Here is a 104,946-nt window from a genome sequence, read left to right as displayed (position 1 = left end):
TTGGGTCCTTCCTCGGCCCCCAGCCCCATGCGGGTAATTCGGGCCCCGCGCGCCAAATATCTATGACCTTTTTCCCACGGTTGGTTGTTGTTTAATCATGGCCAAAAACGAAACAACCAAACAGCGCGGATGGTTGAACAAATCCGAGATGGCTTCGAGCCTCGGGATTTCCCCGCAAGCCTTTGACAAATGGGGAGTTGCGCCCGTCGCACGCATCGGTCGAGAGGCGTTCTACACCGTGCAGAACGTGGTGGAAAACCGCGTTGAACATGCGCAGCGGAAACAACAACCGACGGGGGATGGAACCGAAGGTCTCGATCCGCTGATCGAGTACAAGCTGCTCGAAGAGCGCCGCGGCCTCACCGCCGCTCAGCGCATCGCCCAGGAGAAGAAGAACCTGGTGCTCGACAAGCTGCTCGTACCTGTTCCATTCGCCACATTTGCCCTGGCAAAAATCGCCGCTCAGATCGGCTCGAAACTGGACACCGTCGGCAAGACCGTCACTCGACGCCACCCGGAGGTTGACCCTCGCATCATCGAGTCGGTCGAGCGGGAGATTGCGCTTGCTCGAAATATTGCCGCCAGCTTTGGCGAGCAACTTCCGGAATTATTAGATGAGTACGCTGAGTCCGTGGCTGAATGATCTGCGCAAGTCGATCAAGCTAGGACTCCAGGCGCTCTACAAAGAACCACCGCAAACCGCCGTCGAGTGGGCGGACAAGAATTTCTACATGTCGGCTGAGTCCTCCTACAACGAGGGCAAGTGGACGACCGAGCCGTTCCAGGTTGCGATCCTGAACAGCATGGGCAATGACCTGATCAACGTCGTCAACTTCATCAAGTCGGCGCGGATCGGTTACACCAAGTTGTTGATGGCGAACATCGGCTACAAGATTCAGCACAAGCGCCGCAACGTGATGATGTGGAGTCCGACGGACCCAGACGCCGAGGACATCAGCAAGAGCCATGTCAACGGCATGATCCGCGACGTCCCGGCGGTGGGCGACCTGGCCCCGTGGTTCGGGCGCAAGCACAGCGATAACACCCTCGACCAGAAGATTTTCGCCAACCGCCGCACGCTCTGGATTCGCGGCGGCAAGGCTTCGCGCAACTACCGCGAGAAGTCAGCCGACGAGGTGATCTACGACGAGTTGTCCAACTTCGACGAGAGCGTCGAAGGTGAGGGCTCGCCGATCACCCTGGGTGACAAGCGCCTCAATGGTGCGATCTACCCTAAGTCGATTCGTGGCTCAACGCCAAAGCGTGTCGGCTCCTGCCAGATCACCAAGGCGGTCGAGGAGTCGCCATACCTGCTGAAGTTTCACATCGACTGCCCGCACTGCCACCAAGAGCAGACGCTCAAGTGGGGCGGCAAGGATTGCGAATTCGGCCTGAAGTGGGAAAAGAACGCACTCGGCGAGGCGGAAAAAGCTTGGTACTTGTGCGAGCACGCAGCCTGCGTGATCTGGCACAACGAGATGGTAGAGGCGTCGAAGACCGGTCGCTGGATCTGCGAGCACACGGGCATCTGGACCCGTGACGGGATGGACTGGTTTGGGGTTGACGGCGAAATTATGCGCACCCCGCGTTCTGTCAGCTTCAGCATCTGGGCGATTTACAGCACCTGGAGTACCTGGCTCAGTCTGGCGGAAGAGTGGCTGAAGGTGAAAGGCGATGTCTCAAAGCTGATCACCTTCATGAACACCACGCGCGGCGAAACGTGGGACGACGACCAGGGCGAGAAGCTCGACTCCGAAGTTCTGTACGGGCGCCGCGAAGTCTATCCGCAGGTCCCGGCCCTTGGCCTTGTTCTTGTTGGTGGCATCGATACCCAGGACGACCGTTTCGAGGGGCGTGTCTGGGCGTTCGGCCCAGGCGAGGAGGCATGGCTGGTCCATCGCTTCATTCTGATGGGCGACCCGGCCAGCGAAGAGCTTCGCCGCAAGGTGGGGCTGGAGTTGCACCGGCAATTCACCCGGGTTGACGGCACCGTCATGAAGGTTGAGCGCTGGACGTGGGACGCCGGCGGCCACTATGCCGACGAGGTGTACGCCGAAAGCCGTAAGCATGGCGTGCACTGGGTCGTGCCAATCCGTGGTGCGACCATCTACGGCAAGCCGATCGCGAACTTCCCGCGCACGAAGAACAAGGTGCACAAGGTCTTCCTCACCGAGGTGGGTACCGACAACGCCAAAGAGTTGCTCTACAGCCGTATGGGTTTGCCGGTCGATACCGCTGCCTCTCAGGCTGGCGTGTCTCAGCCTGGGGTGGTTCACCTGCCGGCCAACGATGTGATCTGCGACGAGTCGGAGGTCAAGCAGCTCACCTCCGAAAAGAAAAAAGCGGCCATCTCCAAAGGCAAGCGTGTGATGCGCTGGGACAGCGGCGGACGCCGAAACGAGGCGCTTGATTGCTTCGTGTATGCGCTCGCCGCCCTGCGCATCTGCCAGCAACGGTTCGGGCTTGACCTGGATCTGCTGGTTGCTGCTGTCACCGGCGGCAACGAGCCAAATGCGGAAGAACGACCGCGGAAGAAATCCTCTCACTGGAATAAAAACTGATGGCCTACACGATCGAGCAATACAACGCCCTGCAGGCGGCAATCGCTGAAGGGGCGTTGTCGGTCCGGTACGCCGACAAGAGCGTCACCTATCGGTCACTCGACGAGATGATGCGGATCCTCAAGCACATGTCCACCGAACTGGGGCTGAACGCCTGCAACGACGGCGGGCGCCGTTACACCTCATTCTCCAAAGGATATTGCCCATGAGCATGCTCGACAGCTTGTTCCCTGGGTATGCGGCAAAGCGCTCCGAGATGCGGCTGAAGAAGGCGCGCACGGACATGGCGCTGAAGATGATCGAACGGCGGTTTGAGGGTGCAGCAGGTGGCCGGCGCAATGATGGATGGCGGGCCACCGGTGCCGATGCGAACGTTGAGAACGCTCCAGCCCTGGCCAAGCTGCGCAACCGCGCTCGGGACCAGCGGCGCAACAATCCGTTCGGCGAGCGCGGCATCACCGGGATAGCTGACAACGCTGTGGGCGCCGGCATTGTGCCGTTGCCGTTGGCGAAGCGGGATCGCGATGGCCTGCGGCTTATGGATCTGTGGAAGGCATGGGCCGAAACGACTGAATGCGATGCCGACGGTTTGGACAACTTCTACGGACTGCAGCACATGATCATGGAGGCTGTCGCCGAAAGCGGCGAATGCTTGATTCGTCGCCGGCGGCGCTTCAGCTCTGACGGCTTGCCGGTTCCCGTTCAACTGCAGGTGCTTGAGGCTGACTTCCTCGACGAGTCGAAGGCGGACATTGTCGGGCTGAACCGGATTATCCAGGGCGTCGAGTTCGACGCGCTCGGCCGCCGGGTTGCGTATTGGCTGTTCGATGAGCACCCGGGTGCCAATGCAGTTTGGGGATCCCTACAATCGCGCCGGGTGCCCGCCGAGGATGTGATTCATGTCTTTCTGCGTAAACGGCCCGGCCAAGCCCGCGGCTATAGCTGGCTGGCTCCTGTCATCCAGCGCATGCGCAACTTCGACGAAATGGAAGACGCGGTGATGGAGCAGGCGAAGATCGCCTCCTGCTTCGCCGCATTCGTCACCAAGGACGAAAACAGCGGCACCTCTACCGGCAAGACGCCGCCACTGATTGACCGAGTAGAGCCGGGAATTGTCCAGGAGCTCGGATTCGGAGAAAGCGTCAGTTTCGGCACTCCCCCGACCTTCAATGGTTACACGGCCTACTCCTGGCAGCAGCTGCACGCCATGGCGGTCGGCCTGGGTGTTCCTTATGAGTTGCTCACCGGCGACTTAAAGGGCGTCAACTTTTCAAGCGGGCGGATGGGTTGGTTGAACTTCGCACGCCGGGTCGACGTTTGGCAGTGGCGGATGTTGATCCCACAGCTGTGCGATCAGGTATGGCGCTGGTTCATGGAGGCACAGGTGCTTCTCCCTGGTGGGGTCACGGACGACGTGAAGGCCTATTGGGTTCCGCCCCGTCGCGACATGGTCGACCCAAAGGCGGAAACAGAGAACGTCATCACTCGCGTGCGCAACGGCCTGACTACCTGGCCCGACGCGCTCCGCGAACTTGGCATCACTGACCCAAAGCGGCACGCCGAACAAATCAAGAAAGCAAACGACATGATCGACGAGTACGGGCTGGTGCTGGACTGCGACCCGCGCCGAGTAGCGGCCGCAGGTTCGCCGAGTCAGCCACCATCAAACGAAGAGAAACCAGACGATGCCAACTCCGAATCAGGTGATGACACGCAAGACACATGAGACGCCGATGCTCAGCCTGCGTGCTGCCGTGCGGCCTGGCTCGGTCGATATTGACGCGCGAACCGTCGAGCTGACCTGGACGACCGGCGCTAAAGGCCGGCGCTGGTCATGGGATGTCGGCAGCTACATGGAAGAGCTTGATGTCAGCGAAGGTGCGGTTCGCCTTGATCGGCTCAACAACGGCGCGCCACTGCTCGACACCCACAACCAGTACCAACTGAGTGCGGTACTCGCCGTGGTAGAGCGCGCCTGGCTCGATGGTGGCGAAGGCCATGCTTTGGTCAGGTTCAGCAAGCGTGAAGACGCTGACGTGGTCTTCAAGGACGTTGTTGACGGCATCCTTCGAAACATCAGCGTCGGCTATGCGGTGCACCGGTACGAAGTCGTGGAGGAGGAAGACGACAAGCTCCCCACTTACCGCGCTGTCGATTGGGAGCCTTTGGAGCTGTCTCTCGTCCCGATCGGTTTCGATGACGGCGCAAAAGTGCGCAGCGCCAAAACCCCGGCCGAGTACGAAGGCCAACGATTCCACACAATTTTTGAAGTTCGGTCGGCAGTTGAGCCGATCGTAGAACCGGCCGCCGTGCCTATTATCCAAGAGGAAGTTGCAATGACCGAAGAAGAGAAGCGCGCGGCCGACGAGAAGCTTCGCCGTGAATCGGCTGAAGAAGAGCGTAAGCGCAGCCTGACGATTCGCACCATGGCCCGCAAGGTTGGTCTCGATGACGAAGCCGTCGTCGAAGACTTGATCGCCCGCGGGGTTTCCGTGAGCGATGCGAGCGCCGCGCTGATCGATGCCGTGGCCGAGCGCCAGAATAAAGATCAGCCGAACACCCGCAACAGCCAGCCTACGAACGTGAATGGCGGCCAAGATGTCACCGTCCTGAACGCCAAACGCTCTGCCATGCAGAACGCGTTGCTGCACCGCTGCGACGCCACCGTCAAGCTGGAAGACGCTGGCCGTGAGTTCCGTGGCATGCGCCTGGTGGACATGGCTCGTGAGTTCGTCGAGATGGCTGGCGGTAACGCGCGGGGCATGACGCCGCAGGAGCTGGCCCGCGCAGCATTGGGCTGTGATCGCCAAGCAGTGCGCGCCGCAGGCATGCACAGCACCAGCGACTTCCCGCTGCTGCTCGGCAGCACTGTTAACCGCACACTGCGTGATGCGTACACCAACGCCCCTCAAACCTGGCGCCCGCTGGGCCGTCCGACCACTGTGCCAGACTTCCGCGCTGTAACTCGCGCAGCCCTGGGCGACATTGCGGCGCTCGAGCAGGTCAAGGAACACGGCGAATACAAGTACGGCACGCTGTCCGAAGACGGTGCCCCGATCAAAGTCGCCAAGTTCGGCAAGATCATCGCCATCACCTGGGAAACCATCGTGAACGATGACCTGGGTGCGCTGACCCGTATCCCGGCAGCGCTCGGTAATGCTGCTGCGGCGACCGAGTCCAACGTGGTCTGGGCCCTGCTGCTGGGCAACCCGACCTTCACCGATGGTGTTCCGTTCTACGATGCGGGCCACGCTAACCTCGCGGCCAGCGGCGGGGCAATCAATACCACAACCTTGGCGGCTGCCCGCGCAGCTATGCGTAAGCAGAAGAGCAAGGCTGGCGAGTTCCTCAACCTGGCTCCCGAGTACCTGGTGGTCGGTCCTGACAAGGAGCTGGAGGCTTACCAGTTCACCAGCTCCAACTATGTGCCAGCGAAGAACGCCGACATCAACGATGTGCGCAACGCCTCGCTGACTGTAATCGTCGATGCCCGCATCACCGGCAACCAGTGGTACCTGTTCGCAGCACCTGGTTCCATCGACACCTTTGAATACGCTTACCTCGAAGGTGAGCAGGGTGTGTTCACCGAAACCCGCGAGGGCTTCGAGGTCGACGGCATGGAAATCAAAGCCCGCCTGGTGTTCGGCGCAGCCTGGATCGATTACCGCGGCGCTTACAAGAACCCGGGCGCGTAAGCCAGGCGTTCGATCCAAACCCAAAAGGGCGCCGTGTGGCGCCCTTTTTGTTTTTCAGTTCTTGTCTCTAAAGGGGACCTTGCATGAAGACTTTCATCCAGCACGGCGACTGCCTGACTGTTCCAGCACCAGCCGGCGGCACTGTTTCGGGCGAGCTCTACAAAGTCGGTTCGATTGTCGGCGTGGCTGCTACTACTGAAGCTGCCGCTGCCCCGGTGGTGCTCAAGCTCGACGGCGTGTTCGGCCTGAACAAGATCAGCGCTCAGGCCTGGGCGATCGGTGACCCGATCTACATGAACACCACCAGCCGCGCCCTGACGAACGTGTCGGCCACCGGCCTGGTGTTGGTGGGTATGGCGACTGAGGTTGCTACTAACCCATCCGCCACGGGTGCCTGCCGCCTGAACGGCGTATCCGCGCCGGCGGCGGTGGCGTAAATGGGCTGGGCCTCAATGGCCCAGCGCATGCTCGGCGTTTCGATCCGCGCCTTCAGTGAGCCGACAGCAGCGCTTGATCCATTGGGCGCTGTTTACTGGCTGACCGATGGTGTTGCGCCTGGTGTGCCGCTGGCACAGGCGGTGTTCGATAGTGCCCACGTTACCGTCGATCCTGAGACTGGCGCGCCGGTGTCCTCTAACAACCCCGTCCTCGGGGTTCGGGTGATTGACTTGCCGAACGAGCCTACGAACCGTGATCGCGTCCAGGCGCGGGGCGTTTTATACAAAATCCATGACGTGCAGGCCGATGGAGTGGCGGGTGTGACGCTGTTCCTTCGCAAGGTTTGAATATGGCTCACCCACGAGAACTGATCCGCAAGCAGGCCGTCGCGGTGCTGCTGGGTGCCACCAATGCGGGGGCAAGCGTTTATGCCAGCCGGGTGGCGCCGCTCATTTCCAACGGCTGGCAGAGCGAGTTGCCGGCGATCATCGTTTACACGATGGACGAAACGGCAGAGATCTTTAACCAGGCTCCCAAGGAATACAGGCGCCGCGTGGAGCTGGTGGTGGAAATACACGCCGAAGGCAACGAAGCGTTGGATGACACCCTCGACACGCTGGCTCGCCAGGTAGAGCGCCTCTTGCTCATGGACGACACGCTCGGCGATACGGTGAATGACCTGCAGTACGTGCGCTCGCGCATGGTTCTGCTGGATCAGTCGGAGCACCTTACGGGCGCGTGCCGCCTCATCTTCGACGCTGAATATTTTGATCGTCACCCTGACGACCTGTTCAACCAAAGCCTGCCACACCTGAAGTCGGTTAAGACCGAATACAGCCTGGGCAACGCGCAGCCGAATCCGGCTGATCGCGCAGAAACCATCATCGAGGACCTGAATCCATGACCACGCGCGTGCTCGTGAAACCGGCCGAGGGCCGTCTGGTGCGTCACCCCGACACCTATGAGCAGATCAAGCCAGAAGGCTTGTCTGTGGAACTCAACAGTTACTGGATCCGCAAGGGAAAGGCCGGTGACGTCGTTATCAAAGAGGCTGTAGTACCGGCCGAAACCAAGGGTGAAAAACAATGACCATCGGAATGGATACGATTCCTGGTGCCGGCGCGCTTCGCAAGCCTGGTGTCTACAGCGAGATCGACAACAGCAAGGCGGTGCGCGGCCCTCAGCCGGTCAGCTACCGTCGCCTGCTGATTGGTCAGAAGCTGGCCGCCGGCGCTGCCGCTGCCAACACCCTGATCCGCATCACCAGCCCGGCCCAGGCAGACGTTCAGTTCGGGAAGGGCTCGATGCTGGCTGGCATGGTTCGCGCGGCGATGGCGATCGATACCTACACCGAGCTACAAGTGATGCCGGTGGTTGATAATCCAGCAGGCGTAGCAGCCGCCGCCACGCTGGCGTTCACCGGCCCCGCCACAGCATCCGGCACCATTGAGCTGATGATCGCCGGGCGTCGCGTTTCTGTCGGCGTGATCAGTGCCGACACCGCAACCGTCATCGCGGCATCTGTGGTCGCGGCAATCACGGCCGCAGATGACATGCCAGTAACGGCCACCGCCGCGACAGGTACCGTTACGCTGACCAGCCGCCATAAAGGCGAGGCCGGAAACAGCTTGAACGCCCGTGTGAACTACTACACCGGCCAGGTACTGCCTAGCGGTGTCGCGGTCACCATCAGCGCTTTCACCGGCGGCTCTGGAAACCCAGACCTTGGTTCGGCGTTGGCGGCTCTGGGTGATGAGTGGTTCCAGGTCTGGGGGCTGGCATATACCGATGCGGCAACCCTTGCGACGGTGAAGACTGAGCTGAACAGCCGCTTTGCCTGGGATCGTGAAATCGAGGCCCACGCCTTCACAGCGGCGCGCGGCACTCAAGGCTCCCTTGGAACCCTCGGCGACAGCCACAATAGTCAGCACCTGGTCGTCATGATGGCCAACGACGAGCCGATGCCGACCTACGAGAAGGCCGCCGAGACCATGGCGATCGCTGCTCTCTACGCCGCCATCGATCCGGCCCGGCCAATCCAAAATCTTCAGTACGCCTGGTGCTTGGCGCCCGCCACCGCGGACAAGTTCACTAACCAGGAACGGAACCTGTTGTTGTTCGACGGTATCGCGACCAGCAAGGTCAACAACGACGGAACCATGGTTGTTGAGCGCCTGATCACCACCTACAAAACCAACACCGCCGGTGGCGCTGACATCAGCTACCTGGACAGCGAAACGCTGTTCACCTTGATGTATATCCGCCATGACTGGCGCGACTACATCCTGCGCAAGTACCCGCGGCACAAGCTTGCCAATGATGGCACGCGCTACGGCGTCGGGCAGCCAGTGGTAACGCCGGTGGTGATGAAGGCCGAGGCGGTCTCGAAGTTCCGTGAGTGGGAGCGTCTGGGTCTGGTGGAGAACATGGAAGACTTCAAGGCCAACCTGATCGCCGAGCGTAACGAGAGCGACCCAAATCGCCTGGATCTGCTGATCCCGCCTGACCTGGTCAACCAGCTGCGAATCGTCGCCAACAAAATTCAGTTCCGCCTGTAACGGCGATTGCCAGGAGAAAGAACATGGCAGGAAAAAACCGTATTGGCGGACTCATCGCCTTGAAGGTCAACGGCGACATTTACTTCGCCAAGGGCGCTTTCACTTACAACCTCGGCAAGCCAAAGCGCGAAGGCGTGGTGGGCTCCGACGTTGTCCACGGCTACAAGGAAACCCCTCAGATTCCATTTATTGAGGGTGAGATCACCGATCGCAACGAGCTGAGCCTTGAAGATCTGGTCACGCTCGATGACGCAACCATCACGCTGGAACTTGCCAACGGCAAGGTCATCACCCTGAGTGAGGCCTGGTACGCAGGTGAGGGCACCGGCAACACCGAAGAAGGCAACATCGCTTGCCGCTTCGAAGGCATCTCTGCCGAGGAAATCTCGTAATGGCAAAGGAAAAAACGATTCAACTCGCCGAGCAAATCACGTTCGGCAAGGACACGTTCACTGAGTTGACCGTGACCCGCAAGCTGAAATACCTGCGCGGCCATGCGTTGCGCATCACTTCGGATGGCAAGGGCAACGGCGGCGCGGACATGGACTTTGCCACGCTGATTGACCTCGGGGCCAAGATGGTTGGCCACCCCCCTGCGTTGCTCGACGAGCTGAGCGAGGACGATCAAGCCGCCGTCATCGGCGAGGCCCGGGATTTTTTGCTGAAGCACCTCGGGGGTGGGAAGGAGGCGTAACCGTCGTCGTCAAAGTTATGAGCGTTCAGCCGTCGGAAGTCATGGAAATGGATTTCGACGAGCTGAACTGGTGGCTTGAGCGCACCGAGGAGTGGGTTGGATGGCAGACAAAGGATACTCCCTAAACGTCATCATCGCGGCCGTGGACAAGATCACGGCGCCGTTGCGTGGGATCTTCGGCAAGGTCAAAGCGGCGAGCGCTGGAATTGCCGGTGCGCTTGATCGTACCGGCCTGCCGATTTTCGCGAACAGCCTGAAGAACGTAGGCGGTGCGATCGGCGGCGTGGGTAGTGCGGTTGCTTCAAGCACCCGGAGGCTGCTGGGGCTCGGGGCCACGCTGGGAATCACAGGCGCTGCGCTGAACATGTTTTTTCAGGGTTTCGCTGATGCAACGGGCGCAATTGGTGATACTGCCGAGCGTACCGGCATCAGCCGCGAGCGATTCCAGGAGCTTAGCTTTGCAGCGAAGCTCAGCGGATCGTCAGCGGAAACACTTGGCGGTGCGCTGCAGAAGATGCAAATCAACATCGGCGCAGCAACGGCGGGCTCGAAAGAGCTTTCGCAAATGTTCAAAGGCCTGGGCATCAACATCAAGGATTCATCCGGCAAGCTGAAGAGCTCCGATGCTCTGTTCGACACCTTCGTTGATCGAATCTCGAAGATCAAAGACCCGTCCCTGCAGGCTCAGGCGGCCGTGAAGATCTTCGGCAAGAGCGCTACAGAGCTTCTGCCGTTGATTCGCGGTGGTAGTGCGGGGCTCAAGGAAATGTCAGACGAGGCGCGTCGTCTGGGCGTGGTCATCTCGGATGATGCTGTCCGTGAGGGCGAGGTATTCGGCGATACCCTAGACACGATACATGCGGCACTGAGTGGCGTCGGTAATACGATTGGTAGCAGCTTGGTACCGCAACTGAACAAGTTGGGCGGCAGGTTGATCGAGACCATCGTCAAATACAGGCCACAGATTGAGGCTTTCGCCACAGCATTTGCCGAAAACCTGCCTGGCAACATCGAACGTGTCACCGGCTTTCTTGGCGACCTGTACGACGGTGTTCAGCCGGTGATCGAGATATTCGGTTCGCTTTCCGACACCTTCGGCACGGCCAACCTGATATTCACGGCACTGGGCTTGTACATCGGTGGCGGCTTCCTGATGGCGGTGCTGAACCTGGCGCTGGCCCTGAAGGGGCTCGGGTTGGCTATCACTCTCACGCCAGTCGGCTGGTTCCTGGCGGCGATCGTGGCAATTGGCGCCGCGGCCTACGTCATCTACAAGAACTGGAACAACATCGTCGGGTTCTTCGAAGAGAAATGGGCGGGCGTTAAGGCGGCCTTCAGTGACGGAATAATCAACGGCATCTGGAAGCTGTGGAAGGAATACAACCCCATCACTTTGATGATGGAGGGCTTCAACGGCCTGATCAAGTACCTGACAGGCTGGGACCTGGGCGCCATCCTCGGCAGCAAGATCACCGAGGCTGTTGCCGCCATCAAGAACGGCTTACCCGATTGGGCCAAGAAATTACTTGGCATTGATGGCGCCGGTGTCGGCGGTGGTACTGAAGGCGGATCGCCCTCTGCATCCACCGGCGGTGCAGATACCGACCTTGGTCGGCGCGCTGCGCAGATCGGCCGGGACGCTGTTCAGCAGATGGCCCCTCCTGAGCAGGCAGTAAGGGTGCAGGTCGACCTGAACAACGTCCCAGCAGGGTCCAAGGTGAAAACCGAGGGCAGCCAGGGAGCGACATTCGATACCGACATCGGTTACTCGATGATGGCCCCGTAACCGGAGTTCCCTATGGCTTGGCGAGACAACTACCGCGCCGCGACCTTTCGCGGCGTGGGCTTTTTTGTGGCTACGGCAGACAGCAGTCACGGCCGGCGCCAGGCAGTACACGAGGCGGCCGAGCGCGATATTCCCTATACAGAAGACCTTGGCCGTAAGTCGCGAGAGTTCAGTATCACCGGCTACCTGCTGGGCAAAGAATACGATGTCGCCCGGGAAGAGCTGATCAAAGTCTGCGAGCAAGCAGGCCCTGGAGTGTTGGTTCACCCGTACCGGGGTGAGTTGACGGTGGTCTGTCGGGGGCTCAATGTCGGCGAATCCTCGGACGAGGGCGGTAAATGCACGATCTCGATGACTTTCCTCGAGGCGGGCGAGGCGTCTTACCCCTCTGCCAAGGTCGACAGCGTAAATGCGATCAGCGCGAAAGCCGGCGAAGTCACCGAGTCGGCTAAAGAAAATTTCGTGGCCGACTTTCTCACGAAGGGCTATCCGGCCTTCGTCGCCGACGCCGCCACTACACAGATAAAGGGCCTGAGCGACTTTCTTAGCTCGCCTGAGTTCATCGTTTCAAGCGACATACAGGCAGTATCCGACTACTACGACAAGGTCAAAGGCATCGGCTCTGATGCGTTCAATCTTATCCAGGCCCCGCTCGAGTTCGCTGGCCAGGTCGTTGACGCTATCAGCAGCATCCGGTCAGCGTTTGGCAGCAGCGCGTTTGGAATGCTGATGAGTCTGTACAGCCAGTATTTCCCAAGCTCCGATGATGCATCATCTTCTGCTACGCCGAGCCGTCAGCAGGTCGTGAGGAACACCAGCGCCGTTTCCGCGCTCGTTCGTCAGGCTGCAATTTCTGAGGCTGCTGTCGCCGCAGTGGTCACGCAGGCAACTGAGGATGTTTCCAACGGCGGCACAAAAACAACCTCCGAACCAACTAAATACGATAGCTACGAGGCGGCCATTGCGGCGCGTACTGAGCTTTCCGACAGGTTGGATGAGGAGAGCGAGTCGACCAGTAACGACCTCGTATATGTCGCGGTTACCGACTTAAGGACCGCGGTGGTTCAGGCCGTTCCGGATCCTGAGCAGGATTTGCCCCGACTCGCGACATTCTCGCCCAGGCAGACGCTGCCGTCTCTCGTTGTTGCTTATCAGCTCTACGGTGACGCCAGCAGGGCCGAGGATATCGTGTTGCGCAACGACCCGCGCCGCCCAGGCTTCCTGATCGGTGGTCAACAGCTTGAGGTTCTTGCAAATGGATGACCTTGAGCTGCTGGTCAACGGCATGAATTACGCGGGATGGACCCAGGTTGGAGTAACGCGCGCGGTTGATGCTTCCTCTGGCGCGTTCACTGTGACCCTTACGGAGCGCTGGGAAGGGCAGGAGGGCAGAGGTGCTCAAGTTGAGCCCTGGCCCATCCTCCCTGGCGATAAGTGCGAAGTCCGTCTCGGCGGAATAACGATGGTGGTTGGCTATGCCGACATCTTCAAGCCTTCGTTCAGTGCGAATGACCACACCATCAATATCCAAGGGCGCGACCGGACATCGGACCTGATCGACTGTAGTGCCGTGCACACGCCGGACGAGTGGAAGAACATTGACCTATTGCGCTTCGCCCAGGTCTTGGCCCAGCCATTCGGCGTCGGCGTTTCGGCTGATGTACCGGTGGGCGCTCCATTCACGGTCTGCAAACTGCAGCAGGGCGAAACAGCGTTCGAAGCAATTGAGCGTTACGCCAAGCAGAGACGCCTATTGCTGACGACGGATGGCGCCGGCGGCCTACTGATCACCAGGGCGGGTAACAAGCGGGCCGCCGTCGGACTGGTTCAGGGTGAAAACATCCTCAGTGCCACCGGCAGCATCGACCATAGCCAGCGGTTCCGTAATTACCTGGTAAAGGGGCAGGCCGCATACAGTCCCAACAGCGAGGGAGGAACAGAGGCACATATCGAGGGCGGCGCCAGTGACAGTGGGATCAGCCGTTATCGGCCCATGCTGATCGTTGCTGAGTCTGGAGGATCGAATGCCAGCGCACAGGAGAGAGCCACGTGGGAGGCCAATAGTCGGCTGGGAAAATCGGCATCAGCTTCTATAACCGTCCAGGGCTGGCGCCAAACACCGGGCGGCCCTATCTGGGAGCCTGGAATGTTGGTCCAGGTCAAGTCGCCATGGTTGCGCATGGACGGGCAAATGATTATCCGCCAGGCCACCTACGAGCGGGGCGAGGGCGGTACCACTACCAAGCTCGACATCGTCAGCCCACAAGCCTTTTCGCCAGAGCCTCCCGATTCGAAGAAAGGCAAATCAGGGAAAAAGGGCGGTCGGAATATTTGGGCGGAAGCAATCGGGGAAGAGGACAAGAAAGATGGGTAACCCAATTCGCGATCTCAGCAACCGCGTAATGATGATGTTTGGCCGTGGCGTCCTGCGCGGCGTCAACGATTCGAATGGCCGGCAACAGCTGCAGATTGAACTGTTGAAGGGCGAGCTGCGCGATGGCGTCGAACATATGCAGAACTACGGCTTCACCAGCCATCCCACCGGCGGTGATGTGGCGGCGGCTTCGGTTGGCGGGAACCGAGAGCAGATCATCGTACTTGTGGTAGATGACCGCCGCTATCGCATCACCCTGAAGGCTGGCGAGGTCGCGATGTACGACGACCTCGGCAACAAAGTTGAGTTGCTGCGCGAAATGGTCAAGGTCACGGCTGTTCAGCATGCAGAGGTTGAGGCCCCGACCATCAAGCTGATCGGCGAGATTGAAATGGTCGGCAACGTGAAGATCCAGGGGAACATTGAATCCACCGGCACAGTTACAAACAACGGGAAAAACATCGGCAGCACCCACCAACATAACGGGGTGTTGGTCGGATCCGCAAACACGGGAGCGCCCATTTAATGGCTGACGCCGCAATGGTAATGACCGAGTTCGGCGGAGACCTGGTGCTGTTTGGTTTCGACCTTGAGCGCGATGACGGCCTTGAAACTGCGGTGATCATCAGCCTATTTACTGATCGCCGCGCCAGTGCTGAGCAGATCCCGCCCGAATATGATCAGGACGATTTACGCGGCTACTGGGGAGATCTTACAAACGCCTCGGCGACCGACCAGACGGGCTCGCTGCTCTGGCTGCTGGCCAGGGAAAAAGAACTGCCGCAAACGTTGAGCCGCGCCGAGCAATATTGCCGAGACGCCCTGGCCTGGATGATTGATGACGTGGTGGCCACGACGATCGAGGTCGCCGCTTCATATCACTCGCGTGGCGTGATGCTGCTCGTTATCGATATCTATCGCCCGACCGGCCCGGCCGTTCGCTACCGATACAACTATGAATGGTCGGCGCAGGCCGGCAAGAGGGCTGCCTGATGCCATTTGCTAGACCAACCTTGCCTGAGCTCATTGACCGGGTTACTACCGACATCAGCGGCCGCGTAACCGGCGTGCAAAGCGCAGTGCTACGCCGCTCGCTGTTGGGGATCCTCGCCCGGTCTGAGGCTGGCGCAGTGCACATGCTCTACGGCTTCCTTGAGTGGGCTGCCAAGCAGGCGATCATCGACACTGCCGAGAAGGAATACCTCGAGCGCTGGGCAGCAATCTGGAAAGTCTTTCGCAAGGCCGCTGATTACTCGACGGGTGCCGGGCTGCTTTCCGGCGCAATCGGGTCGACGCTTCCGGCCGGGACAATCCTACAGCGGCAAGATGGCGTGCAGTACCGCGTCCTGGCTGATGCGGTGTTCACTGATGTCACGCTCCAGCCTACTGTTGTCGCCGTAGAGGCGGGCGCTGACGGCGACGCGCAGGCAGGAACGCCACTGTTTCTGTTATCTCCAGTAGCCGGCGTTCAATCGACCGGGTCTGCGGCCACGGACATAGATGGCGGTCTTGATGTTGAGACGGACGCCCAGCTGCTCAGTCGGCTACTGAAGCGTATCAGGCAGCCGCCGCACGGCGGCGCAGCCTCAGACTATGAGCTTTGGGCTCTTGAGGTGCCAGGCGTCACCCGGGTTTGGGTTTACCCACTTCAGATGGGCGCCGGGACTGTGACGGTCTTGTTCGTATGTGATGGCGAAGACGACATCATCCCGGAAGCGGCAAAGGTCGCAGAGGTTCAGGCCTACATTGATGCACGACGCCCGGTGACCGCAGAGGTGTTTGTCGCAGCTCCTGTGGCGGATCCGCTCAATATGGCGGTGAAGTTGTCGCCGAACACGGCGGCTGTCCAGGCTGCAGTCCGAGCAGAAGTCGCTGACCTGATCGTCCGCGACTCGAAACCGGGCAGTCCGACATTAATCAGCCGCCTGCGCGAGGCCGTTTCTATCGCGGCTGGCGAAGCGGACAACCAGATTACGGCCCCGACTGCGGACGTGGCGCACGCCACCGGACACATGGCAGTGCCCGGCACCATAACCTTCTCCAGCTTTTAAGGAGGCGTAATGCCGACAGCTGCCGACTACCTGGAGCAGCTGAAAACGCTGCTGCCTCCTGGACAAGCTTTCCCGCGAGAATCTGGTACCACGCTTCACGGCCTGCTTGATGGTATGTCGATTGAACTGGCCCGGGTAGATGGCCGGGGTGAAGCGCTTCCAATGGAGGCCAACCCTGCCACCACCAGCGAGATGTTGAGCGACTGGGAGAGGGTTGCAGGGCTCCCCGACAAATGCGCTGGAGTGCTGGAAGAGACACTTCAGGGCCGAAAGAACGCTCTGCTAGCGAAATTATCCAGCACAGGCGGCCAGTCTGCGGGCTACTTCATAGAACTGGCTGGCGTGCTCGGTTACACGGTAACCATCGAGGAGTATCGCCCCTTCCGGGCCGGTCTCTCTCGCGCAGGTGATGCGCTTACGAACGGCGACTGGGTTTTCACCTGGTTGATCCGCGCTCCTGAAACATCAGTTATTTCGTTCCGCGCTGGCGTTTCCGCTGCCGGCGAGAGGCTTCGCACCTGGGGCAACGACACACTGGAATGCAAAATAAATCAATTGAAGCCAGCGCACACGATCGCGCTCTTCGCGTACGGAGATTGACGCATGCACAGAATTGACGGGCCTGGCGCCACGGTCGACGGTAAATTCACCGAGGGGGATCCTGTCGGCGGAGTCCAGGCGACGGTGGTTACGGACGATTTTCTTAACGACGTTCAGGAAGAGCTCATAAGCTTGCTCACTGCTGCGGGTGTATCTCCTGTGAAGGGAACGCAGGACCAGGTGCTTCAAGCAATTTACAAGCTGGCACAAGGTCAGAAGGCTACCGCTTTCACCACTTCTGGTACCTCGACGGCCCTGACGTTGACGCCAACACCCGCAATCCCCTCATACGCGGCCCCTCAGCGTTTTAACGTGAAGTTCAGCGTATCGTCCGGCTTGAATCCAACGCTCAACGTATCTGCCAAAGGGCCCAAGCCTCTCAAGCAGTACGATGCTGCCGGCGCGAAGGTAGCCGCGGTGTTTTTTGCCGATCAGGTCTCAGATGTCATGTATGACGGTGTGGACTTCGTATTGCTAGATCCAATCGCCTCAGTTGGTCAGGCGAGCGAAACGGTAAGCGGCGGCCTGAAGATTGCCACCCTAGCTCTAGTGAACGCCCTAGCCAACGACCTTACTGCAGTAACCCCGCTCAAGTTGGGCAGCGGTTTTTCCACCACCAAAGCAGTTAACGGTTACATCAAATTGCCAGAGTGGCTGGGTAGCCTGATCATTCAGTGGGGTTGGGCGAACGTCGGAGACGACCAGATATTGGATGTGACGCTGCCTATCGCATTTCCCAATACGTTCTATTCGGCCATCGCGACGGCTCAGAGCAGTACCGCTACCTCGGGCACTGGAACCTGGAGTGGTACTGCATTCAGGAAGAGTAATAGCGTGATATCTGTCGGCGCGAACAGTTCATCCGGCACCGGCGTGACCGCCGCCGGTGTTTGCTGGCTTGCCGTTGGCGCCTAATTAATCTGGAGAAGACGATGTTTTATTCGAAAATTGAAGTCTGTTTTTATCCAGCCGAATATCCTGCAGATGATTTACCGGCAGACGCCGTGGAACTGTCTGATAGTGAGTATCTGTCGCTGCTGAGTGCTAAATTTTATGCCACGAGCACCTCAGGCTTTTACTCGATCGAAATGCACGGAAAAAGCATTCCAGGTGATGCTGTCGAAATAACCGATGCAGAGTACCTTTCTCTGCTCGACGGGCAATCTACGGGGCTTTTGATTTCGGCCGATCCTGAGGGTCGCCCAATTTTAGTTGAGCGGCCGCCGAAATCCAAAGAAGAGTTGTCAGCGGCCGCACTATCAAAACGTGACAGCCTCTTGGCCACTGCAGCGGTTCGGATCGCTCCACTCCAGGACGCAGCTGACCTTGGAAGGTCGACTCCTGAGAAGGCCGCGTTGTTGAAGAAATGGAAGGAGTATCGCGTTGACGTCGATGACGTTCCAAGTCAGTCAGGCTTTCCACATAATATTGCTTGGCCTGACCAACCGATTTAGATGACAGTGGCTCAGAGGTCCGAATTTGCGGGCTTCTGAGTGGGTAATTATTTCTGTTTATCGACCTCTGTTACTAGTTTAGCTAATAGGTGCTCTGCGACGTAGTTTGATGCCACTGGCGTAAAGTGTGATTTGTCCCAGGAAGTTAAGCCTTCTTTTTTGTCATTGCCTATGTAGGTCAGGCAGCCGGCGTTGTCGCACATCAAGTTAATGATGTCAGCATAGTTCGCGCCGTAGATGTTAAATCGTTTCCTGAGGTCATCATTTTTTTCGATGAAGTCTTTATTCAGGCCGGTCATTGTTCGGCTAGGAGTATCTTCCCACAGGGACTTAAGGACTATCTTGTGAAGATCTGAACTCCAGTGGGGAACGGGTCCGGTGAAGATAATTCCCTTGACGCCAATTGATTTAAGTTTTTCAGTAATCTCTTGCATTTTTCCAATGTCATGCCCCCAGTCCTGACCGATTAACACAACGTCTGGCTTTGCTTTGCTGATTGCCTGGATTGCAAACCAATTAGATTGCTCGCAGTAGTCGGTGGCGGAAGGCGCCGTCGCGTGAGGATTAGCTGGGCAGGAAGAACTAGCTACCTGAAGTATTTGCCAGTCGCTAGGGAGATTTTTGCTCAGGCCGTAGTATAAGTGCTGAGCGTGGGAATCACCCCAAATGAAAAGCGTCTTAGTGCTAGAACTATTTTTTTCGTAACACGTACTGGGGATGCTGCTAACAGGAATAGTTGTCGCTTTTCCTTCACGAAATCGCGGAATATTGAAAAAGTTGCATTGGTCATTATATTTGCTCAGTAGGTCCGTTCGCTCCATATACGGCCATTCTGGAGAATCGTTTTTGAAATACGCTGAAAACTGGGCGCGGTCATCAAGTCGAGAGACGTAACCTTCGTTCTTAAATATGCTGAATCCAGCCAGTCCTGTTAGTATCATGAAACTGACCAATACTAAAACTATTTTTCTGCTGTTTTCATGTTTTCTAATCGGTTTTTCAATTATCCGGTATGTGGCGTAGGCAAGAGTGATCGCTACTAGCACAGCGATTATGCGAATATTTCTTGAAGGCAAAGCCCCTTCAACAATGTGAGCAAAGGATAATATTGGCCAGTGCCACAGGTATAAAGGGAAGCTGATCAAACCAATCCACACCATCAAACGGTTTGATAAGATTTTTTTGTTCAGCCAGGCTTTTGGCCCGGCCGCGATGATCAATGCGGTGCCTAGCGTTGGGAGCAAGGCCCAGGTACCAGGGAAAGGTCTGCTTTCGCTGATCCGCAAGAAACCAACCGTAAGCATTATAAAGCCAAGCGCAGACAAAACTTCCGTGCCTTTTTCGCGGATCATAGCAGGCATTCTAAGCGTTGTTAGAGCCGCCTCTTTGTTCAAGGTTATATATGCTAGTGCTGATCCAATTAACAGTTCCCAAAATCTAGTTTGTGGTGAGTAGAAAGTGAAAGATCCGCTGGTCCGAACATTGGAAATGTTTAAAGCAAAAGATATTGCGGCCGCAATCACTATGACGGCCAAAGGATTTAGTCTTGCCCTCCAAGCGGTGTACAGTAGTAGTGGCCAAATAATGTAAAATTGCTCTTCGATGCCAAGCGACCAAAGATGTAGTAGTGGTTTTGTTTCAGCCGAGTTGTCGAAATAACCGCTTTCCTGTCTAAGTGCAAAATTAGAAATGAACACTGATCCAGCCGCAAGGTGCTTGCCGAGTTGTTTATATTCATCAGCCAGTAACAGGAACCAGCCTGCGGCGCAGCAAGATATTAAAATAATTAGCAGGGCTGGAAATATTCGTTTTATTCGTCTGGCGTAAAACTCAATAAAGTTGAAGCTTCCTTTGTTGAGGCTGCCAAGAATGATAGTTGTAATTAAAAATCCTGAGATTACAAAAAAGATATCTACGCCAATGAAGCCGCCCTTGAGGTGTGCAGGGAATGCATGGAATATTACTACCGCTAATACCGCTACGGCCCGAAGGCCATCAATGTCCGGCCTATATTTGGGATGGCTTAAATGATGTTCTGTTTTTAGTTCTTTCATCTAACCGCGCTAGCCCCAAAGTAAATAGTGAGTCTCATAAGTAATTCGTTTTTTTCATAAAAATCGAGCGGCGGGATTGTATCCGACTGCGCACCTTACGGTAAGGGCGCTGATACATGGAGTAGCCAGGCCTTGCTGCATTGGTGTTGAGCAGCCTGACGATTTGATCATCCGTACAACCATCAGGCCCGCGGTAAGCGGGCTATCGCAGCCAGGAGAGAAGCATGACCGTATCTGAGAGAGATCGAGACGTCCTAGCTCGAACTTTGTGGGGGGAGGCGCGCGGCGAAGGCCTCGGGGGGCAAATAGCAGTAGCTTGGACAATCCGAAATCGTGTTTTCGATGGGAAGTCGAAGTCTTGGTGGGGAGAGGGTTACGCCGGCGTTTGCCTGAAGCCTTGGCAGTTCAGCTGTTGGAACCAGAATGACCCTAATTACGCGTATCTCAGCGGCGACAAAGCAATCCCTGTTGCACAGTTTGCCCAGGCGCAGTCGGCTGCCGATCAGGTAATGTCCGGCGCAGTGCCGGATCCAACCGGCGGGGCCACGCATTACTACGCGACAACGATGCTGAAGCCACCGATTTGGGCGGGTAAGGCAAAGCAGACACTGACCCTGGGGCGTCATGTTTTTTTCAAGGATGTTCCTTGACATCCATAAACAATGATAAGGCAAGCTGTATGGCCTTTGCATGGGTAGGCATGTAGAATGAAAATCTTCTACGAGGGATTGATTTTACTAATGAAGTATCCAGTTGGTTTCGCAAGAGCAATTTGTTCTATATCTTTGTTATCGGTTTTATTTTGCATTTCTGCATGTCAGCCTAAGAAGGAATTTCAGGCAGTAGAAGCACCTAAAGAACCAGCTCAAACAGATATTGTATTTGTTGGAAATAGCCTAACGTTTCATCCTGCCAGCGCCGCATTAGGCTGGTACGGTTCCCACGGAATGGCCTCTAAGTACGAGTCTACCGACTACGTGCACGTGACGTTAGGAGAGCTTGGTATAAGTACTGATAACGCATATGCGAGGAACTTTTATCCTTTTGAGTCAGACGACGGCGTCACTCAAAGTCATATCGAATCGCTAGCCTCTGTTCTTTCCAAGAATCCGAAATCAGTGATCGTTCAACTCGGCGACAATGTAGATCTGAACAAAAAACAAAAGTTTCAGTCCGTTATTAACCTTTATCACTTCTGGTCTGCTTACGGAGACCTGTTGAGTGACATTAAGAAGAGTCCTGCGCAGATCTACTGCGTATCGACGTGGTGGCAATCGAACTGGAAAGACCGAGTAATTAAGCGGCGCTGTGAATCTGCCGGAGGTACCTACGTGTACATCGGCGACATTTACACAGACCCTAATAATACCGACCGCAAAACAGTTGATTTCGAGCATACCGGCGTTGACTCCCATCCAAAGGATTACGGGATGAAAGCAATCGCGGATCGACTCGTAGCGGCCATCAAGGCCAAATAAATTATTTGCTGTACTTCCTCTCCATGACGCCGACTCAGTCGGCGTTCGCTTTCACCTCCATCAGCAACCGCTGATTCTCCCTGAACAGGTGGTCGCGTTGTTCGGCCACACTCAGCAGGCCGTTTATGCGCCTGTCCATTTCTGAGTTTTCCCGATTCAGCGCGCCGACTTCGGCCAAGGCTTTCTTGAGCGATGCTTCGGCAGCCGATTTTCCGGTGGCCAGGTCATCGCTGAGCCGGACTAATCCTGCAATATTCGCTCGAGCCTTGCGCAGATGGACCTGTGTCTGAGTGAGTTCGTCCTCCAGCAGGGCGCATTGGTGCTTGTACATTTCCAGAGGCGTAGGGCAGCCAAGCCACGCCGCTGTGTCTTCGTCGATGTTCATGGTGGGTTAACTCAAATTCTGTATGCACATACAGTAGTTGAGGTGTATCAGTTTTGGGAGTGGTGTTCGTCGGCAGGACGCCGGAGAGGGGTACTACTGTAGGAATATCCAACGCTAAGTTATTGATTCTTATAGAGCTTATTGTCTGTTTTAGAAGCGCAGAAAAAGGGTATATTTACCTTATAGATCAGATGCTTGAGTCCGTTTCGTGGTCACCTTGACATGGTGGGGGTCGTTGGTTCGAGTCCAATCGCGCCTACCAAACAAAATCCGCTCTGCTGGGCGGTCTAGAAGGGCTCACCGAAAGGTGGGCCCTTTTTTGTTATCTGGGATTTATCCTACGGAAAACCCGACACCCCTCTCAAGTTTCCGCCACCCCGGCCGATGCAAGGAGCACTTCCTTGTTTTCGGACATTTGGCATGCTTATCAACATTGGCGGTCCCGCCGCAGTCGCAAGTACTCAAGGTGTCGCCACTTCCAGCGCGACGTCCACTGATACAGACGCTACCAAAGGCACCGGCAGCACCGGCGGCCTGACCGTCAGTACGAAGGATAATGCCAAAGGCGCTGCCGGCGTCAGTGGCGGCGCTGATGCGTCTTCCAGCTCGCAGGAATCCGATACGATCAAGCAGTTGAAGAAGCAGATCGAGCAGTTGCAGAAGCAGTTGCAACAGCAGCAGCAAGCCTTGCAGAAGGCGCAGTCCAGCAATCAGAGCGAGGACGCCAAGGCCGCAGCGGTTGCCGCGGCGCAATCCCAGATTGCGGCCACTACGGCGGCCCTGCAGACCGTGACGTCGGCGCTGTTGCAGGCTGTCGTGGCCGAGGGTAGGAAGACGGCCGGTTCGATGGTCAGCACCACCGCTTGAGCCCTGGAGGTGTGTTGAGCGGGCTCAGTCGCGCTTCAGCACACGTTCTCCTGCCGTCATCGGCAATCGGTACACGTCTCCCAGCGCGAGCGCGCCCAACAGCGCCACCCCGACAAACGCCACCCGAAAATCCGCGACCTGTGCCTGGGCGTCATGCCCTTGCAGGGTCATGGATGCCCGCAGGAGCAGCGCCGCCACCGTCACACCCAAGCCCATCGCCAGTTGGAAAGACATGCTGAACAGCGCCGAGGCCTCGCTCATGCGCGCCTTGGCGACATCAGCAAAGCCGATGGCGTTGTAGCAGGTGAATTGCATCGAGCGCGACAGCCCGCCCACGAACAGCACCGCTGCAATCACGGCAAATGGCGTCTGTGCGCTGAAGAGCGCGCACGCCATGATGGACGCGACGCCAATCACCCCATTCACCAGCAGCACTTTGCGAAACCCATGGCGCTGCATGATGGCGGTGGTAAACGGTTTCATTGCCAGGTTGCCGGCAAACACCGCGAGCACCAGCAAGCCCGCGTCCACGGGCGAAAGGCTAAAGGCGATCTGGAACAGCAAGGGCAGCAGGAACGGCAAGGCGCTGATGGCCAGGCGAAACAACGAGCCGCCAAAGACGCTCACGCGAAACGTGTTGATAGACAGGGTTTCCAGCGGCAGCAATGGGTCGCTGTGGCGCCGGCAATGCCGCACGGCCCACGCCGCCAGCAGCACCCCTGCGGCCACCACGGCGAAGCCGGCGATAAGGCTCTCGCCCGACTGGCTGCCCAGCCACTCCAGCCCGCCCAACAGCGCAACGCAGGCGCCTGCCAGCAACACAAAACCCTTGGCGTCGAACGTGCGTATGGTCGCCTCGCGACCTTCCGGCACCAGCCACAGTGCAGCGATCAGGGCCAGGGCGCCGAGCGGGAGGTTCACGTAGAAAATCCATGGCCATGAGGCGTGCGTCACGATCAGGCCTCCCGCCAATGGCCCGAGAATCGGCGCCACCAGGCCGGGCCAGGTGATGATCGCGATCATGCTCACCAAGTCTTTTTTATCGGTATTGCGCAGTACCGCCAGTCGCCCGACGGGCACCATCAGCGCGCCGCCGATACCTTGCAGGACCCGGGCAAACACGAACATTTCAAGACTTTGGCTCAGCCCGCACAATAACGAGGCGAGGGTGAACGCAATGATCGCGCCCGCGAATACACGCCGCGCACCAAAGCGATCGGCCACCCAACTGGACAGCGGGATGAAAATCGCCACGGCCAGGATGTAGGCGGTGATGCCGATGTTCATGTCCACCGGCGTCACCCCGAACGCAGCGGCCATGGTGGGCAGCGCGGTGGCGATCACCGTGGCGTCGAGGTTCTCCATGAAGAAGGTCACGGCCACCACCAATGCGATCAGGCGAGTCTGCAGGCTGAGGCCGGATTCGGTGTCGGGTTGTGGAGTGGTCACCGGCGCAGCCCCTGTTTCAGTGTGCAGTCGTCAGCGGACGCTGCTTGAGGTAGTCAACGAACGGCTCGAGATCCGCACTGCACAGCAGGTGCGCCACGCTGCGCACCTCGGCCTCTGGCCAGTCCCACCAGGCGGATTGGTCGAGGAGTTGGCGGGTCGGCTCATCAAAGCGCCAACGGATATGCTTGGCCGGATTGCCGCCGACGATGGAGTAGGGCTCGACGTTTTTTGTCACCACCGACCCGGCCGCCACGACGGCGCCATTACCGATGATGATGCCCGACAGAATGATCGCGTGGGAGGCGATCCAGCAGTCGTTGCCGATGCTGACGTCGCCGTTGCTGCCGCCAAAATCGCTGATGTGGGCCAGTGCCTTGACCTTGGCCGGGAAGGGGTAGCAACTCAGCCAGTCGGTGCGATGATGGCCGCCCAGGTAGATCTCCACGTCCCCCGCAATGGACGTGTAGGCACCGACGCGCAGCGTGGTGCCCTCGTTCCAATCGTGAACTTTTGGCTCCCCATAGGTGCCCAGGCCAAAGCTGTACTGGGGGTAACGGTTTCGCAGTTTCTGGGTAGAGCGTTCCAGCGGGCTCAGCGCTCTCAGCGCCTTGCGTTGCTGATGTTCGCGCCATTTACGCAATAGCTTCATGCCTTGGCCTTTGCAGATCTTCAAATCAGTGCGCCATCCTGAGCAAAGCGGGGGGTTGATGCAAGATCAAAGTGGCCTGATTGCCTGCTGTGTCACCGGTGCGCGCGGTCAACGAATCTGACGGCTGATGCCGACAAAATTTATTGGTGTGCAGCAACAGTTTTTCTTGTTGGACACCTCCTGTCCCAGGCAGCAAAGTTGCCGCCACTGACGCTCGACCTTCCGGGTCAACAATAAAAAAACCGAGCCGATTGCACGCCACTCCTTGCTGTGAACCCTTTGTTCACATCCTGCTCTCATGGCGCCGCATCGCGCATTCCAAGGACCTCTCCGTCATGCAAACTGTTGTGAACCTATGGCCGTTGATCGGCGTACTCGTGATCGTGGTTGGCTTCGTCTTGCGCTTCAATCCGCTGTTGGTGGTCACTGCCGCCGCCATCGCTACCGGGCTTGCCGCCCAGTTTCCGCTGGAGAAAATCCTCGCCACCATGGGCGACGGTTTCCTTCAGACCCGTGCCCTGCAATTGATCCTGTTGTTGCCCCTGGCCGTCATCGGCCTGTTGGAGCGGCATGGGCTGCGCCTGCATGCGCAGAACTGGATCGCACGCTTCGAGCGCGCCACCGTCGGGCGTCTGTTGATCATGTACCTGTTTGTGCGCGAGTCCACGGCAGCGATGGGCTTGACCAGCCTGGGCGGACATCCGCAGATGGTGCGCCCGTTGCTGGCCCCCATGGCGGAAGGCGCGGCGGAAAAACGCTACGGCAAACTCCCGGATAAAGTTCGTCACAAGGTGCTGGCGATGTGCGCGGCGACCGATAATGTCGGGCTGTTTTTCGGCGAGGACATCTTCGTCGCCTTTGGCGCAATTGCACTGATGCACACCTTCCTGCTCGGCTCTGGCATCGATGTTGAACCGTTGCACATCGCGGTCTGGGGCATTCCCACGGCGATCTGTGCGTTCATTGTCCACGCCATCCGGCTGCATCGATTCGACCGCCGCCTCACCCGTGAGCTGACCGCTGCCGCCGCGCCAGTGGAGGCCGTGCAATGATCATTTCCATCCAATACCTGTACTGGCTGGCCGGTGTGTTGCTGGTGATCACCGCCGGCATGATCGTGCTCGACAAGACCCATCCCAAGCGCTGGTCAAGTGCAATGTTCTGGTTGCTGTTTGCGGTGCCGTTCCTGGTAGGCGAGCGTCTGCCGTCGGTGGTGATCGGTTGCGGCGTGGTGGTGATGGCGTTGATTGCCGGCCTGGGCGGCGTGGGTCGCGGCAAGCATGTCGAGTTGCATGACAAGGCGTCTCGCGCCAGCGCCGGGCGCCTGGGGCACAAACTATTTATTCCCGCGCTGGCCATTCCCCTGACCACGGTGATCGGCTCGGTGTTGCTCAAGCACACCGAGATCGGTGGGGTGCCCCTGTTGGACCCCAAGAACACCACCTTCGTCTCCCTTGGCATCGGCTGCCTGATCGCCCTCGGCCTGGCCTGCTGGCTGACCCGCGATACGCCGGTACAAGCCCTGCGCGAATCCCGTCGCCTCACCGAAGCCCTCGGCTGGGCCATGGTGTTGCCGCAGATGCTGGCCATGCTCGGGCTGCTGTTCAATGAAGCAGGCGTCGGCACCGCCGTGGCCCATGTCACGACCACCTATATCAACCTGGACTTCAAGTTGGTCGCCGTGATGGTCTATGTGCTTGGCATGGCCTTGTTCACAGTGATCATGGGTAACGGCTTTGCCGCGTTCCCGGTCATGACCGGCGGTGTCGGCGTACCCGTGCTGGTGGGGATCTACGGCGGCAACCCGGCAGTCATGGCGGCCATCGGCATGTTCTCCGGCTACTGCGGTACGCTGATGACCCCGATGGCGGCCAACTTCAACATCGTGCCGGCGGCGTTATTGGAATTGCCGGACAAGAACGCAGTGATCAAGGCCCAACTGCCGACGGCGCTGATGATGCTGCTGGTCAATATCGTGCTGCTTTACCTGCTGATGTGAGGCGAACATGCAAACCCTGCTGCTGACAGGCTTCGAGCCTTTTGATCAGGACGCGGTCAATCCGTCATGGGAGGCCGTGCGCCAGTTGGACGGCGAGCGATTGGCGGCCGACGTACAGATCGTTGCGCGTTGCTTGCCCTGCGCCTTCGCAACGGCGCCCGACTGCCTGGCCCGGTTGATTGCCGAACTGCGCCCCTCGATGGTCATTGCCACCGGGCTAGGGCCCGGGCGCAGCGATATTTCCATCGAACGGGTGGCGATCAATATCAACGACGCGCGCATCCCCGACAACCTGGGCGAGCAGCCGGTCGATACCCCCGTCGTCCCCGATGGCCCGGCAGCTTACTTCACCACGCTGCCGGCCAAGGCGATGGTCAGGACGATACGCGAGGCCGGCATTGCGGCGTCGGTGTCACAGACGGCGGGCACCTTCGTCTGCAACCAGGTGTTCTATCGATTGCAGCACCTGTTGGCGGGTTCCGGGGTGCGCAGCGGCTTTATCCATGTGCCCAGGCTTCCGGGTACGCGCGAGCCGTCGATGGCACTGGCGAGCCAGGTCGAGGGCTTGCGCGTTGCGGTGGCCGTGGCCTGGCGCACGTCAGTGGATATCCTGGACGTTGGCGGTCAGGTGAGTTGACGGGGGCTTGCGCCGACGATGGCAGCCTGAATCATTTACGAAGTGCTCAACAGTGCGTTCGATTGAGCCGGTGATTCACACCCCGCGTGCCGGGAAAAACAACGCAAAGCGGGTGACGCCCTCGTCGCTGCTGACGCTGTAATGCCCGTTGTGCAATTGCATGATGGTCGCGACAATCGAGAGGCCCAGTCCGTTGGAGTGGGCCGAGCGCTCCCGCGATTGATCCACGCGGTAAAACCGTTCGAACAGGCGTGGCAGATGCTCGGCGGCAATGGTGTCGCCTCGGTTGGTGACCGTCAGGTGAGTACCCTCAGCCGTTGCAACGGCCTCGAGCAGCAACTCGCTATCCGGCGCACCGTACTTGATGGCATTCGCGCACAGGTTCGCCAGTGCCCGGCGCAGTAGAATCGGCTCGGCCCAGATCACGCCTTCTCCCTGGGCCTGAATGCGCATGTCTGCATCGCCCGCCGGGCCTTCGAAGTAATCGGCAATACGTTCCAGTTCATCGGCGGCGCTCAACGCCTGACGCTGGCTCAGGGCGCTGGCCGGGTCGGTGCGCGCGAGGAACAGCATGTTGTCGAGCATGCGCGCCAGGCGTTCCAGTTCCTCGACATTGGACGCCAACAGGTGCTGGTAGGCTTCAGGGCTGCGGTCCTGCTGCAGGGCGACCTGGGTTTCTCCCAGCAGGTTGTTGATAGGGGTACGCAGCTCGTGGGCCATGTCGGTGGACACCTGGCTCAATTGTGTAAAGCCCTTGCCCAGGCGCTCGAGCATGGTGTTGAACGCGTCGATCATTGGCAGCAGTTCCTTGGGCGCCCTGTCGCTGTCGAGCCGTTCGGTGAGGTTGCTGACGCCAATACCCTGCGCATGGCGCGCCAGGCGTCGCAAGGGCAGCAGCCCGCGGTGCACCAGCAGATAGCCCGCCAGTGCCAGCACTACCGCGGCGACCCCTGCGAGGAGGTAGACGCTCAACCGGTAATTGGCGAGCACGGCGGTGCGCTCGGTCATCAGGCGCCCGGAGGTCACTTGCAGGCTGCCCAAATCGCCCGAGTCGATGGAGGCGGCGACGATGGCGAACGGGACACCGTTCACCCCCGGCAAATGCTGTACGTCACTCAGGCTGAGGATGTGGCCTTTGCGCACCGGCTGTACCGACGGCAAGTCGATGCCCGTGGGGTTCACCAGCAACAGCGGTGTTTGCCCGGGCGTGGCGATGCTCAGTATCGACTCGCGATTGCCCAGCATGTTCTGGAACAGCTCGGGCTTGGTCTTGATCAGGTCCAGGGTGTTGCTGTCGTTGAGCAGGTTGCGCAGTTGATCGACGCGGGAGATCAGCGCGGCATCGTCACGCATGATCAGCTCGCGCTCAAGCTCGCGATACAGCGCTACCCCCAGGGTTGCCATGAGCACGAAGGCGAGCAGCGCGAAGATCAGCGCCAGCTTCAGGGTCAGGGAATGGTGAATCGGCTTGCTCATGGCTGGGTATCAAAGCGGTAGCCGATGCCACGCACGCTGTGGATCAGCTTGAGCTGGAACGGGTCATCGATTTTCAGGCGCAGTCGCCTGACTGCGACGTCGACCACGTTGGTGTCGCTGTCGAAGTTCATGTCCCATACCCGCGAGGCGATCAACGAGCGGGAGAGCACCTGGTCCTGGTGGCTGGCGAACAGGTGCAGCAGCGCGAATTCTTTGTTGGTCAGTGTGATGCGCGTCCCTGCGCGGGTGACGCGACGTTTCAATACATCGATGTGCAGGTCGGCGATCTGCAGTTGCTCTTCTTCCCGGGTCGGCCCGCGACGCGTCAGGGTGCGCAGCCGCGCCACCAGTTCGGCGAACGAGAACGGCTTGATCAGGTAATCATCGGCGCCCAGTTCCAGGCCTTTGATGCGGTCGGCGATGTCATCGCGGGCGGTCAGGAACAGGACTGGCGTGTCCACTTCCTTGCGCAGGCGACGCAGCACTTCCCAGCCGTCCATCCTGGGCATCATTACATCCAGCACGATGACGTCGAACGGCATTTCCAGGGCCAGGTGCAGGCCGTCCACACCGTCACGGGCGAGGCTCACGGAATAGCCCTGTTCCTGAAGGCCATTGAGCAAGTAATTGCCGGCCTTGGGTTCGTCTTCGACTACGAGAATGTTCATGGGAAATGCCTTGGTCCAATTCGTCGCGCAAGTGTAGTCCGATCAGTTGCCACCGGGGCAGCCCGTGGCATAGACCTTGTAGTCCAACACGTGCTCTCGGCCCTGGTGGTCAAGGTAGTCGAAGCGCACGGGGACGAGGCCGCACTGGCCGAAGGTGTCGGTGCTCGACAGCACTTTGGCGACATCCATGTGTACGAAAAATCCCGTCTGGTCGTGGATGACGGGCTCGGCTGCGAGCACGGGGCCCGCGCTGAGAAGCGCGGCAAGGGCGATGATCAAGGCTTTCATGAGGATTACTCGGGTTGTGGGGTGGGTGCCACGTCATGGCAGTCATTTCACGGTAACCAAGCGTCCCGGACAGCCCGCCAACAGAAGGATGACAAGTTTGTAATCAAAGGCCCGTCGTGCTGGCAGCGTTTACAAGCGCGCAGGCGGTCCGTAGATTGCTCCGGCCCTTTGCATCGTTCCCACTCACAAGGAATTCACGCCGTGTCGATCCCTGGTCCAGCCGTAATCGCCCGCCCTTACCGCGCTTTTCTGTTTGATATGGACGGTACTCTGCTCAACTCCATCGCTGCCGCCGAGCGTGTGTGGAGCACCTGGGCCGAGCGGCATGGCCTGGATGTGCCGCGCTTCCTGACCACCATCCACGGCGCTCGCGCGATCGACACGATCACGCGCCAGTCATTGCCCGGTGTTGATCCTGAAGTCGAGGCGCAGTGGATTACCCAGGCCGAGATCGACGATGTCGAGGGGGTCGTGGCGATTGCCGGTGCTATCGAGTTTTTGAACAGCCTGCCGGGTGATCAATGGGCCTTGGTGACCTCCGCTCCTCGGGCACTGGCGTTGCGTCGCTTGCAAGCCGCAGGCATTGCGCCGCCGGCTGCGCTGGTAACGGCAGAAGATGTGGCCCTCGGCAAGCCGAATCCCGCGTGTTATGTGCTGGGGGCCCAACGCCTGGGTGTTCCCGTGCAGGACTGCCTAGTGTTCGAGGATGCGACGGTGGGCATTCGTGCGGGGGAAGCGGCGGGGGCGGATGTGATGGTGGTGACGGCGACACACCACACACCCATGGTGACGCAGCACGCCTCGATTGACGGTTACGAACAGCTCCGGGTGCAGCGCGACGCTGATGGCCTGTTGCACTTGCACAGTCATGCGGGCTGATGCAGATGTGCCGTGGCCTGTGAGTCTTCGCCAGCCGTTACAGTGAACGAAAGGGCTGGCTACTGGGTGCACTTCAAGGCGTCTGGTTTTTGTCCGGAGCAGTCAGGCCGGCCTGGATGCGCTGGTAGATTTCCTCACGATGTACGGCAACGTCTTTCGGAGCATTGATGCCGATTCGTACTTGCTGGCCGCTTACGCCCAGGATGGTGATCGTGATGTCATCACCGATGTTTATGCTTTCACCGACTTTGCGGGTGAGTATAAGCATGGACTTCTCCTTGATTACTTTTAAGGACACATGTTTCAGACAGGGCAGGTGTCGGATGTGTGTAGCTTACTGCTAAGCGCTTCCCTGTGACTGCCTCTTTTAGGACGCATAGAGGCGACATTAATTCCCATGGCGGCATCATACAGGTCTGCGATACATCATTCGCATTGTTTAAGCCAACGTTTATGACGGCCAGAATAGACAGTGAATGATAAAGTCGCCTCTTTATCCTTAAAGGAGCAGGGCAGTGCGTAAAGTAGCGATGGCAATTGCGGTGTTGGCATTGGCCGGTTGCGGTGAAGGCAAGCGCGTAGACGCCCCCAAGGCCAAGCCTGCCGTGGTCGAAAGCCAGCCTCAGGCCGGTGCGATTGCCGCTCAGGAATGGGACGTGCGGGTAGGTCCGCCCGACCATAAGTTGCAGGCGATTACCGACCTGACCGCCTGGTTGCTGGAACATGGTTTCAATTTTTATATCGTCAAAGTCGACGGCAAGGACGAAGTGCTGCTGGGCCCGTTCGCGACCAGGGCCGAAGCCGAGGCCAAGCAAACCCTGCTCAACGAGAAAATGGCCCGCGCCAAGAAAACCGATACCGTGTCCGAAATCATCGAACACACCCCCGCACAGTAACGCTTAGGCTGGGCGGAGTTCCCGCCCGCCTTCAGCCACGGGCCTTGAGATTCACCGGGCCGACAAATTCATTGCCACGCCCCATCACGCAGGCCACCGTCTGGTTGCGCTGGCGCTCCCAGGCTTGCACCGGGTAGGTCCTGTTCCAGGCTTCGTAGAGCTGGCGGTCCTGTTTTGACAGGCGCAGCCCTTATTGCTTGCTCATGTAGAAATAGGTTCGGGCAATCATTCCGCGAATGGACGGACGCGGCATGACCTTCTTGGCCTTGAAATCCACCTGGGTCAGGCATGAGCCGTACTGCCCGCGTTGCACCGGCAGCCAGCCAAAACTGAAGTTGTTTCGACCGCGGTTTACATTCTTATCCGATTGGGCTTCGCATTGAAATTTTAAGATTTTTGCAAAAAATCGTTTAAATTCAATATCTTGATTGATATTTTGCTTGTCGAAGACTCCTATAGAATCGTGTCAATGTTGACATTTTAGGGTGTCGGCAAGGTCGGATCCTTCCCGACGAACGGTATGTTATGAGGCGGGTTTTTGTAACCCCTATTCTCAGGCGCCTCACGTTAATCATTTTCAAATCACCTCAGTTGCTCCTGAAGCTGAACCTTTGGAAAGCTTTCGCATTTCTCTGCGCTTGTTTACCGCGCAGCTTGCTCACACCCCATCTAGGCAGTGAGTGACACGTGATCCAAATACGGGCCTCTTGCCATCTTTTCCTTATATGCTCCGATCACTGCATCTCCCCCAATCCTAGGTTTTCGGGAAAGGTGTCGGCCTCTGCAAGGCTGCAACTGATGCGTAATTGCCGCCTGTATATCCACCGAGGCGAGCCACTCCTGTGCGGGAGGTGGCTACGTGTCTTACCGTATTCCCGTGGGCACGCTGTAGTTGTGCGGTAGCAGTGAGGTTTTGTGCTTGGATAGTGATGTTGAAACGCTTGATACCTTCGCCATGGTGGCCTCAGTGGTGTATTGAACAGGTGTCCCATCCTCGCCAATCACAGATTTGCCGTCATGGAGCAACCCAACAGATATGGTTGAGCCTGCGAGGCCCCTCAAAAAATCGCTGGTGCCATCCTTAGGGTCGACCACCCAACAGAATGGATATCCAGTGAGAACATGGCCTGTTTCCTCGCCCCATCAACCAGTTATGTCACTCAGCCTGGAGCGCATGAGATAGCCGGCAGCAGCCCATCAAACGTTCGAGAGGCTTTCACAGTGCCTCCTACGTCGTTCAGAAACGTGGCGCTGAACTCGCTAGACGAATGGTGTTGAATGACCAATGTATCTATGTATACTAAGATACATTGCGGTTGAGTCCTGTCAAACCGTCCACAGGTGAGAGTGATGGCGATTTCGAAATTTCCGGTTGTAGCCAATGAGCGCTCCCGCACTCTGGGAGACCAGGTGGCTGATTCTATCGTGAGCGCTGCGATTCACGGGCATCTTGCACCTGGTGCTCGCCTTATTGAGGTTGAACTGGCTGAGGCGTTTGGCGTTAGTCGAGTACCTGTCCGTGAAGCCCTCAAGACCCTTGAGAGCCAGGGTATCGTCGTCACCACCAACCGTGAGATATGTCTAATAGATGTAGATCGGGAGTCGCTGGAGCAGATGTTGTCTGTACGAGTGATACTGGAGACTCACGCAGTGGAGTTGGCAATGAGTGCGATTGCTAAAGACAAGAGGCTGTTAGAGCCTTTTGAAGATGCTCTACACAATCTTCAAGGTGCAATACGTAAAGGTTCGGCATTTCTCGCCGCCCAAGCGGATATGGACTTTCATCGTGCCATTTACCTGGCAAGTGGTAACCGTACACTGGTGGATATTTGGGATCGGATGTCTCGCAAGATTCTGATTGCCGTGGGGTTGAGGGTTCCAAACATCAAAGTATATGAAGATCACGAGCGCTTACTGGAAATTTTAAAGACCTACGACCTTGTTCAATTCAAGAAGGCTCTCGTGCCGCATGTGTTGGAAGGTGTGAACGCCGACTCTTCCCTCAAACTTGAGGAAATCACCGCGTAGGTGGTTTTTTTAAGGTAGCAATGTATACATGAGTACAAACCGACAAAAGTACATCTATTAAGGGTTGTGCGAGTTAGGTCATAGTGGTTTGTATGACCGAGCATTCGACTTACGGCTACACCTGTCAGGGATGAGGGGTTGCTGGAAGAGTGGATGAGCTTTTCCTGTCTGATGTTATGCGAATAAGAGATTCGAATGGAAAAACCGGTTTGCAGAGCTGTGCTTTATGAGCCCTGTATCCTTCGGTGCTTCACCTTTGTAACTGCCACCCAACGGTTCCAACAATTTCAATTAATCACGTTAGGTAGGAATTTAGTCATGAACGCTCGCGAACGTGTTTTGACGGCTGTATGTTTCGCCGTGGTCGCAAACTTCTCTATGCCCGCGCTGGCTTACGAGGTATCCCCAACCTACGAAAAGTGTGGTGATAATTCTTTCAGTCAGTACCTCAAGGACGGCGTCACTGTTGGAATTGTTTCAGCGCCTCCTCACTCCTATCTCAATACCACGACCGGCAAGGCCGAGGGTATAGACGTAGAGATCAACGAGGCCGCGTTCAAGTGGATGGGCATCACGTCCGTAAAATATGAAGTTACGCCGGTCGGTCAGTTGGTACCTGGGCTTATCTCCAAAAGAATAGACGTAATCGGCACCAATATCCATGTCACGCCTGATCGCATAAAAGCCATCAGCTTTACCGGCCCATCTTGGTGGTACGGCCCGATAATCGTATTGCCAGCCAATTCCGAACTGCAAATCAGCTCTTATGCCGATCTTAAGGGCAAGAAAGTCGGTGCCGTTGTGGGATCTGCCGCTGATGAGTACCTGCGCAAAATTGGTGCTGAATCAGTTGCCTTCCCTGGTGCCGAGCAGGAGATTGGTGCACTCAGCACCGCACGCGTCGATGCGGTATTGGAAGATGACGTAACCGTTGCCGATTGGGTCAAATCCAATCCGAAACTTCCAATCAAGCAACTCAAAGACGTCCCGGTTCCCGAAGAAATGATTACACGGTACGGGTATGGCTATGCCCGCTATGGTTTGCGCAAAGATGACTGCACATTCCGTGCGGCGTACACCCAGGCGCTGGCTGAGGTGCGAGGAACGGGCGAAGTCGCTGCGATTCTGAAAAAGTACGGCCTTAGCAATCGCAACCTGTTTCTTCACCCGCTTGATAAAGACTGAGAACGCTCGGGGTGACGTATGGACTTATTTAATTTTTCAGTCGTACTCGACTACTGGCCTATGTTTCTCAAGGGCCTTGGACTTACAGTCCTCTTGACGGTAATCGTTTTTAGTTTGAGTGCGGTGCTGGCGATACCGGTCGCACTAGCACAGTTGTCCCGATTCAGGCTCGTGCGTGCTCTGGCCCATGTCTATGTTGAAGTGATGCGGGGCACACCTGTCATCCTGCAACTGATTTATGTGTACTACGTTTTCCCTCTAATGGGTATCAAAGTTGCGCCATTCAGTGCTGCTGTAATCGGCCTCTCAATGAGCATGATTGCTTACCTGAGTGAAGTTTATCGCGGTGGGATCAATGGCATAGCGCAAGGACAGCGAGAGGCGGCAGCGGCTATGGGAATGAGTGAATTCCAAGCCTTTCGCCGAGTTATTCTTCCACAGGCAATACGCTTAACACTTCCATCGCTCGGTAATTATTTGATTGCGCTCTTCAAAGATAGCGCTCTTGCATCGGTTGTTACGTTGCAAGAGTTGATGTTTGCGGGTCAAATTATCGCGGTGCGCAATTATGAATACTTTACTGTTTATACCATCTGTGGCGTGCTCTATCTCGCAGTAAGCTATCCCTGCGCGTTGCTGGTTCGGCGCTTGGAAAAACGCACGCAGGGTGGTTACCGGCGCAAAGTCACGCGTGCTGCACCTGATGCACAAGGATCAGCCGTGGGAGAGATCAATGATTGAGCTCAAGAGTTTGAACAAGGCTTACGGTGATCACGAGGTGTTACGGGGAATCAATCTAAAGATTGAGACCGGTAAGGTAGTGGTCATTATTGGGCCGTCCGGCAGCGGCAAGTCCACGTTACTCAGGTGCATTAACTACCTCGAGCACCCTGACTCCGGACTGATACTTCTAGATGGTCAGCGTATTTTCTTTGATTCAGAATCTGGTATCGCTAAGCCGCATAGCCGTAAGCAAATATCCGCAGTGCGTGCCCGTCTGGGAATGGTGTTTCAGGACTTTAATCTGTTTCCTCATATGAGCGTGCTGCAAAACGTGATGGAAGGCCCTGTAACCGTTAAAGGGTACCGACCCAAAGAGGCCAAAAAATTGGCCCAGGAATTATTGGCCCGAGTGGGGTTGGCGCAGCGGGCTGATTACTTTCCGGATGAAATTTCAGGCGGGCAGAAGCAACGAGTCGCGATTGCGAGAGCATTGGCGATGCGGCCGCATGCAATGCTGTTTGACGAACCGACTAGCGCACTTGATCCTGAACTTGTGGGCGAAGTGTTAAATGTCATGCGTGATCTGGCCAAACAGGGCATGACGATGATTGTGGTCACCCATGAAATGGCTTTCGCCCGTGAAGTGGCCGATGAAGTAGTGTTCATGGATGGGGGCAAAATTATAGAGCAAGGGCCTCCCGAGCAATTGTTTGATCATCCCAAAAACGAACGAACGATTAGGTTTTTGCAGCGTGCTTCTACGGGGTAAAAGCGGGATTTAGTTCGGCATCTGTCGGAATTTCATAGTCCGTATATCGAGCTTGTGGCGTCGCTAACATGGCATGTTTGTCGGTAAGATTTGGTTGCGCTTCTTATTTAAGATTCGTCAAGTTCTGATGTGCTTAAACGTGTTTGATTGACGCTGGTTTAGATGGCGGAAGGTGGCTGTTGTGTTCAATAAATTGGTTGTCGACTTATGAGTTGACGGCGTACTCATACCCAAAAAGAGGGTTTGGTCATGGCTTTGCGATACCAGCATTTCATTACTCCAACCGGTGCTGCGGAATTTCCAAAAGTTGTACGCGGCGAAGGTGTTTACATTTGGGATCATACCGGTAGGCGTTTGTTGGATGGCTCTTCAGGCGCTGTCTCGGTCAACATTGGGCATGGACACCCCAGGGTTCTCGAAGCGATGCGCGAACAGATGAATAAAATCATCTACGCACATAGTATGCGTTGGGATAACGATCCAAGCCAGGCATTGGCCGAGCGTCTGGCTCGATTGAGTGGTTGGAACTTCGAGGCCGCGTTCTTCGTTTCGGGTGGTTCCGAGGCCAATGAATCCGCTATCAAGTTCGCACGCCAGGTCGCCGTCTCTCGGGATCAGGCTAGTCGCTACAAAATCATCAGTAGGGTGCCGTCCTATCACGGTGCCACTACCGCTTTGCTTGGCATCACCGGTGATGCCGATTATGCCCGGGCCTACAAGCCCATGTTTGTCGAAATGCCGAAAGTCGATGCTCCACTGCTGTATCGCAGGGCAGCTCATGAAACTGTTGATGATGTGGTTAATCGCTGCGTCCAACAACTCGAAGACACCATCATCGCCCAGGGCCCAGAGACAGTGCTGGCATTCATGATTGAGCCGGTAGGTGGTGTTTCAACAGGCGCCTTGGTTTCGCCCACGAGCTATTACAACCGGTGCCGCGAGATCTGCGACCGCTACGGCGTCTTGATGATCTACGACGAGATCATGAGTGGCGCCGGCCGTACAGGGAAATTTCTTGCCGGTCATCACTGGCCAGATTGCCGCCCTGACATTGTCACGCTGGCCAAAGGCGTCAGTGGTTCCTACGCACCCCTAGGTGCGGTCATCGCCTCGTCCTCAATGGTTGAAGACGTCCGCCGATCCGGTGGGTTCAAGCACGGTCACACCTACTCTGCCAACCCGCTGGGATGTGCTGCATCAAACATGGTGCTGCAAGTGCTGGAGGATGAAGAGCTGATGCCACGGGCAGCTGTGCTCGGTGAGCGAATCCGTGCCCGCCTGGAGGAGCTCAAGCAAAGAACAAGGGTCATTGGCGACATTCGCGGTATCGGCTTGCACATGGCGATTGAAATCGTAGTGGATAAGGACACCAAAGAAATTTTCCCCGATGAAATGCGTGCCAGTGAGCAAATCGGATTGATCTGCCGAGAGTACGGCTTGCTGCTGTTTTCGCGCCGAACTGCAGGTGCGACCTACGGTGAGTGGCTGATGTTCTGCCCTCCGCTGACCATTTCCGATGTTGAAGTAGAAGAAATGCTCGCGGCTTTCGAACAGGGTGTCATCGCTTTCCAAAACCGGTTGTAAAGCGGGACACGCAGGTCAGAAGGCTATCGCCTCGGTAACGGCGATGGTTCATCGATGTTATGGGCGCGGGTAGAAAAGTTCGCGCCCTGGAGGGGTTCACATGTCTAGGCAGGCGGCGATTGTAGGTTGGGCACATACACCCTTCGGCAAGCTCGATGATCTTGATATCGAGTCTCTGATGTCGCGGGTTTCACGGGCTGCTCTGGAGCATGCGCAAGTGGCTCCCAGTGATGTAGATATGATCTCTGTAGGCGTCTACAACAACGGCCTCACTCCACAAGGATTTGAAGCGGCACTTGTCGCGCTCGGCGAGCCGGCCTTGCGCTTTACTCCGGCTGTTCATGTTGAAAACGCTTGCGCGACGGGCACGGCTGCCATTCATGCGGCCATGGATTACATCGAAAGTGGTCGCGGCCGCATTGCGTTGGTAATCGGCGCGGAAAAGATGACCGCAGTGGACTCCAGTAGCATCCCTGGCATCTTGCTCAGTGGCTGTTACCGTCGTGAAGAAGAAAGCCCAGAGGGCTTTGCTGGAATATTCGGTCGGATCGCCACTGCATACTTCGACCGCTACGGTGATCATCGCGAAGAGCTAGCACTCATCGCGGCGAAGAATCACGCCAATGGGGTTCACAACCCCTATGCACACATCCGCAAGGATCTTGGTTTCCAGTTCTGCAATGAAGTTTCGGAAAGGAACCCTATTGTCGCTGGGCCGCTTCGTCGCACCGACTGCTCGCTTGTTTCGGACGGTGCAGCAGCGATTGTGCTTGCAGATCAAGCAACAGCTGCCCGATTGAAACGGTCTATCCGATTCCGCGCGCGTATTCATGTTAATGATTTCCTGCCGCTTTCGAGACGTGATCCGCTCGTGTTCGAGGGCGCAAGGCACGCATGGGACACAGCGCGAAATACCGCAGGAGTTTCACTGGGAGATATCAGCCTCGTGGAGACCCACGACTGTTTCACCATCGCGGAGATGCTGCAATACGAGGCTATGGGGCTCGCGAAACAAGGTGAGGGCTGGAAGATTGTACGTGAGGGTATTACCCACAAGAAAGGTCGGCTGCCAATCAACGTGTCCGGTGGCTTAAAGGCGAGAGGTCATCCCTTGGGCGCCACTGGCGTGTCGATGCATGTGATGGCAGCTATGCAATTGATGAATGAGGCCGGTGACATGCAAGTTCCAAACACCCAATTGGCGGGCGTATTCAATATGGGGGGGGCGGCAGTGACCAACTATGTCTCTATCTTGGAGCGTACGAAATGACGATGGTTGCGCAGATTTCGGCGGTTTCTGAACGGGTCATGAACCTATCTAACTGGGTCACCCAAAATGCGCGACGCCTTCCCGATCACCCGGCGATTATCTTTGGCGATAGGACATTGACCTGGGCTCAGTTTGACAGTCGTGTCAGCGCATTGGCAGCTTCTCTCGCCGCGCGCGGGGTAGGGCACGGCGATAAAGTGCTGGTGCATTCGAAGAACAGCAGTGAGATGTTTGAGTCGCTGTTCGCCACGCTCCGGCTCGGGGCAATATGGGTGCCCACTAACTTCCGCATAACGCCCGACGAAGTGATCTACATGGCATCAGTCACACAGAGCCGTGTTTTTCTCTGTCAGAGCGACTTTCCTGAGCATGCCGCAGCTGTTTGCAAAACTGAGCCGCAGATGGACTTAATCTGGCTACAAGGGGCGAATCCGGTAGTCGTAGATCAGCGTCCGTTTGCCAACGATCTAATCCTCAAGCACTTGGGTGAGTCCGTACCGAACGCAGCAGTGGGACGGGACAGCCCGTGCTGGTTTCTATTCACATCAGGCACGACAGGCAAGCCTAAGGCGGCAGTGTTGACTCATGGCCAGCTCGCCTTTGTGGTCAATAATCATCTGGCTGATCTCCTGCCGGGTACTACTCATGAAGATGGCTCACTGGTCGTTGCCCCGTTGTCTCATGGCGCCGGCATTCATCAACTGAATATCGTTGCGCGGGGAGCGCCGACGGTGGTCTTGTCTTCTGACCGATTCGATATTGACCTGGCCTTCGAGCTGATCGAAAGACACCGTCTCACGAATATTTTCACAGTGCCTACAGTGCTGAAAATGATGGTCGAACATCCCAGTGTGGACAAATGGAACCATCAGAGTCTGCGCCATGTAATTTATGCCGGCGCTCCCATGTATGAAGCCGACAAAAAACTTGCACTCGAGAAGCTCGGCCCCGTCTTAGTCCAGTATTACGGCCTCGGTGAAGTGACTGGCAATATCACGGTACTGCCTCCTTACGAGCATGAAAACGCTAAACGCCCGTCAACCTGCGGCTATGAACGAACTGGCATGCAGGTATCGATTCAGGACGAAGCTGGTAACGAGTTAGCGGCCGGAGTGACAGGAGAGGTCTGTGTTGTGGGCCCGGCGGTATTCGTCGGCTATTACAACAATCCCGAAGCAAACGCGAAATCGTTCCGCAATGGCTGGTTCTGCACAGGTGATATGGGACACATGGATGCCGAAGGCTACATCTACCTCACCGGACGATCATCAGACATGTACATCTCCGGCGGCTCCAACATCTACCCGCGCGAAATCGAAGAAAAGATCCTCACTCACGAAGACATCAGTGAGGTTGCGGTTCTGGGATTGCCTGACGCTCACTGGGGTGAAATCGGAGTTGCCGTCTGTGTGCGCAGGCAGGGTGTGGTCTTAAGGGAAGAGGAGCTGCTGGAGTGGATGACTGCGCGCATAGCCCGCTACAAGGTGCCCAAACATGTATTTTTTTGGGAGGCTCTTCCGAAGTCGGGTTACGGAAAGGTCACCAAGTTATTGATAAAGGAAGAGCTGAAGAGGCGAGGTGTACCCGTTGAGCTCTAAGCTAGGGTGCTCGTTAACGAGGCAAGCTAAATGCCTTCCTTTGCGTACTGCCTGCGCGCGGTGATAGGCGATAAACCCAGAAAATGACTTGTAAACCTCAATGCTTAACAGGTCATTTTTTTGGTTTACACCCTATCCAGGCTGGAGTGTGGCAAGCCCCATTCGTGGCGTCGTCAACAATGATCAAAGCGCTGACGAAGGTGTTGCTCGGAATCTACCAACGAGACAGGGCGTGTTTACCGGACCCACATCAAATGCCAGCTGTGGGTAACCTGAACGACCGCGCAATGGCCTTGCCACCTCTGAAGGTTCGCTACTCCCCCAAGGTGGCCGTTATTCAGCCGGTCACACACCCAAGTGGTGTTTTCCCGGCAAAACTGTCAACCAGGCTCGCCACCACCATCTCGCCCATTCGCGTTCGGGTCTGCAGAGTCGCGCTGGCGCGGTGTGGCTGCAGCACCACTTGCTCGTTGCCGAACAGCGCCTCGGGAACGTTCGGCTCGTCGACAAACACATCCAGCGCCGCACCTGCGATCTCACCTGCTTCAAGCGCAGACACCAGATCAGCCTCGTTGACGAGTTTGCCGCGAGCCACGTTGATCAAATACCCGCCCTTGCCCAAGGCTTGCAGCACCTGGGCATTGATGATGGCTTCAGCCTTGTCGGCGGCGGCCGCGAGAATCAACGCATCGCTGTTGCTGGCCAGTTGCTGCAGATCGGCGATGAAGGTGTAGTTCACATCGCTCATCGGCTGCAGATCGGTGTAACTGATCGGGCAGCCGAACGCCGCTGCGCGGGTCGCCACTGCCCGCCCGACGCGGCCCATGCCGACGATACCGATGCGCATGCCGGAGACCTGGCGGGCCAACGGCAACGGTGCCAACGGTGTCGCGCTGTGGGGCCATTGGCCCGAGCGCACGTAACGATCACTGGTGCATAACCCACGACATACAGCAATCAACAATCCGATCGCCAGATCGGCGACATCTTCGGTCAGCGCGCCGATCGTCGCGGTCACGCGGATCCCGCGATCCCGGGCGTAGGCCAGATCCACCGCATCGGTGCCCACGCCGTTGACCGCCACCACTTCCAGGTTGGGCAGTTGCGCCATCAGCGCCTGGCTGATGCCGGTATGCCCGCCGGTGATCACGCCGCGAATGCTCACGCCATGCTCCTGCAAATAGGCTGGTTTGTCGGCCTGCTCGAAATAGCGTCTGACCGTAAACAGTTCATTGAGCCGGCTGTTTATTTCAGGGATCAGGATCGGGCTGAGCTGCAAGACTTCTGGCTTCATGTAAACCTCAAATAACGAAATGGAATGGCGGGTTCAACCGCGACCGGCAAACGGCATGGCGGTGGCCATGACCGTCATGTTCAGGACGTTCGCCTCCAGCGGCAGACCGGCGATGTAGCGCACGGCATCGGCCACATGCTTGACGTCCACCATCGGTTCTACCGCGATGGTGCCGTTGGCCTGGCGTACGCCTTTGGTCATGCGCACCGACATTTCAGTCAGGGCGTTGCCGATGTCGATCTGACTGCAGGCAATGTTGAATTCTCGCCCGTCAAGGGCGAGGGATTTGGTCAGTCCCAGCACCGCATGTTTGCTGGCGGTATAAGCGCTGCTCAAAGGTCGTGGAGTATGGGCTGAAATCGAACCGTTGTTGATGATGCGACCGCCTTGTGGCTGTTGCCGGCGCATCAGTGCGAAGGCGCCGCGAGCACAGAGGAAAACGCCGTTGAGGTTGGTGTCGATCACGTTTCGCCACTGCTCGAACGTTAGTTCATCTAGTGGTACGGCGGGGGCATTGACCCCGGCGTTGTTGAATACGACGTCCAGGCGCCCGTACACCTCTGCGATGGTTGCAAACAGCGCGTCGACACTGGCCGGATCGCGCACATCGGTGGGCACTGCTAACGCTTCGTGTCCTTCGTTGACTGCCAAATCGACCAATTCCTGCAAAGGCTCGGGCCGGCGTCCAGCCAATACCAGTTTGAATCCATCGGCCAGCAGGCCGAGGGCCACGGCGCGGCCGATTCCGCTGCCGGCGCCGGTCACCAGGGCTACTTTCAAAGAACTGTTCATGGTGTTTTCTCCTTATTCAATTCGAGGGTGCGAATGCCGGGGTCAAGGACGCTGACTGACGCGCATTTCCAGTTGGCCGATGCCATCGATTCCGGCATTGATAATGTCGCCGGGTTGCAGCACATCGACGCCTGCCGGGCTGCCGGTCATGATCAGGTCGCCGGCTCTGAGAGCGACGTATTGTGAAATACGGCTGATGATTTCACTGACAGACCAGATCTGGCTGTCGAGGCTGTCGCGCTGGCGTTCCTCGCCATTGACGTTCAACCACAACTCCCCATCGGGATGCCCTGTGCGAGTGACCGGCACAATGGCGGTCATCGGTGCGGCGCCGTCGAACACCTTGGCACCTTCCCAAGGCAAACCATTGCATTTGGCCAGACGCTGGACATCACGACGAGTCAGGTCAAGTCCGGCGGCGTAGCCCCAAACATATGCCAAGGCCTGGCTTTCCGGAATGTTCGCGCCACCTTCACCAATCGCCACGACAAGTTCGATTTCGTGGGCGAATTCTTCGGTCAACGACGGGAACGCCACCTCACCCACGGCATCCACCACGTTGTTCGCCGGTTTCATGAAGAACACGGGCGGCTGGCGGGATTGCCCTTGAGTATCTGGCCAGGGGTAATTGCGTCCGACGCAAAATACCCGGCCAACGGGAAAGCGCTGCTGGCTGCCGGCAACCGGCAAGGTCACGGGCAAATCCGGAGTGAAAACGTATTCGGTCATAGTCATTTTTGTCGTTGTCCTGTTGGAAGCATCAGCCTACGGCGGCATCATTTTGCGAAGTTGGACGAAAGCCGCTTCGTGTTGGAGAAAAACGCTTTTCTGAGCTCAGCGCGCCTTGAGTTCAATGCGATACAAGCGGCCGAGCAGCAACGAATAAGACAAGGTGCCAATCAGCGCCACGCCGCCAATGAACCAGAAGGCGTAGGCAAACGTGCCGGTTGCGTGGACGATGCCGCCAATCACGATCGGGGTGACAATTCCGCCGATATTGGCGGCCAGGCTGGTGACCCCGCCGGTCAGGCCGATCAGTTCCTTGGGCGCCACCTCCGATACCGCCGCCCACGAGGACGAGGCGATGCCCTGGGCGAAGAAGGCGATGGTCAGCACGGCAATGCAGATTACGTTCGAGTCGGTGAAGTTCACCAGAACGATAGACATCCCCAGCATCGATCCGACTACCAAGGGCAGCTTGCGAGCGAAAGACATTGAGTAGCCGCGGCGGATAAGTAGGTCGGAGACAATGCCGGCGAGCAAAATTCCTACTGTCGCGCCTACGAACGGCAATACCGCGAAGATCCCGGCCTTGATCATGGTCAGCTTGCGCTCTTCGATCAGGTACGTCGGGAACCAGGTCAGGAAGAAGTACAACGCCGAGGTGCTGGCGAACTTGCCGATGCAAATCGCCCAGATCTGCCGATAGCTGAAAAGCTCTGCGATCTGCCGCCAGTTGAATTTAGTTCGTTCCTGGCTGCTCTTTACCAGGCCACCGCCGGACTCGATGTACCTCAGTTCTTCCTTGCTGACTTTTTTGCAGTTCAATGGATCGCGGTATAGGTATAGCCAGGCCACACCGAAGACAATGCCGAGTGCGCCGGTGCTGTAAAACACATGTCGCCAGTCATAGGTTGTCGCCAGCCATAACAGCACACCGGTAAACAGTGCCGTGCCCAGATACTGGCCGCATACGTAAATGCTGCTGGCCATGCCCCGTTCCCGGGCTGGGAACCACACCGTCACCGCGCGGCTATTGGCCGGAAAGGCTGGAGCCTCCATGGCACCGACCGCCAGGCGCAGCCCGAACAGAGACGCGAAGCCCGTGGCGAAGCCTTGGCACACGGTGACGGTCGACCAACTGATCAGTGATACGCCGTAGGTGAATCGGGATCCGAAGCGATCCGCCACAAACCCAGCGGGCACTAGGGCGAGGGCGTACGTCCATGCAAATGCAGAAAAAATCAGGCCCATTTCGATCTTGTCCAGGCCCAGATCCTTGGCAAGGAACGGTGCCGCAATCGAAATGTTCACCCGGTCGATGTAGTTGATGATGGTTGCGATCAGCAGTAGCGACAGCATTAACCAGCGCCGACGCGTTGGCAGTCGTTGTGGCTGCACGGCGTCCCGGGCACCGACACCCAGCGACGGCGCGGTGGACGAGGTGGTTTGCGAGTTCGACATGAGTAGACCTTTTTATTGTTAGAAGAATCGAGATGTTCGCGCGCAGCCGAAGCCGATGCCTTCGGGGTCGGGGCATAGCAATCGCTACTTGAATAAAAGGCGCGAACAGCTGCTGTCAGGCGATCAGATACGCCTTCGGACAGGGGCATTCGGGGGAGGAGTCGAGAGGGTGAAATGCTGGGTCATGGGTGCGCACCTTTTGATTGTTTTTAGAAGGGTCGGGCTGCATTGGCCATTAAGGTGATCGTACAACCATCTGAAATCAACGGAGGCGTTAGACCGTTTTTTCTCTTGAAAACAGCCGTTAACGCAGGTGTCCAAGAAAAAGCTAATCAGAAGTTTTCTATTTTTCTGTTAGGTTTGATTGTTAACTATATGTTTTATAAGCAATTAAAATTTATATTTGGACGTTGATTTTTTGGACGCTCGACCTGGCACTCGCTCATGCAATTATTTTTATGCGACCCGGTATCATCCTATGACCGGTTGATATTCAACCGTTTACGCCTACACAATCACCCTCGTCGCCGTCGGCATCCCGGCGCGACGACAACCTGTCCATGTACCTATCGAGGATCCTCAGGCGATGTCGTCAACGAGCCGAGTACCCACCTATGTCATGCAGCAGCGCAGCGAACTGACGGACTTCTACATCCGCGACAAGAAAGGACGGCACGCCGAAACCAGCCCGCATCGACATGAGTACTTTCAGATCCAGGTCAACCTGGGTGGCGATACCGTGCAGCACATCGGCAACGTCGTGCGTCCTTTCCCGCGCAACACGCTCGCCTTCATACTGCCGCATCGCGTGCACGTGATTCCGCATCCAGCCGACAGCAATTTCATGGTCATCAATTTTTCCCAGACCTTTCTGCTGCCGCACTTGCAGTGCGATCCGATGGATCTGGAGGAAGTCTCGATTCTCCTGGCGCCCGAGTTGTCGCCGTTCCGCTTTCAGGAGCACCTGGATTTCATTCTTGGTGATGAGGATTTCATCCGCGTTTGTGCCTTGATCGAACAGATGCGAGTGCTGGATGGAAACCGTCAGTTCGGTACTCGCGAGATGCTCAAGGGGCTGCTGCTGCAAATGGTGGGCAGCGTCTGTGCCTTGTACGCCGAGCCGCTTAAACGGTTGGCTGAAGAAAATGCCGCTGAAGCCAGCCGACGCGACGCACTGAGCAGGATGTCCGAATATTTGCGCAAGAATATCGCTGACCCCGATCTCAACCTGATCAAGGTTGCTGCCGCGACGTACCTTTCACCGACGTACCTGACGCACTGGTTACGCAAGGAAATCGGCAAGACGTTCACCGAGCTGGTTCTTGAGCGCAGGATGCACGCGGCGCGCAATTTTTTGCTCAATGGAACACGGCCCGTGGGGGAGGTGGCGAGACTCTGCGGTTTCGCTGATGAAGCTTATTTCTCCCGACGTTTTCGCCAAATACATGGCCAGCCCCCGGGGCAATTCAGACGTCAGCAACTCAATCCTGATACGCCGCAATCGCCGTCCAGTACGTGAAGCGCCATTCGCTTCATAAGGCAAAGCTAATCAGCAGGTTATCTTGCTGTAAATGCGCCAGGGGAAAGAATGTCGACGCGTCTTAAAAACGGGACTCTCTCGGATAAACCTCGCAAATGCTCGGCACCAGGTTGTGCAGGTCTGCTTCTGCACGTTTGAAAACGTCGTCGCGGCGTGTGCAGTCCTTTCGCCCGTCGTCCTGCCAGCACTGGCGCTGATGGCCGACCTACCAGGCGGGAACGATATGCTCCCCCTCGATACGGGCCGCACGGCCAGCGTTCTTGCGCGGGACGTAGCCGCAGGCTTCGAGGTCGACGCGATTGCCGGTGTATTTGCAGCCGCAATAAAACTCGGTGGATTGTGATGCTTAAAGTTTCCAGGCGACTTTCTTGGCTTCGCTGAAGGGTCGGGGCGCCTGGGCATGGACGGTCGCGGCAAACAACAGGCAACACACCGCAATAAAACGGACACTCATTGAATCAATCTTCCTTCGGCACAACCCAGAAAATCTGCACGCCGCCGTCGTCTCGATAAGCGAGGGTCACGTTGTCGTTCTCCGCAATTTCCTCCAGCAAGCGCTGCCATTCATCCTCCGGCTCGTCCGGCAAACGGAAGATCAAGGCGGCCTTGGACTTCTGGGCATTGGTCGAGTTAATGATCTTTTGTACCCGGATGGCCAGGCGTTGGTAGGCATCAGGTGGGGAGGGTGCTGCGGAAGAGGACTTTGCCACGGAGAAATCCTTAATTAGCTGTACGTGCATACAGTATTTAACTGTGAGCGTTTTCGCAACTGTTTAAGGTTCAACGTGTACGTCTGACAGTCGATCAGGCAATTTCCTGCAGGCCGCAAAGGATAAAAATGTAGGAGCGATCTGTTTGCAGTGAGCGGGCTTGCCCCGCTCACCCCACAAGCCAGTTTCAGGTCATGCAGCGGGAATCAATATTCCCAGAAAATGCGTTGCAGCTCTTTGCTGTCCTGGGTCTTGGTCAGGGCGACCATCGCCAGGATGCGGGCTTTCTGCGGGTTCAGGTCGAGCGCGGCGACCCAGTCGTACTTGTCGTCAGGCTGTTCAGCGTTGCGCAGCACCATGCCACCGGCATTCACGTGGGAAGAACGAATGATCTGCACGCCTTGTTTACGCAGTTCGACCAGCGCAGGTACCACTTTGGACGACACGGAGCCGTTACCGGTACCGGCGTGGATGATGGCTTTGGCGCCACCTTGGGCCAAGGCCTTGTAGGCGGTGTCACTCACGTTGCCGTAGCCGTAGGCGATTTCCACGTCAGGCAGGCTCTTGATGGTCTTGATGTCGAATTCCGACCCCGAGGTGTGGCGCTTGGCAGGCAAGCGGAACCAGTAGGATTTGCCTTCAACCACCATGCCCATCGGGCCCCATGGGCTCTTGAACGCTTCGGTCTTGATGTTGATCATCTTGCTGACGTCGCGACCCGACTGGATCTCGTCGTTCATGGTCACCAGCACGCCCTTGCCGCGTGCGTCCTTGCTGCCCGCCACGGCCACGGCGTTGTAGAGGTTGAGCATGCCGTCCGCCGACATGGCGGTGCCTGGGCGCATGGAGCCGACGACCACGATCGGCTTGTCGGTTTTTTCCACGAGGTTCAAGAAGTAGGCGGTTTCTTCCAGGGTGTCGGTACCGTGGGTGATCACGATGCCGTCCACATCCTTGCTGTCGGCCAGTTCGGCGACGCGACGGCCCAGTTGCAGCAGGTTTTCGTTGTTGATGCTCTCGGAAGCAATTTGCATCACTTGCTCGCCGCGCACATTGGCGATCTGGCTAAGCTCAGGAACACCGGCGATCAATTGCTCGATACCGACTTTGGCGGCCTGGTAGGTGGCACTGTTGGCCGCGCTGGCGCCTGCGCCGGCAATGGTGCCGCCCGTGGCGAGGATCACCACATTGGACAGTTTGGTCTTGGTTTCGACGTCCTTTGCCTGGGCGGCAACGGGGAACAGCAGCAGCAGGGCCAATGCGCCCGGTACAAAGTTCTTCAATGCAGATTTCATTATTTTTCTCTCTGGTTTTTGACGAGTGCTGTAGCAGGTTCATCCAGACACCCGGGCGGTGATGTGCGCCGCGAGCCGCTGTGTAGGAGCAGGATTTGTACCAGAGAAGGAGGTAGTAGATAAAACAGGGTAATTTGTTGATATATATGTATTTATGTCTAAATATCGCCAGCTTCTCCCAGGTTTGTGTCCGGCTTTCCGAACAACGGAGGGATTCCCGTTCGGTTGTCCGAAAGCATGACGATCGAGTCGAGCCTGATAAACAAAGACGAAATCCGCGGCAATTTTCTCCCGTTGACAAATTTCGACAAGGTTCTCATAGTTTGAGCAACGCAAACGTTTGCGAGATGTGTCGCTAGGCCCCTGCAACCGCAGCCTGGCGACGCGAACGTTGCTCAAAATAATCATAAGATCGGAGTGAACCCATGAAGCTGCCATTTGCTGGACGTCTTCTTGCTGTCGCTGTGCTTGCTGCCGCATCCGCTGCTTTGCCGCTTTCCTCTGCCTTTGCCGACGCCGCCAAACCCAAGGTCGGCCTGGTCATGAAATCCCTTGCCAATGAATTCTTCGTCACCATGCAAGACGGTGCCAAGACTTATCAAAAAGAACATGCCGCCGACTTCGACATGATCACCAACGGGATCAAGAACGAAACCGACACCAGTGCGCAGATCGATATCGTCAAGCAGATGATCCTGTCCAAGGTCGATGCGATCGTCATTGCGCCCGCAGACTCCAAGGCACTGGTGAAAGTGCTGGAGGATGCTTCCAAGGCCGGCATCAAGATCGTCAATATCGACAACCGCCTCGATCCGGGCGTGCTGAAAGGCAAAAACCTCGACATCCCGTTCGTGGGTCCGGACAACCGCAAGGGCGCCAAGCTGGTGGGCGACTACCTGGCCAAGCAACTGGCCTCGGGTGACAAGGTCGGCATCATCGAAGGCGTGCCGACCACGACCAACGCCCAGCAGCGCACCGCCGGTTTCAAGGATGCAATGGACGCTGCCGGCCTGAAGATCGTGTCCACCCAATCCGGTAACTGGGAAATTGACGAAGGTCGCAAAGTGGCTTCCGCCATGCTGAGCGAGTACCCGGACCTCAAGGCCCTGCTGGCCGGTAACGACAACATGGCGCTGGGCGCGGTCTCCGCCGTGCGTGCGGCAGGCAAGGCTGGCAAAGTGCTGGTCGTAGGCTACGACAACATCGAAGCCATCAAGCCGATGTTGCAGGATGGCCGCGTGCTCGCGACGGCTGACCAGGCTGCTGCCCAGCAAGCCGTATTCGGTATCCAGAACGCGTTGAAGCTGGTCAAGGGTGAAAAAGTCGATGCCAACGACGGCGTGATCGAAACCCCGGTCGAACTCGTCCTCAAGAAGTAATCCTGGCAGCACCCAACAGCGTCCGCTCGTCCTGAGCGGGCGCCTGGAGATTTTCCTATGTCATCTTCCGCCCCGAACGCTGTCCTCTCGGTCAGCGGTATCGGTAAGACCTATGCCCAACCGGTGCTGTCCGACATCACCCTGACCCTCAATCGCGGGGAAGTGCTGGCGCTGACCGGTGAGAACGGCGCTGGCAAAAGTACCCTGTCGAAGATCATCGGCGGGCTGGTCACACCGACCACCGGGCACATGCAATTCAATGGTCAGGACTACCAGCCCGCCAGCCGTACCCAAGCTGAAGCGCTGGGCGTGCGCATGGTCATGCAGGAACTGAACCTGCTGCCGACCCTGACCGTGGCCGAAAACCTGTTTTTGCACAATCTGCCCAGCCGCGGTGGCTGGATCAGCCGCAAGCAGTTGCGCAAGGACGCCATTGAAGCCATGGCCCAGGTCGGCCTGGACGCCATCGACCCGGATACCCTGGTCGGCAGCCTGGGCATCGGCCATCAGCAAATGGTCGAGATCGCCCGCAACCTGATTGGCGACTGTCATGTGCTGATTCTCGACGAACCCACGGCCATGCTGACTGCCCGTGAAGTCGAGATGCTCTTTGAGCAAATCACCCGCCTGCAGGCCCGGGGCGTGGCGATCATTTATATTTCGCACCGGCTCGAAGAACTGGCCCGCGTCGCCCAGCGCATTGCGGTGCTGCGTGACGGCAAGCTGGTGTGTGTCGAACCGATGGCCAACTACAACAGTGAGCAACTGGTGACCCTGATGGTCGGTCGCGAACTGGGTGAACAGATCGATCTGGGCCCGCGCACCATTGGCGGTCCTGCCCTGACGGTCAAAGGACTGAGCCGCTCGGACAAGGTTCGCGATGTGTCCTTTGAAGTGCGTGCCGGCGAGATTTACGGTATCTCCGGCCTGATCGGCGCCGGTCGAACTGAACTGCTGCGGCTGATCTTCGGGGCCGACCTGGCCGACAGCGGCACCGTTGCCCTCGGTTCGCCCGCCCAAGTGGTGAGCATTCGCTCGCCGGTGGATGCGGTGGGCCACGGCATTGCACTGATCACCGAGGATCGCAAGGGCGAAGGCTTGCTGCTGACCCAATCCATCAGCGCCAATATCGCCTTGGGCAATATGCCGGAAATTTCCGGCGGCGGGGTGGTCAATGGCCGCAATGAAACGGCATTGGCCAAGCGTCAGATCGATGCCATGCGCATCCGCAGTTCCGGTCCGGCGCAGTTGGTGTCGGAGCTGTCCGGCGGCAACCAGCAGAAAGTCGTTATTGGCCGCTGGCTGGAGCGCGACTGCTCGGTGATGCTGTTCGATGAGCCCACGCGTGGCATTGACGTCGGCGCCAAGTTCGACATTTATGCCTTGCTCGGCGAATTGACGCGCCAGGGCAAAGCGCTGGTCGTGGTGTCCAGTGACCTGCGTGAACTCATGCTGATCTGCGATCGCATCGGCGTGCTGTCCGCCGGGCGCCTGATCGAGACCTTCGAGCGTGACAGCTGGACCCAGGACGACTTGCTTGCCGCCGCCTTTGCCGGCTACCAGAAACGTGATGCGTTGCTCAACGAAGCAGCGCTTAGGGATACCCCATGAAAACCACCGCTTCCCCCGCTAAAACCGGCGGCAACTTCTATGGCCTGGGCACTTACCTGGGACTGGCAGGCGCGTTGCTGGCAATGATCGCGCTGTTCTCGGTGCTCAGCGATCACTTCCTGTCCTACGACACGTTCAGCACCCTGGCCAACCAGATTCCCGACCTGATGGTGCTGGCGGTCGGCATGACCTTCATTCTGATCATCGGCGGCATCGACTTGTCGGTCGGCTCGGTGCTGGCGTTGGCAGCGTCGGCGGTCAGCGTGGCAATCCTGGGCTGGGGCTGGAGTGTATTGCCGGCCGCATTGCTGGGCATGGGCTGCGCGGCATTGGCCGGCACCCTCACCGGCTCGATCACCGTGGCCTGGCGCATTCCCTCGTTTATCGTGTCCCTCGGTGTGCTCGAAATGGCCCGCGGCGTGGCGTACCAGATGACGGGTTCGCGTACCGCGTATATCGGTGATTCGTTCGCCTGGCTGTCAAACCCGATTGCCTTCGGTATTTCGCCGTCGTTCATCATTGCCTTGCTGGTGATCATTGCTGCGCAGTTGGTGCTCACGCGTACGGTTTTCGGTCGCTACCTCATTGGCATCGGCACCAACGAAGAGGCCGTGCGCCTGGCCGGGATCAATCCCAAGCCCTACAAGATCCTGGTATTCAGCCTCATGGGCCTGTTGGCGGGCGTGGCGGCGTTGTTCCAGATTTCCCGTCTGGAAGCCGCCGACCCGAACGCCGGTTCTGGCCTGGAGCTGCAAGTGATCGCGGCCGTGGTCATCGGTGGTACCAGCCTGATGGGCGGGCGCGGCTCGGTCATCAGCACGTTTTTTGGTGTGCTGATTATTTCGGTGCTGGCCGCCGGGTTGGCGCAGATTGGGGCCACGGAGCCGACCAAGCGCATCATCACCGGTGCGGTGATCGTCATCGCAGTGGTCCTGGATACCTACCGCAGCCAGCGCGCCAGTCGGCGGGCTTGAGTCATGGCTACGATCAAGGATGTGGCGGCGCTCGCGGGTATTTCCTATACCACGGTGTCCCACGTGGTGAATAAATCACGCCCGGTCAGCGAGCCGGTCCGGCTCAAGGTCGAAGCGGCGATCAAGCAGCTCGACTACGTGCCCAGCGCGGTGGCGCGTTCGCTCAAGGCCAAGACCACGGCCACCATCGGCTTGTTGGTGCCCAATAGCCTCAACCCGTACTTTGCGGAGCTGGCCCGGGGCATCGAGGATTATTGCGAGCGTAATGGCTACTGCGTGATCCTCTGCAACTCCGACGACAATGCCGAAAAGCAGCGCAATTATTTACGCGTGTTGCTGGAAAAACGTATCGACGGTCTCATCGTCACGTCAGTGGGCGGCGACGACAGTGGCCTGGCCGCAGGCCTGAGCGCCGTTCGCACGCCCATGGTGATTGTCGACCGGGCGCTGGACGGCATTGATGTCGACCTGGTGCGTATCGATCACGAGGAGGGCGCCTACCTGGCGACCCGGCACCTGCTGGAGTTGGGTCACCGCGACATCGCCTGCATCGGCGGCCCCGCGCGCACCCGCGTTGCGCAGATGCGCCTGGCCGGTTATCAGCGGGCATTGCACGAGGCGGGCGTGTCGGTGGCGCTCAATCGAACCGTCGAAAGCGATTTCACCAGCATCGGCGGTTATGCCGCCGCCGTGCAATTGCTGGCAGACAACCCGCCCAGCGCAATTTTTGCCAGTAACGACATGATCGGCTTTGGCGTCTTGCGCGCGGCAGCGGAGCGCAATATCCGCGTGCCCGGCGAGCTGTCGGTGATCGGTTTCGATGATATTCAGATGAGCCGCTACGTCTACCCGGCGCTGACCACGGTGGGGCAGTCGATCGTGCAACTGGGCGAGACTGCCGCCGAACTTCTGCTGAAACGAATTGCGACACCCCAACTGGCGGTCGATCAACGTATCGTGACGCCGAGCATCGTCTTGCGTGAATCGACGGCGCCCGTCGCCGGCGTCTTCGCCCAATACCGCTGAACCGAATTGATGAGTATTGATGTATGCCAGCAAAAGTAGTGGTAGTAGGCAGCTTGAACATGGACCTGGTCACGCGCGCCAGCCGTTTGCCGCGCGCCGGTGAAACCCTGGTCGGCCAGACGTTTTCCACCGTCTCCGGTGGCAAGGGCGCCAACCAGGCGGTGGCGGCAGCGCGTCTCGGCGCTGACGTGGCGATGGTCGGCTGTGTCGGTACCGACGCCTACGGCACCCAGTTGCGTGAGGCGTTGCGGGTGGAAGGCATTGACTGCCAGGCGGTCGGTACCGTGGAAGGTTCCAGTGGCGTGGCGTTGATCGTGGTGGACGACAGCAGCCAGAACGCGATCGTGATCGTCGCAGGCAGCAACGCCGAGCTGACGCCCACTTCAATGCAGGCCGTTGATGCTGTATTGCAGGGCGCCGATGTGATCATCTGCCAACTGGAAGTGCCGATGGACACGGTGGGCTACACCCTCAAGCGTGGGCGCGAGCTGGGCAAGACGGTGATTCTCAATCCAGCGCCCGCCAGCGCGCCGTTGCCGGCCGAGTGGTATGCCTCGATTGACTACCTGATCCCCAACGAAAGCGAGGCCAGCGCCCTGAGTGGCGTGACGGTCGATTGCCTCGACAGCGCCAGGCTGGCCGCGACGCAACTGATCAAGGCCGGTGCCGGTAAAGTTATCATTACCCTGGGTTCGCAAGGCGCCTTGTTTGCAGACGGCAGCGGTTTCGAGCACCTGCTGGCGCCCAAGGTCAAGGCGGTGGATACCACGGCGGCTGGCGATACTTTTGTAGGTGGCTTTGCAGCGGCCCTGGCCAGCGGCAAAAGTGAAGCCGAGGCCATCCGTTTTGGCCAGGCCGCGGCTGCGCTGTCGGTCACGCGGGCCGGCGCACAACCCTCCATTCCTACGCTTAACGACGTACAAGGTTTTGCACCATGAAAAAGACCCCCTTGCTCAACATCGCGCTGTCGCGGCTCATCGCCTCCCTGGGGCATGGCGACGTGCTGGTGATCGGCGATGCTGGCCTGCCGGTGCCGCCGGGTGTCGAATTGATCGATCTGGCATTGACCCAAGGCATTCCGGATTTCATCAGCACCCTGCGCATCGTGCTCAGCGAGATGCAGGTGGAAAGCCATGTATTGGCCGAAGAAATCCTGCTCAAGCAGCCGCCGGCATTGGCCGAGCTCAACAGCCTGGCCGAACAGGCTGCGCTGGGTGAGCGACGGTTGCTGAGTCATGAACAATTCAAGGCGCTCAGCCGCACCGCACGCGCCGTTGTGCGGACTGGAGAGTGCCAACCGTATTGCAATATCGCGCTGGTGTCCGGCGTAACCTTCTAGAGTGTCCCAACGACAAGGAGTGTTTTATGCAACGTGGTCTCCCAACCTTGAGAAATCTGTTTCGGAGTGTCCTGCTTTTGTCCGCGCTCACCGCTGCAAGCGCCCATGCGGCGGAAAAAATCGACCTGATCATCGACACTGATCCCGGCGCCGATGACGTAGTGGCCTTGCTGTTTGCCATGGCCTCGCCAGACGAGCTCAACATCCGTGCGCTGACCACGGTCGCCGGCAACGTGCGCCTGGACAAGACCTCGCGTAACGCGCGCCTGGCACGAGAATGGGCCGCGCGCGAGGACATTCCGGTCTATGCCGGTGCGCCGGCGCCGCTGCTGCGCAAGCCGATCTATGCCGAGAATATCCACGGCAAGGAGGGCATTTCCGGTGTCACGGTGCACGAGCCCAAGAAGGGCCTTGCGGACGGCAACGCGGTTGACTACCTGATCAAGACCCTGAGCACTGCCAAGCCCCACAGCATCACCATCGCGATGCTCGGCCCGCAGACCAACCTCGCGTTGGCGCTCACCCAGGCGCCGGAAATCACCCAGGGCATCAAGGAAGTGGTGGTGATGGGCGGCGCGCACTTCAACGGCGGCAATATCACGCCGGTGGCCGAGTTCAACCTGTTCGCCGACCCGGTGGCGGCGGAGATCGTGCTCAAGAGTGGGGTCAAGCTCACCTACCTGCCGTTGGATGTGACCCACAAGGTGCTGACCAGCGAGGCGCGCCTGAAAAAGATCGCCGGCCTGAACAACAACGCCAGCCACGTCGTGAGCAGTATTCTCAACGAATACGTGAAGGGCGACATGGAGCACTACGGCATCCCGGGTGGTCCGGTGCATGACGCCACAGTCATCGCGTACCTGCTCAAGCCTTCGCTGTTTACCGGGCGCCAGGCCAATATGGTGGTGGACAGCCGCGAAGGCTCGACCTTCGGCCAGACCATCGTCGATTGGTATGACGGCCTCAAGCAGGACAAGAATGTGTTCTGGGTGGAAAACGGCGACGCTCAGGGCTTCTTCGATCTGTTGACCGAGCGCCTGGCGCGATTGAAGTAGTGCGCGTGCCGGTGGGCATTCGCCGACCGGCCCTTACTCGCGCTCGGGGTTGAACGCGCCCATGTGATCGGCCGGGTATTTCTCGAATATCTGGCCGATGAACGCTTGAGCCGCCTGGGTGCCGAGTTCCTTGACCAGCAGGTCGATACCGATGATCGCCAATTCTTCCGGGCTGCCGGGGCTGTAGGAGCTCTGGCCCTGTGGCCACTTGGCTTTGATGTCGGCTTGGAGCGTTACGGTGGTCATGACTGTCTCGTGGGGCTGAATAAGGCTTGGGGCGTGCGCGGGTGCGCAATCATTGCGCGGGCAGTTAACCATTTTGCAGGCCGCTTGGCACTCCTACTTAGGCATGAGGGGAGGGCTATGCGACACTGTGCGCCTGTTTAATTGCCGGGAACAACCGCGTGCAGATCGATTTGAGCAACCCCGAGAACCTCACGCTGGCCGCCGTGCGCCAACTCCTCGCCAGCGCCAGTGATGATGAACATGCCCAATTGCGGGTCACCCAGGCCGGAATCGCTTACATCTCCAGCGGGAAGATTGTGGGCGGTGTCGACATTGATGGGCTGCTGTTTCGCCTGGAGACCTGGGCCAAGGGTTCAGGTTATGTCGGTAACGTCGCGGCAAGCGATGAAGTGTGGGTGACGCAGATTTTCAATGCATTGCAGCAGAACTGGCCGACGCCCGCGTTTGACTACATTGACGTCTATTGATTACGTTCATATCCGGTCACGATTCACCGGGCGAATGCCAGTCGAGAGTCAGGCAGACTTGCGACGCGACGGTTTACGTCTTGAAACCTATCCTTGTGTTCGCTGTCGCACGAACTCTGTCCATTTTTTATCATAGGAGGCTTCATGCCTTGGAAGCTCGCATCATTCGGTACTTTGTTGGCAGCACTCGCATTGGCGGGTTGCAGCACCCCGGGTGCCTCTGAGCCAGCCAAAGACGCCACCGTGGCCGCCACCGGTCATAGCCGCTGTGAGTCGAAAGCCGCCGAATTCACCATCGGCCAGAAAGCCTCGCCTCAGTTGCTGGAGCAGGCCCGCACTCGCGCCGGTGCGCAGAATGCACGGATCCTCAAGCCCAACGACATGATCACGCTGGAATACCGCTCCGACCGCTTGAACCTGAACACCGATGACAATCTGGTGATCACGCGGGTCAATTGCGGCTAAGTCATTCCTGGCTTTTGCAGCGCCCATAAAAAACCCCGTCACATGGACGGGGTTTTTTTAGCTCAGCGGAGAATTACTCGCCGCGAACCTGTGCAGCTTGCATACCCTTTTGGCCTTTCTCAGCCACGAAGGAAACGGTTTGGCCTTCTTTCAGGCTTTTGAAACCGTCGCTTTCGATAGCTTTGAAGTGTACGAACAGGTCGTCACCGCCACCTTGAGGAGTGATGAAGCCGAAGCCTTTTTCATCGTTGAACCATTTAACGGTGCCGGTTTGGCGATTAGACATGGTGTATCTCCAAGAAACATATATTTTCAGTAGTACTGTGCTGCTCAGGCCAACTGGGCACACCGGGCTATCATAGTCGAAATGTTCGACTTGGGAGCCCCCCCAAGGCACTGTTTGCTAATCAATAGCGTTGCGTTTAGTGCCGTGATCGGCTGAAAGCCCCGATTTACGGGGCTTTGGCGCGAAATGTAAGGCTGTAAAAAAAGCCGTTAAAGCTGCGTAATTTGTGAGAAAAGGCAGTTTTGAGGCGGTTTTTCTGGCAAAACGCGCGCCTGATCAGTGGCCTTTATTACTTTTTCTTCACGACTTTGCAGGACGAAATCGCCGCGACAGCCTTGTTTTTAAGCTCCGGCTTGGCGTTCTGGTTAGTCATGAGTTCCTTGATTTCTGCGGTGGTCAACTCGGCGTTGATTTTGTCGGCGCCACATTCACAGTGGGCTTTGGCAGTTTTGACGTCCACGTTCTGGCTGGCGGCTGCGCTGCAGTCGCTGACGAAGCTGTCGCGGGCGCCCGCTGGCCAGTTCGACGGGGCGGCTGCCTGAGCGCCGAGAGAAAGGAGGGTCAGGGAAGCGGCGAGGGCGAGGGTAGAGGTAAAACGCATCATGAAGTGCTCCTTTGATTCGAGGACGAACAGCGATTCTCAGTGGGTTTGAGGGCCGGCGTACAGCCCAAGTTCACTTTTGCGGCTATAAAGGATGGAATTTCCTGTTACACAGGTGGGGGCGGGCGCGATGACCGTTCATCTGTGCTAGCATCGTTGCCCTGGCTATTTCCAGGCGCGCCCATTGCCGCCTTGCCATGTTCTTTTTAGCTCACTCCAGTCACTCTGGTTCGATTATCGGTTGGCCGAAAGGCTCCTGCCGCTGTAAGGCAGGCGTTCATCATTGGACGGCCTGGTATTGGATCTTGTACTGGCTCATCCCAACCCACGTGACCTTTGGTAGGGGTCACCACTAGGAGAGGAGGCGCCATGCCAACTATTACTCTTCCCGACGGCAGTCAACGTTCATTCGATCATCCGGTTTCCGTAGCCGAGGTCGCCGCATCCATTGGTGCAGGCCTGGCCAAGGCCACCGTGGCCGGCAAGGTCGACGGCAAGCTGGTTGACGCCAGCGACCTGATCACCTCGGACGCCAGCCTGCAAATCATCACGCCCAAGGATCAAGAGGGGCTGGAGATCATTCGCCACTCTTGCGCCCACCTGATTGGCCACGCGGTCAAGCAGCTGTACCCAACGGCGAAAATGGTGATCGGCCCGGTCATCGAAGAAGGTTTCTATTACGACATCGCCTACGAGCGTCCTTTTACACCGGACGACCTGGCCGCCATCGAACAGCGCATGCACCAGCTGATCGAGAAAGATTACGACGTGATCAAGAAAGTCACGCCGCGCGCCGACGTGATCGACGTGTTCACCGCCCGTGGCGAAGACTACAAGCTGCGCCTGGTAGAAGACATGCCGGACGAGCAGGCCATGGGCCTGTACTACCACGAAGAATATGTCGACATGTGCCGTGGCCCGCACGTACCGAACACGCGCTTCCTCAAGTCGTTCAAGCTGACCAAGTTGTCTGGCGCCTACTGGCGGGGTGACGCGAAGAACGAGCAACTGCAACGGATCTACGGCACCGCCTGGGCTGACAAGAAGCAGCTGGCGGCCTACATCCAGCGCATCGAAGAAGCCGAGAAGCGCGACCACCGCAAGATCGGCAAGCGCCTGAACCTGTTTCACCTCCAGGAAGAAGCGCCGGGCATGGTGTTCTGGCACCCGAACGGCTGGACCCTGTACCAGGTGCTCGAGCAGTACATGCGCAAGGTTCAGCGCGACAACGGCTACCTGGAGATCAAGACGCCTCAAGTCGTTGACCGCAGCCTGTGGGAGAAATCCGGGCACTGGGCCAACTACGCCGACAACATGTTCACCACCCAGTCGGAAAACCGCGACTACGCCATCAAGCCGATGAACTGCCCTTGCCACGTGCAGGTGTTCAACCAGGGTCTGAAAAGCTACCGCGAATTGCCGATGCGCCTGGCCGAGTTCGGTGCCTGCCACCGTAACGAGCCATCGGGTGCGCTGCACGGCATCATGCGTGTGCGTGGCTTTACCCAGGACGACGCCCACATTTTCTGCACTGAAGAGCAGATGCAGGCTGAATCCGCCGCGTTCATCAAACTGACCATGGACGTCTATCGCGATTTCGGCTTCACCGATGTCGAGATGAAACTGTCCACTCGTCCGGAAAAACGCGTCGGTTCCGACGAACTGTGGGATCGCGCCGAAGCCGCATTGGCTGCAGCGCTCGACAGCGCGGGCCTTGCGTACGATCTGCAGCCGGGCGAGGGTGCTTTCTACGGTCCGAAGATCGAGTTCTCGCTGAAAGATTGCCTTGGCCGCGTCTGGCAGTGTGGTACCCTGCAGCTCGATTTTAACCTGCCGATCCGTCTGGGAGCCGAATACGTCTCCGAAGACAACAGCCGTAAACACCCGGTTATGCTGCACCGGGCGATCCTCGGCTCGTTCGAACGGTTCGTCGGGATCCTGATCGAGCACTACGAGGGTGCGTTCCCTGCGTGGCTGGCGCCGACCCAGGCAGTGATCATGAATATCACTGATAAACAGGCAGATTTTGCCGCCGAAGTTGAAAAAACTCTCAACGAAAGCGGGTTTCGTGCCAAGTCCGACTTGAGAAATGAAAAGATCGGCTTTAAAATCCGCGAGCATACTTTGCTCAAGGTTCCCTATCTTTTGGTTATCGGAGATCGGGAAGTCGAGATGCAGACTGTCGCTGTGCGTACTCGTGAAGGTGCTGACCTGGGCTCGATTCCCGTCGCCCAGTTCGCTGAGTTCCTCGCGCAAGCGGTTTCCCGGCGTGGTCGCCCAGATTCGGAGTAATTATTATTAAGCGTGAAATGAGACAAGATAAACGAGCTGCACCGAAAGCCCCGATCAACGAGAATATCTCGGCACGCGAGGTTCGGTTAATTGGCGCTGACGGCGAGCAGATTGGCATCGTCTCGATTGATGAAGCGCTTCGTATCGCTGAAGAGTCCAAATTGGACCTGGTGGAAATCTCCGCCGACGCAGTCCCGCCTGTTTGCCGGGTGATGGACTACGGCAAATCGATCTTCGAAAAGAAGAAACAGGTTGCTGCAGCGAAGAAGAATCAGAAGCAGATTCAAGTAAAAGAAATCAAGTTTCGTCCAGGGACGGAGGAAGGGGATTACCAGGTAAAACTGCGCAACCTGGTACGTTTCCTGAGTGATGGGGACAGGGCCAAGGTATCCTTGCGATTCCGCGGCCGTGAGATGGCCCACCAGGAGCTGGGGATGGAACTCCTCAAGCGGGTTGAAGCTGACCTGCTCGAGTACGGTTCGGTCGAACAGCATCCTAAGATGGAAGGACGCCAGCTTATTATGGTCATCGCCCCGAAAAAGAAGAAGTAATCAACAGGGCACGGCAGGCCTTCTGATTATGTTTATCAACTGAATGCGGAGTATCCGAACATGCCAAAGATGAAGACTAAAAGTGGTGCTGCTAAGCGGTTTCTGAAAACTGCTAACGGTATCAAGCACAAGCACGCTTTCAAGAGCCACATCCTGACCAAAATGTCGACCAAGCGTAAGCGTCAACTGCGCGGTAGCAGCTTGCTGCATCCGTCTGACGTGGCAAAAGTCGAGCGCATGCTGCGCCTTCGTTAATTTTTGGATCAAGACTAGAGGAAGTAACTCATGGCTCGTGTAAAGCGTGGCGTCATTGCCCGTAAACGTCACAAAAAAATTCTGAAACTTGCTAAAGGCTACTACGGCGCGCGTTCACGCGTATTCCGTGTTGCCAAGCAAGCGGTAATCAAGGCAGGCCAATACGCTTACCGTGACCGTCGTCAGAAAAAACGTCAGTTCCGCGCTCTGTGGATCGCTCGTATCAACGCTGGTGCTCGTGTTAACGGTCTGTCCTACAGCCGTTTCATTGCTGGCCTGAAAAAAGCTTCCATCGAGATCGACCGTAAGGTTCTGGCCGAACTGGCAGTGAACGAAAAAGCGGTGTTTGCTGCGATTGTCGAGAAAGCTAAAGCCACTCTGGCTTAAGTACCCCCGACAATCACCTTGGGCTGCTCCTGCAGCCCAAGGTGGTAAACGTCTTAAATAGGGGAAGAGCCTTCAAGCTCTTCCCCTATTTTGTATCTGGAGTCTGTACATGGAAAACCTGGACGCGCTCGTCGCCCAAGCTCTTGAGGCTGTGCAAAGCGCTGAAGATATCAATGCCCTGGAGCAAATCCGGGTTCACTACCTTGGCAAAAAAGGTGAATTGACTCAGGTGATGAAGACCCTGGGGAATTTGCCGGCTGAAGAGCGTCCGCAAGTCGGTGCGCTGATCAACGTGGCCAAGGAGCGTGTTACAGAGGTGCTCAATGCGCGCAAGGCGACGATGGAGGAGGCCGATCTTGCGGCCAAACTCGCCGCCGAATCCATTGACGTCACCTTGCCTGGTCGTGGCCAGGCCTCGGGCGGCCTGCATCCGATTACCCGGACTCTGGAACGTATCGAGCAGTTCTTCACCCATATCGGCTACGGCATTGCCGAAGGCCCTGAGGTCGAAGACGACTATCACAACTTCGAGGCGCTCAACATCCCAGGCCACCACCCGGCCCGGTCGATGCACGACACCTTCTATTTCAACGCGAACATGCTGTTGCGCACCCATACCTCGCCGGTACAGGTCCGCACCATGGAAGCGAACAAGCCGCCGATCCGCATCGTCTGCCCAGGCCGTGTGTACCGTAGCGACTCCGATATCACTCACTCGCCGATGTTCCACCAGGTCGAAGGCCTGCTGGTTGATCGCGATATCAACTTCGCCGACCTCAAAGGCACCATCGAAGAATTTCTTCGGGTGTTCTTCGAGAAAGAACTGGCAGTGCGTTTCCGTCCATCGTTCTTCCCGTTCACCGAGCCTTCCGCTGAAGTCGACATGGAATGCGTGATGTGCAGTGGCAAAGGCTGCCGCGTCTGCAAGCAGACCGGCTGGCTGGAAGTGATGGGCTGCGGCATGGTTCACCCTAACGTGCTGCGCATGTCCGGGATCGACCCGGAAGAGTTCTCGGGCTTTGCCTTCGGCATGGGCGTCGAGCGTCTGGCCATGCTGCGTTACGGCGTGAACGACCTGCGTCTGTTCTTCGACAACGACTTGCGGTTCCTCGCGCAATTTCGCTAGTCGTAACGAATCTTTAGGAGAGCAGGATGAAATTCAGTGAACAATGGCTGCGTGGCTGGGTAAGCCCGCAGGTAGGTCGCGACGAGCTGGTTGCTCGTCTGTCGATGGCCGGTCTTGAGGTCGATAGCGTCACCCCGGCCGCCGGTGTCTTCAGCGGTGTGGTGGTGGGCGAGGTGCTGAGCACCGAGCAACATCCCGACGCTGACAAGTTGCGTGTTTGCCAAGTCAGCAATGGCGCGGAAACCTTCCAGGTCGTGTGCGGAGCGCCCAACGTGCGCCCGGGCCTGAAGATCCCGTTCGCCATGCTCGGTGCCGAACTGCCGGGCGACTTCAAGATCAAGAAAGCCAAGCTGCGCGGCGCCGAGTCCAACGGCATGCTGTGCTCCCAAGCCGAGCTGCAAGTGGGTGAAGGCAACGATGGCCTGATGGAACTGCCGGCCGACGCGCCAGTGGGCCAGGACATCCGCGTTTACCTGGAGCTGGAAGACGCGAGCATCGAGGTCGACCTGACCCCGAACCGCGGCGACTGCCTCTCCCTGGCCGGCCTGGCCCGTGAAGTGGGCGCGCTGTACAACGCTCCGGTCACACGCCCGGTCGTGGCAGCTGTGCCTGCGGTGCATGACGAAACCCGTCCTGTCGACGTCGTGGCAGCCAGTGCCTGCCCGCGCTACCTGGGTCGTGTGATCCGCAACGTCGACCTGTCCAAGCCAACCCCGCTGTGGATGGTTGAACGCCTGCGCCGCGCCGACGTGCGCAGCATCGATGCTGCCGTCGACATCACCAACTACGTGATGCTGGAGCTGGGTCAGCCCCTGCACGCCTTCGATCTCGCCGAAATCAACGGCGGCATCCGTGTGCGCATGGCCGAAGAAGGCGAGAAACTGGTGCTGCTCGACGGCCAGGAAGTCAGCCTGCGTGCCGACACCCTGGTCATCGCCGACCACTCCCGCGCCCTGGCCATCGCCGGCGTGATGGGTGGCGAGCACAGCGGTGTATCCGCCACCACCCGTGACGTATTCCTTGAAAGCGCGTTTTTCGACCAGATCGCCATCGCTGGCAAGGCGCGTTCCTACGGCCTGCACACCGATGCCTCGCACCGCTACGAGCGTGGCGTGGACTGGAAGCTCGCCCGTGAAGCCATGGAGCGCGCCACTGGCCTGCTGCTGGAAATCACCGGTGGCGAAGCCGGTCCGATCATTGAAACGGTCAACGAGCAGTTCCTGCCGTCCATTGCGCCGATCACCCTGCGCGCCAAAAGCGTTGAGCAGATGCTTGGCCTTGTGATCGCGCCTGCCGAAATCGAGCAACTGTTGTCCGCACTCGGCCTGGCCATTTCCACCAGTGGGGAAGGGCAGTGGCAGGTTGAAGTACCAAGCCATCGTTTCGATATCAGCCTGGAAGTTGACCTGATCGAAGAGCTGGCCCGCTTGTACGGCTACAACCGCCTGCCGGTTCGTTACCCGCAAGCGCGCCTGGCGCCACAGCCCAAGGCCGAAGCGCGTGCGCACCTGCCTGAGCTGCGTCGCCTGCTGGTTGCCCGTGGTTATCAGGAAGCGGTGACCTACAGCTTCATCGACCCACGACAGTTCGAACTGTTCAACCCGGGCGTCGAGCCACTGTTGCTGGCCAACCCGATCTCCAACGACATGGCCGCCATGCGTTCGTCTCTGTGGCCAGGCCTGGTGAAAGCACTTTCCCACAACCTGAACCGTCAGCAAGACCGCGTGCGGATGTTCGAAAGCGGCCTGCGTTTTGTCGGTCAACTCGACGACCTGAAGCAAGAGCCAATGCTGGCGGGTGTGGTCTGCGGTAGTCGTCTGCCGGAAGGCTGGGCGCAAGGTCGCGACGCCGTGGACTTCTTTGACGTCAAGGCTGACGTGGAAGCGGTGCTGGGCTTTGCCGGTGCGTTGGATGCGTTCAGCTTTGTACCGGGCAAGCATCCTGCGTTGCACCCTGGCCAGACGGCGCGCATCGAGCGCGAAGGTCGTCTGGTGGGCTACGTCGGCGCTATTCACCCTGAGCTGTCGAAAACCCTGGGGCTCGACCGCCCGGTATTCGTTTTTGAGCTAGTCTTGGCTGAAGTGGCCTCGGGCAAGATGCCGAAATTCAGCGAGCTGTCGCGCTTCCCCGAGGTACGTCGTGACCTGGCGTTGATCGCTGATCGTGACGTGGCCGCCACTGCTGTTCTGGAGGTAATCCGTGAAAATGCAGGGGAATGGCTGACAGACCTCAGGCTATTTGACGTCTATCAGGGTAAAGGTATTGATCCGCATAGAAAAAGCCTTGCAGTTGGCTTGACCTGGCAGCATCCATCGCGCACTCTTAATGATGATGAGGTGAATACCACGACACAAAATATCCTCACCTCGCTCGAACAAAGGTTGAACGCCACGTTAAGGAAGTGACGTATGGGGGCTTTGACGAAAGCTGAGATGGCGGAACGTCTGTACGAAGAGCTGGGTCTGAACAAACGCGAGGCCAAGGAATTGGTCGAGCTGTTTTTTGAAGAAATCAGACACGCTCTGGAAGACAACGAACAGGTCAAATTGTCCGGTTTCGGCAATTTTGACCTGCGGGACAAACGCCAGCGGCCTGGCCGCAATCCAAAAACGGGAGAAGAAATCCCGATCACGGCTCGCCGTGTGGTCACCTTTCGTCCAGGGCAGAAGTTGAAGGCCCGAGTTGAGGCTTATGCTGGAACCAAGTCATAACGACGAGCTACCCGTCATCCCAGGCAAACGCTACTTCACCATTGGTGAAGTCAGCGAGCTTTGTGCGGTAAAACCGCACGTGCTGCGCTATTGGGAGCAGGAGTTTCCTCAACTCAACCCCGTCAAACGCACCGGGAACCGTCGGTATTATCAGCGCCAGGATGTGCTGATGATCCGACAGATCCGTGCGTTGCTGTACGACCAGGGGTTCACCATCAGCGGCGCGCGCCAGCGTATGTCCGGTGATGAAGCCAAAGACGACACCACCCAATACAAGCAACTGATCCGCCAGATGATCTCCGAACTCGAAGATGTGCTGGTGGTTTTGAAGAAATAAATCCGGCTTTTAAAATACTTCCACATTTCAAAAGCTTGCGGTATATTCTTGATCGCTTCGTTGCGAAGCAAACCCAGTAACACGCCTAGTCGGGGCGTAGCGCAGTCCGGTAGCGCACTAGCATGGGGTGCTAGGGGTCGAGTGTTCGAATCACTCCGTCCCGACCATATTTTTCAGTGACTTAGCCCAATCTGAAAAGGTTGGGCTTTTTCATGCCTTAAAAAATACTCCCACGAATATCCTGGATCTGGGTGGCTGCGAGCTAGCGATAGCGTCGGCTCTGGCACCCCATCAATGCCAGGCAGCGTCAGGTGGGTAGTAAGGGCATCGAATCGCTCGATACAAGATTGGGTAGAGAAGTATTCGCTGCAAGCAAGCAATAGGCTTCTTCGCGGCTCAAAGCCCGGCCCAGCGCCGGGCTTCCTGTGTCTGCGATCAGGCGTGCGTAGCCCGTTCAAACACCTCGTCGGCCCATTGGTTCAGGCTCTTGCCAGCGCTTTGGGCTGCAATCGTTGCAGCAGCATGCACTTCGGGGCGAATTCGCAGCATCACCTTCCCAGACGCAGGCTTCTCGGGGTTGACACCTTGCTCGGCGCAATCCACCAAGTAGTCGTCGATCGCGCTAGCAAGCTCGGCACGCAGTTTAGCCACGGAGTCAGCGTGAAAGCTGATGATGTCACGCACGCCCAGCACTCGACCGACAAAGATGTCGTCACGCTCATCAAATTCAACTCGGGCGGTATAGCCCTTATAAGTCATGGTGTTCATAGTTCAACTCCCGCCCGCTGTAGAAATTCGCGAGCCTCTTCCATTTGATATTTCTTGGCCTCCTTTCCTGGATGGGGCCGATGGCAACGCCAGTGCGCGTCTCCCAATACGAGCTTGACCCGCGAGCCTTCGCGCTCCAGTACCTGGCCGCCCAGGTGGATGATCAATGCCAGCGAACACCACCGACGCGCTTGTTGGCGTACGGTAGATTGCTTCTAAGGTTTTTCGATGCCTGTTCTTCATGGCGGCGATGCTATCAATAAATGATAGCATAATTCGACCTAACGAAATCTGCTGAAATACGATGGGGCCGTTGATGATGGTCAATACATGCTCGGGCATTTGTAGAGGCTGATCGATGAGCTACGAGAGTCCGCACGACACATTCGCAGCGAAGCAGATGTTCTGCATGCTGAATTTGTAGAGGTCGTGCGGCCAGGTCAGGCAATCGTATTTGCCGCCGACGGGGTAGTGAAAAAGGGGGGCACGAGATTTATCTCGCGCCCCCCTTTTTTTGTTCGCACGTTGACAGACTTGTCCAGCGAACTCTTCGTCAGCATCGTAAATGCTGCCGCGCTACGCCCAAACCCTCCTCTATTTTGCTCCCCCCGCTGCGCCCATATAACTCAAGGTCATCCGGCTCAATGCGCGAATTCCCACCGCCAGGCTCGGGTCATCCACCAGGAATCCCGGCGAGTGCGTCGGCCACACGGCCTTGCCCTCCAGCGCCGGCGGCGTCACTCCCATGCGCATGAAGATCCCCGGAATCTGCCGTGCGTACTCGGCAAAATCGTCGGCACCGTAGGTGCCGTTGTCGATGCGCACCGGTGTGGTCGACACCTGTTGCAGCACCGGTATCAATTGGTCCACCAGGGCAGTGTTGTTATAGCCGGCGCGGTAGTTTCCCGGCAGGTATTCGACCTTGGCAGATGCCCCCCGAGGCCTTCGCGATGTTTTCGGCGGTGCGGGTCATGCGCTGCAACACATCGTCGCGCTGTTCATCGCTGACGGTACGGATCGAACCCTCCAGGCGCACCTCGGCGGGAATGATGTTATGCCGGTCGCCGGCTTCGATACGGCCCACGGAAATCACTGGCGCCGGCAGCAGGCTCAGGTTTGACTGGCGGCTGGGAATGGTCTGCCACGCCAGGATCACCTGGGCCGCCACGGGTACCGGGTCGATGCCGGTCCAAGGGAAGGCTGCATGGGTCTGGCGTCCGACGATGTGCGCCACGAAGGTATCCGCCGCCGCGGTGGTGCGTTGGCGGCTGAGGGTGAAGGTACCCGCCGTGCCGGCGGTCACATGAATGCCGAAGATCACCGCCGGCGCCGGGTTTTGCAGGGCGCCTTGCTTGATCATCAAGTGCGCGCCGCCTTGCTCACCCAGCGGCGGGCCTTCCTCGGCGGGCTGGAAAATCAATTTGAGCGTGCCCGGCAACTGCTCGCGATGGCCCGCCAACACCTCGGCCACCCCCAACGCCATCACCATATGCGCATCGTGGCCACAGGCGTGCATCACGCCGACGTCCTTGCCGCGACTGCGAAAATCTCCGCCTTCATCGTTGGCGCGCACGGTGGAGGCATACGGCAGGCCGGTCTGTTCGGTGAGGGGCAGCGCGTCCAGTTCGGCGCGGATCGCCACCACCGGGCCAGGTTTGCCGCCGCGCAAAATACCGATCACTCCGGTGTGGGCAATGCCGCTCTGCACCTCCAGGCCCAACTCGCGCAAGCGTCGAGCGATGCGTTCGCTGGTGTGGAATTCCCGATTGCCCAACTCGGGGTGTTGATGAATGGCGTGGCGCAACTCGATCACACCGGGCAGCACCCGGCTGATCTGCGCGTCGAGGTCCGCCCAAGGCTCGGCGGCCGACGCGGTGCCGGACAGCAGCAAGAAGATCCCTAGCTTGGACATATCCACGGCTCAGTAGGTGAACGCAATCGGTGGTGCTTTGGCATTCAGCAGGTAGTCGCCGATCGCCTTGTACTTGTAGGCCAGCGCGTCATGGGTGGTGTGGGTGCGCGCGTTGCGCCAGTGGCGGTCGAAGTTGTAGCGCGACTGGGTGGTTGCCGCGCCGCCGATTTCATACAGCCGCTCGCACACAAACAGCGCGGCGCGGGTCGAGGCGATCTTGGCTTCGGCCACCGCAATCGAGGATTTCACCAGAATCGCTTCCAGTTCCTCGCCCTCGGCCAAGCCCTGCAACTGCGTGCGTGCCGCCAGGTCCACGGCCCCGGCGGCCTTTTCTACCAACGCCTCGGCGCCGTGAATCCGTGCAGCGAGGTCGCCAAGCGTGTGCAGGATGTAAGGGTCCTGACGCGCGGAATCCACACCGCTCTCGCGCACCGGCCGGGTGCCCGTGCGTGCCCACTCCACCGCGTCGTCCAGCGCCGCCAGGCCGATGCCCACATCCAGCGCGCAATGGATCAACTGCGCGCTGGCGCCGATATAGTTGCGGCGCTGATACCACTGCGCCAACGGAATCACCTGCTCCGCACGCACACTCACGTTCTCCAGCAACGTGCTGCCGCTGGCGGTAACGCGCTGGCCCATGCCATCCCAGTCATCCAGCAAGGTAATGCCGGGCGTATCCTTGGGCAGCATCACGTACACGGCATGACCGTCCTCATCCACTGCCTGGATCTTCAGCAGGTCGGCAAACAGGCAACCGGTGCTGTAGAACTTGCTGCCGTTGAGCACCCGTTGTTCACCACGTCGCTCCAGGCACGTGTGGATTTCACCGCGAAAGGTGCCGCTGCGCTCGGCAATCGCGCCCGATGACAACTGGCGTTCGGCAAAGGCCCCCAGGTACTCGCGTTGCTGCTCGGGATTGGCGATCAGGCGCAGATGCTCGACGGTGGCGAAGTGCGGAAACAGCGCCTGCGCCACGCTTGGATCAGCCTTGGCCAAGGTGATGAAAATCTGCGCCACTTGCAGTTGGCTGACGTCGCCGCCACCCAGCTCGATGGGCACTCGCGCGGCGCCCAGGCCAGACTGGCGGATCAGGTCGAGTTGGGCAAACGGCAAGATTCGGCCCGCGTCACGCTCGGCGGCGCCGGGTTGGATCTGTGCGGCCAGTTGGTGGGCGAGGGCGAGGTAGTCGGTCATGGAAATGTCCATCCAAAAAGGTCAGGAAGCGTCGCGCAGGGCGCTGCGTGGAACGCCAAACAACAGGATCAGGGTGCCAGCCGCCACCAGCGCCGCGACGATATACAGCGCAAGGCTGATACTGCCAGTGGAGGTCTTGATGGCGCCGATCATGATCGGCGTGAGCAGGCTGCTGATTTGCCCGCAGCAATTGACCAGCGCCAGGCCGGCCGCCTTGGCGTGGTCCGACAAGTAGTAAGTAGGGATGGTCCAGAAAATCGCCGTGGCGACCAGGTACCCGCTGGTCATCAGGGTCAGCACGGCAATCGCCGAATACGGGCTGAACAGGAAGTTGGGCAGCACCAGCATCGCCAGCGCTGCGGTCAGCCCACCGAGGGAAAAATGCCAGCGGCGCTCCTGGTTCACATCCGAATGCCGGCACGCCCAAAGCATCACGCACACGCCCACCACGTAGGGCAGGGCGGAGAGCAACCCAAGTTGCCCGAGGTTGCTCACGCCGGACTCGCGGATGATCGACGGCGCCCAGATATTGGTGACGTTGCCGGTGCACATGATGGTCAGGCAGTACGCCAGGGTGATGAACCAGACCTTGCGGTCCTTCAGCGCTTCGACGAAACGCGTGTGCCCCCCCGGTTTGCGCTGCTGGCGTTCATCGGCCAGGGCCTGTTCGATGGCGGCTTTTTCATCTGTGCTCAACCAGTTGGCCAACGCAGGTTTGTCGTCCAGCCAGTACCACGCGAACAAGCCGGCGAGCACCGGCGGAATACCGGTGATCACGAACAGCCATTGCCAGCCGGTAAAGCCGCCGACCCCAGCGAAGTGGCTCATGATACTGGTCGACAACGGCCCGCCGATGATCCCGCACACCGCAATCGCCATGATGAAACGCGAGGTAATGCGCGCCCGGTGGCTGGCCGGGAACCAGTACGTGAGGTAGAGGATCACCCCAGGAAAGAACCCGGCCTCGGCCGCCCCCAACAGCACCCGCAGCACATAGAACTGTGCCGGGGTCTGGGCGAACGCGGTGGCGATGGTCACCAAGCCCCAGAGCACCATGATGCGCATCATGGTTTTTTTCGCGCCGATCTTCTCCAGCAGCAGATTGCTTGGGATCTCGAACAACAGGTAACCGATGGAAAACACCCCGACGATGATGCCGAACGTGGCATCGCTGATGTTCAGGTCGGTCTTGAACTGCAAGTGCGCGAAGCTGATGTTGACCCGGTCCAGCCAGTTGAGCACAAAGCACAGGAACAGGAATGGCATGATCCGCCACGCCAGTTTGCGGTACAGGCGCTGGTCGAAGACGACCACCGGGCGTTCGAAGTTAGTCATCACCAGCTCACGTCGACTTTGGCGAAGTAGTACGCGCCTTCCAGGCCATAGGGCGAATACCAGCTGTACGTCGGGTTGTCGGTGGGGAAGAAGTAGAAGCGCTTGGCTTCGTCATTCAACTGCTCGGGGCGTTTGTCGAAGATGTTCTCGCCGCCCACGGTGATCTTCACCGCATCGCTCAGCCAGTAGCCCACGCTCAGGTCGGTGATGAACGCCGGCTTGATGACCTCATCGCGGCTGGCAGCAATCTGATTGCGGCCGGTGACCTTGGAGTAGCGGGTTTCCTTGAGATTCACCTCGAAGTCTCCCAGTTGCCAGGCGGCATTGAGCGAGGTGGTGTTCTTCGGATACGCCGACGTCAGGTTGCCTTGGCGATCACGGCCCACCGCGCTGACGCCGGTGCCGGCGAGTGCCGACGGCTCCTTGATCTTCTCGATGGTCTGCAGGCTCTGGTTGCTGAGCAGGGTCCACTTGGTCTTGCCGTAGCGGCCCAGGTCATAGCGGTAGTCGGCCACCAGGTCGATGCCGCGGGTGCGGGTGTCGGCCAGGTTGCCGAAGTACGAAACGATCTGGTTCGGGTTCAGGCCGTTGGCTGCCAGCACGTTGGATACGGCGGTGCCCTGCAGGTTACTGGTTTGCAGGATGCGGTCCTTAATGTCGATCTGGTACAGGTCGACGGTCACGTCCAGGTTCTCGGTGGGCGTAGCGACAAAACCGAGGCTGTAGTTCATCGAGCGTTCAGGCTTGAGCTGCTTGGCGCCCAAGGCCTGGCCTGCGGCATCGTTGACGGTGACGTAGCGGGTGGTGGCCTGCTCCAGTTGACCGTTGAGCGGGCTGGTACGCCAGGCGGTCAGCGACGACGAATAGAACTGCTGTTGCAGCGACGGCGCACGGAAACCGTTGCTCACTGTGCCGCGCACGGCGAACTGCGGCGTGAAGGCATAACGGGTGGAGAATTTACCGCTGCCGGTGTCGCCAAAGTCGCTGTAATGCTCGAAACGCCCGGCGAGGCTCACGTCCCATTTGTCGGTGAGGCTCTGGCTGAAGTCCACGTAGCCAGCGGTGTTGGTGCGCGAATAGTTATGCGCATCCGCCGGGGTGAAACCCACCAGCCCAGGCGCACCAGGGTTGGGGCGCTGGCCGGCCAATGGGCTGCCGGCAGGAAACACGTAGCCGCCGTCGGCGTAGGACGCGTATTCGCCGGCCTGGATCTCGAAACCGTCGCGGCGAAACTCAAGGCCGGTGGACACGTTCAGCGGCTTGGCGAACAGGCCGGTGTCGAACGAGCGGGTTAGGTCGAGGTTGTTGGTCCACTGGCTGGCGATCAGATTGCCGCCGTCCATGTCGTGGGGGCTGGTGGGGCCGAGGGACGGGTTCAACGAGCGCTCGTTGCGGGTGTTGGCATTGTTGTAGCCGTAGCTGGTGCTGAGGTCCCAGGCCCAGCCGAGCAGGTCGTCGTTGCGCACGCCGAACACGCTCTGGAAGTCATCTTCTTCCACCACGAAGCGCGGCGAGAAGCCGTCCGGGTACACCGACACAATGTTCTGCGGCGAGTTGGCCGTGCGGTAGGTGCCCCAACTGGTGGAGTTGCGGTGGCTGAGGGTCGAGAACGAGTACAGCGTGTAGTCCTCGTTCAGCGGCAGCTCGGCGTTGTAGCCAAAGTTGTAGGTTTGCGAGCGCGGCTGGCCGAGTTGCTGGCGGTAGCGGCTTTCGCTGGTCTCGCGCGGATCGGGCTGGCCGTTCTGGCGGAAATAGATGCTGGTGCGATCCGGCACCGCGCCGGCCACGTTGGAGCTTTCCTGGATACCGATGTCGGCGCTCAGGCTGAAGAACCCGTCGTTCGGCAACTCGAAGCCCTGGTTGACCTGGCCCTGGCCGCGCGCGCCGTAGTTGCCCTTGCCACCCACCCGGTTGGCGTACTGTCCATATAAAGCGCTGCCACTGCCGCCCGTCGAGTTGCGCTTGAGGATGATGTTGATCACCCCGGCAATCGCGTCCGAACCGTATTGCGCCGCCGCGCCATCGCGCAGCACTTCGACGTGGTCCACGGCCGCGATGGGGATCAAATCGAGGTCGGCCGGCGACTGGCCGCTGGAGGTGGCGGCGGTCTGCACAAAGATCAGCGAGGTGTTGTGACGACGCTTGCCGTTGACCAGCACCAGCACATGGTTGCCGCCCAGGCCGCGCAACGTCGCGGATTTCACCGACAAACCGGTGCCGCCGGTAAAGCCCGCTGCGTTGGTATAGGACGGCACGCTGGCGGCCAGGGCATCCCGCAGGTTCTGCTTGCCGGAACGGGCGAGGTCGTCAGCGCTGATCACATCGATCGGCGCCAGGCTCTTGGCCACGGTGCGGCCGCTGTCCCGGGCGCCGGTGACCACCACGGTTTGCAGCGCGGTGTCGCCGCTCAGGGATTTTTCTTCTGCCTGGGCAACGTGCTGGGCGCACAGCCCGAGGATGCCGACTGTCAGCAGGCTGAGCCTGGGACGCAAGCGGGTGTAAGGGCGAGACATGGTGAGGCTCCAATGTTTAGGTGCCGCTTTCCATTCCTGTGGTGGGAGTTCCTGACAGTACTGGGGAGGCTTATGTGTTGGCTGTTTCTAGTTATGGAAGGGATCAACGTCCCAGCATTACATCCTGTCGGGCCTGGTCGACCAGTGCCATCTGCCGTGCGAGGCGCGCCTTGCGTTCGGCCAGCAGCAGGGTCTTGGTCCACTGCACCGCGTTGCCGGAGTGACTGGCCAGGCGCGCGGCCAATTCCAGTGAGCTGGCGTAGGCGTCATCCACCACCTGGTTGACCAGGCCGAGGGCTAGCGCCTCTTGAGCGCCGAACGTGCGCGCGCTGAGCATGATGTCCAGCGCGGCGGCTTCGCCGATCAGACTCGGAAGGGTGATTGCACTGAAACCCGAGAGCATGCCGTGCTGCACTTCGGGAAAGTGAAAGCGTGTGTCATGGCGCGCGATGCGAAAATCGCAGTGAATTGCCAGGCTGATACCCAGCCCCAGGGTGTGCCCGTGCAATGCGGCGATCACCGGTTTGCTCAGGTCATTGCCGACGCCGGGCAGGGCGCGGGCGAGCACATCGCTGCTGACGGTCTCCCCGGTGGCTTCGATTTCCTTGAGGTCGGACCCGGCGCAGAACGCCCGCTCACCGGCCCCGCGCAACACGATGGCGCGCACGGCCTGATCTTGCTGGGCACGTTGCCAAACCTCGGCCAGTTCGTGCTTGGCCTGGCTGTCCAGCGCGTTGAGACGCTCCTGGCGGTTGAGGGTTACCACCAGAATTCCTTCGCCAATAGGTTGGTACTCGACTGTCATGGGTGCTTTTCATCAAGTGTGAAAGAAAGACGCGATTGCCCCTTGAGGTCCGCGTCAAAGTGAGGAAAACTTAAAGCATGTGCACAATGCAAACAATATGTTTGTTATATGAACATATTCTTATCGGGTCATAAACGGTTATATAAAATGAAAGCCATCGTTCTAAAAGCCTTCGGCGGACCGGAGCAATTGCAGGTGGAAGAGGTGCCTACCCCCCAGGCGGGTGCGGGCGAAGTTCTGGTCAAAGTCGAGGCGGCCGGGGTGTGCCACCATGACGTGCTGCACCGCGCGGGGCAGTTGCCGGGGGCGCACACGGGCGTGGTGCTCGGCCATGAAGTGGCCGGTGAGGTCGTCGAAGTGGGCAGCGGTTTGCACCACTTGGCCGTCGGTGCGCGGGTGGTGGTGTACCAGCGTCGTTTCTGCGGCCAGTGCCGCGACTGCCTGCGCGGCCGCCAGGACCTGTGCCGCGCCCTCGGCCTGCCGTCGGTAGACACCGAAGGCGCCTATGCGCAATTTCTGCGAGTGCCGGCGATTTCCGCCATCGAACTGCCCGACGGCCTCGACTATGTGCAGGCGGCGCTGGCGTCCTGCCCGATTGGTACCAGCGTGCGCGCGCTACTCGGCGAAGCGGCGCTCAAGCCCGGTGAAAGCGTGTTGGTCAACGGCGCCAGCGGTGGCCTGGGGGCTCACCAGATTCAACTGGCCAAGGCGTTCGGTGCACGGGTCATCGCGGTGACCGGCAGCGCCGACAAACGCGAATTTCTCCACCGCCTGGGCGCCGATGAAGTGATCGTCAGCAGCGGACATTACAGCGCCGAAGTGTGGCGACTCACGGGTAAACGTGGCGTCGACGTGGCCATGGAAAACCTCGGCAGCACCCTCGAAGACACCTTGCGCAGCATGACCCTCGGCGGTCGCGTGGTGGTACTGGGCAACGTCGCGCCAGCAGCCGTGCCGGTCAACCCCGGCCTGTTGATCGGCCGACGCCTGCGGGTACAGGGCTCGGGCAGTGCCACGCTGGAAGAAGTGCGCGTGGCGCTTGCGTTGATCAAGGGCGGGCAGGTCAAGCCGCTGATCGACCGCGTGCTGCCCTTTCACCAGGTGGCTGAGGCGCACGCCTTGCTGGAGTCGCGACAGGTCAACGGGCGCATTGTGTTGAGTGGGTGGTAAGCATGGACATCAGCACACTGCTCAGTCAGGCCGCCTATAAATGGCCCGAGCGCATCGCCCTGCACGAAACCGCCAGCGCCCGTAGCCTGACCTTTGCCCAGTTGGACCGGGCGTTGAGCGGCGTCGGCCACGCGCTGGACCAACTGCACGTCCCGACGGGCTCACGGGTAGCCTTGCTCGCCGACGCCAGCCTCGACTACCTGCTCGCCGACTACGGCTGCATGGCCACCGGTCGCGTGCGGGTGCCGCTGGACCCGGCGTTGTCTACCGATGAACTGGCCGCGCAATTGCAGGATGCCGGCGCGGGGTTGCTGCTGTATTCCGAAGCATACGCCGAGGTGGCGCAGGGGCTGGGTATCCGCAGCCTGCCGCTGCACAGCGTCAGCCGCATCACACCCGTCGATACCTCCCCACGCCCGGCGCAATCGCCCCAGTCGTTGGCGTCACTCAACTACACCGGCGGCACCACCGGCACACCCAAGGCGGTGATGCATCGCCACGCCAGTTTGTGCGCGGTGTTGCAGAACATCGTCATGGGCCGTGGTGCGGCCGTGGGCGATGTACTGCTCAACGTGCGTCCGCTGTGGCCGATTGCGGCGGTGGCGGTGTTCGCACATGTGCTCAGCGGTGGGCACGTGGTGCTGGGGGGGCGGTTTGACGGCAAGACCTTCATGGCGCAGCTGCGCGAACATCAGGTGGCCTTCAGTTCCCTGGTGCCCACCCAACTGCTGCGCCTGCTACGTGAAACCGGCAGCGCGCCCGCCGATCTGCCGGCCTTCAAGAGCCTTGACGTGGGCGCGGCGGCCTTGAGCGGTGAAGTGCTGGAGGGCTCGTGCAGCCTGTTCGGTGAACGCATCGGCGTGCTCTACGGCATGACCGAAGCGCCCTGGAGCTGCTACCTCGCACCCGCACAAATGGCTGCCGTGCGCGCGAGCGGCGAGAGTGGCGAAGGTGTGGTGGGCCGTCCGCTGTTCAGCGCCGCGATCCGCATCGACCGGCCGGACGCCAAAGGTATCGGCGAGGTCCTGCTCGGCGGCCCGCAATTGATGGCCGGCTATTGGCAGCTCGAAGCACTCAGTGCCAAGACCCTCGACCAAGGCTGGCTGCGCAGCGGCGACCTGGGACGCATCGGTGCCGATGGTTTGCTGCGTGTACAGGGACGCTGCAAGGACATCATCCGCAGCGGCGGCAAATCCGTGCAGCCCGGCGAGGTCGAGCAACACCTGCTGAGCCATCCCGGCGTGCAGGACGTGCACGTGTTTGGCCTGGCCGATCTGGAATGGGGTGAGCAGGTGTGCGCCGCGGTCGTACTGGACGGTTCGCAGCCACTGTCGGCGCAACAACTCATGGACCACTGCCGCGCCGGGCTGTCGCGCTACAAGGTGCCGCGCCGGGTGTTCTTCATCGACGAGCTGCCGCGTTCCCACTACGGCAAGGTGCAGAAGAACCGCCTCCTCGCCGCGTTGGACCTGCAGCCTTAAAGGTTGCCCAGCTGCGCCGCGATGCCTTCACAGGCGCGGCGCACGTGGCTGGCCAGGGATGAGGCTGGGTGAGTCTCGTCTTCCATGTCCAGGCCGGCGACCACCACCGCGCCAATCGCTTGCGCGCCCTCGACGCGAATCGGAAATGCCACGGAGAACAACCCCGGCTTGAACTCGCCGTGGCCGAAGGCAAAGTCTTGCTCGCTGCGGATCAGCGCCAGCGCCGGCAGCGCCTTGGCATGCCGCGTTTCACCGAGGATCGCCTGCGCCGCGGCATCGCTGTAGGTGGCCAGCACCGCACGCCCGCTGGGGCTGCCGTCGATGGGGAACTGGTCGGCGAGGTCGACGATCACGTTGAGCGGCGTGGTTGGCGTCCACATCCGCTCGATCAGCACAACCTGGTCACCCACCGGCACCGACAGCGACACGATCGCCTGGCGCTCGCCGATCACCCGTTGCAACTCGATGGCATAGGGCAGGGCGATCTTGCGCAGGTTCAGCCGGTTCAAATAGGCCGCCGAATAGATCAGGCTCTCCGGTCCGAGGCGATAGGTGCCGCTCTGGGATTCGATCAGGCTCCAATGGGTGAGGGTCTTGAGCAGGCGGTGGATGGTGGTGCGGTCGATACCGGTCAGGCGCGCCAGGTCCAAGGCACTGGCGCCATGCTTGAGCCCGGCGAGGGTGCGCAGCAGCACGATCGAACGGTCGATGACCTGGACGCGGCCACCCGCATTTTCCTTGTGGCTGGCGGGCGAGGGCGGAGTCGAAGAAATATCCATGAGTGCGCAGGCTTCCGAAATCATTGTGTTCGACAAGCGCAGGTCGCAGGCTTGGCCGGTGGACAAGGTTAGCCGCGATCCGTTGCCGGGTGAAGCCTTTGCACTGCTTTAGGTGATGGAATCGCCGGCAGGGCATACCGTGCTGAAAAAAATAGCTGAACAAGCCTGTCCCTTTTTTTGCCCTCGCCTGTCATTTCAGGCAAGTGAACAAAATCGAGAGCTTCCTCCCATGCCCGTAGTCCGCCCCTTGCTTAAGCTGAGCCTGCTGCTGAGCCTCAGTGCCAGCCCGCTATTCGCCGCCGTCAGCTACGCCGACGATGCCCGCCGCAGCTACCAGGTGCCGGCCGGCAGCCTGAGCGCGGCGCTCACCCGGTTCGCCGGCCTGGCCGGGGTCAACCTGTCGGTGGACCCGGCGCTGGTCAGCGGACGCAGCAGCAGTGGCTTGTCTGGCGAGTTCGGCGTGGAAGAGGGGTTCATGCGCCTGCTGCAAGGTTCCGGGCTGCAACTGCAACCGATGGGCGAGGGCGCCTACATGCTGATCCCCGCGCCGGACGCCAGCACCCTTGAACTGGCGCCGACCTCGATCCTCGGCACCACCGGCCTGTACGACGGCGACACCTATGCCGGTGGTCAAGTGGCGCGCCGCACGGCCCAGGGCATGCTCGGCACGCGGGACTTCATGGAGACCCCGTTCAGCATCACCACGTACACCGCCGACGCGGTGAAGAACCAGCAGGCCCGCACCCTTGGCGACGTGATTGCCGCCGACCCGTCGGTACGCGCCACCAATCCGGCCGGCGGGCGCTACGAGCAGTTCACCATCCGTGGCTTCAGCCTGTTCAACAGCGATGTGGCCTACAACGGCCTGTACGGCGTGCTGCCCACGTACACCATCGACATGGAGATGGCCGACCGCGTCGACATCCTCAAGGGCCCGAGCCAGTTGATCAACGGCATCTCGCCGCGCGGCAGCGTGGGCGGCGGTATCAATGTGGTGCCCAAGCGCGCCACCGACAAGGACATCAACTCGTTCACCGGCACCTGGGCGTCCGACAGCCAGGCCGGCGGCGCCGTGGACGTGGGCCGCCGTTTTGGCGAAGACAATAAGTTCGGCCTGCGCTTCAACGGTGTGAAGCAGTCCGGCGACACCGAGTGGGACCACCAGAGCGTCGACCGCGAGATGGCCGTGCTGGGCCTGGATTTTCGCGGTGAGCGCCTGCGCCTTTCCAGTGACATCGGGCACACCGAGCGCGACACCGATGCGCCCCAGGAGCGCGTGCAAGTCGCCGCCGCCGCACCGGTACCGCGCGCCAGCGATGTGCGCCGCAACTACGCGCAGGCCTGGAGCAAGGCGCGTACCAAGGACACCTTCGGCACCTTCAACGCCGAGTACGACCTCAGCGATAACGTGATGCTTTACGGCGGCATGGGCCTGCGCAAAAGCAACCACGACTTCCTGCGTCACGCCGTGTCGGTGAGCAACGCCGCGGGAGCGTTCAGCGTGCAGCCCCGGGACTTCACCCGCGATGAAAACGTGCGCACCTACACCGCCGGCGTGCGCAACTGGTTCCATACCGGGCCGGTGAGCCACGAGGTCAACCTGGCCGCCAGCTACTTCTACATGGACTTCGAAAATGGCGGCGCGCGCTATACGTCGCCTTCAAGCAACCTCTACAACCCGGTGCAAACCCCGACGCCGTCGCGCCCGACCCGCTATGACGCCAAGGTCTATACCGAGAACCGCTTCAGCGGCCTGGCGCTGTCCGACACCCTGGGCTTTTTCGACGATCGCCTGCTGCTGACCCTCGGCGCACGCTGGCAGCGCGTCAAAGTCGACGACTGGAGTGACAACGTCAAAGGCGCCACCGCCTACGACGAAGAAAAGCTCTCGCCGTCCGGTGGGCTGTTGTTCAAGGCCACCGACAAGCTGTCGCTGTACGCCAACTACATGGAAGGCCTGAGCCAGGGCAAGATCGCGCCATCGACGTCGGTCAACGAAGACCAGATCTTCCCGCCGTTCGTCAGCCGCCAAGTGGAAGTGGGCGCCAAATACGACGCTGGCGCTTTCGCCGTGACCGCTGCGGTGTTCCGCATCAAGCAGCCGGCCTATGAAACCAATGCCACCACGCGGGTGTTCGGCCCCAACGGCAAGCGCGAGAACGCCGGGGTGGAGCTGAGCGTGTTCGGCGAGCCACTCAAGGGTGTGCGCCTGCTGGGCGGGGTGATGTACATCGACAGCAAGCTCAAGGAAACCACCAACGGCGCCTGGGACGGCAACCGCGCACCGGCCACGCCCAAATACAATGTCAACCTCGGTGCCGAATGGGATGTACCGGGGCTGGAAGGCCTGACCCTGACCAGCCGTGGCATCCACTCCAGTTCGCAGTACCTGGACCAGTCCAACGTCAAGGAAATCGACGCCTGGAACCGCATCGACGTCGGCGCGCGCTATGCCTTCAAGGTGGACGACAAGCAGGTGACCCTGCGCGCCAACGTGGAGAACGTCGCCGACAAACGCTACTGGAGCTCCGCGGGTGCCTCGGACGACAGTGAACCAGGCCTGACCCTGGCGACACCGCGCACTTACCTGCTGTCGGCCACGGTCGATTTCTAGGCACCGCTCCCAACATGGATTGGAGCCCCTGTGCGAGGGGGCTTGCCCCCCGATGGCGGTATGTCAGCCAACGATGTGTCAACTGACACGCCCTCATCGGGGGCAAGCCCCTCTCACATTTCCCAGCAGCGTCAGGTGTAGTTTCATCAACTGAATGAGAATGTTTTTTGATCACACCGTCTCGATATGGAATAGTACCCGCCGTTTTCCCAGGCCTGTCTAGCCTGGGTGTTTCACCGTCGAGGTTCTTGTCATGCGATTGCTGCGCTCTATCCCCACCCTGGCCGCCTGCCTGCTGGCGTTTTCCTCAAGCGTATTGAACGCTGCTCCCATCGACGTCAACGACGGCCAGCACACTGTGCACCTGCCGGATGCGCCCAAGCGTGTGGTGGTGCTGGAGTTCTCCTTTCTCGACAGCCTCGCCGCCGTGGACGTGACCCCCGTTGGCGCCGCCGATGATGGCGATGCCAACCGTGTGCTGCCGCGTGTGCGTCAGGCCATCGGCCAGTGGAAATCGGTGGGCCTGCGCTCGCAACCGAGCATCGAGGAAATCGCCCGGCTCAAACCGGACCTGATCGTCGCCGACCTCAACCGTCACCAGGCGTTGTACAGCGACCTGGCGAGCATCGCACCGACGCTGCTGTTGCCATCGCGTGGCGAGGATTACGAGGGCAGCCTCACCTCCGCCGAGCTGATCGGCAAGGCGCTCGGCAAGACCCCAGAGATGCAGGCGCGCATCCAGAAGAACCGCGCACACCTCAAGGCCATCGCCCAGCAGATCCCGACGGGGGCCAGCGTCTTGTTCGGCGTCGCGCGGGAAGACAGCTTCTCCGTTCACGGCCCTGATTCCTACGCCGGCAGCGTGTTGAAAGCCATCGGCCTGAAGGTCCCTTCGGTCCGCGCCAACGCTGCGCCCACCGAATTCGTCAGCCTCGAACAACTGCTCGCCCTGGATCCCGGCTGGCTGCTGGTCGGCCATTATCGCCGCCCGAGCATCGTCGACAGCTGGAGCAAGCAGCCGCTGTGGCAAGTACTGGGTGCCGTTCGCAACCAGCACGTCGCCGAAGTGGACGGCGACAGTTGGGCGCGCAACCGCGGGGTATTGGCCTCGGAGCAGATCGCCGAAGACGCTTTGGCAATCCTCAAAGGCGGCAAAGCCGTATTGAGCCAATAAGCGTGCAGCGCAGTGTCGCCGCCGTTGCCATTGTGCTGCTGGGGGCCGTGTTGTTCTGGTGGTCGCTGTACAGCTGGTCGCCGTTCACCATCACGGCGACGGATGCGTGGAACGGCCTGGTGCATCAAGGCAGCGTGGGCGGCAATATGGCCTACATCGTTGCCCAGTTGCGGGTGCCGCGCGCGGTGTGTGCGGCGTTGGTCGGCGCCTGCCTGGGGCTGGCCGGCGCGTTGATGCAGGGCATCACGCGCAACCGCCTGGCGTCGCCGTCGCTGTTTGGCGTGACCGCCGGCGCGGCGTTGGGGTTGGCGTTGTTCTCCACCGGATTGGTCACGCCGCCCTTTGCCGGTGGTGCGTTGCTGATGACCTGCCTCGGCGGCGGGCTGGCGTGGATCACTGTATTCAGTCTCGGTGGTGCCTGGTCGCCGACCACCGCACAGGGCCGCCTGGTGCTGGCCGGTGTCGCTGTTGCAGCGTTGTGCGCGGCGTTGACCCGGCTCACAGTGATCCTGGTGGAAGCCCAGGCGCAAAGCGTCCTCAACTGGCTGGCCGGTTCCCTCGCCAATGCCGGCGCCGCCCAGGTGCAGTTGCTCTGGCCGTGCGCCCTGATCGGTGGCCTGTGGGCGCTGTGGTGCGCGCCGCGGTTGAACCTGATCAACCTCGGCGAAGACGCCGCACGCTCGTTGGGCGTCGGCATCGCCAGCCTGCGCTTGCAGGTGTTTGTCGCCAGCTTGTTGCTGGTCGGCGCCAGTGTCTGTGCGGTCGGGCCGATCGGCTTTGTCGGGTTGATCGCGCCGAATATCCTGCGCCAGTTCCTCGGCAACGATTACCGCTGGCTGATCCCGCTGAGCGCGGCATTGGGCGCGGTGATCGTACTGGGCGCCGACCTGCTCAGCCGCGCCGTGGCCTTCCCGGTGGAAACCCCTGCGGGCGTCGTCACGGCGTTGATCGGCGCGCCGTTCTTCCTCTTTCTCGCCAGGCGCGCCCTATGATCCGCCCGAATGTGCGCCTGTGGCTGCTGCTCGGTCTATTGCTGCTGGCGACGTTTGTCAGCCTCAGCGCCGGCACGCAGTGGCTCAGCCCTGGCACCGTCCTTGACCGCCTGCTGGCCCACGACGCCCTCGACTTTGAAGTGTGGAACCACCGCCTGCCGCGCAGCCTGATCGCGATCCTTGCCGGTGCGGCTTTCGGCCTGGCCGGGGCGATGGTGCAGGGCGTGATCCGCAACCCGCTGGCCTCCCCCGAAATCCTCGGCGTAACCCAGGGTGCCGGCCTGGCACTGACCGTGGCGATCATCAACTGGCCGCAGATGCCGATTGCCTGGCTGCCGCTGGTGGCCTGCCTCGGGGGGGCTGGCGGTGCATTGCTGTTGGCGCTGTACAACACCGGGGTGAGTTTTTCCGGGGTGCGCTTTGCGCTGTCCGGGGTGGCGATTGCGGTGACCTTGTCCAGCATCACCGAGTTTCTGATCCTGTCCCACCCGCTGGATATCAACACCGCGTTGCTCGCGCTCACCGGCAGCCTGTGGAGCCGCAACTGGCACCATGTGGCGCTGGTGCTGCCGTTCCTGCTGCTGATCCCGCTGGGCCTGTGCCTGGCCAAACCCCTGAACCTGATCGCCCTCGGCGATGAAGCGGCCCACAGCCTCGGCACGGCCTTGAGCCGCACGCGTTGGTTGGCGATGGCCTGCGCGGTGCTGCTGACCAGCCTGGGGGTGGGTGTGATCGGGCCGATTGGCTTTATCGGGCTGGTGGCGCCGCATATGGCACGCAGGCTGGTGGGTGGGCATCACCAATGGCTGTTGCCCGCCGCGATGCTGATCGGCGCGCTGTTGCTGGTGCTGGCCGACACCCTCGGGCGTACGTTGATCGCGCCCAGCGAAATCCCCGCAGGGGTGCTCACCGCGGTGATTGGCGCGCCGTATTTTCTTTGGTTGCTGGCACGGTTCAAGGGCTGATCCCATGAGTATTCTTCAGGCACGACAGCTCGATATCGGTTACGGCGCGACTCGCATCGTGCAAGGGCTTTCGTTCACACCGCCGGCGGGGAAGGTCACCGCGTTGATCGGCCCCAACGGCTGCGGCAAGTCCACCTTGCTCAAGGCGTTTGCGCGGATTCTCAAGCCGACCGAGGGTGAGCTGACCCTGGACGGCCAGGCCTACGCCAGCTTGTCCGCCCGTGAACTGGCGCGGCAGATTGCATTCCTGCCGCAAGTCTTGCCGGTGCCGGAAGGGGTGAGCGTGCGCCAGTTGGTCGCCTATGGGCGCAGCCCGCATAACTCGCTGTGGGGGCGTTTGAGCGGCCGCGATCAGTCCCATGTGACCCAGGCCATGCAGCGCCTGGAACTGGACGTGCTGGCGGACCGCGCATTGGCCGACCTGTCCGGCGGCCAGCGTCAACGTGCATGGCTGGCGATGGTGCTGGCGCAGAACGCGCCGGTGGTATTGCTGGATGAACCCACCACTTACCTCGACATCAGCCATCAGGTTGAACTGATGGACCTGATGCGGGACCTGGCGGCGGAAGGCAAGACGGTGATGACTGTCCTGCACGATATCAACCAGGCTTGCCGCTATGCCGATCATCTGGCAGTGATGCACGGCGGCAAACTGGTGGCTGACGGTGAGCCGGGGGCAGTGATCAGTGCAGCACTGATGCGGCAGGTGTTTGAGGTGCAGGTGCAGGTGATGCAGGAACCGATTGCCGGAACCCCGATGTGCCTGATCGAAAAAAGCACCCGCGCTCAAGCCTGATGCAGTTCAAAGGTGGAGGGGGCTTGCCCCCTTCCACCTTTAAATCTCAGTTGGCTTCGGGTCTCCATACTGCCTGGTTGACGTCGATGGCCTTGGGCAGCAAGCGGTTCTGGTAGAACAAATCCGCGGTAGCCTGTTGGGCCTGGATGATCGTGTCGTCAATCGGCAAAATCGGCGAAGGCGGGCGGTTGTCCATGTAGCGCGCGATCACATCGGCCGGCAGGCCCATGAAGGCGGTCAGCACTTTCAGGCTGTCTTCGCGCTGGCTGCGGGTCAGCGCTTCAGCCGCACTGAGCTCATCCAGCACATCATGCACAAACACCCCGTTGGCTTTTGCATAGTCGCGGCGCGCGGTGTACACCGGGCCGGACAAGCCCAGGCCCTCGCCGTTGGCCAGCACATGGCTCGGGCTCTGGCTCAACGCCAGGGACGAGTAGGGTTCCCAGATCGCCCAGGCATCCACGCTGCCCTGCTCGAATGCCGCGCGAGCATCGGCCGGCGGCAGGTACACCGGTTGGATATCCTTGTAGCTCAAGCCTGCCTTGTTCAGGGCGCGCAGGATCAGGTTGTGGGAGCTGGAGCCTTTCTGGAACGCGACTTTCTTGCCCTTCAGGTCTGCCACCGAATGCAGCGGGCTGTCGTTGCGCACCAGGATCGTTTCGGCGCTGGGCTTGGGCGGCTCGGCGCCGACGTAGACCAGGTCCGCACCCGCCGCCTGGGCGAACAAGGGGGGGATATCACCGGTGGAACCCACGTCCAGTGCACCCACGTTAAGGGCTTCGAGCATCTGCGGGCCGGCGGGGAATTCGATCCACTTCACCTCGGTCTGCGCAAAACGTTTCTCCAGCAGGCCGTGTTCCTTGGCCAGCACCAGGGCGATGGAGCCTTTCTGGTAGCCGATGCGCAGGCTGGCGGGGTCGGCGGCGAGGGCGGTCTGGGTCACGGCCAGCAGGGCCAGGAACAGGGCGGGAATCTTCATGCGTTGTCCTTTTTGAAGCGGTTTTCGGGGCGCGCCAGACCGAGGTTTTCTCGCAGCGTCGTGCCGGTGTATTCGGTGCGGAACAGGCCGCGTCGTTGCAGCTCGGGCACCACCCATTCAGCGAAGTCTTCCAGCCCGCCGGGCAGGTGCGGCACCAGGATGTTGAAGCCATCGGCGGCTCCGTTTTCGAACCAGCGTTGCAGTTCATCGGCCACCTGCACCGGCGTGCCGATCAGGTTGTAATGCCCACGGCCACCGGCAATTCGCCGCCCCAGTTGGGCCAGCGTCAGGTTCTCGCGCAAGGCCAGGTCGCTGAGCAATTGTTGGCGGCTGCGTTGCCCGCTGTCGGTCAACGGCAGCTCCGGCAGCGGGCCGTCCAGCGGATAGCCGGACAAGTCGAAATTACCCAGCATGCGCCCCAGCAAGGCCACACCGACGTGCGGCTCGACCAGATCCTGGAACGCCTCGAATTTGGCTTGCGCCTCGGCGTCGGTGGTCCCGACCACCACAAACACGCCGGGCATGATCTTCAGCGCATCGGCGTCACGGCCGTACTGCCCGAGACGGCCCTTGAGGTCGGCATAAAACGCCTGGGCATTTTCCAGCGAGGTCTGCGCGGTAAACACCACCTCGGCGGTTTGCGCGGCCAAGTCACGCCCGGTTTCCGACGAACCCGCCTGCACGATCACCGGCTGGCCCTGGGGCGAGCGCGCGACGTTGAGCGGGCCCTTGACGCGAAAGTGCTCGCCCACATGCTCCAGCACGTGCAGCTTGGCCGGGTCGTAGTAATTGCCGCTGGCCTTGTCGCGCACAAAAGCATCGTCTTCCCAGCTGTCCCACAGGCCGGTGACCACCTGATGAAATTCGCGGGCGCGGCTGTAGCGCTCGGCATGGCCCAGGTGTTCGTCGCGGCCGAAGTTGTGCGCTTCGGCGGCGGCGTCCGAGGTCACCAGGTTCCAGCCCGCACGCCCGCCGGACAGGTGATCCAGCGAGGCGAATTTTCGCGCCACGTGGTAAGGCTCGTTGTAGGTGGTGGTCGCCGTGGCGATCAGGCCGATATGGTCCGTCACGGCACTCAGCGCCGAGAGCAAGGTGAGCGGCTCGAAGTGATCCGAACGCGCCATGTGGCTGGCAACTTCAACCGTGGGGGCGGCAATGCTGTCGGCCACGAACAAGGCATCAAACCGGGCTGCTTCGGCGACCCGCGCCACGTGCTTGTACTGGGCGAAATCCAGCCCGGCGTTCGCCGGCACATCCGGATGGCGCCAGGCGGCCACGTGGTGCCCGGTGGCCATGAGAAAGGCGCCGAGTGAGAGTTGACGGCTCATGCTAGAAATCCTTGCGCAATTGCACGCCGAAGTAACGCTCATCGTCACGGGGCACGGCGCGGTAGATGTAGTTGCCGCCGCTCGCCAGCATCGGCGAGTAGGACTTGTCGGCGAGGTTCTTGGCCAGCAGCGCTACACGCCAGCCGTTGGTGTAGTCGGCGAGGGCGACGCTGGCGTTCCAGATGCCGTAGGCGCCTTGCTTGGTATCGAAGTTCTGGCTGATGTCGTACTGAACTTCGCTCTGCCAGCTGTAATCGGTGCCCAGTTCGATATCCAGGCCGTTGTCCAGCGGGATGCTGTAGTCGGCGCGCACGTAGCTTTTCCAGTCAGGGCTGTAGGGTAACGGCTTGCCATTGACGTTGCACGTCGCGGCCGCGCCCGCCGGGCAGGCGAATTCGTCGATGCGCGCACGCGTATAGGCCAGCGCGCCGGAAAGCTTGAGTTGCGGAGTAGCCTGCAAGGCGTAATCCAGCTCGACACCTTCGGTGCTGACGCTGCCGGCGTTGATCAACCGAGTCACCACCTGGCCGGCGACGCTGTCAAAGAAGTTGGCCTGGTAGTTGTCGTAGTCGCTGTGGAACACCGCGAGGTTGGTGGTCAGGCGGTTGTTCCAGGCGCTGGCCTTGATCCCTGCCTCCCAGGTGTTGGAGGTTTCCGGCTTGAGCGCGTCGGTGTCACGCGGCTGCATGTTGAAGAACACGTTGTAGGCTGGGCCTTTGTAGCCGCGCGAGTAGGTGAGGTAGCTGGTGACGCTGTCGCTGATGTCGTACTGCACGCCCAGGCGGCCGGACCAGCCGTCTTCATCCACCGAACCGGAACTGGAGGTGGCCGGCTGGATCCCGCTGACCGTGGTGGCCGAGGTGGAGACGCGGCGGTGATCGTATTTCAGTTCGTCATGGGTATAGCGCAGGCCGGCGATGCCGCGAAAGCGCGAGGTGAAGTTCAGCGTGGTTTCGCCGAACACTGCGTAGGTGTCGTTGGTGGTGTTGTAGTCGGCGATGCCACGGTCGGTACGCGTGGTGGTGGTCAGCGTGCGCTGGTAGGTTTCTTCATCCTTGCCGTGCATGTAGAAGAGGCCGCCGACGTACTCCAGGAATTCACCCTTGGGCGAGGCCAGGCGCAGTTCCTGGGAGTATTGGTTGAACGCCAGCTGGCCCTTGTCGGCGGTGCCGGGGAATGCGGCGGTCACGGTGCCGAGACGGTCGCCGTCCTGGTACTGAGTGTTGTCCCAGCCGCGCCAGGCGGTGATCGACGTGAGGGTGTAGTCGCCTAGGTTCCAGTCCAACTGGGCCGACACGCCCTTGTTGGTGTCTTCCACATGGTCGCGGGTATCGGTGTTGATGTCGCGGTTGTCGCTGGAGGCGCGCGCCGGGTTCAGGGCGTTGGCGAACGCGGGCGTCAGCGACTTGCTGACCACGCCGTTCGGCGCGTCGTCGTGGGACTGCATGTAGTCAGCGATCAGCGTCAGCTTCAGGTCATCGTTGGGGGTGAATTCCAGCTTGCCGCGAATGCCTTTGTGGTTGTAGCCATTGACCTCCTGACCGTTGTGCTGGTTGTCGACGTTGCCGTCATAGCTGCCAAACAAGGTGCTGACCGAACCCTTGAGCACATCCGGCACCAGGCTGCCACCGATGCCGAAGCGGGTGCGGCTTTCGTTGCCGCTGTAGTAGGACTGGTCGATATAGCCGTGGGTCTCGGCGGTGGGCGCCTTGCTGGTGATGTTCAGCACGCCGGCCGAGGCGTTCTTGCCAAACAGTGTGCCCTGTGGGCCGCGCAGCACTTCGATGCGCTCCAGGTCGAGCAGGTCGAGGGTGGCCTGGCCCGGGCGGGCGTAGACCACGCCGTCGATCACCGTGGCCACCGTCGGCTCCACGCCGGGGGAGGTGGAGATGGTGCCCACGCCACGCACGAACAGCGAGGTGTCCTTGTTCGAGGCGCCGGTGCGGAAGTTCAGCGACGGCACCTGCTGGGCGATGCTCGCCACGCCGTTGCGATTGTCGCGTTCCAGTTGTTCGCCATCGAGCACCGAAACGGCCACCGGGACTTTCTGCAGCGATTCTTCGCGGCGCGTGGCGGTCACAGTCACGGATTTGAGCGTCGGCTCCTGTTCATCCGCCGCGAAGGCGCCCGGCATCGGGAGCGCGGTGAGGCCGGCGAGAAACAGCAGATGGGTATGGCGTGGAAAGTTGTGCATGGTGTGCCCGCTCGAAAAAAGTGCCCTGAACCGCTGCTGTTCTGCGACACGCAGCGCCTGTAAGTTCGTCTCTGGCATTCGCTCGAGCGAGTAGCAGACAAAGCGCTTTGTTAGCGCTAACATCGGCATTATTGGTGGGTCTGGTTTAGAACGTCAAATACTGAAAAATTAGTCCTATATTCCTTTTTGTTTCTAGCAGGATCTCTCCTTGAGCGAAGACAAACCGCGCAAACGCCGTGGCGCCGGGCGCGTCACCCTCAATACCGTGGCGCGCCAGGCCGGGGTATCGGCGATCACCGTGTCGCGCTACTTCAACCAGCCGGAGCAGGTCTCGCCCGAACGCCGCGAGCGCATTGCCGCCGTGGTGGCCGAGCTGGGTTACGTGCCCAACCTCGTTGCTGGCGGGCTGGCGTCGGCGCGCGGGCGCATTGTGGCAATGGTGATCCCGAACATCTCCGGGCCGATCTTCGCCAACACCATTCAGGGCTTCAGCGATACCCTCAGCCGTCACGGTTATCAGCTGTTGCTGGCGTCGAGTTATTTCAGTGCCGAGCAGGAAGAAAACGCGGTACGCGCCTTCCTCGGCTGGTCGCCGGCGGCCTTGGTGCTGACCAGCCGCTTTCACAGCGCGGCCACCGAAAAGATGATTGCCGACGCCGATATCCCGGTGGTTGAAACCTGGGACTACGTGCCCGAGCGCGCGCCGTTGCAGATTGGCTTTTCCCACTACGAGGTCGGCGTCATGGCGGCGCGTTACCTGCACGGCCAGGGTTATCGTCGCGTCGCGTTTGTGCAGAACAGTGCCGCCGGCGACTTCAGTGCAATGGAGCGGGGCGAGGGTTTCGCCGCCACCCTGACTGAACTGGGCGTGCAACCTTGGCGCTTTGCCCCGGAGGCCGGGCTCGCACCGTTCGAAGCCGGCAAGCAGGCCATGCAGGCGCTGATGAGCCACGCCACGCCGCCCGATGCGATCTTCTTTGCCAACGACAACCTGGCCGCCGGCGGCTTGCTGGCCGGGCAGCGCGCGGGGCTGAAAATCCCGGGTGATTGCGCGGTACTGGGGTTTGGTGACTACCCTTTTGCCGAAATGCTGCTGCCGAGCCTCAGCACCATCAAGCCACCCGCACTGGAGATCGGTGTACTGGCGGCGACCCGTGTGCTGGAAAGCCTTGGCGTGCTGGCGGTGGAGGATGACGTCCAACGGTTGAACCTGTTGGACTGCCGCCTGATCGAACGGGAAAGCTCAAGGATTTGACCATGACCGACGCCCCCCCCAAGACCCGCCGCGCGCCCAAGGGCGAAAAACGCCGCGAAGAGCTGCTCGATGCCGCGTTGCAGGTGTTTTCCCTCGAAGGTTACGGCGGTGCGTCCATGGCCCAGGTGGCGGCGATTGTCGGCATCTCCGTGGCCGGTTTGCTGCATCACTTTCCCAGTAAGATCTCGCTGCTGATGGGGGTATTGCAGCGCCGAGACGAGGTCAACCAGCGGATTGCCGATGAGGTGCGCGCGGAAAAATCCTTGTCCGGCTTGCTCGGCAGCCTGCGGGCGATCAACCGGTCGAATGCCACGGCACCGGGAGTGGTGCGGGCGTTCAGCATCTTGAATGCCGAGAGCCTGGTGGAGACCCACCCGGCATGGAGCTGGTTCCAGGTGCGCTATGCGGCGATTCACCAGCGCATGCAGGGGCAATTTGCGGAGTTGGTGGCAGCGGGAGAGGTGCGCGAGAACGTGGACATCGCCGGGCTGGTGGAAGAGATTCTGGCGATGATGGATGGCCTGCAGATCCAGTGGCTGCGGTTTCCCGAGCGGGTGGATTTGGTTGCGCGCTTCGACACCTATATTGCGCGGGTCGAGGCTGCCATCAGACCTTGAGGCGACGATTCGACTTGTCCCCGATTGGTTTGCGTTGGGCGCTAGAGCTTTTTGGTCCGAGTGCACATCCGTTATTTACGTGAGGGCTGCTATTGGTTTCGCCCTTACGGCGAGTCACTTTTGGAAAAGAGCCCCAAAAGTAACCAAAAGGGCTCTTGCCCCACCACTCGGTGCCTCGCCTAGGCTCGGCATGCCCTCACTCCGGCTTGAATCCGTGGGCCGCCGCCACGCGCCATCCATGGCGCGGGGCGGCTAACCCGGCGTCCTGCCGGGTTGCCCACGGATTCAAGCCTGCGTTCGGCCAGCGTGGTTGACGGGGCGCCTAAGATCAAAAGCCAAATCAAAAGCCAGAGCCAGAGCCGGAGAAACCCACTTTGTATCTGATACATGGAGATCAAAACTGTGGGAGGGGGCTTGCCCCCGATGGCGGTGGGTCAGCCCATGAATACGTTGACTGACACACCGCCATCGCAAGCAAGTCCGCCCACAGACCAGCACTATTACTTACCGGTCAGTTACCGGCAGCACTGCCCTGAGCACTGTCATCACTCAGGTCATAGCCATCACCCGCGCTGGTGCCGCTGTCGCCCTCATTCTGATGCAGCACTCCACCGGTCTTCACCTGCGGCAACTCGCGCAGTGTCGAGTTCAACGCCGAGCGGGGCAGGGGGTTGCTGGTGGTGGTCGACAGTTCCTGGCGGAACGGGTTGACCAGCTTGGCGTTCAGGCGAATGTCCTGCGACGAGGCGCCCACCGACAGGTTGAAGCTGTCGGCATCCACCACCCAGTGCTTGCCCTTGACGTCGTAGTAGGCCAGTGAGCGGTCATTGAGCTCGATGGTCACGCGCTTGCTCTCGCCAGGCTTGAGGAACACTTTCTTGTAGCCTTTGAGTTCCTTGAGCGCCCGCTCGACTTTCGGGTTGGTCTGGCCCACGTACAACTCGGCGACTTCGGCGCCCGCGACCTTGCCGGTGTTGGCCAGGTCGAACGACACCTTGATCGGCGCACCCGCCACCGCGACGCCAGGGGTCACGCTGATGTTGCTGTAGCCGAAGGTGGTGTACGACAAGCCGTACCCGAACGGGTACAGCGGCTTGATGCCTTTCTTCTCGTAACCGCGATAGCCCAGGAACAGGTCGTCCTTGTAGCTCATCGTGTCCAGGGTTTCCTGGTTGTCGAACGTGGGGAACGTCGCGTAGATCGGGTTGTCTTCGATGTTGCGCTCGATGCTGATCGGCAACTTGGCGGACGGGTTGACCTTGCCCAGCAGGATCTCCGCCAACGCCTGGCCGCCGTTTTGCCCAGGGTAGAACGCATGCAGCGCCGCCGGCACCTGGTCAATCCAGTCGCTCATCTTCAAGCCGGTGCCGCCGTGCAGGGTCACCACGGTATTCGGGTTGATCTTGGCGATGCTCTGGATCAACTGGCCCTGGAACTCCGGCAGGTCGAAGCTGTGGTCAAAGCCCTCGCCCTCGTATTCATTGCTGTTGCCGGCTGCCACCAGCACCGCGTCGTACTGCGCCAGATCCTTCGGCGCCACCAGCGAGGCCCAGCTCATCTGCACGCCCACCAGACCGCCCATGGTCGAGAGGTAGCCGTTGCGGCGCGAGTATTCGAGCGTGATGTCCACCGGTTTACCGGCCTCCAGCTTGACCTTGGCGAACACCGGAATGGTCGGCGGAATGCTGTTGTTGGGCAGCGGGTTGCCGTCGCCGTTGTCGAGGATTTTCTTGCCGTCGACGTACAGGCGCACCGCACCGTCGGCGCGGACCTTGAACACCTGCTCACCGCTGACCGTCGGCGTGACCTGGCCGCTGTAGCGGATCGAGGTGGCGGCGGTGTCGCCGTTCACCGGCAGGCTGTCGGTGGACCAGTCCAGGTCGACATGGGTGTCGGTACGGCTGGCGGCGGCATCGCCGGACCAATTGGCGTTGCTGAAGAACTCGGTCTTCAGGCCCTTGGCGCGGTTGCCGGCGCTGTCGGTGTGGGTCCAGGCCGAGGTGCTCGGGTCCAGCGACAGGCCGTCGATAAACTCGACCTTGGCACCCGGTGCCAATTGCTGCAGGCCGCTCAGTTCGCTGATGTAGTTGGCCGCCATCACGTTGGCACTGCCGAAACCGGTCGGCGGCGCGTACTTGGCCAGGTTGCCGACCACGGCGATGCGCTTGGCTTTCTTGGCGTCCAGCGGCAGCAGGTTGTTGTGGTTTTTCAGCAGCACGATGCCTTCGCGTGCGGCATTCAAGGCCACGCGGTTGCTGGTGGCGCTGTTCATGTTGTGGTTGGTCAGCGGGGCCTTGCTGTCGAATTTGTACAGGTAGACCTGCTTGAGGATGCGCCGCACCTTGTCGTCAAGGGTGGCGCTGCTCAGTTCGCCACTGTCGAGGAAGGGCTTGAGCACCGAGCTGTTCATCTGGTAGCCCATCATGTCCAGGTCGGTGCCGGCCTGGGCGGCGGGCAGGCCATGGACCACGGCGTTGTAGTCGCTCTGCACAAAGCCCGGGTAGCCCCATTCGGTCTTGAGGATGTCGTGGATCAGGTGCGAATGCTCGCAGGCGAATTCGCCGTTCACCTTCTGGAAGGCGCACATCATCATCGCCACCTTGCTGTTCTTCGACGCTGACTCGAACGGCGGCAGGGTCATCTCGCGCAGCACGCGCTCACTGATGATTTCGTCGAGGTGGAAGCGGTTGCTTTCCTGGTCGTTGGCCGCGTAGTGCTTGGCGTTGGCCCACACCCCACGGGACTGGATGCCGTTGATCAACGCCGGGCCCAGGCTGGCACCGAGGAAGGGGTCTTCACCCGACAGGTACTCGAACGCTCGCCCGCTGTAGGGCATGCGGTACAGATTCACCCCTGGACCTGTGACGAACTGATAACCGCCGCTGGCGGTGTCGTAGCCCAGAGCGCGACCGATGTCGATGGCCCGGCGCGGGTTCCAACTGGCCGCCACGTTCGGGCCGGACGGGTACACCACGCCCTGGTCGTTGCCTTCGCTGGTGTAGCGCACGCCCACGCCGCCGTCGGCACCGTGGATTTGTGGCACGCCGTACTGGCTCAGCGGCTTCACATCCCAGCCCCCGATGCCGCCGATATAAGCGAGCTTCTCTTCCACGGTCATCTTCGCCAGGGTCTTGTCCGCCGCCTTTTCCGCACGGCTGACCCTGCCTTCATCGAGGGCCGGGCTGGTCGCTGCGTGCGCCTGGGACACGGCCAGTGCCAGCAGGGCAAAAGCCGAATGCGCGGCGATGATCTTGCGTTTACTCATGGGTCTCTCCAACAACTGTTCAATAAACATGGCGCACCAACACGTGCGCGTTCGTCACTTTTCTTCAGGCAATAGTTGGCCTTGATCGCAATTTTTAACCGATGGCTAATTGCAATTACTTGGCGAATTTCGCTGTTTTATAAGTGTAGAAAATGTATTGCTTGTTGTTATAAGTGATGTCTGTGCGATATCACGCGATGGCAATATGATTCGCAAAAACCGAATAATTAAGGCAATTCTTGCGCTTATAAGTCAAACAAAAGCTAATTTTTGCGGAAAATAAGAAATATTTCCTTACTGTTTTGAACTAAGGCTAAACCTACCAGTCGATTGGTTTAACCGAATTCATGCCGGCATGGCTAACTAATGGCTTTGCTCGGTAGTTGTAAAAGGCCATGTTTTATACACGCTGTCATACACATCGCTTTGGTGTAGGGTCTTGGCCCCATCCAAGGCGCCACTTGAGCTGTCCGCTGTTTTTTTGATCTGGAGAAAGTTGATGAAGATTTCATTGTTGAGTGCCGGTGTGGTCCTGGGCGTTGCACTGAGTGGTGCGGCCATGGCGGTCGAGTCCACCGATGCCGATGCGAAATCCGGTGCTGCCGATTCCACGGTGATCAAGCAAGCGCATGACGCCAAGGCAGTCAAAAAGCAAAAGGCCGAAACCACCAAGGGCGGCCGGCCGCTGAAAGAGAGCAAGGCCTCCAACTGATCTGCTGTGGGAGGGGGCAAGCCCCCACCCACACTCGTTCGCTCCCGCAGGTTTTTATTCGTCCCTCAGATTTGTACCTATGTCCCCGCCCCTCGACGCCTGCCAGATGCACATCCCCGACACCGAGCAGGTGTGCGCCTGGCTGATGCAGCACGCCGGCTTGAAAACCGTCGACCTGGATCGCGCCCGGCGCCTGTCCCAGGAGTCCGACGACACCGAATTGCTCGGCCTGCTGACGCGCCTGGGACTGGTCTCCGAAGTCGAACTGGCCAAGGCCTGGGCCGACTTGCTCGGTGCGCCGCTGCTGCTGGCCGATACCGCGCCGCCGCTGCTGGATCCGCTGCCCAACCTGACCGAACGCTTCATGCGTCACTACCAAGTGGTGCCGGTGGGGTGGCGCGACGGCGGCTTGCGGGTGCTGGCGGCCAACCCCGCGCAGGTCTATCCGTTCCAGGCCATGGCCTATGCCTGCGGCGTGCCCGTGTGGCTGGCGATCGGCCCGCGCAACGAAGTCGATACGCTGATCGAGCGCTATTACGGCCAGGGCCGTTCCGCCATGGGCACCCTGATCGAAAACCTCGACGAGCAGGGCGGTGCGCTGGAAGACATCGAACACCTCAAGGACATGGCGTCTGAAGCGCCGGTGATTCGCTTGGTCAACCTCATTTTGCAGCGCGCCGTGGAACACCGTGCCTCGGACATTCACATCGAACCGTTCGAAAGCCAGCTCAAGGTGCGCTACCGCATCGACGGCGTGCTGCACGAAGCCGAAGCACCACCGTCCAGCTCCTCGGCGGCGGTGATCTCGCGGGTAAAGATCATGGCGCGCCTGGACATTGCCGAGCGCCGCCTGCCCCAGGATGGGCGCATCATGCTGCGCATCCAGGGCAAGGAGCTGGACTTGCGGGTGTCCACGGTGCCCACCAGTTTCGGCGAGTCGGTGGTGATGCGTTTGCTCGATCGCCAGACCGTGAGCTTCGACTTTCAGAGCCTGGGTTTCGACGGCCAGCGCCTGGCAACCTTTCTTGAAGTGCTGGAGCGTCCCCACGGCATCCTGCTGGTCACCGGCCCCACCGGATCGGGCAAGACCACCACGCTGTACACCGCGCTGTCGCGGCTCAACACCGCTGAGCGCAAAATCATCACCGTCGAAGACCCGGTGGAATACCAGCTCGAAGGCATCAACCAGATCCAGGTCAAGCCCGCCATCGGCCTGGACTTTGCCGGCGCCCTGCGCTCCATCGTGCGCCAGGACCCGGACGTGATCATGATCGGCGAGATCCGCGATTTGGAAACCTGCCGCATCGCGATCCAGTCATCGCTGACCGGTCACTTGGTGCTGTCGACGTTGCACACCAACAGCGCCTCCGCAAGCATCACGCGGCTGCTGGACATGGGCGTGGAAAGCTACCTGATCGCCTCGACGGTCAACGGCATCCTCGCTCAGCGCCTGGTGCGCCGCCTGGATCCAGCCACTCGCGAAGCCTTCGAAGCACCGCCCGAACTGATTGCCGAACACGGTCTGGACCGCTTCACCGATGAGCGTCCGATCAAACTCTACCGCCCCCGCGCCGACGCCCCCGGCGGCGGTTATCACGGCCGCAGTGCAATCACCGAATTGCTGGTGATGAACGACGAACTGCGCGGCCTGTTGATGCGCCAGGCCGACGCCGCGACGCTTGAACAGGCCGCTCGCCGTGGTGGCCTGCGCACCCTGCATGAAGAAGGCTTGCGCCAGGCCGTGGCGGGCGTGACGTCGCTGGAAGAAGTGCTGCGCGTCACCCGGGGCGAAGGCACATGAGCCTGTTCAAATACCGCGCACTCGACAGCCAGGGCGTTACGCAAAACGGCACCCTGGAAGCCAAGGACCAGGCCGCCGCCGTGGCCACCTTGCACAAGCGCGGGCTGCTGCTGTTGCAGATCGACGCCGCTGGCAGCCAGGGCCTGCGCAACGCCTTGGGCCGAGGCCAATTGAACGGCGCCGCACTGGTGAGTTTTACCCAGCAACTGGCAACCTTGCTGGGCGCCGGCCAACCGCTGGAGCGCTCCCTGGGCATCCTGCTCAAGCAACCGGGCCAGCCGCAGACCCGCGCACTCATCGAGCGCATCCGTGAACACGTCAAGGCCGGCAAACCCTTATCCAAAGCCCTGGAAGAAGAGGGCAGCCAGTTCTCGCCGCTGTACCTGAGCATGGTGCGCGCGGGTGAGGCGGGCGGTGCGCTGGAAAACACCCTGCGCCAGCTCAGCGGTTACCTTGAACGCAGCCAATTGTTGAGGGGCGAAGTGATCAACGCGCTGATCTATCCGGCCTTTTTGGTGGTGGGCGTGCTGGGCTCCCTGGCCTTGTTGCTGGCGTATGTGGTGCCGCAATTCGTACCCATTTTCAAAGACCTCGGCGTGCCGATTCCGCTAATCACCGAAGTGATCCTAGGGCTTGGCCAGTTCCTCGGCGCCTACGGGCTGGCGGTACTGGCCGGCTTGATCGTGACGATCTGGACGCTGGCTGCGCGCCTGCGCAATTCGCAACGCCGCGAACGCTACGACCGCCGCGTGCTGGGCATTCGCATCATCGGCCCGCTGTTGCAGCGGGTCGAAGCGGCGCGACTGGCGCGCACCCTTGGCACCCTGCTCAGCAACGGCGTGGCACTGCTGCAAGCGTTGGTGATCGCCCGTCAGGTCTGCACCAACCGTGCCCTGCAAGCCCAGGTCGCCCAGGCCGCCGAGTCGGTCAAGGGCGGCGGCACCCTGGCCAGTGCCTTTGGCGCCCAGCCGCTGCTGCCGGACCTGGCCCTGCAAATGATTGAAGTCGGCGAACAGGCGGGCGAACTCGACAGCATGCTGCTCAAGGTCGCTGACGTGTTCGATGTGGAAGCCAAGCGCGGTATCGACCGCCTGCTCGCCGCCCTAGTGCCGTCACTGACCGTGGTCATGGCGGTGCTGGTGGCGGTGATCATGCTCGCGATCATGCTGCCGCTGATGAGCCTGACCAGCACTATATGAACCCTCAAGGAAGCAACCCCATGCGCTCAAGACCCGCCCGCCGCCAAGGCGGTTTCACCCTGTTGGAAATGCTCGCCGTGATCGTGCTGCTGGGCATCGTCGCCACCATCGTGGTGCGCCAGGTCGGCGGCAACGTCGACAAAGGCAAGTACGGCGCAGGCAAGGCGCAGTTGGCCAGCCTGGGCATGAAGATCGAAAGCTACGGGCTGGACGTCGGCTCGCCTCCCAAAACCCTGCAGCAACTGGTGGACAAGCCCGCCAACGCAGCCGGCTGGGCCGGCCCCTATGCCAAGCCGTCAGATCTGAAAGACCCGTTTGGGCATGCTTTCGGCTATCGCTTCCCCGGTGAGCACGGCGCGTTCGACCTGATTTTCTACGGCCAGGACGGCCAGCCCGGTGGCGAAGGCTACAGCGCCGACCTGGGCAACTGGGAATAACCCGCGACCATGCCTGACGCCCAACGTGGTTTTACCCTGCTGGAGATGCTGGTGGTGATCGTCTTGATCAGCATCGCCGCCGGGTTGGTGGGGTTTGGCCTGCAACAAGGGCTCAAGGCCGCCAAGCAGCGCCAGGCGGTGGGGGACATCGTCGCCGCCTTGCGCAGCACACGGGCGCGAGCGATTGTCAGCGGCCAGACGGCCAGCACCGTGTTCGACCTGCAGGCCTTGAGCTTCCAGGCGCCGGGTCGTCCTGCCAAACACTGGCCCGCCGACCTGCAAGTGACGTTGCACACCGCCGAACAGGCCGGTTCGGCGGTGGAGTTCTACGCCGACGGCAGTTCCACCGGCGGCAACTTGCTGCTGGCCGATGGCACGCGGCGTTGGCGCATCGACATCGGCTGGCTGACCGGCAGCGTGCAATCCAAGGCCCTGCCATGAAGCCTCAGGCCGGGTTCACCCTGTTGGAAATGCTCGCCGCCCTGATGCTCATGGCGATCTGCAGCACGGTGCTGTTGGTCGCCTTCGGCCAGAGCGCACGCTCATTGGTGCAGGTCAACCACAGTGACCGCCTGACCCACGCGGCCCTCAGTGTGTTGGACCAGGAAGCGGCGGGGCCGTTGGCCAGCGGCGTGCGCCAGGGCCGCGTGGAAAGCATCCAGTGGCAATTGACCATTGCCCGGCAACCGACCCGCCCCGGCCAGCCTCGCCTGTTTCGCCTGGACCTGACGGTACGCGAAGGGTCGCACCAGGCGCAATTCAGCACGCTCAAATTGCGCGCGGCCAACGACAGGGCGGCACTGTGAAGCCGCGTCAACAGGGCTTCACCTTGCTCGAAATCATGATCGTGCTCAGCTTGCTTGGCGTATTGCTGATCCTGGTCGGCGGTGCGTTGCTGGGGGCCAATCGCGCGGTGCTCAAGGCCCAGCACTACACCACCAGTCTTGATGAAATGCGCGCCGCCCAGCAGTTTTTGCGCACGTCCATCAGCGAGGCACTGCCGTTGGACGTGACTGAGGACGACAGCCAGACCCCCGGTTTTTTTGTCGGGGCCGCGCAGCGCCTGCAATTTGTCGCCACTTTGCCCGGCGTGCTCGGCGGTGGGATTCAGCGCTTCACCCTGCAGATGATCGGCAGCGACTTGCAAGTGGCGTTCGCGCAGTTCGAATCCAGCGCACAGGTCAGCGTGCCGGCCTCGCGCAGTGAGCCCCAGGTATTGCTAAGGAACGTCGAAGACCTGCACTTCAGCTATCGCGGCGTGTCGCCCAAGGGGCAATCCACCGGCTGGATCAATGAGTGGCCCTGGACCAAGCGCCTGCCCGCTGCGGTGCGCATCGATGCAAGGGTCAGCGGTCCGGTACCCTGGGTCAGCCAGGTCGTTGCGTTGCGCCTGAACCTGTCCGGCGGAGCGACGGATCAATGAAGCATCAGCGCGGCGTGGCCTTGTTGCTGGTGTTGTGGGTGCTGGCACTGCTCAGCCTGCTGCTCGGTGGCCTGGCCGCCTGGGTGCAGTTGGAAACGCGCCAGGCCGCCTGGCATCGCCAGCACACCCAGGCGTCGCTGGCGGCAGAGGCGGGCGTGGCGTTGACCATGCAGGCGCTGGCCGATCCGCTGCGGCGCAAACAGTGGGTCGCCGATGGGCGCGCCATGCCCTTGGTGTTTGACGACGCCCGCTTGCAGGTGAGCCTGCGCAGTGAGCGCGGCAAGTTGTACCTCAACAGCGCAGAACCGGCTGATTTCGCCCGTGTGGCCCTGGCCTGCGGTGCCACCCAAGCCCAGGCCGCGCGCCTGGGCAAAGACCTTGAAAACCGCCGCAACCAGGGCATGGCGCCGTTCCGCGTGGTTGAAGAGTTGCGGCAATTACCCGGCATGACCCAGGCGTTGTACCGCCGCCTGGTGCCGCAGATCACCTTATGGAGCGGCCTGGATCGGCCCGATGCGGCATTCGCCACCGCGCTGATGCGCAAGGCCCTGAACCTGCCACGTCAGAGCGCAGTGGGCGCCGATCCCGGCGAAGTGCTGGTGATCAGCAGCCGCGCCGAGCGCCCCGGCGGTTATCACGCACAGGTGCACGTCACCGTTTTACTCAGCCCGGCACAGGAGAGCGCGCAACCTTATCGGGTGCTGCGTTGGCAAGAATGAATCGATCGTTATCCAAACCCCTGGCGCAGCTTGAGCAGTGGTTCGAACCGCTCGCACAACGGTGGCGGGGCAGCCTGCTGCAACAAGGCTGGCACCTGTGGCTCAAGGAACTGCACGGCTGTCTGCCGGCGTGGTTGCGCCGGCAGGAGTTGCCCGAGCGTCGCTATCACTGGCCGTTGACCGCGCCACTCGATCCCGTGCCCGACAACCTACGCCAGGTGTTGGTGCTTGCGCCGTCGGCGGTGCTGGTGCAAAGCCTGCAGTTGCCCCTCGCGGCCACGCGCAACCTGACAACGGTGGTCGGCTATGAGCTTGACCGTTTTACCCCGTTCGATGCCGACCAGCTGTATTTCGTCGCGCGTCAGGAGCGGCGCACGCCCACACACCTCAAGGTGACGTTGGTGGCGATCCTGCGCGAGCGCCTCGACCAGATCCTGCACGACTGCGCTGTCCTGGGCCTGCGCCCCCACCAGGTGGATGTGCAGGGCGTGGGCGTCGACCTGCTGCCCGCGCCGTTGCGCCCTCGCCAGCGCACCGCCGGCAAGGGCTTGCAACGCAGCTTGCCGTGGCTGTGTGGAGCACTGTTGATGGCCGCGATGCTGTTGTGGCTCAACGACCGTCAGCGGGTGCTGGATGTGATGCACGCCCGCGTCCAGCAACAAAAGGCCGAGGTCGCCCACGTGCAGCGCCTGCGCCAGCAACTGCTCAACACCCGGGGCGCGGCGCAGTACCTGATCCGGCGCAAATCCGCCCAACCGCCGCTGGCGGCCTTGCTCAATGAACTGACCACCTGCCTGCCCGCTGACACCTGGATCGATCAACTGGAAATCACCGACGGCGCCAGCGTCTCGTTCTCCGGGCAAAGCGCCAAGGCCAGTGCCCTGATCACCCGTATCAAGGCCTGTCACAGCCTGGAAGACGCCCAGTTCGAAGGGGTTATCCAACCCGATGCGCAAACCGGCAAGGATCAGTTTTCCTTGCGCGCCCACCTGCACCAGGAGGCCAATGATGCGCCGACCCCTGACACCCCGTGAACGTCGCGGCGCCGCGCTGTTATTGCTGGGCTTGGTACTGGGGGCGGCGTATTGGCTGTTGATCGACAGCTGGTTCGCCGGCCCCCTGCGCAGCATGGGCGAGCAGGCCGAGCAGCTGCGTGAACAGCAGCAGCGCTATGCCGGCCTGTTGCAGCAGGGCGCGGCATTGCGCGAGCAACTTGAACAGGCCCGGCAGGACCCGGCCAGCAGCACCAGCCTGTTGCCCGGCGATGATCCGAGTGCGGTGGCGGCTGACCTGATGCAACGCGTTGCCGACCTGATCAACAGCCAGGCCAGCGTCGGTGGCGGTTGCAAGCTGACCCAGCGCATGCCCATCACCCCCGAGCAGGACGACAGCGAGCCGTACCGCCAGGTCAAGGTCAGCCTGACCCTGGACTGCGCCATCGAGCCGCTGACCGCGATCCTGCATGCGCTGGAGTACCAGCGGCCGTTCCTGTTCGTGGATGAGATGAGTATCCGCCGCCGACCTGATGCGCCCGCCAACGGGGGCGCCGGGAAACTGGTGGTGCACCTGTTGGTGCGCGGCTACCTGCAACCGGCCGGCGCCAGGCAGGTGAACCGATGATTCCGGTATTGCGTCCCCTCGAATGGGGCTTGCTCGGGTTGTCAGGCGGGTTGGGCCTGCTGATGGCGGTGATCCTCAGCAGCCTCGGCGATGCGCCGCAATGGCTGCCCGCGCCTCAACCATCCAGCGCCAGCACCGCCTCGGCCAAGGTGCTCAGTGCCCCGGATGCCAGCCTCGACAGCCTCGCCGGTACCTGGCAGGCACCGTTGTTCAGCCCCGACCGCAGCCCCGACCGCAGCCCGGATCGCGCAGTCGGCCAGACGCAGGTATCGAGCTTGTCGAGCCTGGTGCTGACCGGCATCGTCCTCGACGGCGACCTGCGTGTCGCACTGCTCAAACCGGCGGATGGACCCGCATTGAAAGTCCATCAGGGCCAGACGCTGCCCAACGGCTGGCACCTGGAGCAACTGACACCCCGCGAAGCGCGCTTCGCCCTCGACGGCCGCACTCAAATCCTGAGCCTCAAAGCCCTGCGTTTACCGCCGCCGTCGACCACCCCCCCGATTACCCTTCCTCACGAGCCCACCCCTTGATCGATACTGTCCCCGGCGCCTTGCGCACCACCGTGTTTTGCCTGGCCACCACCGTTGCCCTTGGCGGCTGCGGCTCACTGCCCGACCACCTCGACGCGGACGACGCACTCATGCACGAGGCCATGCAAGGCACCGGCTCACAGCGCCCGCCCGTGGAGCCCGTCAACGAACCGACGTCCCAGCCCGAAGCCAAGGCCCCGCCGCAGCGCCAACTGATTCGTGGCAACCAGCAATTCGTGCGCCCGCCCGCAGCGGCGGCCGCCGGGGAGCAGGCCGGTGGCGATATCGTGTTCAACTTTGCCGACCAGCCCATCGAAGCGGTGATCAACAGCGTGATGGGCGACCTGCTGCATGAGAACTACAGCATCGCCCAGGGGGTGAAAGGCAACGTCAGCTTCTCCACGTCCAAGCCGGTGAACAAGCAACAGGCGTTGTCGATTCTCGAGACCCTGTTGTCCTGGACCGACAACGCCATGATCAGGCAGGGCAACCGCTACGTGATCCTGCCGGCCAACCAGGCGGTGGCGGGCAAACTGGTGCCGCAGATGCGCGTGGCGCAGCCGTCCAATGGTCTGTCGGCGCGGCTGTTCCCGCTGCGCTACATCTCGGCCACCGAGATGCAGAAACTGCTCAAGCCCTTCGCTCGGGAAAACGCCTTCCTGCTGGTGGACCCGGCGCGCAACGTACTGAGCCTGGCCGGCACCCCGGAAGAACTGGCCAACTACCAGGACACCATCGACACCTTTGACGTGGATTGGCTCAAAGGCATGTCGGTAGGCGTGTTCGGCCTGCAACGCGCTTCGGTGGCCGAATTGATGCCCGAGCTGCAAAAAATGTTCGGCCCCGACAGCGGCATGCCGTTGGCGGGCATGGTGCGTTTCCTGCCCATCGAGCGGACTAACTCGGTGGTGGCGATCTCGTCGCAGCCGCAGTACCTCAGTGAAGTCGGCGACTGGATTCACACCATCGACGAAGGCGGCGGCAACGAGCCGCAGATGTATGTCTATGACGTGCGCAACATGAAGGCTACCGACCTGGCCAAGTACCTGCGGCAGATCTACGGTACCGGCGCCATCAAGGACGACGCCCCGGCCAAGGTCGCCCCAGGCCTGCGCACTGCCACCCTGTCCTCGCCAGGCACCAACAGCACCTCCGGCAGCACGCCGGGGGGCTTGAGTGACAACCTCAACAGCAATGCACCTGCCGCCGAGGATGAAGAACCGGACAGCGAGGCCAGCCAGGACAGCGAAAACCTCGATCAAGGCACCGCGACCAAAAGCCTCGATGCCGGTACCCGCATCACCGCGCAGAAAAGCAGTAACCAGTTGCTGGTACGCACCCGCCCGGTGCAATGGAAGGAGATCGAGTCGGCGATCAAACGCCTCGACAATCCGCCGCTGCAAGTGCAGATCGAGACACGCATCCTCGAGGTCAAACTCAGCGGTGAACTGGACCTTGGCGTGCAGTGGTACCTCGGGCGTTTGGCGGGTAATTCCGCCAGCACCACCGTGGCCAATACGGCCGGCAGCCAGGGCGCCCTGGGCGGTGGCGGGGCAGGGCTGGGGGCGGCGGATTCGTTGTTTTATTCGTTCGTCAGCTCGAACTTGCAGGTGGCCCTGCACGCGTTGGAAACCAATGGGCGTACCCAAGTGCTGTCGGCGCCGTCGCTGGTGGTGATGAACAACCAGCCGGCGCAGATCCAGGTGGGCGACAACATCCCCATCAGCCAGACCACGGTCAACACCGGCACTTCGGACACCACGCTGAGCAGCGTGGAATATGTGCAGACCGGTGTGATCCTCGACGTGGTGCCACGGATCAATCCGGGGGGGCTGGTGTACATGGATATTCAGCAGCAGGTCAGTGACGCCGAGGCGCAGACGGGTAATAGCGAGACGCAGAACAACCCGCGTATTTCCACGCGGTCGGTGTCGACGCAAGTGGCGGTGCAGAGTGGGCAGACGGTGTTGCTGGGGGGGTTGATCAAACAGGACAACGCTGAATCCGTCAGTGCGGTGCCGTACCTGGGCAAAATTCCCGGTTTGCGGTGGTTGTTTGGCAATACCAGCAAGTCCAAGGACCGCACTGAATTGATCGTGCTGATTACGCCGAGGGTGATTACCAGTGGGAGTCAGGCGCGGCAGGTGACGGATGATTATCGGCAGCAGATGCAACTTTTGCGGCCAGCTGACTGAAGGAACACGCTCAAAGCGTGGGAGGGGGCTTGCCCCCGATGGCTATTTTTTTGTGTGCATATCCATTGCTGCGGTAACGGCGGCTTAGGGTTCCGCTCTTACAGCGGGTCACTTTTGGAAAGGCCCAAAAGTAACCAAAAGGCCTTCGCCCCAAC

Annotated in this window: 105 protein-coding genes, 1 tRNA gene and 3 pseudogenes; 76 read left to right on the top strand and 33 right to left on the bottom strand. The window is 60.0% G+C overall.

Going from position 1 to position 104,946, the window contains the following annotated elements; all coding sequences use genetic code 11:
- The first annotated feature begins 97 nt into the window (after positions 1 to 97).
- The 21 genes from CQ041_RS20825 (at position 98) to CQ041_RS20725 (ending at position 18,211) form a co-directional block, all read left to right on the top strand.
- The gene (locus CQ041_RS20825) at positions 98 to 643 is read left to right on the top strand and encodes a terminase small subunit (protein ID WP_105524133.1); all 546 of its coding nucleotides are present in this window, start codon (positions 98 to 100) and stop codon (positions 641 to 643) included.
- Positions 615 to 2,561, top strand: coding sequence for a phage terminase large subunit family protein (locus CQ041_RS20820; RefSeq protein WP_105524132.1), 1,947 nt, complete (start codon positions 615 to 617; stop codon positions 2,559 to 2,561). The genes CQ041_RS20825 and CQ041_RS20820 overlap by 29 nt, the downstream gene beginning before the upstream one ends.
- Entirely contained in the window at positions 2,561 to 2,770 is a 210-nt protein-coding gene (locus tag CQ041_RS20815; RefSeq protein ID WP_105524131.1) for a phage head-tail joining protein, read from the top strand. The genes CQ041_RS20820 and CQ041_RS20815 overlap by 1 nt, the downstream gene beginning before the upstream one ends.
- Positions 2,767 to 4,287, top strand: a complete 1,521-nt coding sequence (locus CQ041_RS20810) for a phage portal protein (RefSeq protein ID WP_105524130.1) — start codon at positions 2,767 to 2,769, stop codon at positions 4,285 to 4,287. Before CQ041_RS20815 ends, CQ041_RS20810 begins: the two co-directional genes overlap by 4 nt.
- 7 nt (positions 4,288 to 4,294) lie before the next feature.
- Entirely contained in the window at positions 4,295 to 6,256 is a 1,962-nt protein-coding gene (locus CQ041_RS20805) for a prohead protease/major capsid protein fusion protein (protein ID WP_105524129.1), read from the top strand.
- 83 nt (positions 6,257 to 6,339) lie between these two features.
- Complete coding sequence (locus CQ041_RS20800; RefSeq protein WP_105524128.1) at positions 6,340 to 6,693, top strand: DUF2190 family protein; 354 nt, start codon at positions 6,340 to 6,342, stop codon at positions 6,691 to 6,693.
- Between the two features lie 15 nt (positions 6,694 to 6,708).
- Positions 6,709 to 7,041 (top strand): electron transfer flavoprotein, encoded by a 333-nt coding sequence (locus CQ041_RS20795; RefSeq protein ID WP_146116084.1) that lies wholly within the window; start codon positions 6,709 to 6,711, stop codon positions 7,039 to 7,041.
- A gap of 2 nt (positions 7,042 to 7,043) precedes the next feature.
- Positions 7,044 to 7,598 (top strand): hypothetical protein, encoded by a 555-nt coding sequence (locus CQ041_RS20790; RefSeq protein WP_105524126.1) that lies wholly within the window; start codon positions 7,044 to 7,046, stop codon positions 7,596 to 7,598.
- On the top strand, positions 7,595 to 7,783 hold the full coding sequence (locus CQ041_RS20785) for a DUF2635 domain-containing protein (RefSeq protein ID WP_105524125.1): 189 nt from the start codon (positions 7,595 to 7,597) through the stop codon (positions 7,781 to 7,783). Before CQ041_RS20790 ends, CQ041_RS20785 begins: the two co-directional genes overlap by 4 nt.
- Entirely contained in the window at positions 7,780 to 9,252 is a 1,473-nt protein-coding gene (locus CQ041_RS20780) for a phage tail sheath subtilisin-like domain-containing protein (protein ID WP_105524124.1), read from the top strand. The genes CQ041_RS20785 and CQ041_RS20780 overlap by 4 nt, the downstream gene beginning before the upstream one ends.
- A 23-nt stretch (positions 9,253 to 9,275) precedes the next feature.
- The gene (locus CQ041_RS20775) at positions 9,276 to 9,644 is read left to right on the top strand and encodes a phage tail tube protein (protein WP_033901755.1); all 369 of its coding nucleotides are present in this window, start codon (positions 9,276 to 9,278) and stop codon (positions 9,642 to 9,644) included.
- Positions 9,644 to 9,946, top strand: coding sequence for a hypothetical protein (locus tag CQ041_RS20770; protein WP_025858882.1), 303 nt, complete (start codon positions 9,644 to 9,646; stop codon positions 9,944 to 9,946). Before CQ041_RS20775 ends, CQ041_RS20770 begins: the two co-directional genes overlap by 1 nt.
- A 100-nt stretch (positions 9,947 to 10,046) precedes the next feature.
- The gene (locus CQ041_RS20765; protein WP_146116083.1) at positions 10,047 to 11,732 is read left to right on the top strand and encodes a phage tail tape measure protein; all 1,686 of its coding nucleotides are present in this window, start codon (positions 10,047 to 10,049) and stop codon (positions 11,730 to 11,732) included.
- Positions 11,733 to 11,744: 12 nt separating this feature from the next.
- The gene (locus CQ041_RS20760; protein WP_105524122.1) at positions 11,745 to 12,995 is read left to right on the top strand and encodes a DNA circularization protein; all 1,251 of its coding nucleotides are present in this window, start codon (positions 11,745 to 11,747) and stop codon (positions 12,993 to 12,995) included.
- Complete coding sequence (locus CQ041_RS20755; RefSeq protein WP_105524121.1) at positions 12,988 to 14,106, top strand: phage baseplate assembly protein; 1,119 nt, start codon at positions 12,988 to 12,990, stop codon at positions 14,104 to 14,106. The genes CQ041_RS20760 and CQ041_RS20755 overlap by 8 nt, the downstream gene beginning before the upstream one ends.
- Positions 14,099 to 14,632, top strand: a complete 534-nt coding sequence (locus tag CQ041_RS20750; RefSeq protein WP_105524120.1) for a phage baseplate assembly protein V — start codon at positions 14,099 to 14,101, stop codon at positions 14,630 to 14,632. The genes CQ041_RS20755 and CQ041_RS20750 overlap by 8 nt, the downstream gene beginning before the upstream one ends.
- Complete coding sequence (locus CQ041_RS20745) at positions 14,632 to 15,099, top strand: phage GP46 family protein (protein ID WP_205898221.1); 468 nt, start codon at positions 14,632 to 14,634, stop codon at positions 15,097 to 15,099. The genes CQ041_RS20750 and CQ041_RS20745 overlap by 1 nt, the downstream gene beginning before the upstream one ends.
- A gap of 20 nt (positions 15,100 to 15,119) precedes the next feature.
- Positions 15,120 to 16,157, top strand: a complete 1,038-nt coding sequence (locus CQ041_RS20740; RefSeq protein ID WP_205898222.1) for a baseplate J/gp47 family protein — start codon at positions 15,120 to 15,122, stop codon at positions 16,155 to 16,157.
- Between the two features lie 9 nt (positions 16,158 to 16,166).
- A complete protein-coding gene (locus CQ041_RS20735) occupies positions 16,167 to 16,757 on the top strand; it encodes a YmfQ family protein (RefSeq protein WP_105524118.1) in 591 nt (196 codons plus the stop codon).
- A gap of 3 nt (positions 16,758 to 16,760) precedes the next feature.
- Entirely contained in the window at positions 16,761 to 17,672 is a 912-nt protein-coding gene (locus tag CQ041_RS20730; protein ID WP_105524117.1) for a hypothetical protein, read from the top strand.
- Positions 17,673 to 17,689: 17 nt separating this feature from the next.
- On the top strand, positions 17,690 to 18,211 hold the full coding sequence (locus CQ041_RS20725) for a tail fiber assembly protein (protein ID WP_105524116.1): 522 nt from the start codon (positions 17,690 to 17,692) through the stop codon (positions 18,209 to 18,211).
- A 47-nt stretch (positions 18,212 to 18,258) separates the two neighbouring features.
- Here CQ041_RS20725 and CQ041_RS20720 read toward each other — a convergent pair whose 3' ends face one another.
- On the bottom strand, positions 18,259 to 20,265 hold the full coding sequence (locus CQ041_RS20720; RefSeq protein ID WP_105524115.1) for an acyltransferase family protein: 2,007 nt from the start codon (positions 20,263 to 20,265) through the stop codon (positions 18,259 to 18,261).
- Positions 20,266 to 20,489: 224 nt separating this feature from the next.
- Between CQ041_RS20720 and CQ041_RS20715 the strand changes: the two genes are divergently transcribed.
- Entirely contained in the window at positions 20,490 to 20,915 is a 426-nt protein-coding gene (locus CQ041_RS20715) for a cell wall hydrolase (RefSeq protein WP_105524114.1), read from the top strand.
- Positions 20,916 to 20,972: 57 nt separating this feature from the next.
- Positions 20,973 to 21,743, top strand: coding sequence for a hypothetical protein (locus CQ041_RS20710; RefSeq protein WP_146116082.1), 771 nt, complete (start codon positions 20,973 to 20,975; stop codon positions 21,741 to 21,743).
- 34 nt (positions 21,744 to 21,777) lie between these two features.
- Here CQ041_RS20710 and CQ041_RS20705 read toward each other — a convergent pair whose 3' ends face one another.
- Complete coding sequence (locus CQ041_RS20705) at positions 21,778 to 22,128, bottom strand: hypothetical protein (protein WP_105524112.1); 351 nt, start codon at positions 22,126 to 22,128, stop codon at positions 21,778 to 21,780.
- Positions 22,129 to 22,548: 420 nt separating this feature from the next.
- Here CQ041_RS20705 and CQ041_RS20695 point away from each other — a divergent pair, with 420 nt between their 5' ends.
- The gene (locus CQ041_RS20695) at positions 22,549 to 22,995 is read left to right on the top strand and encodes a hypothetical protein (protein ID WP_105524111.1); all 447 of its coding nucleotides are present in this window, start codon (positions 22,549 to 22,551) and stop codon (positions 22,993 to 22,995) included.
- Positions 22,996 to 23,019: 24 nt separating this feature from the next.
- On the opposite strand, the gene CQ041_RS20690 is transcribed toward CQ041_RS20695, so the two are convergent.
- The gene (locus CQ041_RS20690) at positions 23,020 to 24,444 is read right to left on the bottom strand and encodes a DHA2 family efflux MFS transporter permease subunit (protein ID WP_146116081.1); all 1,425 of its coding nucleotides are present in this window, start codon (positions 24,442 to 24,444) and stop codon (positions 23,020 to 23,022) included.
- Positions 24,445 to 24,460: 16 nt separating this feature from the next.
- The gene (locus tag CQ041_RS20685; RefSeq protein ID WP_105524134.1) at positions 24,461 to 25,093 is read right to left on the bottom strand and encodes a CatB-related O-acetyltransferase; all 633 of its coding nucleotides are present in this window, start codon (positions 25,091 to 25,093) and stop codon (positions 24,461 to 24,463) included.
- Between the two features lie 335 nt (positions 25,094 to 25,428).
- Here CQ041_RS20685 and CQ041_RS20675 point away from each other — a divergent pair, with 335 nt between their 5' ends.
- From CQ041_RS20675 to pcp, 3 genes are read left to right on the top strand one after another with little or no spacing between them, the layout of a single operon-like run.
- Positions 25,429 to 26,145, top strand: coding sequence for a DUF969 domain-containing protein (locus CQ041_RS20675; protein ID WP_105524109.1), 717 nt, complete (start codon positions 25,429 to 25,431; stop codon positions 26,143 to 26,145).
- Entirely contained in the window at positions 26,142 to 27,092 is a 951-nt protein-coding gene (locus tag CQ041_RS20670) for a DUF979 domain-containing protein (protein WP_105524108.1), read from the top strand. Before CQ041_RS20675 ends, CQ041_RS20670 begins: the two co-directional genes overlap by 4 nt.
- Before the next feature lie 7 nt (positions 27,093 to 27,099).
- Positions 27,100 to 27,729, top strand: coding sequence for a pyroglutamyl-peptidase I (gene pcp / locus CQ041_RS20665; RefSeq protein ID WP_105524107.1), 630 nt, complete (start codon positions 27,100 to 27,102; stop codon positions 27,727 to 27,729).
- Between the two features lie 75 nt (positions 27,730 to 27,804).
- On the opposite strand, the gene CQ041_RS20660 is transcribed toward pcp, so the two are convergent.
- From CQ041_RS20660 to CQ041_RS20650, 3 genes are read right to left on the bottom strand one after another with little or no spacing between them, the layout of a single operon-like run.
- Positions 27,805 to 29,205 (bottom strand): heavy metal sensor histidine kinase, encoded by a 1,401-nt coding sequence (locus CQ041_RS20660; protein ID WP_105524106.1) that lies wholly within the window; start codon positions 29,203 to 29,205, stop codon positions 27,805 to 27,807.
- Complete coding sequence (locus CQ041_RS20655) at positions 29,202 to 29,873, bottom strand: heavy metal response regulator transcription factor (protein WP_105524105.1); 672 nt, start codon at positions 29,871 to 29,873, stop codon at positions 29,202 to 29,204. The genes CQ041_RS20660 and CQ041_RS20655 overlap by 4 nt, the downstream gene beginning before the upstream one ends.
- 42 nt (positions 29,874 to 29,915) lie before the next feature.
- Entirely contained in the window at positions 29,916 to 30,161 is a 246-nt protein-coding gene (locus CQ041_RS20650; RefSeq protein WP_105524104.1) for a DUF2790 domain-containing protein, read from the bottom strand.
- A gap of 201 nt (positions 30,162 to 30,362) precedes the next feature.
- Between CQ041_RS20650 and CQ041_RS20645 the strand changes: the two genes are divergently transcribed.
- Complete coding sequence (locus tag CQ041_RS20645) at positions 30,363 to 31,040, top strand: HAD-IA family hydrolase (protein ID WP_105524103.1); 678 nt, start codon at positions 30,363 to 30,365, stop codon at positions 31,038 to 31,040.
- Between the two features lie 73 nt (positions 31,041 to 31,113).
- On the opposite strand, the gene csrA is transcribed toward CQ041_RS20645, so the two are convergent.
- A complete protein-coding gene (csrA, locus tag CQ041_RS20640) occupies positions 31,114 to 31,308 on the bottom strand; it encodes a carbon storage regulator CsrA (RefSeq protein ID WP_003192511.1) in 195 nt (64 codons plus the stop codon).
- A gap of 262 nt (positions 31,309 to 31,570) precedes the next feature.
- Here csrA and CQ041_RS20635 point away from each other — a divergent pair, with 262 nt between their 5' ends.
- Positions 31,571 to 31,936, top strand: a complete 366-nt coding sequence (locus CQ041_RS20635) for an SPOR domain-containing protein (protein ID WP_105524102.1) — start codon at positions 31,571 to 31,573, stop codon at positions 31,934 to 31,936.
- 31 nt (positions 31,937 to 31,967) lie between these two features.
- On the opposite strand, the pseudogene CQ041_RS20630 reads toward CQ041_RS20635, so the two are convergent.
- Both CQ041_RS20630 and CQ041_RS26905 read right to left on the bottom strand, forming a co-directional pair.
- A pseudogene (locus tag CQ041_RS20630) lies at positions 31,968 to 32,360 on the bottom strand (endonuclease); the annotation flags it as partial.
- Positions 32,361 to 32,914: 554 nt separating this feature from the next.
- Positions 32,915 to 33,079, bottom strand: a pseudogene (locus CQ041_RS26905) (inositol monophosphatase); the annotation flags it as partial.
- Between the two features lie 207 nt (positions 33,080 to 33,286).
- Between CQ041_RS26905 and CQ041_RS20620 the strand changes: the two are divergent.
- The 7 genes from CQ041_RS20620 (at position 33,287) to CQ041_RS20590 (ending at position 41,093) form a co-directional block, all read left to right on the top strand.
- Positions 33,287 to 33,964 carry a GntR family transcriptional regulator gene (locus CQ041_RS20620; RefSeq protein ID WP_105524101.1) on the top strand — a complete coding sequence of 226 codons (678 nt, stop codon included), beginning with the start codon at positions 33,287 to 33,289 and terminating at the stop codon, positions 33,962 to 33,964.
- 318 nt (positions 33,965 to 34,282) lie between these two features.
- Complete coding sequence (locus CQ041_RS20615; protein WP_105524100.1) at positions 34,283 to 35,149, top strand: transporter substrate-binding domain-containing protein; 867 nt, start codon at positions 34,283 to 34,285, stop codon at positions 35,147 to 35,149.
- Between the two features lie 18 nt (positions 35,150 to 35,167).
- Complete coding sequence (locus CQ041_RS20610; protein ID WP_105524099.1) at positions 35,168 to 35,890, top strand: amino acid ABC transporter permease; 723 nt, start codon at positions 35,168 to 35,170, stop codon at positions 35,888 to 35,890.
- Positions 35,883 to 36,641 carry an amino acid ABC transporter ATP-binding protein gene (locus CQ041_RS20605; protein ID WP_105524098.1) on the top strand — a complete coding sequence of 253 codons (759 nt, stop codon included), beginning with the start codon at positions 35,883 to 35,885 and terminating at the stop codon, positions 36,639 to 36,641. Before CQ041_RS20610 ends, CQ041_RS20605 begins: the two co-directional genes overlap by 8 nt.
- A 249-nt stretch (positions 36,642 to 36,890) precedes the next feature.
- Complete coding sequence (locus tag CQ041_RS20600) at positions 36,891 to 38,225, top strand: aspartate aminotransferase family protein (protein ID WP_105524097.1); 1,335 nt, start codon at positions 36,891 to 36,893, stop codon at positions 38,223 to 38,225.
- A gap of 100 nt (positions 38,226 to 38,325) precedes the next feature.
- A complete protein-coding gene (locus tag CQ041_RS20595; RefSeq protein WP_105524096.1) occupies positions 38,326 to 39,495 on the top strand; it encodes an acetyl-CoA acetyltransferase in 1,170 nt (389 codons plus the stop codon).
- A complete protein-coding gene (locus CQ041_RS20590) occupies positions 39,492 to 41,093 on the top strand; it encodes an acyl-CoA synthetase (RefSeq protein ID WP_105524095.1) in 1,602 nt (533 codons plus the stop codon). The genes CQ041_RS20595 and CQ041_RS20590 overlap by 4 nt, the downstream gene beginning before the upstream one ends.
- 337 nt (positions 41,094 to 41,430) lie before the next feature.
- On the opposite strand, the gene CQ041_RS20585 is transcribed toward CQ041_RS20590, so the two are convergent.
- From CQ041_RS20585 to CQ041_RS20570, 4 genes are all read right to left on the bottom strand, one after another.
- Positions 41,431 to 42,387: a 2-hydroxyacid dehydrogenase gene (locus CQ041_RS20585; protein ID WP_105524094.1), complete on the bottom strand. Its 957-nt coding sequence runs from the start codon at positions 42,385 to 42,387 to the stop codon at positions 41,431 to 41,433.
- Between the two features lie 33 nt (positions 42,388 to 42,420).
- A complete protein-coding gene (locus CQ041_RS20580; RefSeq protein ID WP_105524093.1) occupies positions 42,421 to 43,179 on the bottom strand; it encodes an SDR family oxidoreductase in 759 nt (252 codons plus the stop codon).
- Between the two features lie 42 nt (positions 43,180 to 43,221).
- Entirely contained in the window at positions 43,222 to 43,914 is a 693-nt protein-coding gene (locus CQ041_RS20575) for a fumarylacetoacetate hydrolase family protein (RefSeq protein ID WP_105524092.1), read from the bottom strand.
- Between the two features lie 99 nt (positions 43,915 to 44,013).
- Complete coding sequence (locus CQ041_RS20570; protein WP_105524091.1) at positions 44,014 to 45,363, bottom strand: MFS transporter; 1,350 nt, start codon at positions 45,361 to 45,363, stop codon at positions 44,014 to 44,016.
- A 586-nt stretch (positions 45,364 to 45,949) separates the two neighbouring features.
- On the opposite strand from CQ041_RS20570, the gene CQ041_RS20565 reads away from it, so the two are divergent.
- On the top strand, positions 45,950 to 46,882 hold the full coding sequence (locus tag CQ041_RS20565; protein ID WP_105524090.1) for an AraC family transcriptional regulator: 933 nt from the start codon (positions 45,950 to 45,952) through the stop codon (positions 46,880 to 46,882).
- 85 nt (positions 46,883 to 46,967) lie between these two features.
- Here CQ041_RS20565 and CQ041_RS20560 read toward each other — a convergent pair.
- The 3 genes and pseudogenes from CQ041_RS20560 to CQ041_RS20550 all read right to left on the bottom strand — a co-directional run.
- Positions 46,968 to 47,357: pseudogene (locus tag CQ041_RS20560) on the bottom strand (endonuclease); the annotation flags it as partial.
- Positions 47,358 to 47,361: 4 nt separating this feature from the next.
- Positions 47,362 to 47,613 (bottom strand): DUF1654 domain-containing protein, encoded by a 252-nt coding sequence (locus CQ041_RS20555; protein ID WP_105524089.1) that lies wholly within the window; start codon positions 47,611 to 47,613, stop codon positions 47,362 to 47,364.
- A gap of 206 nt (positions 47,614 to 47,819) precedes the next feature.
- Complete coding sequence (locus CQ041_RS20550) at positions 47,820 to 48,908, bottom strand: asparaginase (protein ID WP_105524088.1); 1,089 nt, start codon at positions 48,906 to 48,908, stop codon at positions 47,820 to 47,822.
- Positions 48,909 to 49,333: 425 nt separating this feature from the next.
- Between CQ041_RS20550 and CQ041_RS20545 the strand changes: the two genes are divergently transcribed.
- Genes CQ041_RS20545 through CQ041_RS20515 form a run of 7 tightly spaced genes read left to right on the top strand, consistent with a single transcriptional unit; the run spans position 49,334 to position 56,292 of the window.
- Positions 49,334 to 50,287 (top strand): sugar ABC transporter substrate-binding protein, encoded by a 954-nt coding sequence (locus CQ041_RS20545; RefSeq protein WP_105524087.1) that lies wholly within the window; start codon positions 49,334 to 49,336, stop codon positions 50,285 to 50,287.
- A gap of 57 nt (positions 50,288 to 50,344) precedes the next feature.
- Entirely contained in the window at positions 50,345 to 51,898 is a 1,554-nt protein-coding gene (locus CQ041_RS20540) for a sugar ABC transporter ATP-binding protein (protein ID WP_105524086.1), read from the top strand.
- Positions 51,895 to 52,872, top strand: a complete 978-nt coding sequence (locus CQ041_RS20535) for an ABC transporter permease (protein ID WP_105524085.1) — start codon at positions 51,895 to 51,897, stop codon at positions 52,870 to 52,872. Before CQ041_RS20540 ends, CQ041_RS20535 begins: the two co-directional genes overlap by 4 nt.
- A gap of 3 nt (positions 52,873 to 52,875) precedes the next feature.
- The gene (locus CQ041_RS20530) at positions 52,876 to 53,898 is read left to right on the top strand and encodes a LacI family DNA-binding transcriptional regulator (RefSeq protein ID WP_105524084.1); all 1,023 of its coding nucleotides are present in this window, start codon (positions 52,876 to 52,878) and stop codon (positions 53,896 to 53,898) included.
- A 23-nt stretch (positions 53,899 to 53,921) separates the two neighbouring features.
- Positions 53,922 to 54,836: a ribokinase gene (gene rbsK / locus CQ041_RS20525; protein WP_105524083.1), complete on the top strand. Its 915-nt coding sequence runs from the start codon at positions 53,922 to 53,924 to the stop codon at positions 54,834 to 54,836.
- Positions 54,833 to 55,237 (top strand): D-ribose pyranase, encoded by a 405-nt coding sequence (gene rbsD, locus CQ041_RS20520; RefSeq protein WP_105524082.1) that lies wholly within the window; start codon positions 54,833 to 54,835, stop codon positions 55,235 to 55,237. The genes rbsK and rbsD overlap by 4 nt, the downstream gene beginning before the upstream one ends.
- Before the next feature lie 26 nt (positions 55,238 to 55,263).
- On the top strand, positions 55,264 to 56,292 hold the full coding sequence (locus CQ041_RS20515) for a nucleoside hydrolase (RefSeq protein WP_105524081.1): 1,029 nt from the start codon (positions 55,264 to 55,266) through the stop codon (positions 56,290 to 56,292).
- A 33-nt stretch (positions 56,293 to 56,325) separates the two neighbouring features.
- Here the strand turns inward: CQ041_RS20515 and CQ041_RS20510 are convergent, their stop codons facing one another.
- Positions 56,326 to 56,538, bottom strand: coding sequence for a hypothetical protein (locus CQ041_RS20510; RefSeq protein WP_105524080.1), 213 nt, complete (start codon positions 56,536 to 56,538; stop codon positions 56,326 to 56,328).
- Between the two features lie 158 nt (positions 56,539 to 56,696).
- Between CQ041_RS20510 and CQ041_RS20505 the strand changes: the two genes are divergently transcribed.
- On the top strand, positions 56,697 to 57,005 hold the full coding sequence (locus CQ041_RS20505) for a hypothetical protein (RefSeq protein ID WP_105524079.1): 309 nt from the start codon (positions 56,697 to 56,699) through the stop codon (positions 57,003 to 57,005).
- A gap of 144 nt (positions 57,006 to 57,149) precedes the next feature.
- The gene (locus CQ041_RS20500) at positions 57,150 to 57,470 is read left to right on the top strand and encodes an I78 family peptidase inhibitor (protein WP_105524078.1); all 321 of its coding nucleotides are present in this window, start codon (positions 57,150 to 57,152) and stop codon (positions 57,468 to 57,470) included.
- A gap of 73 nt (positions 57,471 to 57,543) precedes the next feature.
- Here the strand turns inward: CQ041_RS20500 and CQ041_RS20495 are convergent, their stop codons facing one another.
- Together CQ041_RS20495 and CQ041_RS20490 are read right to left on the bottom strand one after the other, a co-directional pair.
- Positions 57,544 to 57,756 (bottom strand): cold-shock protein, encoded by a 213-nt coding sequence (locus CQ041_RS20495; protein WP_003234260.1) that lies wholly within the window; start codon positions 57,754 to 57,756, stop codon positions 57,544 to 57,546.
- A gap of 289 nt (positions 57,757 to 58,045) precedes the next feature.
- A complete protein-coding gene (locus tag CQ041_RS20490) occupies positions 58,046 to 58,360 on the bottom strand; it encodes a hypothetical protein (protein WP_105524077.1) in 315 nt (104 codons plus the stop codon).
- A gap of 366 nt (positions 58,361 to 58,726) precedes the next feature.
- Here CQ041_RS20490 and thrS point away from each other — a divergent pair, with 366 nt between their 5' ends.
- The 9 genes from thrS (at position 58,727) to CQ041_RS20445 (ending at position 66,183) form a co-directional block, all read left to right on the top strand.
- A complete protein-coding gene (gene thrS / locus CQ041_RS20485) occupies positions 58,727 to 60,649 on the top strand; it encodes a threonine--tRNA ligase (protein ID WP_105524076.1) in 1,923 nt (640 codons plus the stop codon).
- Positions 60,649 to 61,200: a translation initiation factor IF-3 gene (gene infC / locus CQ041_RS20480; protein WP_177429407.1), complete on the top strand. Its 552-nt coding sequence runs from the start codon at positions 60,649 to 60,651 to the stop codon at positions 61,198 to 61,200. Before thrS ends, infC begins: the two co-directional genes overlap by 1 nt.
- Before the next feature lie 60 nt (positions 61,201 to 61,260).
- On the top strand, positions 61,261 to 61,455 hold the full coding sequence (rpmI, locus tag CQ041_RS20475; RefSeq protein WP_002553160.1) for a 50S ribosomal protein L35: 195 nt from the start codon (positions 61,261 to 61,263) through the stop codon (positions 61,453 to 61,455).
- A 30-nt stretch (positions 61,456 to 61,485) separates the two neighbouring features.
- On the top strand, positions 61,486 to 61,842 hold the full coding sequence (rplT, locus tag CQ041_RS20470) for a 50S ribosomal protein L20 (RefSeq protein ID WP_003174975.1): 357 nt from the start codon (positions 61,486 to 61,488) through the stop codon (positions 61,840 to 61,842).
- Between the two features lie 109 nt (positions 61,843 to 61,951).
- Positions 61,952 to 62,968, top strand: a complete 1,017-nt coding sequence (pheS, locus tag CQ041_RS20465) for a phenylalanine--tRNA ligase subunit alpha (protein ID WP_017737822.1) — start codon at positions 61,952 to 61,954, stop codon at positions 62,966 to 62,968.
- 26 nt (positions 62,969 to 62,994) lie between these two features.
- Entirely contained in the window at positions 62,995 to 65,373 is a 2,379-nt protein-coding gene (pheT, locus tag CQ041_RS20460; protein WP_105524075.1) for a phenylalanine--tRNA ligase subunit beta, read from the top strand.
- Positions 65,374 to 65,376: 3 nt separating this feature from the next.
- Positions 65,377 to 65,679: an integration host factor subunit alpha gene (gene ihfA, locus CQ041_RS20455; RefSeq protein WP_002553164.1), complete on the top strand. Its 303-nt coding sequence runs from the start codon at positions 65,377 to 65,379 to the stop codon at positions 65,677 to 65,679.
- A complete protein-coding gene (locus CQ041_RS20450) occupies positions 65,660 to 66,016 on the top strand; it encodes a MerR family transcriptional regulator (protein WP_003174972.1) in 357 nt (118 codons plus the stop codon). Before ihfA ends, CQ041_RS20450 begins: the two co-directional genes overlap by 20 nt.
- A 90-nt stretch (positions 66,017 to 66,106) precedes the next feature.
- Positions 66,107 to 66,183: transfer RNA gene (locus CQ041_RS20445), tRNA-Pro, on the top strand.
- A gap of 268 nt (positions 66,184 to 66,451) precedes the next feature.
- On the opposite strand, the gene CQ041_RS20440 is transcribed toward CQ041_RS20445, so the two are convergent.
- From CQ041_RS20440 to CQ041_RS20410, 8 genes are all read right to left on the bottom strand, one after another.
- Positions 66,452 to 66,784 carry a type II toxin-antitoxin system HicB family antitoxin gene (locus CQ041_RS20440; protein ID WP_105524074.1) on the bottom strand — a complete coding sequence of 111 codons (333 nt, stop codon included), beginning with the start codon at positions 66,782 to 66,784 and terminating at the stop codon, positions 66,452 to 66,454.
- Positions 66,781 to 66,951, bottom strand: a complete 171-nt coding sequence (locus CQ041_RS26900; RefSeq protein ID WP_308701337.1) for a type II toxin-antitoxin system HicA family toxin — start codon at positions 66,949 to 66,951, stop codon at positions 66,781 to 66,783. Before CQ041_RS26900 ends, CQ041_RS20440 begins: the two co-directional genes overlap by 4 nt.
- 427 nt (positions 66,952 to 67,378) lie before the next feature.
- Entirely contained in the window at positions 67,379 to 67,654 is a 276-nt protein-coding gene (locus CQ041_RS26620) for a hypothetical protein (protein ID WP_240995164.1), read from the bottom strand.
- A gap of 13 nt (positions 67,655 to 67,667) precedes the next feature.
- Positions 67,668 to 68,696 (bottom strand): amidohydrolase, encoded by a 1,029-nt coding sequence (locus CQ041_RS20430; protein WP_256586839.1) that lies wholly within the window; start codon positions 68,694 to 68,696, stop codon positions 67,668 to 67,670.
- A gap of 9 nt (positions 68,697 to 68,705) precedes the next feature.
- Positions 68,706 to 69,890: an acyl-CoA dehydrogenase family protein gene (locus CQ041_RS20425; protein WP_105524073.1), complete on the bottom strand. Its 1,185-nt coding sequence runs from the start codon at positions 69,888 to 69,890 to the stop codon at positions 68,706 to 68,708.
- Between the two features lie 21 nt (positions 69,891 to 69,911).
- Positions 69,912 to 71,225, bottom strand: coding sequence for an MFS transporter (locus CQ041_RS20420; protein WP_231501213.1), 1,314 nt, complete (start codon positions 71,223 to 71,225; stop codon positions 69,912 to 69,914).
- Positions 71,225 to 73,738 carry a TonB-dependent siderophore receptor gene (locus CQ041_RS20415; protein WP_105524071.1) on the bottom strand — a complete coding sequence of 838 codons (2,514 nt, stop codon included), beginning with the start codon at positions 73,736 to 73,738 and terminating at the stop codon, positions 71,225 to 71,227. The genes CQ041_RS20420 and CQ041_RS20415 overlap by 1 nt, the downstream gene beginning before the upstream one ends.
- Before the next feature lie 103 nt (positions 73,739 to 73,841).
- Entirely contained in the window at positions 73,842 to 74,543 is a 702-nt protein-coding gene (locus CQ041_RS20410; RefSeq protein ID WP_105524070.1) for an enoyl-CoA hydratase/isomerase family protein, read from the bottom strand.
- Between the two features lie 147 nt (positions 74,544 to 74,690).
- On the opposite strand from CQ041_RS20410, the gene CQ041_RS20405 reads away from it, so the two are divergent.
- Positions 74,691 to 75,713, top strand: coding sequence for an alcohol dehydrogenase catalytic domain-containing protein (locus CQ041_RS20405; RefSeq protein WP_105524069.1), 1,023 nt, complete (start codon positions 74,691 to 74,693; stop codon positions 75,711 to 75,713).
- Positions 75,714 to 75,715: 2 nt separating this feature from the next.
- Positions 75,716 to 77,194, top strand: coding sequence for a class I adenylate-forming enzyme family protein (locus CQ041_RS20400; RefSeq protein ID WP_105524068.1), 1,479 nt, complete (start codon positions 75,716 to 75,718; stop codon positions 77,192 to 77,194).
- Here the strand turns inward: CQ041_RS20400 and CQ041_RS20395 are convergent.
- The gene (locus tag CQ041_RS20395) at positions 77,191 to 77,973 is read right to left on the bottom strand and encodes an IclR family transcriptional regulator (RefSeq protein ID WP_105524067.1); all 783 of its coding nucleotides are present in this window, start codon (positions 77,971 to 77,973) and stop codon (positions 77,191 to 77,193) included. The genes CQ041_RS20400 and CQ041_RS20395 overlap by 4 nt on opposite strands.
- 229 nt (positions 77,974 to 78,202) lie before the next feature.
- Here CQ041_RS20395 and CQ041_RS20390 point away from each other — a divergent pair, with 229 nt between their 5' ends.
- From CQ041_RS20390 to fecE, 5 genes are all read left to right on the top strand, one after another.
- A complete protein-coding gene (locus CQ041_RS20390) occupies positions 78,203 to 80,587 on the top strand; it encodes a TonB-dependent receptor (RefSeq protein WP_105524066.1) in 2,385 nt (794 codons plus the stop codon).
- A gap of 253 nt (positions 80,588 to 80,840) precedes the next feature.
- Positions 80,841 to 81,761, top strand: coding sequence for a Fe(3+) dicitrate ABC transporter substrate-binding protein FecB (locus CQ041_RS20385; RefSeq protein ID WP_105524065.1), 921 nt, complete (start codon positions 80,841 to 80,843; stop codon positions 81,759 to 81,761).
- Positions 81,762 to 81,763: 2 nt separating this feature from the next.
- Positions 81,764 to 82,753, top strand: a complete 990-nt coding sequence (gene fecC / locus CQ041_RS20380; protein WP_105524064.1) for an iron-dicitrate ABC transporter permease FecC — start codon at positions 81,764 to 81,766, stop codon at positions 82,751 to 82,753.
- Positions 82,750 to 83,718: an iron chelate uptake ABC transporter family permease subunit gene (locus CQ041_RS20375; protein WP_105524063.1), complete on the top strand. Its 969-nt coding sequence runs from the start codon at positions 82,750 to 82,752 to the stop codon at positions 83,716 to 83,718. The genes fecC and CQ041_RS20375 overlap by 4 nt, the downstream gene beginning before the upstream one ends.
- Positions 83,719 to 83,722: 4 nt before the next feature.
- Positions 83,723 to 84,514: a Fe(3+) dicitrate ABC transporter ATP-binding protein FecE gene (gene fecE / locus CQ041_RS20370; protein ID WP_105524062.1), complete on the top strand. Its 792-nt coding sequence runs from the start codon at positions 83,723 to 83,725 to the stop codon at positions 84,512 to 84,514.
- Positions 84,515 to 84,560: 46 nt separating this feature from the next.
- Here fecE and CQ041_RS20365 read toward each other — a convergent pair whose 3' ends face one another.
- Genes CQ041_RS20365 through CQ041_RS20355 form a run of 3 tightly spaced genes read right to left on the bottom strand, consistent with a single transcriptional unit; the run spans position 84,561 to position 89,015 of the window.
- A complete protein-coding gene (locus tag CQ041_RS20365; RefSeq protein ID WP_105524061.1) occupies positions 84,561 to 85,493 on the bottom strand; it encodes a sulfonate ABC transporter substrate-binding protein in 933 nt (310 codons plus the stop codon).
- Complete coding sequence (locus CQ041_RS20360; protein WP_105524060.1) at positions 85,490 to 86,821, bottom strand: LLM class flavin-dependent oxidoreductase; 1,332 nt, start codon at positions 86,819 to 86,821, stop codon at positions 85,490 to 85,492. Before CQ041_RS20360 ends, CQ041_RS20365 begins: the two co-directional genes overlap by 4 nt.
- 1 nt (position 86,822) lies before the next feature.
- Positions 86,823 to 89,015 carry a TonB-dependent receptor gene (locus CQ041_RS20355; RefSeq protein ID WP_105524059.1) on the bottom strand — a complete coding sequence of 731 codons (2,193 nt, stop codon included), beginning with the start codon at positions 89,013 to 89,015 and terminating at the stop codon, positions 86,823 to 86,825.
- Between the two features lie 208 nt (positions 89,016 to 89,223).
- Here CQ041_RS20355 and CQ041_RS20350 point away from each other — a divergent pair, with 208 nt between their 5' ends.
- Positions 89,224 to 90,270, top strand: coding sequence for a LacI family DNA-binding transcriptional regulator (locus tag CQ041_RS20350; protein ID WP_105524058.1), 1,047 nt, complete (start codon positions 89,224 to 89,226; stop codon positions 90,268 to 90,270).
- Between the two features lie 2 nt (positions 90,271 to 90,272).
- Complete coding sequence (locus CQ041_RS20345; protein ID WP_105524057.1) at positions 90,273 to 90,887, top strand: TetR/AcrR family transcriptional regulator; 615 nt, start codon at positions 90,273 to 90,275, stop codon at positions 90,885 to 90,887.
- Between the two features lie 511 nt (positions 90,888 to 91,398).
- Here CQ041_RS20345 and CQ041_RS20335 read toward each other — a convergent pair.
- Entirely contained in the window at positions 91,399 to 94,152 is a 2,754-nt protein-coding gene (locus CQ041_RS20335; RefSeq protein ID WP_105524056.1) for a glycoside hydrolase family 3 protein, read from the bottom strand.
- A 499-nt stretch (positions 94,153 to 94,651) separates the two neighbouring features.
- Between CQ041_RS20335 and CQ041_RS20330 the strand changes: the two genes are divergently transcribed.
- The 12 genes from CQ041_RS20330 (at position 94,652) to gspD (ending at position 104,791) form a co-directional block, all read left to right on the top strand.
- Positions 94,652 to 94,864 (top strand): hypothetical protein, encoded by a 213-nt coding sequence (locus CQ041_RS20330; RefSeq protein ID WP_105524055.1) that lies wholly within the window; start codon positions 94,652 to 94,654, stop codon positions 94,862 to 94,864.
- A 106-nt stretch (positions 94,865 to 94,970) separates the two neighbouring features.
- Positions 94,971 to 96,665, top strand: coding sequence for a type II secretion system ATPase GspE (gspE, locus tag CQ041_RS20325; RefSeq protein WP_163001909.1), 1,695 nt, complete (start codon positions 94,971 to 94,973; stop codon positions 96,663 to 96,665).
- Entirely contained in the window at positions 96,662 to 97,864 is a 1,203-nt protein-coding gene (gspF, locus tag CQ041_RS20320) for a type II secretion system inner membrane protein GspF (RefSeq protein WP_105524053.1), read from the top strand. Before gspE ends, gspF begins: the two co-directional genes overlap by 4 nt.
- A 20-nt stretch (positions 97,865 to 97,884) precedes the next feature.
- Positions 97,885 to 98,301, top strand: coding sequence for a type II secretion system major pseudopilin GspG (gspG, locus tag CQ041_RS20315; RefSeq protein ID WP_105524052.1), 417 nt, complete (start codon positions 97,885 to 97,887; stop codon positions 98,299 to 98,301).
- Between the two features lie 9 nt (positions 98,302 to 98,310).
- Positions 98,311 to 98,742 carry a type II secretion system protein gene (locus CQ041_RS20310; protein WP_105524051.1) on the top strand — a complete coding sequence of 144 codons (432 nt, stop codon included), beginning with the start codon at positions 98,311 to 98,313 and terminating at the stop codon, positions 98,740 to 98,742.
- Positions 98,739 to 99,107 (top strand): prepilin-type N-terminal cleavage/methylation domain-containing protein, encoded by a 369-nt coding sequence (locus CQ041_RS20305; RefSeq protein ID WP_105524050.1) that lies wholly within the window; start codon positions 98,739 to 98,741, stop codon positions 99,105 to 99,107. The genes CQ041_RS20310 and CQ041_RS20305 overlap by 4 nt, the downstream gene beginning before the upstream one ends.
- On the top strand, positions 99,104 to 99,724 hold the full coding sequence (locus tag CQ041_RS20300) for a prepilin-type N-terminal cleavage/methylation domain-containing protein (RefSeq protein ID WP_105524049.1): 621 nt from the start codon (positions 99,104 to 99,106) through the stop codon (positions 99,722 to 99,724). The genes CQ041_RS20305 and CQ041_RS20300 overlap by 4 nt, the downstream gene beginning before the upstream one ends.
- A complete protein-coding gene (locus CQ041_RS20295) occupies positions 99,721 to 100,443 on the top strand; it encodes a type II secretion system protein GspK (protein ID WP_105524048.1) in 723 nt (240 codons plus the stop codon). Before CQ041_RS20300 ends, CQ041_RS20295 begins: the two co-directional genes overlap by 4 nt.
- Positions 100,440 to 101,477: a PilN domain-containing protein gene (locus CQ041_RS20290; protein WP_105524047.1), complete on the top strand. Its 1,038-nt coding sequence runs from the start codon at positions 100,440 to 100,442 to the stop codon at positions 101,475 to 101,477. The genes CQ041_RS20295 and CQ041_RS20290 overlap by 4 nt, the downstream gene beginning before the upstream one ends.
- Positions 101,452 to 102,063, top strand: a complete 612-nt coding sequence (gene gspM, locus CQ041_RS20285; RefSeq protein ID WP_105524046.1) for a type II secretion system protein GspM — start codon at positions 101,452 to 101,454, stop codon at positions 102,061 to 102,063. Before CQ041_RS20290 ends, gspM begins: the two co-directional genes overlap by 26 nt.
- Positions 102,060 to 102,596: a DNA utilization family protein gene (locus CQ041_RS20280; protein ID WP_105524045.1), complete on the top strand. Its 537-nt coding sequence runs from the start codon at positions 102,060 to 102,062 to the stop codon at positions 102,594 to 102,596. The genes gspM and CQ041_RS20280 overlap by 4 nt, the downstream gene beginning before the upstream one ends.
- Complete coding sequence (gspD, locus tag CQ041_RS20275) at positions 102,593 to 104,791, top strand: type II secretion system secretin GspD (protein ID WP_105649054.1); 2,199 nt, start codon at positions 102,593 to 102,595, stop codon at positions 104,789 to 104,791. The genes CQ041_RS20280 and gspD overlap by 4 nt, the downstream gene beginning before the upstream one ends.
- The last annotated feature ends 155 nt before the right edge of the window (positions 104,792 to 104,946 follow it).

Origin of the sequence: Pseudomonas sp. MYb60, assembly GCF_002979555.1 — a bacterium.
Classification (GTDB): domain Bacteria; phylum Pseudomonadota; class Gammaproteobacteria; order Pseudomonadales; family Pseudomonadaceae; genus Aquipseudomonas.
Note: the sequence above shows the minus strand (reverse complement) of the source record. Positions and strands in the feature narration are given on the sequence as shown.

Coding starts and splice junctions, on each gene's coding strand:
- CQ041_RS20825 (WP_105524133.1), top strand. CDS start 98: ATGGCCAAAAACGAAACAACCAAACAGCGCGGATGGTTGAACAAATCC.
- CQ041_RS20820 (WP_105524132.1), top strand. CDS start 615: ATGAGTACGCTGAGTCCGTGGCTGAATGATCTGCGCAAGTCGATCAAG.
- CQ041_RS20815 (WP_105524131.1), top strand. CDS start 2,561: ATGGCCTACACGATCGAGCAATACAACGCCCTGCAGGCGGCAATCGCT.
- CQ041_RS20810 (WP_105524130.1), top strand. CDS start 2,767: ATGAGCATGCTCGACAGCTTGTTCCCTGGGTATGCGGCAAAGCGCTCC.
- CQ041_RS20805 (WP_105524129.1), top strand. CDS start 4,295: ATGCTCAGCCTGCGTGCTGCCGTGCGGCCTGGCTCGGTCGATATTGAC.
- CQ041_RS20800 (WP_105524128.1), top strand. CDS start 6,340: ATGAAGACTTTCATCCAGCACGGCGACTGCCTGACTGTTCCAGCACCA.
- CQ041_RS20795 (WP_146116084.1), top strand. CDS start 6,709: ATGGCCCAGCGCATGCTCGGCGTTTCGATCCGCGCCTTCAGTGAGCCG.
- CQ041_RS20790 (WP_105524126.1), top strand. CDS start 7,044: ATGGCTCACCCACGAGAACTGATCCGCAAGCAGGCCGTCGCGGTGCTG.
- CQ041_RS20785 (WP_105524125.1), top strand. CDS start 7,595: ATGACCACGCGCGTGCTCGTGAAACCGGCCGAGGGCCGTCTGGTGCGT.
- CQ041_RS20780 (WP_105524124.1), top strand. CDS start 7,780: ATGACCATCGGAATGGATACGATTCCTGGTGCCGGCGCGCTTCGCAAG.
- CQ041_RS20775 (WP_033901755.1), top strand. CDS start 9,276: ATGGCAGGAAAAAACCGTATTGGCGGACTCATCGCCTTGAAGGTCAAC.
- CQ041_RS20770 (WP_025858882.1), top strand. CDS start 9,644: ATGGCAAAGGAAAAAACGATTCAACTCGCCGAGCAAATCACGTTCGGC.
- CQ041_RS20765 (WP_146116083.1), top strand. CDS start 10,047: ATGGCAGACAAAGGATACTCCCTAAACGTCATCATCGCGGCCGTGGAC.
- CQ041_RS20760 (WP_105524122.1), top strand. CDS start 11,745: ATGGCTTGGCGAGACAACTACCGCGCCGCGACCTTTCGCGGCGTGGGC.
- CQ041_RS20755 (WP_105524121.1), top strand. CDS start 12,988: ATGGATGACCTTGAGCTGCTGGTCAACGGCATGAATTACGCGGGATGG.
- CQ041_RS20750 (WP_105524120.1), top strand. CDS start 14,099: ATGGGTAACCCAATTCGCGATCTCAGCAACCGCGTAATGATGATGTTT.
- CQ041_RS20745 (WP_205898221.1), top strand. CDS start 14,632: ATGGCTGACGCCGCAATGGTAATGACCGAGTTCGGCGGAGACCTGGTG.
- CQ041_RS20735 (WP_105524118.1), top strand. CDS start 16,167: ATGCCGACAGCTGCCGACTACCTGGAGCAGCTGAAAACGCTGCTGCCT.
- CQ041_RS20730 (WP_105524117.1), top strand. CDS start 16,761: ATGCACAGAATTGACGGGCCTGGCGCCACGGTCGACGGTAAATTCACC.
- CQ041_RS20725 (WP_105524116.1), top strand. CDS start 17,690: ATGTTTTATTCGAAAATTGAAGTCTGTTTTTATCCAGCCGAATATCCT.
- CQ041_RS20720 (WP_105524115.1), bottom strand. CDS start 20,265: ATGAAAGAACTAAAAACAGAACATCATTTAAGCCATCCCAAATATAGG.
- CQ041_RS20715 (WP_105524114.1), top strand. CDS start 20,490: ATGACCGTATCTGAGAGAGATCGAGACGTCCTAGCTCGAACTTTGTGG.
- CQ041_RS20710 (WP_146116082.1), top strand. CDS start 20,973: ATGAAAATCTTCTACGAGGGATTGATTTTACTAATGAAGTATCCAGTT.
- CQ041_RS20705 (WP_105524112.1), bottom strand. CDS start 22,128: ATGAACATCGACGAAGACACAGCGGCGTGGCTTGGCTGCCCTACGCCT.
- CQ041_RS20695 (WP_105524111.1), top strand. CDS start 22,549: ATGCTTATCAACATTGGCGGTCCCGCCGCAGTCGCAAGTACTCAAGGT.
- CQ041_RS20685 (WP_105524134.1), bottom strand. CDS start 25,093: ATGAAGCTATTGCGTAAATGGCGCGAACATCAGCAACGCAAGGCGCTG.
- CQ041_RS20675 (WP_105524109.1), top strand. CDS start 25,429: ATGCAAACTGTTGTGAACCTATGGCCGTTGATCGGCGTACTCGTGATC.
- CQ041_RS20670 (WP_105524108.1), top strand. CDS start 26,142: ATGATCATTTCCATCCAATACCTGTACTGGCTGGCCGGTGTGTTGCTG.
- pcp (WP_105524107.1), top strand. CDS start 27,100: ATGCAAACCCTGCTGCTGACAGGCTTCGAGCCTTTTGATCAGGACGCG.
- CQ041_RS20660 (WP_105524106.1), bottom strand. CDS start 29,205: ATGAGCAAGCCGATTCACCATTCCCTGACCCTGAAGCTGGCGCTGATC.
- CQ041_RS20655 (WP_105524105.1), bottom strand. CDS start 29,873: ATGAACATTCTCGTAGTCGAAGACGAACCCAAGGCCGGCAATTACTTG.
- CQ041_RS20650 (WP_105524104.1), bottom strand. CDS start 30,161: ATGAAAGCCTTGATCATCGCCCTTGCCGCGCTTCTCAGCGCGGGCCCC.
- csrA (WP_003192511.1), bottom strand. CDS start 31,308: ATGCTTATACTCACCCGCAAAGTCGGTGAAAGCATAAACATCGGTGAT.
- CQ041_RS20635 (WP_105524102.1), top strand. CDS start 31,571: ATGGCAATTGCGGTGTTGGCATTGGCCGGTTGCGGTGAAGGCAAGCGC.
- CQ041_RS20620 (WP_105524101.1), top strand. CDS start 33,287: ATGGCGATTTCGAAATTTCCGGTTGTAGCCAATGAGCGCTCCCGCACT.
- CQ041_RS20615 (WP_105524100.1), top strand. CDS start 34,283: ATGAACGCTCGCGAACGTGTTTTGACGGCTGTATGTTTCGCCGTGGTC.
- CQ041_RS20610 (WP_105524099.1), top strand. CDS start 35,168: ATGGACTTATTTAATTTTTCAGTCGTACTCGACTACTGGCCTATGTTT.
- CQ041_RS20605 (WP_105524098.1), top strand. CDS start 35,883: ATGATTGAGCTCAAGAGTTTGAACAAGGCTTACGGTGATCACGAGGTG.
- CQ041_RS20600 (WP_105524097.1), top strand. CDS start 36,891: ATGGCTTTGCGATACCAGCATTTCATTACTCCAACCGGTGCTGCGGAA.
- CQ041_RS20595 (WP_105524096.1), top strand. CDS start 38,326: ATGTCTAGGCAGGCGGCGATTGTAGGTTGGGCACATACACCCTTCGGC.
- CQ041_RS20590 (WP_105524095.1), top strand. CDS start 39,492: ATGACGATGGTTGCGCAGATTTCGGCGGTTTCTGAACGGGTCATGAAC.
- CQ041_RS20585 (WP_105524094.1), bottom strand. CDS start 42,387: ATGAAGCCAGAAGTCTTGCAGCTCAGCCCGATCCTGATCCCTGAAATA.
- CQ041_RS20580 (WP_105524093.1), bottom strand. CDS start 43,179: ATGAACAGTTCTTTGAAAGTAGCCCTGGTGACCGGCGCCGGCAGCGGA.
- CQ041_RS20575 (WP_105524092.1), bottom strand. CDS start 43,914: ATGACTATGACCGAATACGTTTTCACTCCGGATTTGCCCGTGACCTTG.
- CQ041_RS20570 (WP_105524091.1), bottom strand. CDS start 45,363: ATGTCGAACTCGCAAACCACCTCGTCCACCGCGCCGTCGCTGGGTGTC.
- CQ041_RS20565 (WP_105524090.1), top strand. CDS start 45,950: ATGTCGTCAACGAGCCGAGTACCCACCTATGTCATGCAGCAGCGCAGC.
- CQ041_RS20550 (WP_105524088.1), bottom strand. CDS start 48,908: ATGAAATCTGCATTGAAGAACTTTGTACCGGGCGCATTGGCCCTGCTG.
- CQ041_RS20545 (WP_105524087.1), top strand. CDS start 49,334: ATGAAGCTGCCATTTGCTGGACGTCTTCTTGCTGTCGCTGTGCTTGCT.
- CQ041_RS20540 (WP_105524086.1), top strand. CDS start 50,345: ATGTCATCTTCCGCCCCGAACGCTGTCCTCTCGGTCAGCGGTATCGGT.
- CQ041_RS20535 (WP_105524085.1), top strand. CDS start 51,895: ATGAAAACCACCGCTTCCCCCGCTAAAACCGGCGGCAACTTCTATGGC.
- CQ041_RS20530 (WP_105524084.1), top strand. CDS start 52,876: ATGGCTACGATCAAGGATGTGGCGGCGCTCGCGGGTATTTCCTATACC.
- rbsK (WP_105524083.1), top strand. CDS start 53,922: ATGCCAGCAAAAGTAGTGGTAGTAGGCAGCTTGAACATGGACCTGGTC.
- rbsD (WP_105524082.1), top strand. CDS start 54,833: ATGAAAAAGACCCCCTTGCTCAACATCGCGCTGTCGCGGCTCATCGCC.
- CQ041_RS20515 (WP_105524081.1), top strand. CDS start 55,264: ATGCAACGTGGTCTCCCAACCTTGAGAAATCTGTTTCGGAGTGTCCTG.
- CQ041_RS20510 (WP_105524080.1), bottom strand. CDS start 56,538: ATGACCACCGTAACGCTCCAAGCCGACATCAAAGCCAAGTGGCCACAG.
- CQ041_RS20500 (WP_105524078.1), top strand. CDS start 57,150: ATGCCTTGGAAGCTCGCATCATTCGGTACTTTGTTGGCAGCACTCGCA.
- CQ041_RS20495 (WP_003234260.1), bottom strand. CDS start 57,756: ATGTCTAATCGCCAAACCGGCACCGTTAAATGGTTCAACGATGAAAAA.
- CQ041_RS20490 (WP_105524077.1), bottom strand. CDS start 58,360: ATGATGCGTTTTACCTCTACCCTCGCCCTCGCCGCTTCCCTGACCCTC.
- thrS (WP_105524076.1), top strand. CDS start 58,727: ATGCCAACTATTACTCTTCCCGACGGCAGTCAACGTTCATTCGATCAT.
- rpmI (WP_002553160.1), top strand. CDS start 61,261: ATGCCAAAGATGAAGACTAAAAGTGGTGCTGCTAAGCGGTTTCTGAAA.
- rplT (WP_003174975.1), top strand. CDS start 61,486: ATGGCTCGTGTAAAGCGTGGCGTCATTGCCCGTAAACGTCACAAAAAA.
- pheS (WP_017737822.1), top strand. CDS start 61,952: ATGGAAAACCTGGACGCGCTCGTCGCCCAAGCTCTTGAGGCTGTGCAA.
- pheT (WP_105524075.1), top strand. CDS start 62,995: ATGAAATTCAGTGAACAATGGCTGCGTGGCTGGGTAAGCCCGCAGGTA.
- ihfA (WP_002553164.1), top strand. CDS start 65,377: ATGGGGGCTTTGACGAAAGCTGAGATGGCGGAACGTCTGTACGAAGAG.
- CQ041_RS20450 (WP_003174972.1), top strand. CDS start 65,660: ATGCTGGAACCAAGTCATAACGACGAGCTACCCGTCATCCCAGGCAAA.
- CQ041_RS20440 (WP_105524074.1), bottom strand. CDS start 66,784: ATGAACACCATGACTTATAAGGGCTATACCGCCCGAGTTGAATTTGAT.
- CQ041_RS20430 (WP_256586839.1), bottom strand. CDS start 68,696: ATGTCCAAGCTAGGGATCTTCTTGCTGCTGTCCGGCACCGCGTCGGCC.
- CQ041_RS20425 (WP_105524073.1), bottom strand. CDS start 69,890: ATGACCGACTACCTCGCCCTCGCCCACCAACTGGCCGCACAGATCCAA.
- CQ041_RS20420 (WP_231501213.1), bottom strand. CDS start 71,225: ATGACTAACTTCGAACGCCCGGTGGTCGTCTTCGACCAGCGCCTGTAC.
- CQ041_RS20415 (WP_105524071.1), bottom strand. CDS start 73,738: ATGTCTCGCCCTTACACCCGCTTGCGTCCCAGGCTCAGCCTGCTGACA.
- CQ041_RS20410 (WP_105524070.1), bottom strand. CDS start 74,543: ATGACAGTCGAGTACCAACCTATTGGCGAAGGAATTCTGGTGGTAACC.
- CQ041_RS20405 (WP_105524069.1), top strand. CDS start 74,691: ATGAAAGCCATCGTTCTAAAAGCCTTCGGCGGACCGGAGCAATTGCAG.
- CQ041_RS20400 (WP_105524068.1), top strand. CDS start 75,716: ATGGACATCAGCACACTGCTCAGTCAGGCCGCCTATAAATGGCCCGAG.
- CQ041_RS20395 (WP_105524067.1), bottom strand. CDS start 77,973: ATGGATATTTCTTCGACTCCGCCCTCGCCCGCCAGCCACAAGGAAAAT.
- CQ041_RS20390 (WP_105524066.1), top strand. CDS start 78,203: ATGCCCGTAGTCCGCCCCTTGCTTAAGCTGAGCCTGCTGCTGAGCCTC.
- CQ041_RS20385 (WP_105524065.1), top strand. CDS start 80,841: ATGCGATTGCTGCGCTCTATCCCCACCCTGGCCGCCTGCCTGCTGGCG.
- CQ041_RS20375 (WP_105524063.1), top strand. CDS start 82,750: ATGATCCGCCCGAATGTGCGCCTGTGGCTGCTGCTCGGTCTATTGCTG.
- fecE (WP_105524062.1), top strand. CDS start 83,723: ATGAGTATTCTTCAGGCACGACAGCTCGATATCGGTTACGGCGCGACT.
- CQ041_RS20365 (WP_105524061.1), bottom strand. CDS start 85,493: ATGAAGATTCCCGCCCTGTTCCTGGCCCTGCTGGCCGTGACCCAGACC.
- CQ041_RS20360 (WP_105524060.1), bottom strand. CDS start 86,821: ATGAGCCGTCAACTCTCACTCGGCGCCTTTCTCATGGCCACCGGGCAC.
- CQ041_RS20355 (WP_105524059.1), bottom strand. CDS start 89,015: ATGCACAACTTTCCACGCCATACCCATCTGCTGTTTCTCGCCGGCCTC.
- CQ041_RS20345 (WP_105524057.1), top strand. CDS start 90,273: ATGACCGACGCCCCCCCCAAGACCCGCCGCGCGCCCAAGGGCGAAAAA.
- CQ041_RS20335 (WP_105524056.1), bottom strand. CDS start 94,152: ATGAGTAAACGCAAGATCATCGCCGCGCATTCGGCTTTTGCCCTGCTG.
- CQ041_RS20330 (WP_105524055.1), top strand. CDS start 94,652: ATGAAGATTTCATTGTTGAGTGCCGGTGTGGTCCTGGGCGTTGCACTG.
- gspE (WP_163001909.1), top strand. CDS start 94,971: ATGCACATCCCCGACACCGAGCAGGTGTGCGCCTGGCTGATGCAGCAC.
- gspF (WP_105524053.1), top strand. CDS start 96,662: ATGAGCCTGTTCAAATACCGCGCACTCGACAGCCAGGGCGTTACGCAA.
- gspG (WP_105524052.1), top strand. CDS start 97,885: ATGCGCTCAAGACCCGCCCGCCGCCAAGGCGGTTTCACCCTGTTGGAA.
- CQ041_RS20310 (WP_105524051.1), top strand. CDS start 98,311: ATGCCTGACGCCCAACGTGGTTTTACCCTGCTGGAGATGCTGGTGGTG.
- CQ041_RS20305 (WP_105524050.1), top strand. CDS start 98,739: ATGAAGCCTCAGGCCGGGTTCACCCTGTTGGAAATGCTCGCCGCCCTG.
- CQ041_RS20295 (WP_105524048.1), top strand. CDS start 99,721: ATGAAGCATCAGCGCGGCGTGGCCTTGTTGCTGGTGTTGTGGGTGCTG.
- CQ041_RS20290 (WP_105524047.1), top strand. CDS start 100,440: ATGAATCGATCGTTATCCAAACCCCTGGCGCAGCTTGAGCAGTGGTTC.
- gspM (WP_105524046.1), top strand. CDS start 101,452: ATGCGCCGACCCCTGACACCCCGTGAACGTCGCGGCGCCGCGCTGTTA.
- CQ041_RS20280 (WP_105524045.1), top strand. CDS start 102,060: ATGATTCCGGTATTGCGTCCCCTCGAATGGGGCTTGCTCGGGTTGTCA.